The sequence below is a fragment of the Proteiniphilum sp. UBA1028 genome (assembly GCF_002316955.1).
GTDB lineage: Bacteria > Bacteroidota > Bacteroidia > Bacteroidales > Dysgonomonadaceae > Proteiniphilum.
In genome coordinates, this window is the sequence record NZ_DCEN01000003.1 from 12,649 (window position 1) to 111,681 (window position 99,033).

General features: G+C 47.2%; 45 protein-coding genes and 1 pseudogene. 2 read left to right on the forward strand and 44 right to left on the reverse strand.

Going from position 1 to position 99,033, the window contains the following annotated elements; all coding sequences use genetic code 11:
• From B3Z75_RS00325 to B3Z75_RS00510, 38 genes and pseudogenes are all read right to left on the reverse strand, one after another.
• Positions 1-821 (reverse strand): TIM-barrel domain-containing protein (locus B3Z75_RS00325; RefSeq protein WP_414702835.1); only part of this gene is annotated, 821 nt, incomplete at its 3' end.
• Between the two features lie 109 nt (positions 822-930).
• Complete coding sequence (locus B3Z75_RS00330; protein WP_294066423.1) at positions 931-4,107, reverse strand: glycoside hydrolase family 2 TIM barrel-domain containing protein; 3,177 nt, start codon at positions 4,105-4,107, stop codon at positions 931-933.
• 24 nt (positions 4,108-4,131) lie between these two features.
• On the reverse strand, positions 4,132-5,493 hold the full coding sequence (locus B3Z75_RS00335; RefSeq protein ID WP_414702836.1) for a glycoside hydrolase family 43 protein: 1,362 nt from the start codon (positions 5,491-5,493) through the stop codon (positions 4,132-4,134).
• A 20-nt stretch (positions 5,494-5,513) separates the two neighbouring features.
• Positions 5,514-7,283 carry a glycoside hydrolase family 43 protein gene (locus B3Z75_RS00340; protein WP_294066424.1) on the reverse strand — a complete coding sequence of 590 codons (1,770 nt, stop codon included), beginning with the start codon at positions 7,281-7,283 and terminating at the stop codon, positions 5,514-5,516.
• An 18-nt stretch (positions 7,284-7,301) separates the two neighbouring features.
• Positions 7,302-8,693, reverse strand: a complete 1,392-nt coding sequence (locus tag B3Z75_RS00345; protein WP_294066425.1) for a glycoside hydrolase family 43 protein — start codon at positions 8,691-8,693, stop codon at positions 7,302-7,304.
• A 636-nt stretch (positions 8,694-9,329) separates the two neighbouring features.
• On the reverse strand, positions 9,330-11,405 hold the full coding sequence (locus tag B3Z75_RS00350) for an alpha-L-fucosidase (protein ID WP_294066426.1): 2,076 nt from the start codon (positions 11,403-11,405) through the stop codon (positions 9,330-9,332).
• Positions 11,406-11,411: 6 nt separating this feature from the next.
• Positions 11,412-13,805: a glycoside hydrolase family 127 protein gene (locus tag B3Z75_RS00355; RefSeq protein ID WP_294066427.1), complete on the reverse strand. Its 2,394-nt coding sequence runs from the start codon at positions 13,803-13,805 to the stop codon at positions 11,412-11,414.
• Positions 13,806-13,902: 97 nt separating this feature from the next.
• The gene (locus tag B3Z75_RS00360; protein WP_294066429.1) at positions 13,903-15,849 is read right to left on the reverse strand and encodes a glycoside hydrolase family 97 protein; all 1,947 of its coding nucleotides are present in this window, start codon (positions 15,847-15,849) and stop codon (positions 13,903-13,905) included.
• A gap of 66 nt (positions 15,850-15,915) precedes the next feature.
• A complete protein-coding gene (locus tag B3Z75_RS00365; protein ID WP_294066542.1) occupies positions 15,916-17,253 on the reverse strand; it encodes a glycoside hydrolase family 43 protein in 1,338 nt (445 codons plus the stop codon).
• A 134-nt stretch (positions 17,254-17,387) separates the two neighbouring features.
• Entirely contained in the window at positions 17,388-18,554 is a 1,167-nt protein-coding gene (locus tag B3Z75_RS00370) for an alpha/beta hydrolase-fold protein (RefSeq protein WP_294066431.1), read from the reverse strand.
• 97 nt (positions 18,555-18,651) lie between these two features.
• Complete coding sequence (locus B3Z75_RS00375) at positions 18,652-20,205, reverse strand: glycoside hydrolase 43 family protein (RefSeq protein ID WP_294066433.1); 1,554 nt, start codon at positions 20,203-20,205, stop codon at positions 18,652-18,654.
• A gap of 105 nt (positions 20,206-20,310) precedes the next feature.
• Positions 20,311-22,035, reverse strand: a complete 1,725-nt coding sequence (locus tag B3Z75_RS00380) for a glycoside hydrolase family 43 protein (protein ID WP_414702837.1) — start codon at positions 22,033-22,035, stop codon at positions 20,311-20,313.
• 223 nt (positions 22,036-22,258) lie between these two features.
• The gene (locus B3Z75_RS00385) at positions 22,259-24,889 is read right to left on the reverse strand and encodes a TonB-dependent receptor (protein WP_294066435.1); all 2,631 of its coding nucleotides are present in this window, start codon (positions 24,887-24,889) and stop codon (positions 22,259-22,261) included.
• A 141-nt stretch (positions 24,890-25,030) separates the two neighbouring features.
• Complete coding sequence (locus B3Z75_RS00390; protein WP_294066437.1) at positions 25,031-25,939, reverse strand: BT_3044 domain-containing protein; 909 nt, start codon at positions 25,937-25,939, stop codon at positions 25,031-25,033.
• Positions 25,940-25,970: 31 nt separating this feature from the next.
• Positions 25,971-27,959 (reverse strand): RagB/SusD family nutrient uptake outer membrane protein, encoded by a 1,989-nt coding sequence (locus B3Z75_RS00395; protein WP_294066439.1) that lies wholly within the window; start codon positions 27,957-27,959, stop codon positions 25,971-25,973.
• 11 nt (positions 27,960-27,970) lie between these two features.
• Positions 27,971-31,045: a SusC/RagA family TonB-linked outer membrane protein gene (locus B3Z75_RS00400; protein ID WP_294066441.1), complete on the reverse strand. Its 3,075-nt coding sequence runs from the start codon at positions 31,043-31,045 to the stop codon at positions 27,971-27,973.
• A 30-nt stretch (positions 31,046-31,075) separates the two neighbouring features.
• On the reverse strand, positions 31,076-32,458 hold the full coding sequence (locus B3Z75_RS00405) for a hypothetical protein (protein ID WP_294066443.1): 1,383 nt from the start codon (positions 32,456-32,458) through the stop codon (positions 31,076-31,078).
• Positions 32,459-33,454: 996 nt separating this feature from the next.
• Positions 33,455-37,342 (reverse strand): hybrid sensor histidine kinase/response regulator transcription factor, encoded by a 3,888-nt coding sequence (locus B3Z75_RS00410; protein ID WP_294066445.1) that lies wholly within the window; start codon positions 37,340-37,342, stop codon positions 33,455-33,457.
• 178 nt (positions 37,343-37,520) lie between these two features.
• Positions 37,521-41,369 (reverse strand): glycoside hydrolase family 3 C-terminal domain-containing protein, encoded by a 3,849-nt coding sequence (locus tag B3Z75_RS00415; protein ID WP_294066448.1) that lies wholly within the window; start codon positions 41,367-41,369, stop codon positions 37,521-37,523.
• 40 nt (positions 41,370-41,409) lie between these two features.
• Positions 41,410-43,839: a glycoside hydrolase family 95 protein gene (locus B3Z75_RS00420; protein WP_294066451.1), complete on the reverse strand. Its 2,430-nt coding sequence runs from the start codon at positions 43,837-43,839 to the stop codon at positions 41,410-41,412.
• Positions 43,840-43,856: 17 nt separating this feature from the next.
• Positions 43,857-45,776 (reverse strand): glycoside hydrolase family 97 protein, encoded by a 1,920-nt coding sequence (locus B3Z75_RS00425; protein ID WP_294066453.1) that lies wholly within the window; start codon positions 45,774-45,776, stop codon positions 43,857-43,859.
• Between the two features lie 19 nt (positions 45,777-45,795).
• Positions 45,796-48,426, reverse strand: coding sequence for a TIM-barrel domain-containing protein (locus tag B3Z75_RS00430; protein WP_294066456.1), 2,631 nt, complete (start codon positions 48,424-48,426; stop codon positions 45,796-45,798).
• A 43-nt stretch (positions 48,427-48,469) separates the two neighbouring features.
• Positions 48,470-49,282 (reverse strand): annotated as a pseudogene (locus tag B3Z75_RS00435) (sialate O-acetylesterase); the annotation flags it as partial.
• 144 nt (positions 49,283-49,426) lie between these two features.
• A complete protein-coding gene (locus B3Z75_RS00440; protein WP_294066462.1) occupies positions 49,427-51,535 on the reverse strand; it encodes a hypothetical protein in 2,109 nt (702 codons plus the stop codon).
• A 50-nt stretch (positions 51,536-51,585) separates the two neighbouring features.
• A complete protein-coding gene (locus B3Z75_RS00445; RefSeq protein WP_294066464.1) occupies positions 51,586-54,129 on the reverse strand; it encodes a glycosyl hydrolase 115 family protein in 2,544 nt (847 codons plus the stop codon).
• A 13-nt stretch (positions 54,130-54,142) separates the two neighbouring features.
• Positions 54,143-55,372 (reverse strand): glycosyl hydrolase family 8, encoded by a 1,230-nt coding sequence (locus B3Z75_RS00450; protein ID WP_414702838.1) that lies wholly within the window; start codon positions 55,370-55,372, stop codon positions 54,143-54,145.
• Between the two features lie 187 nt (positions 55,373-55,559).
• Positions 55,560-57,146: a glycoside hydrolase 43 family protein gene (locus tag B3Z75_RS00455; protein ID WP_294066470.1), complete on the reverse strand. Its 1,587-nt coding sequence runs from the start codon at positions 57,144-57,146 to the stop codon at positions 55,560-55,562.
• Between the two features lie 9 nt (positions 57,147-57,155).
• Positions 57,156-59,096, reverse strand: a complete 1,941-nt coding sequence (locus B3Z75_RS00460) for a cellulase family glycosylhydrolase (protein ID WP_294066473.1) — start codon at positions 59,094-59,096, stop codon at positions 57,156-57,158.
• Between the two features lie 93 nt (positions 59,097-59,189).
• Positions 59,190-61,406 (reverse strand): endo-1,4-beta-xylanase, encoded by a 2,217-nt coding sequence (locus B3Z75_RS00465; RefSeq protein ID WP_294066476.1) that lies wholly within the window; start codon positions 61,404-61,406, stop codon positions 59,190-59,192.
• Between the two features lie 25 nt (positions 61,407-61,431).
• The gene (locus tag B3Z75_RS00470; protein ID WP_294066479.1) at positions 61,432-62,460 is read right to left on the reverse strand and encodes a DUF5627 domain-containing protein; all 1,029 of its coding nucleotides are present in this window, start codon (positions 62,458-62,460) and stop codon (positions 61,432-61,434) included.
• A 29-nt stretch (positions 62,461-62,489) separates the two neighbouring features.
• Entirely contained in the window at positions 62,490-64,277 is a 1,788-nt protein-coding gene (locus tag B3Z75_RS00475) for a RagB/SusD family nutrient uptake outer membrane protein (RefSeq protein ID WP_294066484.1), read from the reverse strand.
• A 29-nt stretch (positions 64,278-64,306) separates the two neighbouring features.
• Positions 64,307-67,138, reverse strand: a complete 2,832-nt coding sequence (locus tag B3Z75_RS00480) for a SusC/RagA family TonB-linked outer membrane protein (protein WP_294066487.1) — start codon at positions 67,136-67,138, stop codon at positions 64,307-64,309.
• Positions 67,139-67,165: 27 nt separating this feature from the next.
• Positions 67,166-69,037: a RagB/SusD family nutrient uptake outer membrane protein gene (locus B3Z75_RS00485; RefSeq protein ID WP_294066547.1), complete on the reverse strand. Its 1,872-nt coding sequence runs from the start codon at positions 69,035-69,037 to the stop codon at positions 67,166-67,168.
• Between the two features lie 12 nt (positions 69,038-69,049).
• Complete coding sequence (locus B3Z75_RS00490; RefSeq protein WP_294066490.1) at positions 69,050-72,187, reverse strand: SusC/RagA family TonB-linked outer membrane protein; 3,138 nt, start codon at positions 72,185-72,187, stop codon at positions 69,050-69,052.
• Between the two features lie 459 nt (positions 72,188-72,646).
• Complete coding sequence (locus B3Z75_RS00495) at positions 72,647-73,783, reverse strand: endo-1,4-beta-xylanase (protein ID WP_294066492.1); 1,137 nt, start codon at positions 73,781-73,783, stop codon at positions 72,647-72,649.
• A gap of 287 nt (positions 73,784-74,070) precedes the next feature.
• Positions 74,071-75,312 (reverse strand): alpha/beta hydrolase, encoded by a 1,242-nt coding sequence (locus B3Z75_RS00500; RefSeq protein ID WP_294066495.1) that lies wholly within the window; start codon positions 75,310-75,312, stop codon positions 74,071-74,073.
• A 157-nt stretch (positions 75,313-75,469) separates the two neighbouring features.
• Positions 75,470-77,149: a RagB/SusD family nutrient uptake outer membrane protein gene (locus B3Z75_RS00505; RefSeq protein ID WP_294066498.1), complete on the reverse strand. Its 1,680-nt coding sequence runs from the start codon at positions 77,147-77,149 to the stop codon at positions 75,470-75,472.
• A 106-nt stretch (positions 77,150-77,255) separates the two neighbouring features.
• Positions 77,256-80,369 carry a SusC/RagA family TonB-linked outer membrane protein gene (locus B3Z75_RS00510; RefSeq protein WP_294066501.1) on the reverse strand — a complete coding sequence of 1,038 codons (3,114 nt, stop codon included), beginning with the start codon at positions 80,367-80,369 and terminating at the stop codon, positions 77,256-77,258.
• Between the two features lie 491 nt (positions 80,370-80,860).
• Here B3Z75_RS00510 and B3Z75_RS00515 point away from each other — a divergent pair, with 491 nt between their 5' ends.
• Complete coding sequence (locus tag B3Z75_RS00515; protein ID WP_294066504.1) at positions 80,861-82,186, forward strand: family 43 glycosylhydrolase; 1,326 nt, start codon at positions 80,861-80,863, stop codon at positions 82,184-82,186.
• Positions 82,187-82,278: 92 nt separating this feature from the next.
• Here B3Z75_RS00515 and B3Z75_RS00520 read toward each other — a convergent pair whose 3' ends face one another.
• On the reverse strand, positions 82,279-86,502 hold the full coding sequence (locus tag B3Z75_RS00520) for a hybrid sensor histidine kinase/response regulator transcription factor (RefSeq protein ID WP_294066507.1): 4,224 nt from the start codon (positions 86,500-86,502) through the stop codon (positions 82,279-82,281).
• Between the two features lie 296 nt (positions 86,503-86,798).
• Here B3Z75_RS00520 and B3Z75_RS00525 point away from each other — a divergent pair, with 296 nt between their 5' ends.
• Complete coding sequence (locus B3Z75_RS00525; RefSeq protein WP_294066510.1) at positions 86,799-87,857, forward strand: glycoside hydrolase family 43 protein; 1,059 nt, start codon at positions 86,799-86,801, stop codon at positions 87,855-87,857.
• Between the two features lie 53 nt (positions 87,858-87,910).
• On the opposite strand, the gene B3Z75_RS00530 is transcribed toward B3Z75_RS00525, so the two are convergent.
• From B3Z75_RS00530 to B3Z75_RS00550, 5 genes are all read right to left on the reverse strand, one after another.
• On the reverse strand, positions 87,911-90,544 hold the full coding sequence (locus B3Z75_RS00530) for a glycoside hydrolase family 9 protein (RefSeq protein ID WP_294066513.1): 2,634 nt from the start codon (positions 90,542-90,544) through the stop codon (positions 87,911-87,913).
• 8 nt (positions 90,545-90,552) lie between these two features.
• Positions 90,553-91,719, reverse strand: coding sequence for an alpha/beta hydrolase-fold protein (locus tag B3Z75_RS00535; RefSeq protein WP_294066516.1), 1,167 nt, complete (start codon positions 91,717-91,719; stop codon positions 90,553-90,555).
• Between the two features lie 126 nt (positions 91,720-91,845).
• Positions 91,846-93,903, reverse strand: coding sequence for an alpha/beta hydrolase-fold protein (locus tag B3Z75_RS00540; protein ID WP_294066519.1), 2,058 nt, complete (start codon positions 93,901-93,903; stop codon positions 91,846-91,848).
• Positions 93,904-94,107: 204 nt separating this feature from the next.
• A complete protein-coding gene (locus B3Z75_RS00545; RefSeq protein ID WP_294066522.1) occupies positions 94,108-96,750 on the reverse strand; it encodes a beta-glucosidase in 2,643 nt (880 codons plus the stop codon).
• Between the two features lie 163 nt (positions 96,751-96,913).
• Complete coding sequence (locus tag B3Z75_RS00550; RefSeq protein ID WP_294066550.1) at positions 96,914-98,995, reverse strand: beta-galactosidase; 2,082 nt, start codon at positions 98,993-98,995, stop codon at positions 96,914-96,916.
• Positions 98,996-99,033 lie beyond the last annotated feature (38 nt).

A 99,033-nucleotide genomic window follows, 5' to 3' on the forward strand; every position in this document is an offset into this window, starting at 1 on the left:
CCCAGCTCGCGGTATTTTTTTACCACACCGACGGTCTCCTGCTGGCTTTTGTATCGTTCTTTGCTTTGCCAGTATCCATAGGTCCACAATGGAAACATGGGAACCTGTCCGGTGAGGTCACGCATCTCCGCAATAACACCATCGGCATCACCTCCATACATAAAATAGTAGTCGATGCATTCACCCACTTCAGAACTAAAAGATGTTTCGCCTGGTTTGTCTTTAAAGGTGGTGGGCGAATAGTTATCCCAGAAAAGTCCGTACCCTTTCACGGACTGGAAAAATGTCACAAAATCCCATGTGTTGTTTTGAACCATATGCACCTCCTGGTTTCGCTGAGACATTTTCCCATTTTGAAGAATACCAAGGCCGTAGATAGCTTCGTCCTGATCCAGTACATAGGACTGGTTCACACGATAGATTTTTACCCCGGCATCGTCGAAGTCAGTGAAAGTAGCACCGGCTTCTTTTTCGGTCAAAAGTACCTGATTCTTTGCGCTTTTGAAAGTCACTTTTCCGCTTTTCATGTTCAAAGCCACTTCCACGAGTTTATTCTTCAACAGGAGTTCATCCCCTTTCTGTTTCGTGGTAAAAGTTGTTTTTTCCGGAGTCTTGACAACGGACAAACTTTCTTTATTAACGTTTTTCCCTTCGGGTGATTTCACCACCCGAACTATTGATGGTCCGTAGAACTGTATCTCTATGTCCATCGAATTAACCTGAGCGCTCACTCCCAGTCCGGTCTTTTTATACGATTGAGCAAAGCCCGGATTTGAGAATAACATCAATATGCAAAGCGCAGCAACAATTTTTTTCATCATCTTATGGTATTTGTTTTTACAATATTTGGTCTTATATCAGTTAAGAATATCTTGGGCAAGAAAATTTTCCCAACCCTTGCTATAACAGCAGCAGTATGCATGCATGGCGTCAACGCACGAGCAGAGACTCCATCTCTTTAGCCGAATGAAAGGGCATGAGGGTAAAACTGTATTTATGTCCTTCAGCAGATGGTCTTACAAGATAGGGTTCGTGTGGCATGGCACCCCAGCTGTCATCGCCGGCGACACCCATCATGCGGTAATCTATGTGTATCTCCACCAGGTCGTGTGGTTTAATATCGTTCGCATGACGCAGGTTCCTGTCCTTATTGGGGCCTGCATCAAAATCTTCAACTGGATTGTTTGAAGCATTAAACTCAATGAGCGAGTCGGCTACAACCAGAAGTCCGCTCCCATCGTCCCGGCTTAAAGCCAGCCAGCGTACGTTGGTACGGTGACCGTTTTCCTGAGGACGGATATACGGTACATACATATCCGCCACCGCAGTCTTATAACGGCCAACGAACGAGGAAGCGTTCCGATCGGAGTAGTTCTCCCAGGGACCACAACCAAAATATTCCACTTGAGAAAATGCTGAAGGCAGCTGCATTTTCATCCCTACTCTTGGAATAATTGGAATATTCTCGCCTTCGGTGACAAGGCTGTTGTCGACCTTTACCATGCCATTGCCCATAACCGTATAGAGAGTTTGCCATGTCGATTGTAAAGAGTCAAGTTTATACACAACCTCAATCTGAACGGCATTTCCTAACCGGGTTGTCTTCACGCTTGCCGCGACAGGGTTTTGCCCCGATGCTGTTTTCCAGGGGCGGGCCACGCGAGGCATGCGCCAGCCATAATCGTTATCGGTTGTGCCTCTCCAAAATGCAGGACGCGGCCCAAATCCATTCAATAACAATTCCCGGCCTTTGGCTTTATACGATGTGATCACTCCTGACTGTGCATCGATGGCCAGCGAGAATCCTTTTCCGTTGATGTCGATGGTGGTTCCTTCCGTGCAAGTCACCTTTCCTGTTTTAGCCATATCGATTGGGACTTTGGGCGCTTCGACAGGAAGCTTGATTTGTCCTGAGGCTATCTCCCATCCTTTGGGTAGCAGGTTGTCAGCTGTGCTGGTTTTGGCCGATAGCGTCACAAAGTATTCGACTCCCGGGCGTGCTGAAATCCCCTTTAAGTCAATGTCGACTATTTTGGATTGCTGAGGAGCCACATCCATTGAAGGTAGTTTTTCTGTTTTTACCACTTTGCCGTTGGCCGTGATTGTGTAGCTGAAATTGTATTTAGAGAGGTTGGTAAAAAAGAACTTGTTCTTTATTTGTATCTGTCCGTTCTCAAGGTTTTCGGGTTCAAAACCAATGTTTTGATAGACATGCTTCACCTCGTAACTGTGAGGCTTGAAGCTCCTGTCGGGAAAAACAACCCCGTTAATCAGAAAATTGCCATCGGATGGTGTTCCCGGGGGACCGTAATCGCCTCCATAGGCCCAGAATGTACCCTTTTCATTTTCGTTGACCAGTCCCTGATCCACCCAATCCCATATAAAACCGCCCTGAAGATTGGGGTATTTTTCAATGATATCCCAGTAGTCTTTTAAATTACCCATACTGTTCCCCATGGCATGTTCATACTCGCAAAGCACCAGGGGCCTGTCTGTGAAGTTATTTGCGTAATGTTCAATATGTTGAGGCTTGGCATACATAGGACACACAATATCGGTATTCCATTCGTGGCCCGCCTGCTCGTATTGAATTGGGCGATTCTTATCGCGGCTGCGAATGAACAGATAGGTCTGGTAAAAATTATACCCGTTGCCGGCTTCGTTACCCAATGACCATATCACAACAGACGGATGGTTTTTGTCCCGTTCAAACATATTGCGGGTGCGAAACAGGTGAGCCTCTGTCCAATCAAGGTTGTTGGCCAGGCTTTTACCTTTAGCGCGGTCATAGCCCATACCATGCGATTCTATGTTGGCTTCGTCAACAATATAGAAACCATATTTGTCCGTAAGGTCATAGAAAAATGCAGGCTGCGGATAGTGGCTCAGGCGGATGGCATTTATATTAAGCTGCTTCATCCGTTCCATATCGAGCATCACATCCTTCTCATCGACTACCTGACCGTTTATTTGGTTAAATTCGTGAAGGTTTACTCCTTTCAGCAACACAGGCTGACCATTGACCAAGTACTGTCCGTTTTTTACCTCGCTTGTCCGGAAACCAATTTTTATTGATGTCGCCTCGGTCGTTTTTCCGGAAGCATCTTTCATGGTGAGCAACAAAGTATACAGATAAGGGATTTCAGCGCTCCAGGCCTTTACCCCGGGAAGGATGGTTCCAAAACTCACAGTCCCGACGGAATCGTTTATTTGAATGGTTTTGCTCTCCGACGAAATTGTTTTGCCCGTATCATCCAGGATCTCATAGCTTACCGATTGGGTGACTTTATTACCGGTGTGGTTTTTTAACTCCACGTCGAGGTCAAAAATGCCATCGGTATAGGTATCATCCAGCGTACATTGTGCAAAAAAATCACGCAAACGAACCTTCGGTTGGGCATATACATACACTTCACGTGGTATGCCGCTCAAACGCCAAAAGTCCTGACACTCAAGGTAAGCAGCATCACTCCAGCGAAAAACCTCCACGGCAATGGAGTTCCTTCCGGGTTTAATGTATTTGGTAATGTCGAATTCCTGCGGTGTCTTACTATCCTTGCTCATGCCGGCTTTATGTCCGTTTACCCATACAAATCCAACCGATTTGATGGACCCAAAATGGATAAATACCTGCTGTCCGTCCCATGATTGGGGAATTTCCAGGTCGCGACGGTAGTAGCCGATGTTGTTCTTTTCTAAATCGTTGACATAGGGAGGCTTGAAGTTCCACTGCGGATAAAATTCATAACTGACGTTTGTGTAAATCGGATATCCATAGCCCTCTATTTCCATGTTGGAGGGCACCTTTATTTCGTTCCACTCCGAAAGATCAGAGTTGGGGGCTGCAAACTCTTTAATCCGGTTCGATACCCCGGTAACGAATTTAAATTTCCAGGTTCCATTCAACGATATGAACTGCGATGAGTTTAACTTGTTGTTCTGCAATGCAACTTCCCTGTTGTTATAACTCACAAAAGAAGCACGTGGCAACTCCTTATTGATTCCCTGTATTGCCGGATTTTCCAGCTCGGGATGTGGAGCGCGATCTTGTGCCAGAAGGTTTGTTGCAAAAAAGAGGATACAAGCCAAATAAAAAAATCTTCTCATGATCTATCAAATTTTACTATGTTTCTATTTTGAAAACTTCCACCAATCGAAATTGAACAGGTCTTTTTCTCCCCTGAAGACAAAATACAAATCATGTACTCCTTTCACATGTTCAGTTGGAGCGGAAAATGTCTTCCATAAACCGGCTTCCCGGGAAGAATTTATCTCAACGGTGGCAACGAGAGGGCCATCGATTTTATCGGCATGGATTTCGATTTTCCCTCCGTTAAGCGGAGAGACACTCACATCGATCGTTTTTGCACCATCGGAAAAATTGACCCCTTTTACCAGAATATAATCGCCATGGTTGATGGATGTTACATACAATCGATCGGCAATTTTTCTGCCCCTGGCCCAGTCGAAGTCGCCTTCCCATTCGGTTTCGAAGTGTGTTTTCAGGCCTTCGCTCCAGGCCATTGTTTCCGCTTCAACACGCTTGAAGGGATTCAATGTGCCTACTTGTGCAGGACCTTCAACGGACCAGTAGGTGCGGTTCTGTATGGTTCCATCGGGATGATACCTCATTTCATCCATATCGACCGAACGTCGTTCATAAAATTTGCTTGTAGATAGTTTAAGCAAGTCGTAACTATGCCCAAAACAATATGATTTACCTTTGAATTCGATAATTCCAGGGTGGTTGCCACGGGTCTTTTCCGAGGCATCCACAATCATGCCTTTGTATTCCCATTCCCCTGTGGGTGAGCTACTCATGGCATAGCCAATGCCTTCAGGACAACAGGTTGAGGCATATGCCAGGTAGTAGAAGCCGTTGCGCTTCCACACCCACGGCCCTTCCTGGTAGTTTGCCGGCGTTGTGGAATCTTGCATGATCTCGCCCGAGTAGGAAATCATGTCTTCGTTCAGTTTCACCCAATACACCTGGGGATTTCCCCAGTACATATAGGCCTGACCATCGTCGTCAATCAATACAGTTGGATCGATGTCGTGGCTGCTGTTTTTTATTAAAGGCTTCCCCAGAGGGTCTTTGAAAGGACCATAAGGGCTGTCGGCTACCAGTACGCCAATTCCAACCCCGCCCGGCATGGGGCAATAGAGATAAAATTTCCCGTTACGTTCGATGCACTGAACCGCCCAGGCACCGTTGTCGTAAGGAACCCATTTGAAATCTTTCAATGAGGCTACCACCCCATGTTCGGTCCAGTTTACCATGTCGGTGGATGAATATAAAAGCCAGTCTTGCATTTTAAAACCCATTGCATCGTCCTCGTCGTGTGATGTATATAAGAATACGGTATCGTTATACACCATAGGCGCGGGATCGGCTGTGTATTTTGTTGATATAATAGGCAGGGTCGTCGGTTTTTGTGCAATGCATAGAAAGGCAATTGCCATAAGAACATTAATTATTAATACTTTTTTCATTGTAAATATGATTTTTGTGATTATTTTTTCGGTTTTATACTAACCCCTTCAACAGTTAGGGTGATTGGTTTTATACTGCCATCTTTATCGAAGTAGAGGTATTCAACGCAAACCTGACGACGACAGTCGCCGCCAGGTTCTCCATTCAAAGAATAAGAACCGTCGTGATAGAAGAAATACCATTGATCTTTGAACTCCACAACGGCCGGATGAATAGTAAACCCGTGCTTTGCAGGGCCTGTGATCAACCCTCCATAAGTCCATGGCCCGTTTATATCTGGAGCTGTTGAATAAGCAATCTGCTCGGGCTGTACACCGGGTGCATCCGCCGCATAAATATTGTAGTAAAGATTACCGCGTTTGAAGAGCCAGGGGCCTTCGGAGAAATTTCTGAAAGGTACTTTGGTAATTGGGCCATCTAGCTCCACCATGTTGCGATTTAGTTTTACCATATAACAGTCGCCATTTCCCCAAGCCATCCAGGGTGTTCCATCATCGTCAATGAATACAGTTGGGTCGATATCGGAATTCCACCGGTGGGAGTCGGTTGTCATGTCATCTGTAATAAGTGGTTGACCCGGACGTGCTTCTTTAAAGGGTCCAGTAGGGCTGTCGCTAACAGCTACTGTGATAAAATGTCCTTCTTTTCTGTCGAGCGTAACATAGAAATAATATTTACCATCCTTTTCAACGACTTGTGCAGCCCATGCAGCCCAACTGTGGGCATTAACAAAATCTTTTGCAGCCAATACAGGACCATGGGCAGTCCATTTTTTCATATCGGTGGTTGAATAGCAAAGCCATTCGGGCATATTGAACCATCCTCCCGGATTAGCCTTGTCGTGCCCTGCATAAACGTAAAGCCTGTCGCCAACAACCAGTGCAGCCGGGTCAGCAGTAAAGGTATCGGTGAACAGTGGATTCTGTCCTGGTACGCGTGGCATGGCTTCGCCTGAAATTTTAACTTCATCGATACCACCATCAAGAACAGCTAAGCTGTTGGGAAAACCGCCAGGATAGCCATGTCCAATAATCCATGTTCCGGCATCGCTGCGCATTGCCGGGCCACTGAAGGTAATAGAGGAAGGCTTGCCAAAGCTGTCTTGGGTAGAAGATTTTACCTGTATTTGCATGGTGGTTTGATCTTTTTTAATATCGTAAACGGCATGCGCGCGTACATCGTACCACTTACCTGCCTCTACTTTATCACCGGCAACAACGCGGCGTGCCACACCATCGGCACACATCAATTCCACAAAGTATTTTGTATGCATATTGTCAAAACCAATCGAGACATCGCCTGCCAAATGCCCCCTCCCGCCTTCCTTGCAAAGATACACCTGTTCGGTACCCAGGAGGTTGCACATCAAGCTTGCTTCAATTGTCCAGCTCTTGCGCATGTCGTAATATGCCAGGGGTTGATCATAGGTTACCACATATTCACTGCGCTTAATGGATAACGAGTGGGAGTTGGGCTTCCCATCTGCCAAAACTGACGGGACATTGTCTGAAAGGACATTTGGTGATGGCATGTTCCCACGTATTATCAGATAGTTGCCTTTGCCCGATTCATCGAAAACAAAAGGTTGATCCTCTGAAGGACCTTGGTGCCCATCTATTAAAGTCGAAGCGGAGTCACCATTGAGATGCTGAACCTGTTCAAAGCGCCAGTGAGCGAGCACTTTGCTTTGGGCATAAGTGTAGGTGTTATTGCTGAAAAAAAGTAAAATCGCGATCAACTGAAATAGCAATAGAATGCTGGAATTTCGGCACAATTTTTCTACTGTCATGTTCTTCATGTTTTTAAATCACTTTTTTAATTTCCACCAGTCGAAGTTGAACAACTCACCTTCGCCGCCTTTGAACACAAAGCAGATGTCGTGTATGCCATTGATTTTCTTTATATTGCTTTTTACGGTTGTCCAATTTAACCATCCACCTGTGTTTTTTACATCGATTGTGCCCAGCAATTCCCCATTGGGATTGTTTCGCCGGATTTCGATTTTACCACCTTGAGAGGCAGATGCCACACTTGCTTCGAAGGTTTTGGCACCTTTCCCAAAATCGACGCTGCGTACCTGTAGATAATCGCCACTTTCAATGTTGGTTACATAAACGCCTTCCTGGCTGTTGCCAGCAGTCTTTAAACCTTCGCTCCATGCGATGGTCTCGGCTTCCACCTCTTGATAAGGATCTAAATTGGCAACACTTTTGGTCACGCCCTCTTTGGTAGGGGTGATTAGCGGAATGCTGCCATCGGCATTATAACTGAATTGTTCTACACTAACCGAACGTTTAAAGCCTTGATTAATTGACAAAGCCTGATCGTGATAAAAGATGTACGAATTTCCCTTAAAATCGATGACTCCTGCGTGGTTGGTAAAGGCCAGGTGGTCGGTTCTTTTCATAATCTGACCTTTGTATGCCCAGGGCCCTTCGGGAGAATTGGCGGTAGAATAAGAGATGTATTCGGGAATACCTTCGGCGGCATAAATCATGTAATAGAGATTGTTGCGTTTATAGAACCACGGACCTTCGGTGTAGGTGGTTCCAGGTTTTCCGTCGCGGCCTGTTTTGGAGCCAAAGGATTCGGGAGTCATTTCAATGGAGACAATACCATTCCGGCCAATGCTACGGTCGTACGATATCATATCTTCGTTCAGCCTGACATACCACAGACCGGGATTTCCCCAATATAACCAGGCTTGTCCCTCGCCATCAATAGCCACGGTTGGGTCAATGTCCTGCCAAATATGATCACTGTCGATCAGGCGTTTTCCAATTGGATCGGTAAACGGACCGGTGGGAGAATCGGAAACAAGCACCGAAATACCCTCGCCATGAATGGGAACGTAGAGGTAAAACTTACCATTTCGCTCTATACATTGCGGTGCCCACGCCCCGTTTGTTTTGTTCATCCAGGCAAAGTTTTTCAACGAAGCCACGGCGCCGTGGTCGGTCCAGTTCACCATGTCTTTCGATGAATAGCAACGCCAGTCGTACATAGTAAAGAAGTTATTTGCTGTTGAGTCCGCGTCGTGAGAAGTATACAGGTATACAGTACCGTTGTATACCATCGGTGCCGGGTCCGCTGTAAAACAGGTCTGGACGACAGGATTTTGTGCTTTGATCGGGAGTGTAGCGACAACTACTGCACCTACAAGGAGAATTTTATAAAATGTGTTCAAAATTTTGTTCATTGTGCGTTTATTTTATTCATTTATCTATCACTATATTCTTAAAAAAACAGTCTATGACTACCTTTTTACTTGAAGAACTGCAAATTACATAATTAGTGTAAGTATTTCCTAAATATGTAAACTTAATCGAATAGACTTTGTCATTGATATGTACCTGTTCCTCTATTACTTTTAATTGAGGAATAAACAGGCTCCCCCCCAGAAAAATAATTGCGATAATAAATATATCTAATCGAGTCTGATATGGATTCGACAAACGAAATGTTCACAAATTCGTACTCATTTGCATTTGTAATATTCTCAGTCTTCCAATTATTCAATAAATTTTTGAAATTTGTCTCATACGATGTTATATTTTCTCCATATTCATATATACTAACCAGTTCTTCCAATGGATTCGATATCTTATTGCTTTGGGACTGACCATATATTTGGATATGGCAGGACAACAGCAAAATTATCAGCAATCTTCTTCTCATTTTTTTCTTTATTGGGATAGTAAAACTTATGGTAAGACTAACTCAATTCGTACGGCCTCAACTGCTCAATACCACGTAATTCGAAACTTTCTGCTCTTTCGTTAATAATTATTCACACTCTGTTGTCTCGTAACGGATAGAAAAAATATATTTCCGTTCAATTTGTAATGAGGTCAATCTCGGCATATCCGATGTTGTGATTGTTTTCGGTATTTTTTATCGCACGAAACAATACATAGCGGGCTTTTTCTTCTTTAAACATTTTGGTTTGCCATAACGGGTTATTTTTTATGTTTGCAAATTCGCCCTCACTGACTATTTTCCACTTTTTTTGGTCGGTGGAAACGTAGATCTGGTATTCCGTAATTATACCCGGGCCCCACATACCCATATCGGGGTGATATCTAAATCCATTCAAAATGAGTTCTTTGTTTAGGTCGATGATCAGGTCGGCAGGCAGTGTGCTCACCTTCTGGTGCCAGGCAGTGTATGGGTTGCCATCCAGTATTGCATATGCTTTGTCGTCTTCAATCCCCAGGATGGTCCAATCCTTGCGGGGTAAGTCGAATTCCTGGTGACTTACTTCGCTGCTTCTTCCCGATGAAGGTTCATAAGCAATGGCATTTACTACCAGTTTGTTGTCTGAGTGAATGGGCCCGGAATATTTGTTCGAGCCGGCGCTGGGTTTGCTGCCATCGATTGTGAAATACACCTCAGATTCAAAATCGGCGGGGGTTATTATTACATCACCCGACTTGTTGCGTATGATCGTTGGGGGTGTCAGTATTTGCGGCGCATTGTAAACGCCGATGTTCGATATCACCGGACAGGCTTTTGAACTGGTAACGTTGAAGCGAACCTTGCTTGCTTCCAAAGTAGGAAAACGAAGTATACGTTTATAGCCGATTGTGGTGCCTGTGGCAACTTCTTCCCAATCATTTCCGACAAGCGCTTCCACCGTGAATGATTTTACCCGTTGTCCCAGGCGTATCTGTTCTTGCACCATAAACCGGTTGAAAGCGGTTGGTCTTTCGAAATCGATGGTCAGGGAGGCTGTTGTAACGCTTTCATCGGTAGCCCAATAGGTATCCTTGTTGTTGTCGATCGCTTTTTTTGCTGCAAATTTTGCGGTGTTCCCCCTGACATTTGTCGCTTCTACCTTTGCATTGTCTGCCAGGTCTGTCGCAAATGCTTCCTGAACAGCCTGTGCCAGATCAAGTGCAGCCTTTTCATCATTTGGGTGAATTAACCCATTGGGCATCACGGGGAAATTCAGCAAAAATGTGCCATTCCGGCCAATAGAATGGTAATAGGTATCCATCAGGTGGGATACGGTTTTTACTTTGCCATCTTCACTGGGATGGTAAAACCATTCTGGCCTGATGGAAGTATTTACCTCGGCAGGCACCCATGCATTTCCTGTTTCGAGACCATAATGTAACATATCCCCACTCACAACTCCTGTACTGTCGAGCAGACTCCAGTTCGTTTCTCCCACATACCCCGCTTCGGTACCTACCCAACGCAGATCAGCCCTGTCGCCGCCATCGTTCCATATAACAATGCCGGGCTGCAGCTCATAGATCATTTGGTAGGTGGGCAGCCAGTCGTAATAGGTCGTACGGTCTATTTGCCGGTTTTCATTTGCTCCGCCATAGTATCCCGTACCTCCATTCGCACCATCGAACCATATTTCAAAAATAGGTCCATAGTTGGTCAGCAACTCTTTAATCTGATTTCGGAAATAGGTGATATATTCAGGTTTTCCATAATCGGGATGGTTTCTATCCCAGGGGGAAATGTATATACCCAGCTTCAGGCCGTATTCTTCACAGGCATCGGCCAGTTCACGTACCACATCGCCTTTCCCTTCTTTCCACGGGGTGTTCTTTACCGAATATTCGGTATATTCTGATGGCCACAAGCAAAAGCCACTGTGGTGCTTGGCAGTTAGGATGATCCCTTTCATGCCTGCTTCTTTGCATATACGGGCCCACTGCCGTGCATCGAGCTCTGTTGGATTAAACAGGTGAATGTCTTCGTTGCCATACCCCCACGATTGGTCGGTATAGGTGTTCAATGAAAAGTGTATAAAAGAGTAGTATTCCATTTCCTGCCAGCGAACCTGATTTTCGGAAGGTATCGGGTACACGGGTGCCGGCTCTGTTGTGCGGTTACAACCTGGGAGGCAGGCAATATACAGCGATAGGGTACATAAATAGATTAGCTTCATTGTAATTTAGTTTCTCGATTGGCTTTGTTTTAGCAAACGGATAAAGTATACAGCCCCTGCAGTATTGCCGGGCAGAGACTGAAACTTAACCCTTATCTTATCCTTTCCTTCCACCATCCTGCGGGGGATGCCATATTCCACATCAAAGAATCTTGATTGGTTCCAGCGGCCGGTATTGTCTTCGGTCAACAACTTTTCATCGTCGATGTATATATCAAGCCTTCGGCCTCCCCACTCAGCACCCCAATAGCGAACAAGGAGACAAAGGTCGGTTTCGGAATTTGTCTTCATCTCGTAGCTGAAATAGCCATTTCCGGTTGCATCACGATAGAACTCGTTGTTGCTGTTTCCCGAGGTAGAATGTTCTTTTTCGATGGCATGGTCCGTTTCCGGCTGTTGTTCACCGGTTGCCACAAAATCGATGGTTCGTTTTTCGATGGCAATCTTTTTGTTTTCCATTGCCGTCAGGGAGTCCTTGTACGAGCTGTATCCATTATTTGTTAGTGCCAGCCAGTAGATCATGTACCGGGAATCGTGTATTTTTGCGAAGGGCTCCAGGGTTACGTCCATCGGATTTTCCATTTTGACACTTAGCTTGAAATGCAAGGGCTTATCCTTTACCGGTATCAGCTTGTTGGCAATATTTTGAATGTCGTCTTCAACCAGGATGGGAGCCTGGTCGACAGGCAACATCTTGCCGCCCGGGTATTGTGCCCATCGTCCATCGTCGGCTAGCAATCCTCTCAAATCGTCTGCGCCGGTCCTGGCGCCCAGCAAGATGGGACCGCGCATAAAAGCGATGTATTTGTCTACATGGGGCAGTTGTACAATGCTGTTGTGCATCGGCAGCTTCACTTTCACCACATCTCCTTTTTTCCACTTCCTGTCGATACAGATGTAGGAGGAAGGGAGAGAATCGTACTTTACTTCTTTTCCGTTTACGCTGATTGTCAATGCCCCCTCCTTCACCCATTCGGGATACCGGATCATGAGTGGAAAGTGTGATGATCCTTTTGTTATGGTAAGCGTTGTGCCTTCTTCGCATGGAAAGCCTGTCTCTTGCCTGATGCTGATTTTTTTCTCCTTCCAGTTGAGTTCGGAAGCGATAAAGAGGTTCAGGAAGAGTGAATCGCCGGAGTGGGTATAGATAAACTGATTGTATTTACTGTGGTTTTCCATGCCTGTGCCCACGCAGCACCACATGGCATTGTTGGGAGTGGAATAAACCCGGTAATGACGGGGACGGGCTGTGGTGAAATAAACGTACCCCCCATGCTCCGGGTGTTGAGTAGAAAGAATGTGATTAAACAGCGTACGTTCATAGTAATCGGCGTAATGTGCCGAGGGACGGATGCGAAACAAATCTTCGGTTAGCTTCAGCATATTGTAGGAGTTGCAGGTCTCCGGTCCGTCCACATCGTTGATATAATCACCACAGGATGCGATGCCTGGAAAGTGTTCCCTGCGGCTATTTCCTCCGAAAGCCAAAGAGCGGTTTCTCACAATGGTCTCCCATGAGAAGCGTCCCGCATTTTCATATGTTTTGTCGCCACTCAGTTCGGCGATTCTGGTAAAGCCGATAAACTTGGGTATCTGCGTGTTTGCGTGCTTGTTGTCAAGATTGTCAATCCCCTGCGACAACGGTTCAAGAAACTGCTTGTGCGAAAATCTCCTGGCTGCCACCAGGTATTTCTCGTTGCCGGTTATCTGGTAAGCATCGGCAAAGATCTCGTTCATGCCGCCGTGTTCCATGTTGAGCATCGATTGCATCTGTTCATCGGTAAGGGCAGAAGTGATGCGAATACCCCAATCGCAAAATTGCAGAAACAGCGACCTGGCCTCTTTGTTGTTTGCATAAAGCCAGGCATCCCGCAGGCCGGCATACATCTTGTGCAGGTTGTAGAAAGGCGCCCATGCAGACATATAGGTTCCAAAATCCCCCTTTTTGAAAGCTGACCATAATGCCGCACTGTTGGGAAACCCACCGACGTAGCCGGTACCCCATTCCGCATTGTTTACTTCATTTGCTTCCAGGCACATCCTTAGTTCCGAAATCATCTGTTCCATTCGTTTTTTACACTCGCTATTGCCTGTGGATGCATAATTTATTGCCATGGCAGAGAGGTAGTGCCCTGCCACATGCCCATCCAGACCGTCCCAGTTGGGATAGCTTTTTGCCTTCTCCGGCAGACCGGCTACTTTGCGGTAGGGTGCCAGCAAGCGATCCACGTCGTACTGTAAAAGTACCTGGATGTTGAGGTCACGTGCATCTTTGAATGGCCCTTCGAGCAGCGTTACATCCGATATTGGAAATTCGTTGTTGTATAGTTTCTCCTGTGCCTGTATGGATCCAAAACAAATAAAAAGAGAAACAAACAATCCTAAGTTTATTCTTCTCATTCTCTTCAATTTAATGAATGTTTATTTTCCGCTTTTCAACCATCTGTGAATAAAACGATTGTATGATTACTCAAGATATGATGAACCGGGGTAATTCTTATTGTTTGATGACAAAACCGCCTTTGGGCTGTAGAGTGACGGTTACCTTGCCGTTTTTATTGACTTTGTTGCTGGTGACAAGTGCCTCCCGGTTGCTGTTGTCGGAATAGATACTCACTTCTTGCCCTGCCACCATGGGTAGGTTTAATTCCAGCTCCAGCGGCTGTTCCAGGGCATTCACCCCGGCAATATACCACTGCTCTCCGTGGCGGCGGGCAATGACCGAGAACTTACCGGGATAGCCGTCAATATACACTGTTTCATCCCAGGTGGTGGGGATCTCTTTCATAAAGCTAATCAGAGACGCAGGGGCATCAGCCAGGTTGTTGGGTGTCAGTGCAAACATCTGCACCGGATTTTGAAAGAGAATGCCGGTTGCAATCTGAAACACATCGGTAGTAAGTCGTTGTTGTCCCCTGTTGTTTCCCCTGTTGAGGAATTTATTCATAAAGACCCCTCCGAACTCCATGCTGCCTACGCTGTTGCGGATAAAGGGGTGCAAGGTGGCGTAAAAAGCTTCTTTCTCCCGCACATCCTGCGAGAAGATCAGCATCTCGGAAGCGAGTACCGCCTCACTACCCACAAAGTTGGGGTACATCCGTTCCCATCCTCGTGGAAGGGTGCAGCCGTGGAATATAATCATCAGTCCGTGGTCATTGGCATCGGAGAGAATATCTTCGTAAAAACGCATTGTTTCCTGCTTATCTCCACCGAAGAAATCGACTTTCAGCCCCTTCACCCCCACTTTTTTCAGCCATTTCATCTCCTTCTTTCTGGCGATGGAGGTACTCATTCTGTTTCTGGGCCCTTGTGGAGCATCATTGAATCCTCCGTTGGAGTTGTACCAGAGGAAGACATCAACACCCTTTGAGCGGGCATAGCCGATCAGCTCCTCCATCTTCTCGTAGCCGATGTTGGAATCCCACAAAGCATCGATCAGAATATATTCGTATCCCATTTCCGCTGCCAGGTCGATGTATTTCACCTGATCGTCCCAGTTCATGCTCTGATCCTGCCAGACGATCCAGCTCCAGGTACCTCTGCCGTATTGATACTCCTGCGACGCATTGTAGAGTGGCTCCACCAGATCGAACGGGATGGTGGTCTCCACGATGGGCTTCAGGCTGTTGCCCACCGTGATTGTGCGCCAGGGGGTCGCACCGGGGAGCGGGATTTGTGCACCGCTACTGCCAAATCCGTTGTTTTGTCTCATATCCGGATATTCAACCGTGTATAAACCCTCCTTTGTGCCATCGCTCAGATGGGAGGCGCAGTACTGACTGGTTACGCCGGTCTCGGAGATCAGTGCCCAGCCGTCGTTCCCGATGCGAAAGAGTCCGGGGAAGACATATCCCAGGTTACCGTAGGTTGGTTTTCCCACCGGTTCGTCGTTGGTATAGCCGCTTTCGTAGCTGGGCGAGGTTCTGGCAAAGGCACCCATGGCCCCCATCATCGGAGAGAGAAAGGTTGTGGTAAATTCCGGAAACTTGAATCCGGTTGCTTCCTTTTCTACCACGCAAGCCCTCCTTTCACCCCACTGAGGGAGTTCGTAACGGAAAGCCACATCGTTGTTGCTCACCTGAAACACGATGTTCAGGCCTCTCTGCCTGCCATCTTCGAAGGAACAAACCATCTTGTTGGCTTGGTAACGGACAGCCGACCGTTTTATTTTTTCCTGGGTATAGCTTTTATCCACTGCCGAGCTCTCATAACCTTTGAACGCGAGGTCTTTGCTGAAGTCCCCCTCGTTGGTAATGACTCCCAGCGGTGATTTTTCCAGGATGGTTTTGCCTGCATACACCACGGAATAGCCGGGTTGCCCCTCTTCGAGGTAGAGTTGAAGTGTTAGCTCTCCGTCTGGGCTGCTCAGCGTGGCTATCTGGGCATAAAGCATACTGGCAGGAAATGCAATCAGGATGATGAGGGATAGAAAAAAATGTTTCATTGTTTTGTTTTCTTAAGTGCAATTGTTGATGTGTGTTGTTTCGTTTTCTCTTCTGGGGCAGCACATTTACTCAGCGAACTTCCAGTAATCGAAATAGATCAGATGACTTTTTGGGTTCCCCCTGACGATGAAGTAAAGATCATGTACGCCTGTCACCTTCGGTATATCAGTGGAGATCACTGCCCAGCGGTCACTGCCACCTGTGCGGGGGATGCGTAGCGAAGCGATCTTTTCACCCTCCCGGCTTCCCAGTCTTACTTCCAGGGTAATGGGATCGTTGTGGGTGGTGCCCACACGGGCGGAAAATTTTGTGGCACCCTTCTCCCGGAAATCCACATCACGTACCCTGATATAGCTGCCATCCTTGTTGCCCGTCACAAAAACTCCCACCTGGTCGTTCTGCGAAGATTTAAATCCTTCGGAGAAGGCGATGGTCTCGGCCTGGTTCAACACGTAGGGATTCAATGTTGCCAATCCTTTTTTGATCCCGTCGGTCATGTCCAGTTGGGGGATGGTTCCGTCGGAATTAAACCGGAGTTCCTCCACCGCTACTGAGCGGGTGAAGCCACCGCCGCCCGGCAAGGCGCCGTTATGATAGAAGAAGTAGGTCTTACCGCGAAAGTCGATCACCGCGGGGTGATTCGTGAAAGCTCTTCCCTGTGCCGGCATCACCACGCCTCCGTATTTCCATGGCCCTTCCGGGCTGTGGCTGGTGGAGTAGCCGATATGTTCCGGTAGAGGGCCTCCCGGCCAGAAGAGATAGTAGAGCTTGTTTCTCTTATAGAGCCAGGGTCCCTCTTCGTAGAGGGTGTTACGCTGTGGGTCTCCCTCTCGTTTACCAAACGACTCTTCAGTGAGGGGTACTTTCACGATATTCCCCTCAAATGAGATCATGTCTTCATTTAGCTTCACGTAATAGAGATTGGGATTTCCCCAATAGAGATAAGCCTGCCCGTTGTCATCAACGAAGACGGTGGGGTCGATGTCTCCCCAGTCTGTCTGTGCCAGCGGTTTACCCAATGGATCGTGAAACGGTCCCAGGGGACTGTCGCCCACCGCCACGCCGATGGCGCCCCGGTTATTCTCCCTTGAGATTACCGGAACGTACATATAAAATTTGTCACCCCTCTCTATGCACTGTGCTGCCCACGCATCGCCTTTGGCCCACTCGAAGTCGGTATAGGAGAGCACTACCCCGTGATCGGTCCAGTTTACCATGTCGTTGGTGGAGTAGAGCCGCCAGTTGTCCATTGTGAACCAGGTAGATCCGTCGGCGTCATGAGTGGTGTAGAGGTAGAGCCGGTCGTTCCATACCATGGGGGCAGGGTCGGCGGTATACATTGTCTGCACGATGGGGTTTTGTGCAAAGGCTGCACCTCCCATTGTCAATCTCATCCATGTCATCAGCGTGATGATAATGGCACCCTTTGCGGGAATCAATCGGATATTCATTTGCATTTTATATTGGTTTGTGGGTATATGTTTATTCTTGTTGTCATCATAATCGGGCTGTTGCTCCCATTTCAATACAGGGTGAATTATTGAAATAGCAACTGTGCAAACTGGTAGAGCGATCTGCGCCAGGTGAGCCACTCGTGGGCCGTACCCGGTGATTCGTAAAAGGTATGATCAATTCCCTGTCTTTTCAGCATATTGCGAAAAGCGCCGATCGATTGCGGAAACACCTCCGGCTCGGTGGTGCCCACGCCCAGCCACAGTGCCCTGATCTGCCCGTTAATACGGTCGCCCTCTTTGAAAACGCCACCCAGGAAGGTTTCCGCATCAATCTCTGCCGCACTGGGATAGTTGGCGGTGCCGCTAAAGCCTCCGTACCAGGCAAAGGTGTCGAGGTTATTCATGATAATGCGCATGGTCTGGTTGGCCCCCATTGACAGGCCGGCGATAGCACGGCTTTCGCGATGGTTCAGGGTTCGGAACCGGCGGTCGATCATCGGGACGATCTCATTGATCATCACCTCTTCAAATACCATTGCCGGCCGTGTGGGATCCGAAACAGCCTGTTCCTCTTCCGGCCTGAAAGCATAGCCGTTGTCCATCACAATAATCATTGGTCTGGCTTTTCTCTCGGCAATCAGGTTGTCGAGGATAAGGCCGGCCTTACCCTGACCAGTCCATCCGGTTTCGTCCTCAAAACTGCCGTGTTGCAGGTAAAGTACGGGATAGCGTTTATCCGCCTCTGCCTCGTAACAGGGTGGGGTATAGACAAAGCAACGCCTCCATTTGCGTGTTATATCGGAGTAGTAGTTCATTTCGCTGACCAGCCCGTGCGGCACATTCTTCAATGCATAGAAATCCTGATCATGGGCAGGTATTTCAATCCCGCTACCCCAGCGTCCTGCACCGTAGAAGTAGCGTGTTCCCGGATCGGGCACCGACGCTCCGTCGATATTGAGCTGGTAGTAATGAAACCCTTCTTCCTGTGGAGCCGATTCACCGCTCCAGACTCCCGTTTCATCTCTGGTAAGATCATATTTCACTCCTCCGATATCGAGTTGTACGTACTTTGCATCGGGGGCTGCAACTTGTACCCGTACTTTCCCTCCCGAGTTGACCTGCGGGTATTCTTTTCCTGGTTGATTGACGGTGGAGGGACGGAAATCTTCCTTTTCCGGGCCTTCAGCCCGGGCAATGCTGTATGCCATGCCGGCAATCAGACAAACGATATATGCGATTGTTCTGCTCATATAATTGTTAAATTATGCCCGCCGCAGGTGGACACCCTTCTTCCTTTGTCACCGGCAGAAACTACCCAATACCGGTGAGGTGCGGGAATCGTTCATTTTATTTTGTTCGTTCATATTGAAAGTAATCCAGGTCGACATAACCTCCCGGTTCTTTTGTTGCGTAGTTGAAAATGGCATAGCGGGTACCCATAAAAAGTCTGCGGTAGTCGAATTTCATTTTAAAGGGCTTCCCGATTTCCTTCCAGTTCTCGTTGTCGAGGCTGTAATAGAGAGTGGCAATGTCCCTGTGCAGATTAAAATCTCCGTCAATGCGCAGGTAGATAGTCGGCTGACAGAACGCAACCTCTTCGTACAGTTCTTTATCAACTCCTGTGACAGCTTTGTTTTTGTCGTCCAGTTGCACCGATTGGGTAGACATGGAGAGCATATAACAACCCTCATCCCGGGTTATCTCCAGCACTGCAGCATCGCCGTTGAAGGCGCTAAATCCGGCTACATCCCCTTCTCTCATGCCGGTCAGATCGATCGATATCCGGCCGCTGCACAGTGGCCCCTCCATGCGTTGCGTAAGGGTGTTTGGGGCCAGAAAGAGATTTTCTACCACCCGGGCGGTTTTGAGTCTGAGGAAGCCCGGGCGTTCTTTTAGTGACCAGGCGCTGTCGACAGGATTATGATTCCATTGCCAGTTGATCTTCAGTCCGGATGTGGAAAAATCATCGCTTTCCACCAGATATTTCCCGGTATAGACAGGTTTAATCGGTGTTTCCCAATGGAGAGGCACCTTCCCGTTTTCGTCTCCCAGCATTGGCCATCCCTCTTTCCACCGCACAGGCATGAGTAGTGGTACGCGCCCCACGGCATTTCGGTCCTGAAAGATCAGCCCATACCAGTTTCCCTTGTCGTCATCAATGATTGCCCCTTGTCCGCAATAGGGAAAACCGGCAAAATCATCTTCCAGAATAACTTTCTTTTCATAAGGTCCTAATATATGATCAGCCCTGTAGCATACCTGCCGGCGGGGCTTGTTTCGCGGCCACGAAATCATCAGCAGATAATATTTTCCGTCGTGTTTGATAATCTGGCTACCTTCCAGTAATCCGGTTTCCTCTTTATCCCGTTCGAAGATTCTTATTTCCCGACCTCCCGGCATCACATCCGTGAGGTCAGGCTTTAACTCCCGGAGTGATCCCGTGCCATAAAATACATAAACTTTGCCGTCATCATCAAAGAAAAGGGAGCCGTCGTGAAAATGCGTAGTGCGTGTAATCAACTTCCAGTTTCCAGTGACAGGATCTTTGGATTCAAAAATATAGGATTTGAACGGTTGATCGTTGGGTGAAAAAAGAACATAGTATTTCCCATTGTGGAAGCGAATAGAAGATGCCCACTGACCTCTTCCGTAGACTGTTCCCTCTAACAGGTCGTATTTGGGAGTGTCGGTTAATTTGTCAAAGACATAACTCGCGATTTCCCAGTTGACCAGGTCGCGGGATTTCATGACCGGGGCACCGGGCATGAGATGCATCGTGGTGCTGATCAGATAAAAATCTTTTCCTGAGCGTGTGATGGACATGTCGGGCAGGTCTGCCCATATCACAGGATTTGTATAGGAGGTGGTATCAAGACGGCGGTTGCTTTTGCAACCGGTCATCAGAGTCAACAGGCATAATGCTGCGATCGCGAGACAGGACCTGTTTTGAGGAAAGGTGTACATGTGGTTGGATTGTTGTAACATTATGAGTAAGCAGAGAGACAATTATTCAGGCTGCGCATCATTCTTGGTGGTGGCATGCAGTCCGATCAGGGTGCCGGTAAATCCTCCCGCTACATTGGTTGAAAGGATATCACCCGACAACGTTCCTCCCAAATTTTCGAACCTGATTCCCCCGGTTGCGTAATTGAACCGATAATCGTTGCCGTTTGCAGTGACCTGCAGGGAAACAGGGTTGTTAGTATCAATGGGCACACTTGCCACAATTTTTGAGGATCCTCTCTCCGTACGTTGCAATACCAGATAGTCCTGTTTCCCTTTTTTTGTAATGCCAAAGAGATAATAGAACCGCTCGCTCTGATAGCAAACCATGCCTGCCAGATCCTTTTCTGATTGGGGCTTATATTGCATCGTAGCCGTGGCCGTAAAGTTGTTGTGCTGTTGACGGTAGAAGAGGGTTGAGGTGGGAGCCACTTCTTTGAGATTGACAGCAAACGGAGTGAAGGTGATTCCTCTTTTACCGGATGTGACAAAATCCTCCCGGGGGCCTCTCACGCCTATCCAACGGTAATCGAGCGTGGGTGAGCGGAAGTTTTCGCGAAATATAAAATTCCCGTTTGGGAAAAACCCCTCCTTCCCGGTCATGTTTGCAACTCCTTGTGGCATTTTCTGCTTGGGCTCAAGGGGAATCAAACCGTTCTCAAAAACCGGATACTTACCACTCCAGTCAACTGGAAGGATGAATGTTTCGCGACCAATATTTACCCTGTTTTCTGCATTTGGACGAATTGCCAGAAAGACACCATAGTATTTGCCGTCGGGTCCTTCCACCAGATCGGCATGTCCTGCCCAATCCACCTTGTTTTCTCTGTCCGGGTCCAAATAACGCTGGGATAAGATTGGGTTGCTGGCTGCCGGCCTATAAGGTCCTTTGGGGTGGTCGCTGGTAAAGATCACCTCACTGTGCCAGTCGCCAGTACCTCCTTCGGCACACATAAGGTAGTAGGTGCCATTTTTTTTATAAATATGAGGAGCCTCAATCCAGATAGGCTTCTGTGTGATATCTACTCCTCCGTCCACAATAATCTGATTGGTGCCGGGAATGACCTGATCTTTCTCCAGGTCATATTCCCATATTTTGATTACCCGGTGCCCCTCATAGCGCTCTTTCCCTCTATCGGGCGCATCGTTGTGGATTACATAGGCTTTTCCGTTGTCGTCAAAAAAGAGAGAAGGATCGATACCGCCAAAATTCAGTTTCTGTACTTCACTCCATCCCTTGAAGGGATCTTTGGTTTTTACTACCATATTCCCAATGTCGCCGGCAAATTGAGTCGTGATCATATAAAAGGTATCGTTGTAGGGGTTGTATTTGATTGCCGGTGCGTAGATCCCTGCACTGATGCCGGAATCATGTACTTTCAATTGTGACTTCCTGTCGAGCACATGGCCTATCTGCTTCCAGTTTACCAGGTCGTTGGAGTGAAAGATGGGTACTCCGGGGAACATGGCAAAGGAAGAAGTTACAAGAAAGTAATCATTTCCTTTCCGGGTAATGGAAGGATCGGGATAGCACCCTTGCAGGATCGGGTTGTAAAATTCGTCAGATTGTAATGGATACTCCCTGTAGACGGGATCCTCACCCTGGTAGACAAATTCACTGAAATCCGGATGGTTTATGGTTCCTTTCTTTTGGGCGTTAATCCCGGTTAAGGTAAACAACAAAGACAATGTTGTCAGTAGCAGCGGTAGATTCATTTTTCGTTTCATTACGGTGAAGTATTATTAAGTGAAGCAATTCATTTTGATTATCGTTCAAGGGAACTGTTCTGTTTATAATCGGCTTAACATAGAATCTGCCTTCGTGGCAAAATTTCAGGTCAGCATTGTTGTATTGTCTGTATGGCAAATGTAATCACTCTAAATATAAACTGCGTCCCGTTTTTGGATAGTTAATTCACTTTTATAGATAAAACAGAATAGAAAGGAGTTATTATTTAACTTCAACAGCTTCGCTTGACGAATATATAAGATGGCCGAAACTACTTATTCCTTCAAGGACTATCCCATATTGCGATGGAAAATCGGCCGAATAAAAGCTTAGATGGGCAATCCCTGTGTTGTCTGTCCAGACAGATGGATTCCAATAAATCGTTGAGCGCAGGTCAGGATTCCCCTTTATTTGTCGTCCTTCCGTTTCGTAGGCGGGCGAATAAAATTCCACATGCTGCTGGTACCCTATTGGAGTAAATACTTGCATGTTCTTGTTCATGCTGTTTTTTTCTACAAATCCTTTTTTCGTGTTGATGACAATGGCACCGTTTGCCGCCCGGCTTCCGAAAATAGGCATCACCGAGGTGGCTGGTGATACAAATGCATCGCTTATGTCATTTACATTCAGTGTATTGTAATCAAAATTCTCCGTGGGTACATTGTCCAAAATAAGCATAGGCGTAGCCCGGCGATAATAAACCTCATTTCCTGAAATCGTGATGCCCGGGAGGCGACGCAGCAGGTCGAAAACAGTCAGAAAATTCGCCTTTTCAATTTCTTCGGTTGCAACTACATGGGATGATGAAATTGAATAATAGGGTGATTCCGTTTTTCGGCGATGTATTCGCTTTGCCTTCACTTCAACCTCTGCAAGATTGATCAGCCACATTCCATTTTCTATGGCTTGTTTTTCAGTTGCCTTGTCAAGATAGGAATTGTTGTAATTGTGCTTTTCGGGAGCAGGCAATGGAGGCAATGTAACCCGTGGAAAAGATTCAACCGGATCCAGCTCAATAAAAGCAAGACTTGAACCTTTTTTTCTCAAAGCTTGTATAAGATACCGTGTGCTATCCGGATAATCAACATTGGAAAATACAAACCTCCCATCCTCTTCCGTTTTGACAAACGAGGTGCCTAAAATCGAATCTTTATGGGCAATCAAAGAAATGTTTCCTTCTCTCAACGCTGAAAATACCCCGGTTACCTTTCCTGAAAACTGACGGTTTGACTCCACTAAATATTTTGGTTCTGTCAGCAGGTTACCTTTCAGTATTTCCGGCACGTTGTACCTTCTCCACCCCTGTGTCATCATCAGGACATCCAGCGCTGCTATCGTTTTTGGGTCGTCGTTCTGAAAATAGCTCATAGGCGATTCAATGTAGCCTTTCAACTCGGAAGTAAGCAAAAGAGTAGAAATAATGCCCGAAGAAGTATCAGGTGACACATCCCGCATGTCCACCACAGATAAGGAAAAATTGCCGGCCAACGGTACCTCGTATTCATCGGTAACTTTTATGTCAAGGCCTATTTTGTCTCTTGTTTCGTAAGTTTGTTTGTCGTGGGTGACACAAACATTGGCGAAAGAACTGCTTTGTAGCGAGAAAACAAGACGTTCGCTCAGGATGTTCCTCTCTTTGTCCACTAATAAAAAATGGATGATGCCTGCTGGGAAGAAATCTTTTTCAAAGAGGTATCCTCGTGCTTCGGCCCAAGGTTGTGAATAGAGTACCGCTCCCCGGATGTGGGCTACCAAATGTACCCCCGGCGGCAATGCATAGTCGGGTGACATTGATAAAGTCAAGCGTAAGCTGCCGCCGCTCCAGTGGGCTTTTAATGCAACAGTGTTGGGCTCGGGCAGTGGCAAGCTGAACCGTTGTGATCTATTATTTTCGTTTGTACACACCACATAATAGGTCCGCCCTGGCAGGTAATGCATCCTGAACTGTCCCATTCCCAAATGTCGGCTTTCAAAACGAGCCCATTCCTTGCCGGTATCGTCGTACACGATGCCCTTCACGTTCTCGTGTAATCCGTTTTTTTTCAATGCTTTGAAGGCAATCTGGATGTCTGACTGCAACGGCGCATGCCCTCCCTCCGGGAAAAAAGAGACGTCGAACGTATCGTCTGGCTGGGGAACGGTAAAAAAACGACTGTGTCTTTTTCCTTTGTATGTGCTTTGGAGCAGGAATACCGGTTGATTTTTCGATTTTATCATGTTGAAAGAATAATGGGCCGTTTTTTCTTCAAACGATAGTTTAATTTCTTCCCCCTTCGGGTTACCTTCCGGAAATAAGCTGCAGTTATCGGGAACAATAAGGCCTTCACCGTTTGCTCCGGTGAAATAAATATCTGCAAATATTTTGTTCTCTCCGAACGTAAAGTCGACCTTGGGGGAAATACCGGCCGACGCCGGGTCGATAACATAAACAGACGTTCGAAAGAAATAATCCTCGCCCTGATTTTGCATAAACCTGGTATATGCACGAAGCGTATAGTTGCCTTCGGGCAACGTCTCGTCCAGTTTGATATATCCATAAAAGCACCCCATACTGTCGGAAGACAGCATGACTCTGTCCACAACCTCTGATAAGAGATTGATCATCTCCACATAGACATACCTGCTGGCATTGGCTTGTTTGAGCAGAAGCGCATCCACCAGATGGACACGCATCCAGATTGTATCTCCCGAAATATAGGAGGGTTTATCGGTCTGAACATGAACTTTTTCCTGAGGATAAAGAGAAATCTGTTCAAGAAAAAGCTTTTGTATTGTGTCGGTGCCCATATCCTGAGCCTGGATATCCGCATTTAAAAGAAAAAAGGCACATAAGACAAAAGTTATCGCTTTCATGGTTCATAATCTGATTTATTTGTTGGCGGATGAAACTGATCATAGTTGTTCCTGTTATTCAGTCATAAATGTCGATCTAAAATAACCGAATATAAAAAAGATGGCAGGACAAAACCTGTCCCACCATCTTCCAATAAATCCCTATTTTTTTCGATGTTCATCCAGCCAATCGTCGAGCTCTTCCTGTTCTGCAGAAGTTTTGCGTTCTTTATACATTACACCTTTCGCCCGCCACCGGGTACCGTTATTGTTGTATTCGTACCAAAAGTCGTACAATTCGATGTCGGGATAGTAGGTGCCGCCTCCATCATAAATTACAAACTTATCCCAGGTTGAATAACTCAATGAGTTATCGCTATTTATTGTAATCTTAAAGGTATGTGTGGGCCGGTAGTCTTTGGTTTCGTTGTTGAAGTGATACATGCGAACGGTGCTTCCGTTGTCGGTTGCCACTAAATTCCTGGCCATTTTATACATCACGGAGTCGTTCGTGTTGACGGTATTCTTCAGCATTCCATCCACATAATAGAGTCCGGAATATTTGTTCATCAAATGTAACCTCACCAACACAGTGGTATCGTTATCGCTAAGTTCATAATCCGATATCGAGTTCAGTCGCAATGGTATCATATAGAGGGAGTCGCACTGCAATGTCGCCGGATTGATATGAATCGGATATGTGTTATACACCTGACCGGCCTTTATTGTTAACTGCTCTAACGGATAGCTGTAAACAGCCTCATTCAGCTTCTGGTACTGCACTGCTTCTCCGGAGACGTTCCGCTGATTGTACAAGGCAATTTCGTCCGGGTTCTCACTAAGAGTGACCGTTACATCCTTTCTTAAAGGAAGTGATCCGCTCACGGCTACCGAAATGGCAATTGTATCGGTTGTATTGCCAAGATCAATATCCCGTTCAATTAGCTGATCCCGGGCCCCGACGATATACACTTTGCGCGGAAACAGCTCCTTTTTCATCGGAGATTCCTCTTTTTCGCACCCCACAAATAATAGTGCAAGCGTGATTGTCAATAATACTATTTTGTTCATATTACTTTGTCGTTTATTTAAATAATCATTTTTAGTTCCAACCCGGGTTTTGAACCAACTTGCCGTTTTTATCGAGTACATTCTGACTAATAGGAAAGAAGTACATCTTGTTATGCCAAACGCGCTTCATTGCAGTCTCTGTATTCCAGATCTTCATTGTATAAAAACTTGCACGCTCGGCTCTCTTGGCCGTTACATCTAATCCTGTAACGGGTTTCCGCATGACTTCGGGTGCATCCATCCAGCGACGGAGATCATAGTAACGATGATCTTCAAAAAAGAATTCAATCTGTCTCTCGTGTTTTATCAAGCTTTTCATTGTTGCATAATCGCTGGCTTCGGCAACTGTAATCCCGGGTAAACCACTACGATAGCGAATTTCGTTAAAATACTTCACCATCTGGGCCACATCCCTGGTCACAGTTATGCCGGTTACCTCATCGGTGTAGGAATCGCTCATTTCGTTCATGGCTTCCACATAGCCCAGCAAAACTTCTGCATAACGGAAAATGGGATAAGTTTTCTGTTTTGATTTGCCCCAATAATCTCGATTGTCCTCCTGATTTGCCCATTTACGAACAGTGTACCCCGTACGGTTATAGTTAAAATCACTACCCCGGGCATTGCCGTCTTTGTAGTAGGTTACGTTCATATTTGTGACGTCGCTCCCTGATCCCGTATAGGCAGTGCCAGGCCAAAAACAGTGATTAAATCCGATGGAAGCATAGTACCGGGGCTCACGGTTATCATCCATTCTTGCCCGCTCAGCCGTTAGGACATAGTTCTCAGAAAATGTCAGACCAGTACCTACTGCCTCCCATGATTTTTCCTCATCGGTAGCGTCGCTGAACAGCCTTCCGTCTGCCATCCGAAATTGGTCAACCACATCTTTGGGTACGCTTAATGTGCTGTTACCTCCTTGTTTTGAAGGAAAAGAAAAACGATTGTTAATGTTTGCCTCATCACAGAAGTAGATCAATTCCGGATTACTTTCGGGAGTGACGCTTCCATCAAATATGGATTTATACGATCTATAGGGATCGATATCCGCTGCCCCTGCCGGAAAGTTTCTGGTTTTCAGGTTGGGATCATTGGTGTTCGGAAGCTCGAGTGTTCCGGTTCCTCTCGAGTTAACAATTTTAGGCGTCGTATAAAGCTGATATTTCTCCAAGTCAATAATCCGTTTAAATGCAGCGGCAGCTTTGCCCCATCTTTTAGGATCGGCCGTTTGTGAAATGAACGGAGTACCATCTTTTCGTGTCCAGTTGGCATAAAAGGTGTTGCCGTTGTATAACGGGCTGGCTGAATAGAGGCGCATTCGAGCAATAGCAGCCATGGCAGCCCCTTTGGTGGGCATATACTGATAAGCTATTCCCCTGTCTCGCGGAAGCAATTGGGCTGCCTGTTCCATATTGGCACAAATATATTCAACGCAGTCGTCATACGATGAACGCTCGTAAGAAGTCGACTCTACACTGGCATCCGTATCAAACGGCTCGTCCGGCAAAATGGGCACCGGTCCGTATAAACGTACCAGAGAGTAATAAAAGTAAGCACGCAAGAAATGAGCCAATCCTTTATAATCTCTCAGTTCGGCGTCTGTTAATTCGGGATTTCCATCAATCCGGGCCAGGATAATATTCGCTTTCCGGATGCCCTTGTAATAATCCGGCCATGGATTGACATTTTTTGTATCCCGGGGGGTGACCTGATCAACCACCAAACAACTTCCCGCATGATCCCAATTTACCCAGGGCTGAATGGCTTCATCCGATCCCATACCACTGGGAAAGTCAGCTCTGTAATCCCAATCTCCTACAAAATTTGATTCGTTTTTTAATAATGCTGCTGTGCCGATTATATATTCAAACGTTTTTGTTTTCGATACGAAAATAGTGTCTATCGTTGTTTTGTCATACACATATTCATCAATATCAATGTACTGTTCGCACGAGCTATACACTACTGCACTTATCAGCAGCAATAAAACGCGACTGTATGTCATTTTTTTTATCTTCATTGCAATGTATGTTAAAATTTAAGATTCATTTGTAAGGTAAAGACCCTCTGTAACGGGTATCTTGCTCCGTTACCGGTGGCCTGGACAGGATCGAAGATCTTGTCTTCCAGTTTGTCCCAGACATGCAGGTTTTCACCAATCAAACTAAAAGTAGCTTCCGTAATACCAACTTTCTTCATGAAGTCTGCTTTCGTCTGGTAGGATAGCTGCACATTTTTCAACCTTACATAACTTCCGTCATTCAACCAAAAAGTTGAGTTTCGGTTATTGTTGGCATTGCCACCGTATGTAAGCCTTGGGAATCGGGCATTGGGGTTCTCGGTAGATGGGTCGCCGGATATTTCGGCAGATGTCCACCTATTTGACTGTTCACCCACAGCCAACAGTACGTTTCCGGTCTCTCTTCCGGTGAAAGGGAAAAAGCCGTTGCCGCCGCTGAAGTATTTCATCCGGCTTACCCCTTCAAACAGAATACTCAAACTCCAGTTTTTCCAACCAAGCTCTGTTGCGTAACCATACTGAATTTGGGGTGTAGAGGAATATTCCAGCGGTACGACATCATAATCGTCAATAACGCCATCGCCATTTACGTCTTTATACTTAATGTCACCGGGCAGTATCTCCCCTCCAAAAGTTTGTCTCGGACTATTCATGACATCGGCTTCGTCTTCAAACAATCCCAAGGCAATCAATCCCCGGTTAATTCCCCACTGATAGGAAACGGTGGATTGGTATGGATAGCGTACAATCGATTCTTCGTATTCCAGTACTTTGTTTTTAGATTGTGTGTAATTGGCGCGCAAGACCATATAGGCATCCTTTCCGATATGCTTGGTGTAGGAAATATGTCCGTCAACTCCCCAGCTCTTCATCTTGCCAACATTCGCAAAGGGGAGCGTAACCAAACCCATCTCCTCGGGTATGCTAGCCCGTTGCTGGTAAATTCCAGAACGAATATCTGAAAAGAAATCAACGGTCATGTCAAAGCTTTCCTTGAACAATTTCGCGTCAATACCGAAGTTTGTTTTTGTGGCTGTTTCCCATCTCAGATTCGAAGAGCCAACCTGGGTTTCTGTATAGCCACCTCCCACATTCCATAGACCACCACCGGTTGGTCCCATTAATGTCAGATAGGGGAACCTCACATTCATTCGGTCGTTACCAACCTGACCATAAGAGCCTCTGAATTTAAGGTAACTGAGGAAAGGAATGCTATTATTGATAAATTCATACTGTGTAGGCAACCATCCCATGGATATGGCAGGAAAAACTCCAAACTTCTTGCCTCTTTCAAATGCTTCTGACCCGGTGTAACCCACGTTCCCTTCAATCATATACGTATCCTTGTAGGAGTAGGTGGCGCGGCTGGAAAGACCTATATAGCGTTTTGGAATCGCACTCAAATCATTTGTATTCCGCGAATCCACGAAATCCTCCATGTAATAATGAATCAGACCGCTTACACGGTGAATATCGTTAAATGTCCGCTGGTAATTTGAACGTGCCTCAAAATAATATTTTCGGTTCAGCTGGCTTGAAACGCCATAGTACGGATCGGCTGCATCCCGCTTTTTCTCCATGTTCAGCGATCCGTCCCGTTTTCTGCCAGTTGCATAAAATAAAGCCGGAGTTTTAGTCCGTGATGACCACATTTCGGAATTGGTATTCATGTTGAACAGTGTGGTAAACACAAGTCCTTCGGTGATCATGTCCAGATTTTGTTCAAGCTGCAAATTCAGGTTGTTCGTGTTGCGAAAATACTTCTTGAAGCCGGTGTGATTCAGCAATACATACGGACTTATTTGGTCATTGTTACTTCCGTATGCCGGAACCTCTCCGGTTGAAAACATGATAGGAACAGTAACCGGGGTCATGTTGGCCTGAGCATCCCAAAGGGCTTGGCTGTTATCGCCAAAGCCGGGATAATTTTGTGTAACCAATACTGTTTCCAGGCCCAATGACATAATTGTCTTCTGCGTTAAATTCATGTCAATATTTGCCCGGAAGTTATATTGCTTATAGTCCACATTCGTTCCATATTTATTGATTCCTTTGTCTTGTTTGAAAAGAGCGTCCTTATTCAGCACTCCCAAACTTAAGTAATAACGTGCAGCCTGTCCCCCTCCCGAAGCACTTAAGTGAACCTGTTGGTTCATGGTGTAGTCTCTCAGGATAACATCCCTCCAGTTCACGTTTGGGTGAAGATCGGGATCAATGCCGCTTTTAAATAGTTGCAAATCAACACTGTTGTAGATCGGTTCCATTCCTCTTGATAGGGCTGCTTCGTTGGCAAGCGCAGCATACCGGTTGCCGTCAACATATTCGGGCATACGGGCAGAGTATGAATAACCGGTATTCGCCTTCAAGTTAACCGAAAGCTTACCGGCCCGTCCGCGCTTGGTGGTGATCAATACCACACCGTTCGCACCCCGAACGCCATATACCGCCGTAGCCGATGCATCCTTTAGGATCGAAAAGCTTTCAATATCTTCCGGGTCAAGGGTGTTCATATCCCCTTCCACCCCGTCAATGAGTACCAATGCGCTTGAACCAGCGCCAAACGTACTGATTCCGCGAATCCAGAATTCAGAGAAGTCTTTTCCAGGTTCACCACTGCGTGTAACGGCAATAATACCGGGCACGCGGGCACCAAGCATATTGGAGACGGAGGTTGCCGGAACCTTCAGATCTTTTACATCTACGTTGGCGATTGCCCCTACTACCGAAGCTTTTCGCTGGGTACTGTGACCCACAACAACCAGCTCGTCCAGCGAACTCACATCCTCTTTTAAGACAACCCGCATACGCTCATCGGTTTTCGTGACCCTGATTTCCGTATCCTGATAGCCAATGTATGTAAAAACCAGCGTTTGTCCTTTCTGTAAATTGATTAATTTAAAACGTCCGTCTGCATCGGTTACGGTGCCTTTACCAGGAACTTCCTTTACTGTAATTGTTACACCGATCAACCCATCGCCTTCTTCCGACATAACCAAACCGCCGACTGTAAGGTCAGATTGCGCTGAAACAGGTGACTGACAGTATACTCCCATCAGAAGTAGTATAGCTATAATATATTTATTCATGTTATCGTCCAATTTTTATGGTTGTTCTTGTTATTCAATGGAAAGTTTTCTGACTGTTCGGTCTTCCCCTCCCGCAATGATATAGTTGCCATCTGAATCAATCGAAATGTTGCGGGCAACTTTAAAAGTAGATTCCAATGGATCACCGTTTACCAATGGATTATTTGAATTTGGTTTTCCTGCAACCAGCTCAACGATGTCTCCAAAAATTTTCAGGATAACATGCCCGTCGCCACACCAGGGGCAACTACCTTTGTTGATCACGAAGATCTCGCCATCTTCGTTGACAACCATCCCGTGGGGGTGATTTAATCGAGCATCTGCAAGGCGGTGTCCCAGCTCAATGCCTTGACCGTTGTTGCCTGCATATAATGTCGAAGTCCATGTGTTATCATCATTCTTTACAAGTTGATAGATTGCATTTTGATTCGCAAAAGAGGCAAAGAAGCAACCGTGATACTTACTATAGGTAATGAATGAATCCTGCCAATCTCCAAAGCTGTTGGGAAGATCCCCTTTTATTTCTCCTCCGTAATTTTTGGGATCAATACCCCCTGGCCTTTTCGCTGCAGAGGTATACACTTTGTAACTTTTTTCCTGTAAATTTACTTCGGCAATACGTCCCTCGGAATCCATTAAATACAACCAGTTGTCATTCTCTCCAAAAGTCAGGGAAGAGACCTTTGCTCCCGGTAAATCCGAAGTTCTTACAGTAATGCTTGTGGTACTATATTCCCAGCTGTTTGCTTTTGAGTAATAGTAAATAGTACGCCCCCTGTTCCAGAACTGGGTCACATAAAATGCATCGCGTGTGCTGTTTACCGTCGGTGCAGAGAGGTTATCCGGTGTTGCCAGCTTTTGTACTTGATTGTCATCTTGCGAAAGCAGAAACAGCCGGTTGCCCCAGCCTGTTTCGATCAGAAAGATATTGTCTAGTGTTTTTCCGGCAAGGGCGGCTACATAGTGAACATCGCCAAATGTTACCGCATCAAGAGCAGCACCTGCGTAATCGGCATCGGACATCCATTTGTCTACTCCTAACTTTCCGGCAATGGTTTTCACCGACCGGCTTTGCTTATATTTAAATTGAATGCCGGCAGGCACAATGCTGTCGTTCCCTATAACGACGGAAACCTGGTTAAGGCCATCAGGCTGCTTGGGTACAAGGCCGGTAATGCTTATTCCGTCGGTGGCAGTAAGGACTGCTTTTTTATCGGCAAAATAGACTTTCATATCAGAGAGCTCCCCTGGAAAATTGCCGTTTAGAATAAACGTTTGGTCAATGATTCCTCTTACAGGAAGAATCTCATCGACAGATACCGGTTTACTCGGATCATATTTATTTATAACTTCAGGTATTTTTTCAATTACTACCTCCTTGCTACAGGCAACCACAAGAAGCAGTAAACACATGTTGCATAAAATTTGATGAAATTTATTCATTTTGATAATTGTTGGATTAATACTAGGCTGTTTTTAGTAGATTTAAATATACGTCGGGCTTCATGATAGTGATGAGGCTCCACGAAAAATACTTCGTCGATCTTTACATCATAGGCATATTTTTTTTATTGTGGTTAATTACTGAGTTTAAAGAATTTCATTTGTCTCATCGAATGTAGTGTCGTAGTTAAAATCTGTTCCTGTTGAGGTTACTTTTAGATGAATCGGGTTTTCCACAGCAGGTAAGGCCTATATTGCCGTTTTTTTAATGCTTTGCTTTTTACGACAGATTCTTATATGACACTTCTTAATCAACAGCTCCCGCTCCTGGTTTTTCAAATCGGCTGATGGCCGGTCATTAGCATATTATTTGTTTTCATTAAAGTAAAGTGTTATATGTTGGTAAAATTACTGGTCCATATTTTCGGAAAATTTTCGTCAATAAAAGTTAGCGTTGGCTTTAAACCTTGCCCCGGTTGTGCCGGTTTAAGCCTTTATATGAACCGTGCTTTCTCCGGTATACATTTATAATTAATTCATTCAAATATGGCGTTTAAATGAGGATACAATGAAGGCGCAATAAAGGGATACCCTCCCAGGACGTTTTTTTGCTACAACAAATGTATGGCTCTGCACAAAAATCATGTCCTTTTTTTGAGTAATTAATTCCCCTATATCGACAAAATGTCAATTTTGTTTTCTATCCAGCATCCGGCTCTTTACAAGCTCATAGGTGATTTTGTAAAATACCTGTAAAATATCTAAATAATGGAGTAAAGTATCTAAATTTAACTGTTTGGCTCGGACGGGTAGTGTCTTTCTGTGAAAAGGTTTTAATATTGCAATGTTCTCATTGTTTATGGATGGAGACAATAAATCCCTTCATGTCTAGTTGTCTACACACGAATCAATGAAATCTCTGAAAACTGAAATCCCGGAAAGTTGATGGCTCTCAACAAAAAAACGTCACACCTTTGACGGGGATTTGCCATAATATGCTTTAAAGGCGGCGCTAAAATATTTGGCACTGGAGAATCCACACAATTCACTTACCTCCGTTACGGTATATTTTCCTGACTGAATTAATTTCAAGGCATGATTCAACCGGATACTTTTAATGAAATCAATGGGTGACAAGTCGGTCAACGATTTAATTTTTTTATAGAGAAGAGAGGAACTGACATTCATTTCTGAAGCAAAACTCTCTTTATTAAATTGTGGATTATCCATGTTGTCGTGTACCACACTCACCGCTTTCTTGACAAACTTATCGTCCAGTTCATTCAGGTATATGGATTCGCCCTCTTCTTCATCGATGAGCCGGAGCGCCTTTTCTCGGACAATCTTTCGGTTTTGAATGATATTTGATATGCGCTGATGAAGCAAGGTCATGTCGAACGGCTTTGTCAGATAATCATCCGCACCGAGGCCCAGTCCATGTAATTGTTGTGATTTCTCATTTAACGCCGTCAAGAGAATAACCGGTATATGGGAAGTTTCGTAAGTCGATTTTACAAGACGGCACAGCTCAAAACCATCCATATTGGGCATCATGACGTCCGATATAATCAAATCGGGGAGCTTTTTCTGTATCATATTCCAGGCCTCCTGCCCATCCTTTGTCGTGGCAATTTTGTAACTGCTCTGCAAAGATTGTTGTAGAAACTCTTTTAGGTCATCGTTGTCTTCCACAATCAGGAGATACTCATTCTGATCTGTGTTTTGCTGATTATCGGTGGATGTGTCGATGATGTCAGATTGTTGCGGTATATGATTTTCAGGGTTTTCCGTGTCCTGGAACAATGTGGGAGATGCAATCGGAACTTCTTTATAGGGTATGGTAATCCGAAATAATGAACCTTCGTTCTCCCGGCTCTCCAGGGATACAGTGCCGTCGTGCATGGCCGCGTAGTTCTTTACCAGGAGCAGGCCAATCCCCGAACCAACGATGGTTGAATTGACCACATTGTCGCCTCTGTAAAACTCTCTGAAGAGCTTTTTCTGGGCGTTTTCAGAAATCCCCAGTCCGTGATCCTGTACCTCCAGAATCCACTTGTTGGAATCACAGGTGAGTGTTATGATAACCTCCCCTTCCGGATGTGAATATTTGATGGCATTGGATATCAGGTTATCGACTACTTTCTCTATTTTCAGTTCATCCACAGCTGTCATATAGGACTCCCTGTTGGAGTTGAATATAAGTTTTATTTTGTGTTTCATTGCTGCAGCATCGAACATCGATTTTCGCTTGCTGACAATTTTTACCACATCGGTCATCACAAAAAAGGCCTGTCCCTTTCCGATGTCCACCTTCTGAAAGTCGAGCAGTTGATTTGCCACAAAGGAAAGTCGTTCAGATTGTTCAGTGGCCAGGTTTAGATAGTATCGTCCATCAACCGATAAATTACTTTCCTTGTTTAGTTCCTCAATCGGCGCATTGATCAGAGTCAATGATGTGCGGATGTCGTGAGCCATATTTGTAAAGAAACGTATCTTATCTTCTGCGTGGTGCTGTCTGATCCGGTTTATATAGAACCTTAGGGCAAAGCCAAACATTGCAGCGAAGATCATGAAGAGGAGCAGGCGGAACCAGAGAGTATCCCAATAGGGTGGTGTAATGTGAATGTGCAGGGAACGCTCGTTGATGATCTGTTTCAGTGTGCTGTCATACATCCTTATTTTTAGGACATAATTTCCGCTGGGCATACTTGCATAGGTGATGGCTCGCGAATTTGCCGGTTGGGTCCAGTCCTCGTCAATCCCTTCCATCTTCCAGGAGAAGGTGTTGTAGAGGGAGGTGGTGCCGATGGGCAGAAATTCCAGCGTTAGCGTGTTCTGGTTATATTTCAGAGATATTTTCTGTAGTTCATCGAGGGGCGAATCGATGGGAATAAAGGAGTTGTTCCGCAATGTCCTGCCGGAAATGACGATGTCCTGAAAATAGATCCTTCCCTTTGAGGGTGAAAAGAGCACTGCATCTGGTTCGAACATCAATGCACCGCTGTTGGTACCCCAGATGAGTTGTCCGTTTGAAAGATTCAGCGATGATTTTTGGTTGAATGAGACGTTGAAGAAGGGAGGCAGTGATGAAAAAACCAGGGAGTTTTTCTCTTCGATATCAAACTTGCAGAGTCCCGACTCAGTTCCGAGCCACAGGTATTTCCCGTCCCGGAGGATACTGTTCACGTAATTTGAGGGCAATCCCGCATCGGTGGTAAATTTCTCCACCGAGTTATCCCTCAGATTGTATCGCAACAGTCCATCGCCTGAGGTTGCCATCCACACATCATCATTGATGATGAGCAGGTCATACAGAAGAAAGCCATCCAGAATTGTGCGGGTCTCTGCTGTCTGCTTGTTGAGCAGGCATAATCCATAAGTACAGGCTAAAAGTAAATGGGTGGGAGAGAGTTCTGCAAAAGCATATACCGGTTGATAAGGATACTCCACAAACCTTTTCTCACTGTCAATATATCGGAAGATCTGCCCCAGCGGACTCCCCATCCAGAGATCTCCGTGACTGTCCTTGAAAATATCAAAAATGTAGTTGTTTGTCAAAGATGAAATTGAATCATCATTCGAATAGTGAGCTATTTCTCTACCGGATTCACTGTCGATGACGTATACGCCGGACGAATAGGTGCCGGCCCAGATATTTCCATGCATGTCTTCACACAGAGAAAGGAAAACCTGTGCCTGTGCCTGTTCGTTCTTGTACATAGTACGCCACCTGTTGGATGAAACGTGCCAGGAACTCACCCCGTTATTGGTTGCAAACCAGATATTCCCTTGGCTGTCTTCAATAACTTTGTTCACATTGTCGTTATTCAGTGAATTAGGGTTGTTTATCTGATGTGTTATTTGCGTGACATCGGCCGATCCCTGGTCAAAATAGGAGAGTCCCCCGCTGTAAGTACAAACCCATACACGCTTGTTCTCATCGCAAAAAATATCATACACGCCATTTCCTTTTAAGGACAACGGGTTGTCGGCATTCTCCTTGTAAATATTCAATACTTTATTTCCGGACTGCGACAATTCCCAAATCCCCTGTCCGTCTGTTCCAACCATCACTGTTGAATCCGTATTTGCGACAATGGCATGAATGGGTTGTTTGGGAAAAGGATTCAGCTGTGATTTCCGGAAGATATTCCTGGAAACATCGTACAGATACAAGCCGTCGGAACTTGTCCCTACCCACAACATTTCATTCGTTTTGTCGTAGTAGAGTTTGGTTACTTTTATTGCATTGTTGTCCCCGTATTTGAAGATTTGCTGATCAGAGAGAGAGTGAATGTTCATCAGCCAGAATCCGTTATTGGTACCGATCAAAAGATGGTTCTCATCGTACCATACCAAATCATGTACATCTGCATATTTCCCTTTTCCTAGCTGTATCAGACTGTTTTCCTGGTATTTATACAGCCCTGTGGAGGAGGCAATCAGAATGGATCCGTTGTTGTCGACGACGATTCGGTTTAATACCAGATGGCTGTCATTCAGTGGCTTGCGAATGTCTATCAACAAGTCAAACCGATCGAAAATGGCGTTATAATAAAAAATTTGTCCGTTGTTGGTATATGCCAGCAGCGAATCCTTTTCATACAGGAGCTTTGTGTGTATGATATTGGGTGTTTCATAAGGTAACTGATAGGAGTGGCTGCTGCTGTCCGTCAACCGGAGCACGCCGGTTTTTGAGGATGCCCAGATAAATCCGTTCTTGTCTTTGCATACAGAGGCCACTTCTCTCATGCTGATTCCATGGATGCTGTTGATATCATAAAATTTCACATTTGAGGAATAGCTGAAAAATATGGTAAGTATGTAAACGACAAATACTAATTTGGTTTTCATTGGCAGTTTCAATTTGTAAATACTAAACCTATAGCCCGGATGCCATGTACATTTTCTCTGAAGACAACATTACACACACGGAAGGCTGCAGATGCAGCCTTCAAAGATAATAAAAATTGTTTAAAAAAATAAAGGCTCATGGATTCTTGTGAAACAGAGCACCCTTCTTTTTGCAGATTCATTTTTTCATCCGATCATACGCAATGCCTTCATTTCGGATGTTAAAGTAATCGAAAGAAACATCAAAGGGCGTATCCGGTTTGGTTGTATCAGAATCAAACCAGAAGGTGCTGGTCATGCTCTGGGTGATGATGCCGTCACAGGCAATCAGGCCGGCTTTGATATCGCGAAGCATGGCATCGGCGCTCCCCAGCAAATGATACTCTTTTCCGTTTAGTGAATAATAGGCGGTGTACAACGCACCCTTTTTGCTGAGCCTGAGGTATAGAGGCTGATCGGCGGTAATCATCTCCTTCAGGTCTATCGAGGCTACCGACCGGGCAATGTCGTTCTCTTCTACCAGCATGTCGATGGTTCCCGGCTGTACATCTCTCTGGCGTGTGGTTTTGATCACCGCTCGGAGCATCAGCTTGACAAAGTTATGATCGTCCTGCCAGGCAATAATCCCTGCATTTTCGGGTTGTGACGGTACCCGGGAGCAGTTCAGTTTTGTTTCTATCGTCCAGTCGTTGTTGGCACTTTGCAAAAGCAAATTGCGAGCATCGTTGCTGTTTTCGGAGACATCCCCCTTCTCGGTGGTGATGGTGAGCGATCCCGGATGGGATGTGAAGGAATGGTTGTTGCTGTTTTCTCTGATCCACTCCCATTGTGTGCCAAGTTGGATTTCGTTGAAGTCATCACTCACAGAGGAGTGGTCGAAATTCAGATAGTAGCTGTTAGCCTCCCTCGTTTGATAGTCTACAAAACGTACGATGGCCGTACCCGGTACTGCTGTGGCCTGTTCAACCTCCACTCCTGTTGTTTCACTTGCAGCCATCGCTTCCACCAACGGAAGGGCCGACCGCTCCTTCATCAGGAAGCTGTATGCCTTCACCTCCGGGTCGAATACCTTAAGTGGTTTTCCGTTCACCTTGATAGATGCGGGTGTCAGGTCGGGGATCACCTTGACCGGATAACTGTCAGATGCTGTGGTGCCGTTGTAGGTAGCATAGGCAAAGATGGAGGCAACGCCGGCACGGTGAGCCGTGATCTTTCCATCGCTGTCGACGCTCACCACCGATGGGTCGTTGCTTTTGTAGCGGATTTGCAGCTGATCGGGTGCGACAAAGCTATCGTCTTTTAATGTGGCAGACAGGCGGGTTTGGGCAGTCTCTCCCGGTTGCAGGATCATCTTGTCCGATTCGGCAACGACTGTTTCCAGTGTAGCTCTGAATTGTCCCTCCATCACCGCTTCCACGCTGCCTCTGATATCCCGCGAGGAGGCTCCGATTTCGAAAGTATAGGTTCCCTGCTCGAATGTGATGCTGTTGTTCACTTCATCCCAGTACCACAGATCGGCACAGTCGATGTCGATGGAGACAGTTCTGGTCTGTCCCGCAGGGATAGTGACTCTTTTGAATCCTTTCAACCGCTTGAGGGGACGTCCCTTTACCCCTGCATCGGGTGTTTTCAGATAGACCTGTACAATTTCGTCGCCATCCATCTCTCCGCTGTTGGTGACATCTGTGGTGATGGTGATCCGGTCATAGGGGGTGATTTCTTTTTTGTTGATGGTAAAATCCTTGTATTCAAATGAAGTGTAAGAGAGCCCATAACCAAACTCGTAAGAGACCTCTTTGTCGAAATACCAGTAGGTCCTGCCGTTTTTGTTTGCATCGCTCCTCAGCGTATAGTCACCGAACTGGGGTAAATCCTTTACGGACCGGTACCAGGTGACGCTGCTCTTGCCGCCGGGATTGACCGCTCCGAAGAGAATTTGTGCCATGGCCGTACCTTGCGCCTGTCCGTTGTAGCCGGTGTAGATCATGCCGGGAATGTTCGGATTCTGTTTGAGCTCTTCCACCTCCACCATACCCATTGTTTGCATCACCACGATGGTGTTGGGGTTCACCGACGCTACCGATTGAATCAGTTGTATCTGATTTCCCGGTAGGGAGAGCGAAAACCGATCCGATTCTTCTCTGCCGGTATTTTGATCGGTCCCAACAAAAATGATTGCCACATCGGCAGCGGCCACCTTCTCAAGCGCCTCCCGGCTGATCGACTCGGATTGCGGTTCCCGAAATACAAAATAAAGATCCTGAGGGCCTGCAATCCCCAGTGTGTTCACCTTTACCGGGATCGTCACTCCTCTCCCGAATGAGCGAGCACCCGCCGGACTCTCAATGGTTTGTGAAGCAATGATGTTGCCGGTGGCTGCACCTACTCTCACCTCCAGGATCCCGCCGTTTTGTGCCACGTTCAGATTTAGGATGAGCGAATCCAGACGCGTCATGTCGATGTTGTGGTAAGCTGTCCAATCACCGTCTTTGATTCCCTGTAGTGTCAAATTTCCGAACCTCTCCGTGGCAATGATTCCGGGAGCAGCGGCATCGAAGGCGGTGGCGTTATACTCCTGGCTTTCTCCATTGTTTTTGCGGGTGATAAAGCTACGCAGTACAAAAAAGTCTGTTCTTCGGCTGGTGTTACCGCCTTCTGCGTAAAACAGTTCGATGGGCAGGTTGTGCTCTCTGATATAATTGTGGAGTCCCTGCAGATGAGAAATACTCAAGTGCTTCTCCACCGGACCGGAGTAATCACCCAGCTCCACCCTGTCGGCTTGTGGTCCCAGCACCGCAATCGTACGAATCTTGTCGGGTCGGAGGGGGAGTGCTTTCGTACCGGTGGCGGTCACTGTCTCATTCTTCAGCAGCACAGGACTTTTTGTGGCAATTTCCAGGGCCAGGTCGTTGTGTGCTGGATCGTTGATGATATCTGGCCTGAGCCTGGAATAGGGCACGATAGCGGGGGGATCAAACTCGCCCAGCCGCATGCGGATGGTGATCATGTTGATCAATGCCCTGTCAATATCAGCCATGGTGATTAACCCACGGTTCAATGCTTCCAGGGCATTGCTCTGGTATTCTCCACCACAATCCGAATCTACCCCGGCCTTCAGGCCGGCGGCAGTAGCCTCAACACCGTCTTTCAGAAAGTGATGACCCTGAAAGATATCGGAGATCGCCCCACAGTCGCCCGTCACATAACCCTTCATTCCGTATGTCTTTCTGGCAATGGAGTCGACCAGGAAGATGCTGGCAGATACCGGTGTTCCGTTTACGGCATTGTAAGCCGTCATGATGGAAGGGAGATTCTCCTTCTCAATCAGCGACTTGTAGGGGCTGAGATAGAACTCGCGCATATCCCGTTCATCGAGCTCCGAGTTGCCGTTATGACGGTTGTACTCGGTGTTGTTGGCAATATAGTGCTTGCCGGTCGGCACCGTTTTGAGATACCTGGGATCATCGCCCATCATCCCTTTCACAAAGCCACTTGCCAGTGCGGAAACCAGGAAGGGGTCCTCGCTGTAGCTCTCGGCGGTACGGCCCCAGCGTGGGTCTCTGGCCGGTTCAATTACGGGTGACCAGTAGGTGAGAGTGAAGATTCGCTCATTGTTGAATCCCCGAGCCTCATCTGCAATCACGGAAGCCTCTTTTTGAATCAGTTCCGGATCCCAGGTGCTGCCCACGGCAATGCTGTTGGGAAATGAGGTGGCAGTCATCCCGGCATTGTTGTTTCGGCCTACTACCCCGTGTAGTGCCTCGCCCCACACATCGTATTTGTTGATACCCAGGCGGGGTACCGGTGACATGGTGTTTCCCAGCAGCGTCTGTTTCTCCTCTGGTGTTAGTCGCGAGACAAGGTCAGCCGCTCTCTCTTCAAATGTGTAGGAGGTGTTGAGATAAATAGGCTGCTCGTTGGCTCTGCCCGGGATTTGGGCCGGCGAAAGGATGGTAAAAAGAACCAGCAGGCAACTGCTGACGACAGTCTGCCTTATGGTGTTGTTAACCTGTGTTCTGTGTTTCATCTTGTTTGTCTTTTTTGTTTGTGGTGACCGGTGTGCGAATTCACCGTTGCTCTTTTCTTATGCGATACTTTTTTCCCGCATCCGTCATAAGATCGTACTCATATACTTTCCGTAGATTACTATTTTCAGCCACAACAGCCTCTTCACTGATCAGGGGCGCTTTTACCGCTGCTTTTTGAAAAAGGGGATTTGGGTTTTTGCCCGAGGCAGCTACAAGCCCCTTCCCTTCCAGTGGTACATAGGAGCGGATACGCAGGTTCCCTCCTAGCTTTGAGATAAATGTGGCCTGTTGCATTTCACCCTCCTTCCATTGCATGCTTACTTCAAACCCTCCGCGGGCAAGAATGCCCGAAACAGAGCCGTTGTCCCATACCTCCGGCAGTGCCGGCAACAGGTGAACGGCCTCATCGTGACTCTGTACAAGCATTTCAGCCACACCTGCCGTTAGTCCGAAATTTCCATCGATCTGAAAGGGAGGGTGTGCTGTGAACAGGTTGGGATAGGTTCTTCCATTCCTGTGTTCGCCGGCGCCGGCCAGTGTCAGCATGTTTTGTATGATTTTGTAGGCATGATTTCCATCAAGAAGGCGGGCCCAGAGGTTTACTTTCCAGCCGATGGACCAGCCTGTAGCCTGATCACCGCGATAAATCAGCGACATTTTTGCAGCATCAAACAGTTCCGGGGTGGTATAGGGGGAAATCTGATTCCCCGGATAGAGACCATATAGATGAGAGACATGGCGGTGTTCGTTTTTGGGGTCGTCCACATCTTCCAACCACTCCTGTAGCTGGGAATGTTTGCCAATCTGCATGGGAGGCAGCTTGTCTGCCATATCCCGCAACTGCCTGCTGTATTGTGGATCCCTGCCCAGAAGATCGTTTGCTGTCGCTGTACGCGTAAAAAGATCAAAGAGGAGCTGGTTATCCATCGTGGTGCCTGCCGTCACGGGACCTTGTTCCGGCGACACGGAAGGGCTCACCACCATCCATCCATTATCGGGATGTTTTATCAGTGTGGAAAGGAAAAAGTCGGAAGCCCCTTTCATCACAGGGAAATATCTGTCTAAAAGTTTTTTATTGCCCGTAAACAGGTAATGTTCCCACAGATGCTGGCAAAGCCAGGCACCTCCGGTAGGCCACATCCCCGCAGCAGCAAAGTCCACCGGTCCGGTGATTCTCCACAGGTCGGTATTGTGGTGTACCACCCACCCGTCGGCATTGTACATGGTTCGAGCGGTTTGTTGACCGGTGTGACTCAACTCTTCAATCATCCGGAACAGTGGTTCGTGGGTCTCTGACAGATTGGTCACTTCTGCCGGCCAGTAATTCATTTCGGCATTGATATTGAGCGTGTATTTGCTGTCCCATGCCGGATAGATGGAGTTGCACCATATGCCCTGCAGGTTTGCCGGTTGTCCCCCAGGTTGAGAAGAGGAGATGAGCAGGTAGCGGCCGAATTGGGTCAGCAACGCCACTAACGCCGGATCCTGTGTTTCCTTGAAGGCAGCGATTCTTTGCGTTGTTGTCATCGCAGTGTTGTGGTGCAACTGGCCCAGATCGAGTTTGAAACGGTGAAACTGTCTGCTATAAAGGTTGATATGTCTTTTCAAGGCATCCTGATACTTCTTCTTTGAGGCAGCTTCCAGCAACCCGGATGCCGTTGTGGCAGGATCCCTGTCGAGTGCGTTGTAATCGCGGAAGTTGGTGCCAATTGAGATATATACAATCGCTTCCGTTGCATTGGTCACACGGATTCTGTTCCCGATGACTTCCACCTTTCCCTCTTTCTGCTCAATTCCTGTATGTATTTCATAGTCAATTTTGCCCGGGATGCCTTCGTGGTCGCCCCCCCGGCCTCTAAGCACCAGCCTGTTGTCCCTCTTTTCGACAGAGTGTTGCGAAGGGTTCTGGTAGGTAGCATCAAAATTGAGACTCCTTTTTTTGTCAGCCGTAAGGCGCATGATGATCACATCATCGGCAAAGGAGGAAAACAGTTCTCGTGTGAAGGTAACACCGTTAACCGTATACCGGGTGGTGGCGACAGCTTTGTTCAGGTCGAGTTCCCGGTAATAGTCCCGCACATCCTGGTGATCTTCAAAATGGAGCAACAGACTGCCGGCAGTCTGGTAAGGCATACCATGGGGACCGCCAAAAAAAGTTTCGTTGATCAGTTTATCGGCCTCACCGTTTTTTTTCTGAAAAATTAACTTCTGCACTTCCGGTAATGCATTGGCTGCTTTGGGGTTGTCGTTTCGGTGGGGCGATCCTCCCCAGATGGTCTCTTCGTTCAGTTGTATTTCTTCTCGCTGTGGAGAGCCGTAGACCATTGCTCCCAGCCTTGAGTTACCTAACGGGAGGGCTTCCTCCCAAACGGAAGCCGGTGTGTTGTACCACAACTTCAGCTCCTGTGCCGGTAGATGAATCGAAAAAAGGAAAAACAGTGTCGAGAAAAATAAGTGTATCCTGTTCATAAGATATGTTGTTGTATTTATTTGATTATTGCTACAAACCCACCACGAGGCGCACAATCCACTCCTATGATGGCAGGGAAATCAGACAGGTTGGATCCCTCTTCAATTGTGAAACTCCTTTCTTCGGCCCCGTCTTTGAAAAGGGTGATTGTTTTGTTTGTCCCGGACAACACGGCTGTCCGGAAAGACAGTGTCTGGGGTGCATCGGTGCCGTTGAGTCCGCCAATATACCAGGTATGTCCTTTTCGTCGTGCCAGCACGACCGACTCACCCGGGTAGCCGGCGAGCAGCTTTGTCTCATCCCACGATGTTGGCAAACTGGAGAGAAACTCTTTGACAGGTTCCGGAAGGGAACAATAGGATTCAGGACGGTCCGGCATGTGTTGCAGTGCCGACTCGAAAACAACTGTCAGTGCCAACTCATGACCGTGGGAGGTGATGTGAGGATGCTGAGAATCGCTAAAGGTGCCGGGAGTATAATCCATCGGGCCCACCACGTTCCTGGTGAAAGGCAGCGTTGTATTGTGTTTTGCTGCCCTGTCTGTCAGGATCGGCCTGTTGTTGTACCATTCTGCTCCGTAAACCGCCTCCACGGTCATCATATGGGGGTAGGTCCTTTGCCATCCCCGTGGGAGTGTAGCACCATGGAAGTTGATCAAGAGCCTGTGGTCGATAGCGTCTTCCAGCAGGTCGATGTAGTAATTCATCTCCTCATGTCCGTCGCCGTTGAAGAAGTCGACCTTGATGCCGGATACGCCCATCTCTTTCAGTTTCCGGTATTCGTTGATCCTGCTCTCTTTTCCGTTCAGTACATACAGGGGACCCGGTGCCCCTTCACCATTCCAGCTGGTAGATGAGTTGTACCACAACAGGGTTTTGATCCCCTTTGCAGCTGCATATTGTACAGCATCATTGACAGTGCCGCCGTTGCGCATCTCATTCCATTTCCAGTCGATCAGGTTGTAAGGCCAGTTCATCTCTGCGGCCAGATCGATATACTTCTTTACAATTTGGTAATCGTTCGATCCATTGTTGTAAGCCCAGTATATCCAGGCTACAGGCCCCGGGCTGATCCAGCCGGTGTCGGCTACTTTTGATTGTTCCGATACATCTGTAACCAGCGTTGACTCGACAATATCAGCCAGACTTCCGATGATCAACACCCGCCATGGCGACAACCATGTACCCCGGACGGGAAGTGCCTTGTCGGCCAGCAGTACGCGATATGCGCTGCTGTTGGCGGCATTGTTCAGTTGCGATCCGCACTGCCCCCGCTGTATATTTGCTTCGGTGATCAGGACAAAGATGGAGTCGGCCGGTTCCAGCAGCATTGGATAAGACCAATGGCTGTTGCTCCTTTGCTGGAGAGTTTCCGGTTCGGAAATCCCGCTTTGGGTGAGTGTGTAGAATCCTTCGTAGTCGATCCGGCTGGGTTGGCTCCATCGTTTGATTCCCTCCGCAATTGGATAGGTGGTCGCTTCCTCCGCAATTTTTTCCTGCTCCGCGATGCTGCTAAACCGGTACCGGAAGGCAACGCCATCGTTGTAAGCTCGTACAATGAGATCCATCGTTTCACCTTTTGGGTTTTCGAAACTGTATATCCGTTCAAATGCGTGGTTGCTGCAGAGTCTTTTTTTACCGGTAATCATGGTGTACTCTTCCACGACCTCCGAAGGGGATGAAGCAGAAATAAGCCTCATGCTGTCGGTCAGGTTCTGGCTGTCTGTTTTGAGTCCCGTGAGCAGATTTTCAAAGAGTGTATGGTTGTTGCCATTATTGTTGTAGGTGATGGTCAGGGAAGGCTGGCCAAATGCGTTCCCCTTTGTGACATGTACCTCGGCCGTGATCTTCCCGTTTGGTGAGGCAACATGGCTCTGACCGTTTGCACAGGGTGTGATGAAGGCAAGTAAGAGTGCCAGTTGTATAAATCGTTGCATTTAATTTTTCCTTATTCTTTCAATTTAATCGTATACTTTTTTGTTTTCCGGAATAGTCGATTGTGACACCTTTTTCAGTCTTGCCGTTCTCTGTGGTGTTGACAGGATCTACCCGTACCAGCCGGAAACTCCTGGTTTGCTCCATCCCGGGAAAAGCACCTTTTCTGTCTCCGACTGTAAAGGTGGCTTCCGCATCATTCCATTGCAGCTCAATGGTACTATATTGCCCCTGTTCGTAGTGGTAATTATTCCCTTCGTCCTCATAGAGTGTGAAGCTGGCGTCTCCGCCAGGATAGATCCGAATCTCCACTGGGTCGTCGGTATGCTGAGACGTGAATTGTTTGACGGGACCCATCGGGATGATGGAGCCTGCTTTGACAAATAACGGAATGGAGGAGAGGTCGACCGGAATCTCCACATTCACTCCTCCCTGCCACTTTTTTCCGCTTCGGAAGTCAATCCACCCTTTCTTATGCGCAGGAAGATACAGAGACCACTGTTTGGTTCCTGGTTCGGTGATCGGTACCACAAGGATCGATGGGCCGAACATAAACTGATGTTTTTGTTCCAGCGCTATCCGGTCATGAGCAAAGTCCATCACCAGGGGACGCATCAGCGTGGAACCGTTGAAGCTGACACGCGATGATTCCGAGTAAATATAAGGGAGCAGCCGGTAACGCAGATCCAGAAATTTCGAAACCACCTTTTCCACTTCTTCGCCATATCGCCAGGGTTCTGTGTTGCTCATGTATCCGTGTACCCTTAGCAAAGGAAAAAAGGTGGCGGTCTGGAACCAGCGGATAAATAGTTCGTGATAGCCGGGGTTGGAATATTGGTCGCCGGGTCGGAAAAAACCACCCGCATCATAAGTCCACCAGGGAAGACCGGTACTCATCTGTCCCAGTCCTGCGGTGATCTGGCGCCGCAACGTCTCCCAATCATGTCCCACGTCTCCCGACCAGGTGGCCGTGGCATACCGTTGCATGCCGGAAAAAGCGCTTCGGGTGAGAATGAAGGCGCGTCTCTGTGCGGGATCATCTTTACGCAGTCCTTCATAAACCGTCCTGTTCACATAGAGTGGATAGACATTACGCAAGAGTTCTCCTGGCAGGGTGGCGTTGAGAATTTTTCTGTTCTGCAGATCATCATTTTCCGGTTCAGTAGCATCCAACCACCAGGCATCTATCTGGTAGGGAACCAGTCTTTCAGCAAAGTTTTTCCAGTAGAAGGAGGCTGCTTCGGGGTTGAAGAAGTCAATCCATTCACTGCCAGGAATGTAATACCCCTTTTCCTCCATCTCTTTGCCCAGCTGGGACTGTTTGTCGATTTTCGACCAGACAGAAATCATCATGCGCATGTTCATGTCATGCAGCTGGCGCACCATGCCGGCCGGGTCGGGATAACGATCCTCGTCAAAGCGCATGGCGTTCCAGCCATGTTTTCCCCAGTATTGCCAGTCCTGTACAATCACATCGACGGGTAGACCCTTACTGCGAAAGGTGCGTGCATTTTCCAGCAGTTCCTCCTGTGTGTGAAAACGTTCCCGGCAATGAATATAGCCAAATGCCCAGAGTGGCAGCATTGGTGCTGGTCCTGTCAACTCCCGGTAACTGGCAATGACCTCATCTCCGGAACCGGCAAAGACGGTATAATCGAGAGCTTGAGCCACCGGGGAAAAGAATACGGTCTCATCGGAAACAGCTCTCCAGAAAAGCATAGGACGGTCATTCTGTTCTCCCTCAACGGTAACCTCGTGCCTGCCTGCCGTAAGTTCAGCGAGAAGGGAAGTTGTGGGGGGCAGCCAGATATTATTCACATCCACCAATGTGTCGCCGTCAATGACAAGGTGATGCTTGCGGGCCATCGGTTGTCCCACATCGAGCAGCAGAGCATACCTGCCGGCAGCGGGAACATTCAGTGTGGCCGTAAAGCGATTCATATTCCTGGTCTCACGTCTGTTGCCGCTCGTACCTGTAGCGTCTACTGTAAAGGTCTCCGTCCGGTCATGATTGCGTATCAGCGGCAGGGCGTTTTCAGCAGGATTGAATTCTGTAAGCCCGTAATTGTTCCATAAAAGGCCGTATCCTTTATTAGAAAGAATAAAGGGGACAGATATCTGGCTGTTTACCTGCGTGAGCCTTCGGGGCAGGCCCTTGATGTTCAGGTGTCCGTCCTGAAATTGCCCGGTTCCAAACAGATATTCGTCCGGTGGTGAGATAAACCGTTGCGTAACATTAAACACCGGGATTTGATCAAGGGTGTCCGGCACCATGATGCGCCCTCCGGCTTTTTCTTTCAGTATCACATTTCCCTTATGGTCCAGAAAAGAAAGGATGTTTTTTTTCTTGTTATAAACTGCAGTGATCTTATTCATTACCAGTCTGATCGCTTCCGTATCTTCTCTGACCTTATATGGGGGCGTCGCAACCGATTCCGTATAGACAATATCTTCCGGGTATAGATCTGCACCCGGTTGCCGGTATCTGATGCGGAGGGCATTGTCGTTCAGCGGTTCAAGGGTCAGTACGCCTCCGTCTATCTGTATGTTAACCTGGTTGCCGGTATCACTATACGGAAATTTTTCTGGAGAGGTAAACGAAAGTAGTGTAAAATAGCCGATAAGCAGCAATGTGGATTTATAAAAGGACATTTTAAAAAATTAAGTTTATTGCGCACAATTCTTTTTTAGCTTACTTGTTCAGGATGACAAGCATCTGTTTAGCATAACGCTCACCCAGCATCCTGTAGCCTTCGCTGGAGAAGTGCAGCCGGTCCGGCCCTGCCTTACATCCTGCGGAAGAGATGACATAACTGTAGGGTATTACTTCGGGCAACGTCTGAATGATTTCGTTCATCGATGCACAGACCCCCTCCTGATCGGCATGCACCACCTCCCCTGCGAGCAGAGGAATCGAGTTGGGGGGGAGTCCCACATCTTCAAGGAGGCTGTCATACACTTTTTTCACCTTTTGGGGCCACTCTTTGTCGCCGGTGTTGGATTCTCCCTGATGCAGCAGGATCCCTTTAATGATGCCTCCTTTTTGTTGGGCAACATTGGCCATATCCACCAGGCGCTGATAGGGGTTTCCATCATACTCGGCCACCATATTCTTTAGCCAGCCGGGTGAGGTGGAAACGTAATCCTGATAGTTATCTTTGTCGAAAAGCTCAATTTTACAACCTCCTACTGCTACGTTGATTACTCCCACCCTGATGTGAGAGGGAAGTACAGCGGTCATTGCCCTTCCAAAAAAGTCGACAGGCCCGAGGCCGGTATGACAACGCACCAGGGGAGGAGTGGCTTTGTACCACTCCCCTTTTGTCCGTCCCTGATCGGGACAATCGATTGTCTGGAGTACCCTGAAACGTTCGTCGATGCCGATGGTGTCTTCGGCAGTGAAGCGCACATGTCCCTCCATATTCGACTGGCCCAGACAAAGGTAAACATGCAGTTCCTCTTTGTTTTCTGCCGTTGCGGCTTTTTTACCTGAACAGCCTGCACTCATCAGGATGATGACGAGACTGGCTAACGGAAACAATATTTTTGTACGCATAGTTTTGTGTGTTTTGTGTAAACTTAAATTATTTCAATTGCATGCTTTGACTTTTGTAGCGGATTGTCCGTTGCCGGGACCAACAATATCCCCTCCTTAGTCGTTTGTAAATGCAATCCGGTATGTTTTGACAACACCGTTGAAGTCAAAATCGACACTGGCAGTGCCTGTGGGTGAATCAGCCTGCGTTATGTTCACTTTTACCTTCTTGTGGTCCGACGAGGCAGTAACCGTGGGAGCGTTTCCTGTTCCGAAAGGAAGCTTGAAGGTGGTTTCGTACTGATTGTATCCCACAATGCCATTGGCATTGGTGGACCTAACCGGTGTTTTGGGGAGCTCCACTTTTTTGCCATTCACTGCAATGGTGACTGATGGAACCACCGGCGGAGTGAGCTTCTTCTTCTTTGCGCTGAAACCCAGTCCAATTAAGTCGAAGAGTTCTGTCGACCCTTCCCCTTCTGCTACCAGGAAGATGGCATGCTTTTTATCAAGATGATCCACAAACCGGGATACATCTACTGTAAATTGGGTCGTTTCCTGCACTGCGTTAGCAGGGACAACAATTTCCCCAATTTTTGTTCCTTTCCAGGTTTCGTTCTCCCACGGACCATCGAGCCACACGTTGACCTTGAACGATTTCGATGTTTTGGGTGTCAGAAACAGGTTGAAGGCTGTTTTGTTTCCTTTTTGGGTACCCTTGAAGGCTTTCAGCCCCTTAGTATCTTTTTTGAGTCCGCCAAAACCGAAATACTTGTAGCCAATGATATGGCCGTTCTTCACGTTGCCAATGGGCATATGATTGTCCCAGATATCCCATGAATCCTGTTGGATACCACTATCGGACAGATAACACGCATATCCGGCCGAGTAGTATTGATAGGGGTCAAGGCCGTAGAGGTGAAATCCTTCCGAGGTGACTTCTGCTCCCTTGTATTCTTTACCCTTGCTGTCTTTGACGTTCCAGACATGGTCGCTGGCATAAGGATCGTATGCTCTGATGGTGACCATTCCTCCTTCCGACACCGGTTTTTCATCCCAGTTCACGGTGAGGGGTGCCACCATTGCCTGTCGTGCAAATCCGAAACCTCTTGGAGGCCTGTGATAAAAGACATACCACTGATCGTTGATCAATTCGATGCTGCCATGTGTGTTGTGACCGGCATAGGATGTTTCAATGGCCGATCCATCTTTGTTCAACACCGGTGCTCTGGAGTCGACCAACACGCCGCCGCTCCTCCAGGGACCCAACGGCGAGTCGCCCACGGCATAGCGCAGCGTAGAGTTGGAGCTACCCACACCGTATTCCGGCCCGGAATATCCGCTAAAAACTGTGATAAACTTGTTCCCCACTTTGCGGATGGAGGATGCTTCAAAAAAGTTAAATGTTTTGAGATCCTGATCAGGAAATATCTGTGGGTATTTGGTGCCCTCAGGATCGCGTATCACGCCGTATCTTGCACTGGCAGGAATGAAGTAGCTGATTACTTCTGTCCCCGGCCTGAGTGAATACATGGTATTCTGATCCAGCTGGGCTGCCAATGATCTTTGAAAACCCCAGTATGCGTACGCTCTGAAGCCGATCTCATAATCCGGATCATTCGGATCGGTTACATATTCAACATAAACAGCAGGGTCAAAGCCCAGAATGCTACCCTCGACGGTTCTTGTGCCGTCTTCGGTCAGATTAATGGGGGTAAAAGGTCCGTCGGGCCGGCTTCCTTTGGCGACCATTGCTTCCCTGCGTGGTCCGCGGCTGTGCGGATAGAGGTAATACTCTTTTGTGCCATCCTTCTTTTTCACTTCCACCAGGTCCGGAGCATACATCACGTCCCATTGATCGTTGACAGTATAGGTGAATACAGGACCTTCGTCACGCCACAGGGAAAGGTCCTCCACAGGTGCCGACCAGATCCTGATGTCCGGACCGCAGTAACTGGTAAACCGCACATCGTGTGAACCAATGATGTAAGCGCGGTATCTGCCTGGATTGTCGGGATCTTCAAAAACACGGGGTTCCCCATCGGGCAGATGCTCCCAGAGCGGAAGATAAGGGTTTCCCGCTCCATGGTGTACGAACTTTTTTTGTGCCTTGCTCTGCGGGTAAGGGTTGTTTTGTCCCAATCCCACAACAGTGGAAAAGATGAACAGCGTGATACTCAGTAAAATTAACTTCTTGTTTTTTGGAGAAAATCGTAAATTCTTCATCAATGTTAAATTATTATGTGATACAATCATTTTATGTTTACTCATTTGTTTCACCGGTTCATCTTGTCCGGGATCTTGCGGTTACTTTCCGGGGGGCCCAGGTAGCTGGGTTTCAATCCGCCGGTGTTGATCAGGACTTTCTGCAATACGATCCCCGGGTCCAGCACGCGATAACGGAGGGTGTGAATGCCCGGGGTGTCGATGGTGTGGGTGGTGGCAGATCTGATGAGGTGTTCAGCCTGCCATTGTCCCAGCTCACCGCGATAATGGCCATTGAAGTTGATACGCTGCGGCGTCTCACCGTCGAAGGAAACCTCGTAGCGCAAACCTTTGTTATCGTTGAAATTCAGGGTGGGGGCCAGCAACAGCTGTAGCTCTATCTCCCCGGTGGTTTCAAAGACGATGTCATACTCCAGGTAAAGATTCTCACCGGGAGAGGGGTAGCCATTTTGTGGTAAGGTGGTTATGCCGGAGAGGGTTTTGCCGAAGTGGGGAATCACCTCCCAGTGGATGTCGCCGGCATCCTGATAGCGGGTGAAATTCTCCGCCTCAATGGAGACATACCCGTTTTGTTCCAGATATATTTTGTCAAAGTCAGCCTCCTCCGGGGTGACACGGGTAACCCGGGGCATGATGTTGCGAGGCGGCTCCTGCCAGGAGAAGTAGCCGATGCGGGTCTGATCCATCATGTGCATCCATTTTCCGCCGGCAATGGCTGTGTTGTACTCCACCTGCAACAGCGAGTCGCGGACAAAGCACTCTTTCACCACGTCGGCATACCGGTTGGCCCGCAAATCTTTTTGTGCTGCCAGCTGCCGGTTCATCGCCACAGCGTAATACATCTCGTAGAGGTTGCTGCAGGCATTGACCGGGTAGAGCACCAGCTGGTAATAGGCATCCTTGTATTTATCTGGCAATTGAGCATATAGCCTGAATGCATCGAGAGCCAGGGCACGGTACTCGTTTACCACTCTTTCAAACTCACCGTAGTTTTCCAGACTGTAGGTACGTTCGTTCAACAGTTCCGGTGTAACTCTCCTGTTGTATTTCGCGTAGTAGGTGAGGATGCGGGCAATTTCTTCAGCATGCGATGTGCCAAATTGTTGGGCAGCCCATTGTTTTGTATGGTTCATTAGATTTTTCGGGTTAAACCGATTTGGGTCCCAGGCCATGTCGAGGAAGAAACTGATGGGATACTCCATGGGTTTGAGGTCTCCAACGTTTACAATCCAGAGCCTGTCTACACCGTGCTCGTAAGCCAAGTTCATCTGTTCCCAGATGCGTTGAACAGGGCTTATGTTGATCCATTTGGAGTTGCGTGGAGCCCCCACGTAGTCGAAATGATAATAAATACCATATCCGCCTTCTCTGGGTTTGGCATGTATGGAGGGTAGCTTGCGTATGTTGCCCCAGTTGTCGTCGCAATAGAGCAGCGTCACATCGTCCGGTACTCTCATCCCGTGGTCATAGTAATCCTGCACCTCTTTGTACAATGCCCATACCTGTGGTGTCAGGCTTGCTTTCTTACCGGTAACCCCCTCAATAATCTTTCGTTGATCTTTTACAATCTTCTCCAGCAGTGCAATGTTCACGCTCTCTTCCATGGCTTCGTCACCGTCACCCCGCATGCCGACGGTGACGATCTTTTCCCAGTCCCTACTCCGTTGTATGCCGTATTTCCATGACTGCTTCAGTGTTTCAGCATTTAGGTTGTAGTCCCAGTTTTTGGGTAATTTGTTTCTTTGCACATACCGGTGCCAGTCTGTTTGTGCCATTGCCATGGGTTCGTGGTGTGAGGTACCCATGATAATTCCCATCTCATTCGCCAGCACTCCGTTTTGCGGATCGTCGTCGTAAAAAGCACTGCCCCACATTGCCGGCCATAGGAAGTTGCCTTTCAGGCGTAGAAGCAGTTCGAACACCTTCTCATAAAAGGCGCTGTTAAACCCGCCAAAGGTGGCGTTTGCCCATCCGCTCAGGGATGGAGCCTCGTCGTTGAGGAAAATGCCCCGGTATGCCACTGTCGGCTCCCCGTCGGTATAAACTCCTTTTTGAAAATAGAGTTGTTCTTTTTTATCTACCGGGACATCTGCCCAGTAATACCAAGGTGATACGCCCAGCTGTTTCGAAAATTCATAAATCCCGAAGATGGTTCCCCTTTTGTCGCTGCCGGCGATGACTATGGCTTCCGTAACCCCCTCACAGGGGTTTGCTACCGTTTCAATGAAAAACATCTCACGCTTTCCTTTCAGCTTCGCAGCATCAATTTTTTTCAGCCGTATCAACTCGTCGATAGCAGAACCTGTACCCACAGTGCCGATAATGACCAGCGTCATCTGATCGGGAGTAAATGAGCTGATCAGATTTGGTTTGTGGCCGGTAACTTTTTCGAAATCGCTTTGCAAATCACTTACTGCCCGCTTAATACCTTTATCGGCGTCGGGGTAAAGCAAGATAGAAGCAATCCTGCCGGTTTCACACAAGGTGATGGTGTTGTTGTTTTTTTGCGAGGTGATGAAATCTTCTGTAGCACTCATTCTACAGAAGATACATCCCACAACAGCAACCAAGGTCATGATTCTCTTGCAGTTCATATATTTCTTCCTTTTACAGCCCGTTAGCCGGGGATATAATCCGATAGTTGCCACTCAGGTGCATCCATGCAAACAACCGCAACAATCCGTCATAATAGGCATCGAAGTAGCCGTCGTCATAGGGTTCATGGCTGCTGTTCCAGAAATGATCCACAAACTCACGGCTCTTATCGTGGGAACAGACCAGCGAGACTGCAGCGGAACTGGCTACCAGCCCCAGAGAATGGCGCAGTTTCTTGTATCCGCCCGCACCCAGAATCTCACTTACCGGAGTGCCGTCCACATTATACTGATCCACGAACCGGTCCACTCCCTGTGCGTAGAGGAAATTCTGAATCTTGTGGCCATATGTCCGTTGCCATTCTTTATCTTCACATGCCCAACTGTAATCGAGGGCGATATTCATGGGTACACGCCAGGAGTCAAAACGGAAAGCATCGCCAATAATTCGCCCGCTGTTGAGGAGGGATCCGTCGTAGCGGCTATAGTCGGGATTCAACCCTGTTTCGGGATGAATGGCTTTTTGCAGGTAGGCACGGCTAATCCGGGCACACTCCCTCCAATAGTCGGCTCTCCCATCTTCAGCCCATCGTGCCCACACTTCGTAGAAGGCAGGCACATGATAGGAAGGATCCGTGAAGCCGGCTCCATAGCCTGTTGGGACAAAGGTGATGAGCTGGTGTTCGGGATGAATCAGCGGTGTCACACCGTTTTCGCCGGTTTTGTCCATGGAACTGTTGAGGATAAATTGTGCCTCCGAGAGATAGTCGATACCGGTATCGTTGCCCCAGCGGTTGGAGGCAAACAGCAGGGAGGTGATGTAATAAAATTCACCGTCGGAAGCCGGTCCCTGTGAGTTGGGGGTGCCGTCTGTCCGGCAGCTCCAGCGGAAGTACCCCTTCAAAGGTCCCTCCTGGTGCTGCATGAAATGCTTTGACCAGCGCCAGAGGCGGTCGAACATCTCTTTGTTGTCGCGCTGTACGGCAATCATCATGCCGTACGACATTCCCTCGGAGCGGACATCGTTGTTCTTGATATCGGAGATGTAGGCCATCGTGTCACCGGTTTCAAAATAAATTTTTTGCGGTCCCTCAAACAGGTCGTGGAAGGCCTCTTCCAGCTTGGCATCTATATCACGTTGTTTGTAACCCATCTCGGCGAGTAGATTGCGATACTTGCCGGTTTCGAAAGCCCCTTTATCCCAGGGCTTCTGGACTGCAGAGGCGCAGTTAGTCAACTGCATGCAACTCAATAACAAAATTATACGGAGCATCTTATTTTTCATACAACTAAAATTGTTGATTTTCAAATGTTTTTGTGTGAAACTCGCAGTGAATTATATTCTCAGATGTAACAAGTTGCATACTTGTTTCATGCAAAATTGGATGTTCAGGTTGAAACATCTATTTCTGGATCGTTTTGAGGATTGTTCATTTTCCGGTGATGCGGTCTTCAATCCGATAATAGTCAAAATCGACATATCCTCCTGTCTCTTTCGTCGAATAATGGATCAGCCCAAACCGGTAACCCATAAAGTGGGGGAGGGTATAGGCCATTTGGAGGGTATTGCCGATGGCGGTCCAGTTTACACCGTCGAGGCTGTAGAAGCAGTAGGCCTTGTCTGTCCTGTTTTTGAAGTCACATTCGATTTTCAGATGGACGCCGTTCTGTTCCAGGGGAAAAGAAGCTACCTCCACCGGTTCATCTTTTTCACCGTTGATCATCACAATTGTATAGCGGTTCTTCTCCTTCTTAACGCCTACAAAGGCATATTTCTTCTGCAGGGCAATCATTCCGGCGTAATCTCCGTTCTTCATGGAGGAAACTTCAACGAATGTGGAGGCAGCACTCTCCGGTCCGAATGTGCGCTGGGTTAATATGTTTCTCGCCTGCAGGGGTGAGTTGTCGATCCTGCTGCTGGTCAGCCGGAGGTATCCCGGTGAGTCGGAGAGCGACCAGTAGCGGTCGTCAGGATTATGGTTCCACTGCCAGCAGAGGGGCAGGGGTGCATCGCCTTCAATCCGGTTGAACTCGTCGGATGAAACGATTCCCCAAACCCCGAGCTGTTCGCTAACAGGGATGTCGAGCGTGTCGGGGACGTTGCCATTTTCTCCCAGCACCGGCCAGCCGTTTTCCCATTTCATCGGCATCAGATAGGGAATCCGCCCTACAGCCCCGTAATCACGGAACATATAGGCATACCAGTCTCCTTCCGGAGTATCGATCATGCTTCCCTGTGCTATTCCACGATCCTTCAGTACCACTTTGCCCTCGTAGGGGCCGGTGATTTCTTTGGCACGATGCACAATCACCGTGCGCATATCGTTGGGTGGCCAGGTGATGTTAAAGAGGTAATAATATCCGTTGTGTTTCACCATCTGTGACCCCTCGGCAGGGAGGCCGACTTTTTCTGATGCTACCCGGCTGGCATTGGGAATGATTACCTTGTTTATGCCGTTTTCCTTCAGCCCGGATACTTCATCCGTAAGTTCCGCAATACGGATATCGCCTGCACCGTAAATCATATAAACCTTGCCGTCGTTATCGAAGAAAAGTGTGTTGTCGTGAAGTACAGGCTCAAAGGTAGTCTCTTTCCATTCCCCTTTTTCAATGTTGTCGGTGGTGTAGACATGTGTTTTTCCCGAAGTGGAGGAAAAGGTGGAAACGTAGTAGCGTCCGTTGTGAAATCGAATGCTACTGGCCCAGGACCCGGCGCCGTAGGCATTCTTCCCGTTTTCCAGACGCAGCTTCTCGTTGTCGGCCAACCTGTCGTAGGCATAGCTGACCAGCTTCCAGTTCACCAGGTCTTTTGATTTCATGATGGGCACTCCGGGACTCATGTGCATGGTTGTACTGCTCATGTAGTAAGTGTCCCCTACGCGAACCATGGCAACATCGGGAACATCTGCCCAGATAATGGGGTTGGTTGCTTTTATTATTTTTCCCTCCTCCTCTGTGCTACTGTTGGCACAGAAAAAGTTTAACAGCAACAAGGGTATCACAAAAAGTCGTTTCATATTTTATTTTTAAGTTGGTTTATCTGTGAGATATACATCTTTGATGACGATGGGTTTTCCACCTGACGACCAGAACCCGATGATGTATATGTGCGATGGATTTAGTTTTACCTGCTGTCCGCCAATTTGCTTGTACATATTATCAAGCTCAACCACGACTTTTCGTCCGTTGCTAAAATCGTAGAGAGCAGGTTGTGACCAATAATTGTTTTCATCGAACAGGCGAAAAGAAACGCTGGCATTGTTGTCGTTGCCAAGCTCGGCGACCAGGTATTTGTAACCTGACAGGTCAACGCCTTTGTTATACCACCATCCACCAAAGCCCCACTGGCCGGTGATCAGTGTCTTTGTCTCTTCGTCGAACGTCCCTGTCGCAAAAATGGAAGGGTTGAACATCCCGACTGTCAGCGGGAAGGTGGTGGCATGGACGGTGACCGTTATTTTCCGGGTAACTCCGCCTGGCGGGGTGTAGGTAGCTGTAACCACTGCCGTTCCGTCTTTGAGGGCACTCATGATGCCGTTGTCCGCAATGCGCACCACCGACTCGTCGGAGACATGGAAACGGGTTTCTCCGGTCACATGCCGGGTGGAACCGTCGGCAAAGGTTGCCTCTGTGATCAGGTAACGCTCCCCACCCGTCAATATCTGCAAATTGTCGTTCACGCCCACAAGCTGTAAATTCGTTAATTCTCCGGCTGCACCTGTCTGTCCTTCCGCATATTCCCTGAACCAGTGATAGATGGGCCATGGGCAGGCTTCGGGGTCGTTCAGAAATGTGTATCGTCCCGGTGTACCCGCTTTGTTGGTAAATGCAGCCAGCCGGTGGCATTCGGTAAAGAGGAGCCAGCTTACATTCCCTGTCATGTCGGCAATATATTTGAAATTGGCGCCGAACCCCGCTCCACCCACCGTTCCGGTAAAGCTTTTGCCCCAGGAGGCTTCGTATTTGGCCGGTGCCCAGTCCATCTCCGTCACCATTATGGGGGCGATGTCTGCGACCGGTTTTACCTGTGCATTCCAGCCACGTTGGAAGCTTTCGTATCCGCCACCCATGGTGCCGCCCAGCTCCACGCTTGCTTCTTCGGTATCGCTGCCATACCAGCCGGGATAGGCATGTACGGCGTAACCGATGTTTGTTCCCTCCACGGGGTTCGCAGCAAAACCGCTGAAGGAAGATTGATAGGCCAGTCCGGGGACCCAGATAATGTTGTTTGCGTTTTCTCTTATCTTGTCCACAATGCGCTGGCAGAAGGTTTTCATCCGGTCGAAATGACCCTGTCCATTGCTGGCATATGTGCCATCCGGGCCTAGAATATTGATTGGTTCGTTTGCCAGTTCAAACATGATACCCGTGTTGTTTCTGATTTTTGGATGTGCTGAAACGATGCTCCATACCTGCTCAAGAAACAGGTTGTAGTCATCCCCCACGGCGATTTTTTCGGGGCTGACACCGGGAGGACGGAACACCACATAGAGACCCTTTTCATTGGCATATTCGGCCATCGGAATGAACACCTCGTTCAGGTATTTTTTAAAGCGAGTGGTGGAGAAACGCTCGTGTCCCTCGTAACGGACCGAAGGTTTGCTCGTATCGTCGCTCCAGTAAGGGTCCATGTGCATCCGGACAAAATTCATCTTCCATCCGGCAGCCAGAATGTTGTCGATCATCGTCTTGTTGTACCGGAGGCATCCCGCCACATCGTAGTTATTCCATGCATTCTGATTGAAGAAAGGACTGTAGGTTTGTGCAAACCCGTGCAGATTGATCGTCTTGCCCTGTTCGTTCTTCAGGTATCTCCCTTCAATGCGAAGCTTCGGCAACACCGGGTCGGGTTCAGCCGTCACAGGAGGATTCGGCACTGTTTCCTCTTTGTCTGTCTCTGGTAGTTGTTCAGTACAGGAGGTGAGCAGCATGCCGCAAATAGCGAAAAGAATGAATAGGTACCTCATTTACTGTATCTTATTTTTTGTGCTGATTTGGATGAAAAAAGAGGACAAGGCATTTTTAGTTCCTTGCCCTCTTTAAATTATATTTAAGCACGATTATTTACCTGCTAAGCCGTCGGCAAATCCTGCATAGGTGTGTTTACGGTATTTACCACCTTCCGTCCAGAGACCTACCGGCTCACCTCCTCTCCAGGAGGAACTTTTGGGACTGTCTGTCGGGCACCAGTGTGCAATGCCGTAACGTTGGCTGACCGGAATAATCTCAAAATATTTGCGGACAATGAACTTGTAATACTCAGCCATTGCCTTATGTTGGTCTTCGGTCATCTCTTCAGTTTGCAATGAGTTACCGTCTTCATCCACATATCCCATATCGAGTTCGGTAATTCTTACCAGCTTTCCGGTTGCCGCCATCAACTCATACATTTGCACGATATGCTCTTCCTTGCTGGCCTGTGTTGCCGGGTTTGCATAGCAGGAAACGTGCATCTGCGTACCGATTCCATCGATGACCGTTACGCCGTCGGCTTCCCATTTTTCGATCCATTTGATCAGGCTCTTCAGCTTTTGGTTATCGTCCCAGTCCGATTCCAGGTTATAATCGTTGACAAACAGTTTCATGTTTGCCGGGCCATGTGTCCTGGCCAGTTGCACCGCTGTACGTACATAGTTGTCCCCCAGGTAATCCTGCCAGTAGAAGTTGTTCTTGGCGTCTGCTTCCGATACATTTTTCACTGACTGGAGGTCGTAGAGGCCGTCGCCGTCCTTATCCGCACCGGAGAGCGGCTCGTTCACCACATCCCACGCAAGCACATATCCCTCGGTTGCATTCATCATGCCGGCAATCCATTTGTCCATGGCCCAGGTGAGGGTATCAGCCTTTTCTTCGGGGGTCTGAGGTATCTTATTCCCCGACTCTTCAATCTCCCACACGATATCGTCGAAATAGTAGGTGTTGGCCTCCTTGAATTCAGAAAGGTTGAAAGCAATGGTACTCATCCCCTCCTGCGTACCCTGGATGAGACCTGAGCTTTTGTATTCCTTCCATTCGGTTGTAAAGCTCGGGCTGCCCACCATGGCCCAGTGCAGATATTCTCCCGGTTGCTTATGTGCCTGTGATGTGGCGGTAGCGGGTTTTTCTGCACGGATCTTCATGCTGAATCGGTAGTTTTCACCCGCTTTGAATACACGCGGTGCTCTTACAAAAAACTGTGTGTCCCAGCTGTTCGCCGGACTATCGCCCGACTTCACCACAATGGCTTTTCCAACGCCGTCGGCTCCCGTTCCGGCAGGGCCAATCGTGGCAGCTTTGGGGCCGACTGTTTTTTCGGTGGCGAAGAAACAGGAGAGGTCGTTGCCTTCCACGTCACTGTTGCTCACCAGGTTGGTCCACCAGGTAGCAGGACCGCCCGCTACCGATACTACTTTAAAGGAATAAGCATGCCAGCCCGGTTTATTCCAGCCTTTCAATACCTCCTCATCAAATGATCCGTTTTCAATCAGATTTTCTTCTGATCCCGTTGCCGTTAGTACCATGTCGTCAAAAAAGAGATCTCCCTCAAAAGTACCGAAACAGAACTGAAGGGTTGTTGCATTCATTGTTGGAGTGAAAGTAACGGAAGCGTCACCCCAGTTTTCGCCAAATGCAATGTCAGGCCCATAATTAGTTGCAGAACCGTCCGTCCTCCAGAAAGCCACTGTAAAGGGTTTAGAGGCCTTCACGCGCATTTTGATGGTGTATTCCACTCCCTTCGTTAAGGGGGTTGGTAAAACATAATTCAGCTGCCAGTCCCAGATATTGGCATTGGCCTTTGGCGTAGTCGCCTGTAGGGCATTGTTGGCATCGTTGGGATCGATCTCTATCTCCTTATCAGCAATAATAGAGTTCAGGTATTTGTTGTTTTGCTGAGCATGCCATACGAGCGTATGTCCATAGATGGAGGTGTTTGCTGCCTTGGCTGCTCCCACAAATTGCACTACCTGCCCAAAATCCATTGAACCGTCGTCTTTCACTATGGAACCATATTTCATGGCATTCCCAGCGGTGATCTCATCAAAATTGGAATTGATGAGGCGGTAGATCATTCCCTGTTTGCTGTATTCACTTGCAGTCACTCCTGCACCCAGTTTGAAACCGGGGTTGGCGCTTCTGTCGATGTAGGTTTTCAGGGCATCATAGTCGTTGAGGTATTCCATCTGTATGATCGATTCAGGCTTTTCCACCTCAAAGAGTAGTTTTGTATCGTCCACACACGAAACGGCCATCGCCAACATCAGGAAGATCGCTCCTAAAGTATTGATTGTATGTCTCATAATCTAATTTTTTTTGGAAAGCAATTTAATCCTTTAATACGGGAGTAAACCATTCGGCCTTCACTCCTCTGTCGCGCACAACCAAAGTGTCCTTGGTAGCCGACTGGATATCACCGTAATTGACAGTGTAATCGAGGTAAAGCACGTCTCTGTCTTTATTTCCCCAGCTGTTTTTATCACCTTTGGAGACAAATTTGCCGGTACCGGTGACGGCCACGCCATCTGTTTCGGAGGTAAGTGTGCAATCGCCCTGTTCATTAAAAGTAAGTAACATTACGCTGTTGCGGGTGATATTGTTCATGTCTTTGGTTTGATGTTCCCACGCAATGGTGCTGAGAGAACGGGTGGTGATATCGTCTATCACTTCATCTTTCTCAACGTATTGTGCATGCCGGATTTTTGTTCCGCTCTGGCTGCCGGTGATCACATCTTTTCCTCTGCGAAGGTAATTGGCATCATACTTGTTAATGTATTTCACCGCATAGAGTACATAATCTTTGGGTTGTACATCCCAGTCGGAAGAAACACCCCGCCTTGGGTTATCTGCCGTTGGTTTGCCCGAGAGGATGGAGTCGGCATTCACCACACCAGTCATTACCACTGGAATTACATAAGTAGTGGTCAGTGATTTTGGGTCGTTGAAAAATGCTTCGGTCAACTGAACGGTTACCCCACCCAATATGCTTCCCTTTTCAATGGTTATTTTGTCGGAAGACAGAGAGTAGTAATTAGCGGGCATGGGAATGATGCTTTTCTCTGTGTCTTTGATAACCAGGTTATTGCATATGGAGTTGTCAACTCGGATGCCTATTTCCACATTCTTCTTGTTGGAGTAGACCCCTCCCATCGTTGCCATGATCTGACACTTGTACTCGTTGTCGAGGCTGGTGTCGAACACATCCTCCCCGAGAACGATGGTGCGGACGGGACTCTGATAGGCAAAATATACGGCCGAATATTCGTAATCGGGAAATTCCCAGTCCCCATTTTCACAGGAAGTAAACAATCCGGTTACACATGCCGTCAAAAACATTATAATGAATATTTTTTTCATGTTAATCTTTTTAATAGTTCAAAACTGTTTTACCATCCTTCATTTTGAAGCAGATTGCTGAATTTGACCACTTCTCCATAAGGAATGGGTCCGTAATACATATAGTCCTGGTAGGCACGATTCTCTACCTGTGGCAGGATATTGTACTCCTCGTTACTGATGCTCATCCCCTTCGCCGGTTCGGTGATGTTCTTTTTCCAGCGACGGAGATCCCAGAAGCGGAATCCTTCGAAACAGAGTTCAATGCGTCTTTCGTTATGAATCAGTTCGCGCATTTTTTCTTTGTCGCTCTTCACCGATTCCAGATAGGTGTCGGTGGTGTTGACGCCGATGCCTGCTCTTTTACGGATTGCCTTGATTACGTCATATGCAGAATAACCATTGGGACCTGTTCCATTGGGGCCCCAAGCTTCATTGGCGGCTTCTGCATAGCCCAGGAATATTTCTGTATACCGGATAAAGGGTTTGTAGTGGTATGCTGTTGTTTCAGAACTGGGATTGGCATTTACCTGCTGGTTCAGCAACTTCTTCATATAATATCCGGTCCGTGTAGAGGTTTCCGTTCTGTTTAGGGCGTTGTTGTCGCCTCCGTCAGCTGCAGTGGTGATCACAGTGCTTTGTGGACCGGCTTTGCTACCGTTATAAAGGATATAGAGTGCCAGTCGGGAGTCTCTGTTGGCATAGGGATTGTTTGGGTCATACCCGCTATTGGGGTCGGTGATTGGCAACCCGTTTGCCATGGGGAAGGCATCCACCAGGTTCTGGGTGGGATTCACGCGTCCACTGCCATATAGAGTGGGAGGGTAGTTATCCCGTTCCAGCGTGAGGTTGTTCTCTTTGTTCCCGCGCCAGAGCATCTCTTTGGGATTTACCCCGGCAGGCAGGTTTTGAATAGCTGCACTGTTTGCATACCATTTGTTCCCGTCCTGGTCGAGTTGCCCCACAGGGTTGCTGCCTAATCCATTTAGTACAACAGCCATCCTATTGGCAGCCTCTTCCCAGGTCACTCCGGAGCCGCTGCTATATGCGGGACTGGCTGCAAGCAGAGCAGCCTGGGCGCGTACAGCCTTGGCAATGCGGGCGCTCATGCGGTTTTTGGCGTTGTCTCCGAAAACACGCGTATACTGGCCGGCAGACACTCCCTTCGCACGATATTTTGCAGGTACCAGATTGTCATCGTCAATGGCGCCGTAATCTTCCGGCAGAAGCATCAATGCGGAGTCCACATCGGCATTAAGACGATCGATACACTCCTGAAACGTATTGCGCGGCAGATTAAATTCAGAGTTAAGATCTTCCGGCTCGGTCAGGATCGGAATACCCAGTAACTGTCCGTCTTCAGCCCACCCGGCGTGGTTGAGCAAAAGATGGTACATGTAAAGTGCCCGCATCCCAAATGCATCACCCTTCATTCGATCTTTGAACATGCTGGCAACCAGTGGATCTTCAGCCCATTTTACTTCGTCGGCAATGTTGATAAACTGATTCAGATATTGCCATGAGGCACGCAGATACTGCCATCTGTCCATGGGGTTGTTGTTCGCTCTCCAGGATCCGGTAGCCATTTGACGATAAGCGTTGTTTGGATTGTTGGAGACGGCATCGTCCGTAGCCACATCATTAAAAGACCAGGATCCCAGCGGGTTGCTGATGTATGCGTGGCCTAGTAATCCGGTAGCCCATGCCGGCATATTATACAAATCATTTTTGTCTTTGTGGTTCTCAATTGCAGGCTCGAACATGTCCTGACACCCTGTCTGGACAAACAGGAGCAACACAAACAGTGCAATGATGGATATTTTATTTCTATTCTTCATAATTGAATAATTTTAAACGGATGATGTCATTAGAAAGTGCCTCTTACGCCGATGTTGTAAAAACGCGTTTGTGGTGCACTTCCCACATTCATTTCAAGGTGTTTGCGTTCTTTGGAGATAGTCAGCAGGTTATAGCCGCTTACATAGAGGCTGATGCCTTTAACAAACGATCCCTGCAAGGCAGTTTCCGGGATGTCATAGGTGAATTGCACCTGTGACAGGTTCAGACGATCTGCATCGTACATCCAGAAGTCGGAAGAGCGAAAGTTGTTCTCACCACCTGTGGTAGTAAGACGCGGATAGGTCGCCGTATCTTTTGTTTCTTCTGTCCAACGGTTGCGCACGATCTCTGAATATTTGCTGTCACTCCGCACCCAATAGTAAGAACTGTTTTTCATGCCTTGTCCGCCATAGAAACCGTCGGCCATTGCGAAGAATGTAAAGTTCCGCCACTTGGCTGTAAAGTTGAGTCCCAGACGTAAAGGAGTATCCCAGCGGCCCAGATAGACCTCGTCGTTGGGGTCTATAATGCCATCACCGTTTTGATCCTTATACTTGAGGTCTCCCGGTTTGGTTTCCCCGAAGGTTTGTTTTGGGGAATTTTCGATTTCATCCAGATCATTGAAGAAGCCGAGACTCTGCAATCCCCAGAGGGCGTTCAACGGGCGTCCGATTCTTGTTTGATAATCAAATTCAAAGCTTTCGTCGCGTTTGGCGGCCTCTGTAGTGTAGTACATCCCGTTTACTCCCAACGTCAGATCCACTTCGCTTACCTTTTTGTTTAGATACATGCTGAAGTCAAAGCCGGAGCGGTTATCTACATTGTAATTAACATAGGGTATGATAGAGGAGGTTGGATACCCGACTTGCGTAAAATAGACTGGATATAGTGAATATGGTCGTACAATATCACCGTCCATCTTTCCGGTAAAGTAATTGAAGTCGAATGAAAGCAATTGATTCCATAGAGATCCGCGGAGACCCAGATTCAACTCCTTTCTTTTAACAAAGGTCATATCGGGATTGTCTCCCCGCTGGAATTCAGTGGCGGCTTCACCGCCCAGGTCAGCCCAGGAGTACCATCCCCCACGTTGCAAAATCGATTTGTAGAGATAGTAACCCATCTCGTTGTCGTTGGTTGCAATATCCATATCCTGGCTAATGATGCCACCAGACAGTGTCAGCATCAAATCATCAAAAACGCTTTCTGAAAAGAAGTCCTCCTTCACGGGGCGCCACCCGAGTGTCACTGTCGGAGAGAAACCGAGACGGTTCCCTTCCGGTAATTTAGCGGAGTAGGGAAGTGCGGAGCTGAAATCCAGGTAATATTTCTGTTTGAAGTTGTAGGAAGCCTGTAATCCCAGGTTCACATTGGTCAACCGGTGATATTGTCCGCTCTGTTGTCTTTGCCAGGCATTGGCCACCAGCATAGCGAACACGTTATGGTCACTGTTGAAGGTATGTGCATAATCAAACTGCGCTGCCAGGTTATAGGTGTAACGATAGGCTGAGTTGCTGATAGTTTCGTCGCCGGACTTTTTGTCAACAGTGTTATTTTTATCAACCTTTCCAATCATATCCTTGCCTGCATAACTTGTCCATTCCGGTTCAAAGGTTGCATATTGGTTGGTGTAACCCTGGTTATAGGTCGACGCATAGTCAATGCCGTATCTGGTACGGAAGTGCAATCCCTGCAGCAACGATTTCAGGTTGAGGTCGAAGCGGGTGTTGAACTGAAACTGGCGGCTGACGAACTTGTCGTTACCCGCTGCATAAGCATCGGCAACCGGGTTGGTGAGATACAACTGGGAACCCCCGAAAAAATATTTACCGTCAATCAAATAATTGCTGGTGTTGATCGCATTCCACGAGGGAATGTCGTTTTCTTCGAGATAGGTGAGCGGAATCAATGGTGCTATGCGGTTGGGACGTAGCGTTGCTGCATTGGTCCACCAGTCTCCCTTGGCACTGTATGAATCGTAGAATGTCGCGTTGGCATCGGCCTGTACTTTGAGAAACTCCCGCAGGTTCACATCGAGGTTTCCTCGTACAAAGAGGCGACTCACATAATCATCGGCATGGTTTCCTACTTTAAGCAGGGCGTTTTCACGGGAATAGCCGGTAGTGGTGTAGTATCTCACACGCTGGTTACCTCCGGTGATCTCCGCGATTGCCTCCGATCTGTTGTAGGCTTTGCGGAGATACTCGGACGAATACATGTCGAGATTTGGATAACGGTAGGGATTCTCCCCGGAGGCATGCCGGTAAATATTCTCAATACTGTAGTTTGTTGCATTCCCGTCGTTCAAACTCGCTTCGTTGTAAAGAGTCATGTATTCTGCCGATCCCAGATACTTCGGATAGACTTTGGGGGTATGCAATCCGGTATTGGCACGGATGCGAATGCGCGAATCACCAATCTTGCCCCGTTTGGTGGTGATCTGGATCACTCCTTTGGCAGCACGGCTACCATAAAGCACCACCGCGGCTGGTCCTTTTAATACGGTGATCTGCTGAATCTCGGTAGGCAGTACGTTGTTGGCATCGCGAACCATCCCGTCGATGACCACCAGATATTCATCCATACCCCAAATGTTTCCGTTCACACCACCGACCAGGTTCTCTACAAAGTTCAGGCTATAGGTGGTATAGGCTTTTTCTGTCATCTTTTCCACATCGATGACCGAGATACCACCCAGGAGGTCCTGCATGTCCATGGTACGAAATGCGACCTCCACATTATTGTGCAGCGTATCGTTTTCCAATGCCGCTTCGTCGGTGTACCCCAACTGGGCGGTAGCCTGCAATGTGTTGAAGGCAAGAATGATACATGTTGCGAGACCAATATATATATGTTTCATGTTAGTCTTTTTTTAATTATCAATTTGTTACCAACCCGGATTCTGGTAAAATTCCGGATACATGCTGACATCGTCGGTTTTGAAGGGGAACCAGTAATGTTTGCTTGATAGATTGCGTGTGGTAATCACCTCTTCTCGGAAATTCAGAACAGCATTTTCTTTCGGATTTACTTTGGTATCAAGTGGTGCTGCACGGTCAAACTCTTGCTTTGTTTTGATGTTGAAAGGATATTCCGTGAGCAGGAGCCAGCGGCGGAGGTCATTGAAACGATGTCCCTCAAATGCCAGCTCTACTGCACGCTCCCTGCGCAGCTCGCTCATAAACCCTTCCAGATTGGTCGTATATTTGTCAGCAAGGGGCTCAACACCGGCACGTTCACGAATGCGGTTCAGCGCATCTGCGGCACTTTTTGCGTAACCGGATGCTTTGCCCGACGGTGATCCGTATCCCTGCGCTGCTGCTTCGGCATACATCAGATAGACATCCGCCAAACGTACCCACGAGAGATGGAAGTGAGTAGCGTAGCTGTACCCGTAGGTATTATCCCAGATATTGGCTCCCAGTGGGATAAACTTGTAGTTCAGGTAACCTGTACGGCTTACTGTTCGGGGATCGTTTGAGTAGTTCCCGCCGGTATAGAGATTGGCATATCGCCACACTTCGTCGTTTGCGTTGGTGATGGTTCCGGATACCACTTTCACACCATCATAGATAATATCGTTGTAGAAGCGGGGATCTCTGCCTTTCCAGGGATGTGTCTTGTCGAACCCTGATTCCGGGTCATTAAGTGGTAATCCGTTTGCCATGCCGTAATAATTGACATAGTTTGCAGCCGGTGCCAGCACGATACCGTCCCCCTGAGCGATGGGTGATGGCTGGTAGGAGTTCATCTGTCGCCAGTATGAATCGGCACCGTAGGTCGGGCTTCGTATTATCGCTTCCGAACCGCCCGGCATCAGCCATCCCTGTTGTATAGTGTAAAAGAGGGAAGAGTAATCTTTAAAATCAACCAATGCGTACTGTGTTTGGCCGCTTTCCACCATACTCAGCAGCTGAGCAAAAGCATCGGCCGATTTTTTGCACATCTCCGCATCGTAGGTGCGGGGACCGTTGATACCATTAGTCATCAGAGGACTTCCCGCATAGAGGTAGGTCTTGCCCAGCATGGCGAGTGCCCATATCTTGTTGGCACGCAGGTGGTTGTTGCCAGAGGTGCGACGCCCGACTTCGGTGTTGTTCCAGTCTACGGGCAGCAGTTCGGCCGCTTTGCGGAAATCGGCCGCCATCTTCTCGGCATTCTCCCGGTATGTTTCACGAGGAAGGGTAAGGGGTTCATCGCTGGGGAGCACGGTTTCGATATAGGGAAGCCCGCCCCAGTATTGTGTAAGCTGGAAGTAGAACCAGGCACGCATAAAGTAGAGTTGTCCCTCAACGAGATTTCTCTCCTCCTGGTTTGCATCGGTCATTTTCCCGTCGGCAAGCGCCTGCAGCCCCATATTGGCTACTCGGATGCCATACCAGGAACCGCCCCATATCGATTTTTGGAAGCGGTCTCCTCCTGCGCTCCAGTTACGGTCCAGAAAAGAGGCGCCTTTGCCAATATAGTCACGGTAGTTCCCTCTGTCAATGCTGAATCCCATCAGATACTCTCCGTTACCGATGGTTACCACCTCATCTTCACCCCAGTTGAATGAGCTGACCCAGTAGTGCTTGGCCAGGTCGGGTGTGAGGTGGTACATTCTTTCGACAAAGCCCTGAAAATTTATGAAGTTCTTGAAGGCTTCGTCCGGCGAAATCACCGATTCGGGAGCCTTGTCCAGATAGTCTGTGCATGAGGCAACACTTAAAAGAAGTGATGTAGCCAATGCATATAGATAGTAAGTAAATTTTGTCTTCATCATATTATGTGGTTATAACGAGATTCTCAATCCTAAATTAAAACGTTTCTGCGTCGGGTACGCGGTATTGCCTCCTGTGTTAGACTCCCGGTCATCCGGCATTTTTGTCCATAAAAACAGGTTGTTGCCGTTTGCGAATACTTTCAGATTGGTCAACCCAATTTTTTTCAGCCATTCCTCCTGGCTGAAGGTATAGGAGAGTTCTGCATATTTCAGACGAATATAGGATCCATCATGCAGGAACCTCGTAGCGTTGGAGTATCCGCTGGGAATAGTTCCCCATCTGGGTAGTGGCACATCGGCATGGGTGTTATCTTTCGACCAGTACGTTCCTTCCCGGAAGGCAGTGTTTTTGATTCCGCCCAGGCTCTGGAGTCCCACATAACGGGTTACGTTGTTTACCCCGTAGAACTGTACGAAAAAGCTCCATCCCTTATAATCAATGCCAAACTGACTGTTTACCGTGTTTTGAGGAATACCGGTAAAGCCATACGGAATTTCGTCAAATCTTGAAATTATTCCATCGGCATCGTAATCGAGAAGAATATAATTACCGGGAATACGGGCTTCGTTCAATGCGTCGTGTCCAGTAGACCCGTAAAGTTCATCCCAGTTGTTGTAATAGCCGTAATCAACGTGAGCATTGGTCTGTCCAATCGACTTGTTGGCAGCTTTTTGATACTCCGGTGTAAATAATGGATCGTCGGCCTCAATAATTGTATTTTCTGCATGTGTGTAAAATACATTTCCCCACAAGCGCCAGTCGCGATTAATCGGTTTGTTCCAGCGCAGTTCCAGCTCATATCCTTTGGTATTCACTTTACCCAGGTTGGCTGCCGGGGCAGTGGCTCCGTAGTAGGAGGGTACGGAACGTCTGCTTCCTTCCAGCAGAATGTTGGTTCTTTTTTCCCTGAAAAAATCAACCGAACCGGAGATTGCTCCGCCGAACAATGCATAGTCTGCAGCAATATCCAATTTGGTGGCTACCTCCCATTGTACATTTGGGTTTCCTACCTGTGACTCATAATACCACTGGTAAGGACTCTTCGTTGAGTTGACACCGGTCAGGCCCTGATTGAAAGCTCCGCCATATCCCCATGTATCCATATACAACCAACGATTGGTAAACTCATTCCATCCAATCTTGTCATCCCCAATTTGGCCGTAGGATGCCCTGAATTTCAACATGTCCATCCATCCCAGATCGAGCTCCTTGATCAGCGGTTCTTCCGAGGCCATCCACCCGAGCGCTCCTGACTGGAAAAATGCAAACCGGTAATCGGGAGAAAATTTTTCCGAGCCATTGTAAGCACCGTTATATTCTAATAAATATCGTTTCGAATAATCATAGGTAACCCGGAACACCCAGTTCTCGCGATAAATCGGAAGATTGTTTCCCCTGGAATATTGTTCGCGGCTAAAGTTGCCCATAGCACCTACGGTGTGGTCTCCGAAAGTATTCATATAATTGAGCTGAGTGGAATAGTTCACTCTGCGATATGTTTGGGCATTGTCTACATTTCCGGGACCGGTCATCCAGGCAATGTTGTTTTGGTAGTCGAACTTATTGTTGCCGTCGACGGTCACATCGGTAAACGTCTGTCCGGTCTCGGGATCGATCCACTTGTGGGGGTTGTCTTCCCAGTCGTTGGTATCATCAATACCACGGTTTTGCTCCCGAAAACTATTGTCGAAGGCAAGTCTGCCATGTACGGAAAGACCTTTAAGCAGGAAGCCTAGATCTTGCTCCAGTGTGAAGTCTGTATTGAGCCTGTCGTTGGTGGTATATCCTACTCCGCTTACACTCAGGTTCTCCATGGAGTTGGTCGATGCCTGCGTAGGATTGGGGTGGTAGTAACCAAAAGACCCGTCGCTGTATTTGGGCCTGAACATATCGGGTGCAATGCCGTAAAAGGCCGACCAGACAAGGTTTTCATAGGCGTTGTAGTTTGTTCCCTTGGAAACAGCGTGCGATCCGGAAAGGTTTACCCGCAATGTGGTTGATTTGGTCAGGGAGAAGTCCATGTTGCTTCTCACGTTAATACGGTCATATCCGAAACCGGTTTTGTATCCGCGGTTGTTGTCAAACTGTTTGTAGATATCCCCTTCATGTGCATAGTCCAGACTGGCAAAATATTTCACAAAGCGGGTGCCGCCCGATACGTTTACGTTCGCATTGTATGATGTGGCCACGTCCTTCAGGAGCTCGTCAACCCAGTTTACGTTGGGATAACGTTCAAATTCTTCCAGATTGGCAGGCCACCGGTATTTATCGATGAGATTCTGAGGTTTAATATTAACCCACTGTTCGGGTGCGTAACCCAGTTCGTTTTCAATAACCCGGTTGCGCAGCATCAGGGCATCGTAAGAATCCATCAGTTCCGGCAACTTGGAATAGGTTTTCATTGTGGTGCTTACGTTGATATCCACATTGGCTTTTCCCTCCTCCCCACGTTTGGTGGTGATCAGGATTACCCCGTTGGCACCCCGTACGCCGAATACGGCAGTTGCGGAAGCATCCTTCAATACCGAAATGGTTGCCACCGAATTGATATCGATACCGCTCATCGGGCGCTCGATACCATCTACCAGGATCAGTGGCCCGCTACCGTTCCATGAGCTGACCCCACGGATGGTGATCTCCGGATCCTCTTCACCAGGCTTACCGGTGGCGGTCATAGTAACCACGCCCGGCAGGTTACCGGTCAGTGCCTGCCCGAGGCTGGTCACACCTCCTGTACGTTCCAGCACCTTGCTGTTGGTCTGGACAATGGCCCCTACCACGCTCTCTTTTTTTTGCTGACCGAAGCCAACCACAATTACTTCTTCCAGAATTTCGGTGTCCTCCATCATGGTAACAGACAGGGTTGTCCTCCCGTTCAGTTTGATGGACTGAGGTTTCATGCCCACGTAGGTGACATGCAATGTCGCGCTAGAGGGTACATTGAACAAGCTAAACCGGCCATCCAGATCGGTGACTGTACCGGTAGATTCGCCTTCCACCTGTACCGTCACTCCGATCAGGGGTTCACCGGATGCGTCAGAAACAGTACCCCTTACGGTAATGTTCTGCGCAAACATGGATAAGGAAAATGCACATAGTAATGTAAAGCATATTCCTTTTAATAGATACGAAATTTTTCTTTTCATTCTCTGATTTGATTAGATTAAACAAATACTTTTTTGATGAATCGTTGACACATTCTGTTGACAATCTTCGGTAATTTTAAGTTATGATCATAGGTATATATTAGGGTGGATAAAATTATCAATATTGGCTCTTTCCGTATTGCCTATATTCGATACTTCAATCCTTCATTTAGACATTTACCTCTTTCGTGGCATTCCATATTAATCCATTAACGGACTTTCAAAACTCAGCCGTGGACGTACACAGCACTACACGTTGCCTTCATTTTTGTGTAGATCCACAATGTTGCTTAACATATATTTTTATTCAAATATAAAAATCAGATAAATAGTGTATAAAAGCTGTTGCTGCCATCACAACTCAATTTGGTTGAATCGGATGTCGTTTGCGATATTTAGATCTTCACAAAGATAAAAGTATTTTTTAAATATTTACCGATTCAGCCTGCTAAACTATTTTTATTTATCTTTTCCAGCAGAGAGCTGTTCAATCAGCTGTGTAACCACAGCTTTTGGCTGATGGTCGCGGTCGAACAGCAGTGGATAATCGGTCCGTCCTCTGGCAGGAAAATTATTTTTCCACGAATCTCCGTCACTCACCCCCCACATGGTCACGCGCAACACATGATCGCTATTTTTTAGAAAGAGATTGAAGAAATCCATCATTCTGTTGTTCCATGCGAGCATCACATCTTCGGGTAAACCTTCTGTATAGGGATCAATCTCTTTGCGGTATGCTTCCCGGTCGGCCAGGTTGGCTCCACCCATCCGGCGTGGTTCGGGCAGTGGGCTCAGATCAAATTCGGTGACCAGAACCTTCACACCGGCATTTACGTAGTCGTTGATGGTTTCCTGGTATGCTTCAATAGTGGGGTTTGTCATACCCACGTGGGCCTGCATTCCAATACCATCTATGCGGATACCCCTGTCTCTCAGAGTGTTGATCAGACGAACCACCGTTTCTCTTTTCTTAGGATACCATTCGTTGTAATCGTTGTAATAGAGTTCCGCATCGGGATCTGCTTCCTGTGCATATTGAAAGGCAAGGGGGATAAACTCTTCTCCCAGAATTTCGTAGAATTTACTTTTCCTGTATGATCCGTCCTCCAGAATTGCCTCGTTTACCACATCCCATCCCTTGATGACTCCTTTGTAGCGGCCCACGACGGTTGAGATGTGTTCCTTCATTCTCTTTTTCAGTTCCTCCGGTGAAACGTTTTCTCCGTTGTCGTCCACACAGAACCATGGCGGCAATTGTGAATGCCAGATCAGGCAATGGCCGGTGATAGTCAGGTTGTTGTCCGTGCCAAACTTCACAAACTCGTCGGCATCGCTGAAGTCGTAACGACCCTTTTCTTTAAGGAGTTCACCGCTTTTCATGCAGTTTTCGGCTACAATGGCATTGAAGTGTTCCTGAACGATACGGACTGCGGCCGTGTCTTTTCCGGAGGACTGACGCGTGTTCAATGCTACGCCAATCAGGAATTTGTCTTGTAGTACATCTTTTAATGCTGGATCTTTTTTGACTACGTTGTTACTGCATGCCTGTATGGCAAAAGCAGTAAACAGCAATAATAAAATTTTCATTCTTTTCATGTTATTCATTGATCTGTTTATAGTGTGTGTTTCTTCACACATTTTTCCGCATCACTCTTACCGGGGTAGTAGTATCAGTTTTCCCTGTTACAAATAAACCATGTTTATGGGATCTTTTCATCCAATATTAGATATTATTATCCTTTTTTTAGGTATTTGTCGTTTGGGTAATTGAAGGTGACTGAAGGATAGTTGTTGATAGTGAGTTGCCTGTGTGCAGAAATTACTCCCGTAAATGATTCGTGCAGGAAAAATTCACGGGAGTAAAAAAAACGAATTACGGCTGGTTATTTCTGTATCTCCCGAAAAAGGAGGGGAGCAAATTCACGGAGTGAACGACGCCATGTTAGCCATTCATGGGCACTTCCTACGGATTCATAATAGACGACATTATGGAGCCCTTTTGCCTGCAATGCTTCGGCAAAAGCTTTCACTCTTTCCGGTCTTTCCTCTGAGCCGATACTGAGGAACATCAGTTTGATCTGCTGGTTGAATTTCTCTTTATCGGCAAAAATACCGTCATACAGCTGATCGATCTGTTCTACTGAACCAGCGCCACCGCTGAATCCGCCCAGATAGGCAAACTTGTCCAGGTTGGGCATCACAGCCTGGAAGGTGTGCATGCCCCCCATGGAGAGACCCGCCATGGCGCGACTTGCGCGGTCTGTTTTCGTGCGGAATGATGCATCGATCATTGGAACGATCTCTTTCACAAGCAACTCGGGGAAGACACTCTGGAACCTGAAGGGTGCTGCGGGGCGGGCCGGCCTGTCGGATGAGGGGCCAGCAGCCGATGTTGCCGGTGCGCTTGCTCCGGCAAGGAATGCATTCATGCGTGCATCATCGAATCTTGGTACAGAAGCAGCTCCCGGAAGCGATGCATAACCACGATCCATGACTACAATCATCGGCACCGCTTTGCCTTCGGCAATCAGGTTGTCCATGATGTTGCTCATCCTTCCCTGGAATATCCAGCCGGTTTCGTCTTCACCACCGCCATGCTGGAGATAGAGTACCGGATAGCGGCTTTGGGCATCCTGGTCGTACCGGGGTGGGGTGTAGACATAGCACATCCGCCAGGCCTGGGTCATCTCCGACCAGTATTTCTTCATCCGAATCTCTCCATGCGGCACATTTTGTGTTTTGTCGTAGGGCAGTCCTTCCGGAATTTCGATGGCACTTACCCATTTGCTCATGCCGTAATAGGATTTAGTGGCAGGGTCGGCTACATAGACACTGTCAATGATGAGTTGGTAATAGTGAAAACCCACAGCCTCCGGCTCTGGAGAGACATAGGTCCAGTAACCGTCAGCTTCCCGTGTCATGGGCCCGCGGAAACTTATTTGTACTTTTTTTGCATCGGGTGCATATACCCGGAAATATGTGTGTCCATTCTTGTCTACCCGCGGCCATTGAACACCGTCGAGATTGTGCTCATTGGGGAAAGTGCCTTCAGGGTAGGGTTGAGCCATGGTGGTAAATGGAAATGCCATCATTACCAGTAAAAGGATGCTGCTGATTTTTTTCATTTGGATAAAGTTTAACGTGATTGGTGAAATAAATATAGTTTGTTCCTGATGACACGGTTAAACTGAGATTGTTTAAAATTCTGCCGGAGGAGACCATGCAACCTCACTCCGGCAGATCGGCATCAGAAAAAGAAAATGAAAAAGAAAATGAAATTGTTTACCATCCCGGGTTTTGTGTCAGATTGGGGTTGATGGATGTTACATTGTAGGGGTACGGGAACCACTCGTGCTTACCTTCCTTGAATCCAATCTGTTTTCCTGCATTAGGTTCAGAGTAAGTGAGGTATCCTCTGTGCGCAGGTTCCTTGTCGTTGATAAAAGCATCTTTCAACGAAGGGATATGCGTCCCCGCTTTTTTTGCTTTCTCAAACTCTTTCCACCGTTTCATATCGATCCAGCGTGAACCTTCCATCCAGAGTTCATAGTTTCGTTCTTTCTTTACATCATTCAATGTCAGTGAGTTACTTACATAGTTTGATCCAGCCCGTTGCTGAACCATCCGCAAATACTGAAGGCCATCGTTGTCGCTTGTCTGAGCGCAGGCTTCGGCATACATCAACAGCACATCGGCATACCGTGTGATGATGAAGTTGTTGAACCGGTACCAGTTGGTTGAGCGGTCTTCCTTGGCGACGATATGCTTTCTTTGCAGATAATTGCTTTGTCCGTAGAGCCCGTCAGGATTGATGATGCCTCTCTTCGGATCGGCAAGTTTCTGAGCTTTGGTCATTTTGTTGATGTCTCCGCCATCGCTGGGCCACTCAAGCTCTGTCAGAAACTCCTCATAAGTGATGATGGTGGCTTTGCGGCGATAAGAATCTCCATCATTGGCTGCGAACTCATTAGCGAAAGTTTCTTCAATGGCCAGACCGCCCCATCCCTGATCGGCCTGCATTGTTGGAGAAGCTGCAAGACGCGATGATCTCCATCCCCAAAGATTCATTTCCATCCACGTGGAGCGTTGAATTTTTCCGCTCCAGTCACCAATGCTGGCATTGTTGATCAGGTTCAGCTCGAATACTTTCTCTTCGTTGCCGTCGCCGGAAAGGTGGAATAGATTCCCAAATTCCTCCCCGGGAACAAGTGCATACTTACCTGAAGAAATTACGTTCTTGAGCGCTGCTTTCGCACCGGCATAGTCACCTGCATTGAGAAGAGCCTTCCCCTGAACAGTCCAGGCAAATCCCTTCGTCACTTTTACCGCACCATCCTTATCCGAAGTGCTTTTACGCTCGTCGAGATACTGAACTGCCTCTGATGCTTCTTTTGCACACCATTTGAGCAGATCTTCATGGGTGCCCTCAAAATTTGACGGTTTGTCGGTGCCGAGTAGAACACGGTCAATCAGGGGCGGGGTGCCCCATGCCAGGGCGGCCGTCATGTGACACCAGGCGCGGATGACCCTTGCTTCGGAAATACAGCGGTCTTTTACGGCACTTTGTCCATACTCGAAGTTGTTTATTACCAGGTTGGAGTGGTAGATCACGAAGTATAAGCGCCTGTATAGCTGATAAACCACTGAGCTTTGCGAATCGAACCGGAATTCATTGATGCTGGCAAACTGATCGTTGTCTCCATAGTATTCTCCGGCTGCCAGTACATTATCAGCACAATAGTTGAAGATGATGTTGTAGGGGACGTAGATGCCGTCGTTACCACCAATATTTGTGATGAAATCTCCATATAGATTTACGAGTGCTGACTCAGCATCTTCATCTGTCTTATAGAATGAGTCGATGTCAATCACTCCTTTCTGTGGAATATCGAGGAGATCCACGTCACAAGCAGAGAAGAGGGCAACTGCAACGAATAATAGGGGAAATATATATTTTTTCATATGACTAAAATTATTTATTTTCAAAGGTGTCATATGGAACTCGCATTCGTCATGATCTTGTACGATAATGATTGTCATGCTCGTTTCATATGATTAATGTGTTGAATTAGAATGTAATGTTAAGACCGAATGTGATCTTCTTTGATTGAGGATAGGTCCCGTTGTCAAAGCCTGCACGTTGGGGAGCGGTACTTACAGTGGCTGTTTCAGGATCAACGCCCGGATAGTTGGTAAAGGTGATGAAATCATCGAGCGATACATAGAGCCTCAGTCTGTCGATAAGTGCCTTCCTGGAAATATCCTCCGGAATGGTATATCCCAACTGAATCTGTTTGATTTTAAAGTAAGCTCCGCTGAACATGGAGGCAGATGACCCCCAGAAATGCCAGTCAGTGGCTACAGCTTTGGGGTCAGGCATGGAAGCATTTTTGTTCTCTGGTGTCCAGGCATTGTCATAATAGTACTTGAGTGAGTTACGCATGGGTGTATCTGCCCGGTATAACACCGTGAAGATGTTATTGCCTCCTACGCCGGCGCCGAATATATTCAGATCAAGGCCCTTGTAAGCCAGGCTCAGGTTCAAGCCGTATGTGTAATCAGGAATTGCCTTTCCGATGTAGGTCATATCGGCGTCGGAAATCTGATTATCTTCGTTTAAATCCCTGATAATGGCTTCACCTGTTTCCGGATTCACGCCATCGTATTTGTATCCTCTGAAATACCAGATAGGTTTTCCTACCTCGAATGCAGTGCGGATAGGGTTGTTGGTGCCGTCTACTCCACCGGTGGCTCCTTCCAGTCTCGAAATAGAGGGATCGAGGTAGGTAACCTCGTTGTGGAGTGTCGAGAAGTTAGCGCTGATAGAATAGCTAAAATCACCGATAAGGTCTTTCCAGGAAGCTTCCAGTTCTAACCCTCTGTTAAGCACTGACCCTGCGTTGACGGTTGTAGATCCAACTCCGATTTCAGGAACAGGATTGATGTCTACCAGGAGATCAATGGTTTTTTTGTTGAAATAGTCTGCTGAAATGGCAAGTCTACTTTTCAGGAATCTGAGATCTACACCCAGGTCGAGTTGTTCCGAGGTTTCCCATTTGAGATTCGGGTTGGCCAGTCCGGAAGGCTTGGAGCCATAGGAAGGGGCACCGTCCTCAACGCCATACTGGTACCAGGAGCTGTTATAGGAGATGGTAGTGCTATACTTGTAATTATTGAGTACATTGATATTCCCGTTTTGTCCCCAGGAGGCACGGAGTTTTAGTAAAGAGAATGCATCCGGGTTGATCGCTTCAGCAAAAAATGATTCGTTGCTGATCGTCCAGCCTGCGGAGAACGAGGGAAAATAACCCCACCTGTTTGTTGCCGGCAATTTGGAAGAGTCAAAAGCGTCGGCACGGAAGTTGGCCTGGAGGGTATAACGGTTGTCATAAGAATAAACAAGACGTCCAAAGTAGGATATTTGTGTTGATTTGCCGGGCAGATTACCGTAGCCCTTCACTGTCTTTTCCACACCGTCGACCATGTTGCTTTTCACGTAATCGATATATCGGAAATTTGGTTCGTATCCTTTCAGAATATCGGGTCCCTGTGCACTGGTGCTCACGTTGTCCCAGCTGTTCTCGATATACGACATACCCCCCATGGCGGTGATGTTATGCCTGTCGATGGTAAGGTTATAGTTGGCGAAGTTTTCAAATTGATAATACAGACTGGTATTTGCATTCGCAGAGATGTTGTAATCATCTGACTTTGCCTGAGCTGTGGCATAATAGGGCGTGCTAAAGCTGTGTTCGTTGCTCTGTGCCACTCTGTATCCTAAGCGTGAGGTAATCACCAGTCCTTTCACTGGCTTTAAGTTTCCAAAGAGTACGCCACGGAGTGAAACGCCTCCATTCTCACGGTCAACACGGTCTCTTTGGAGCAGAGGATTGCCACTATCGTCAGTGATATACTTCGAAGTCGCATAGTAGAGGTTGTTGGAAGGGTCCTTGAGGATTATTTTACCTTCATCGTAAGCCTGCTTCATAGTCGGTGCAAATTCGTTGGGACTAGAGTAGTAAACCGGAGTCAATGGGTCGATTGTCAGTACGGAGTTCATCAGTGATCCGTATTGAGTCATATGTGGAACCGATTTGGTTGACCATTTTTCGATGGAGGTGTTGGTACCTACCTGAAACCACTTTTTAATATTGTAGTCGGCATTGATCTGAGCAGAGAGGCGTTTGTACACGTCCTTGTCTCCTTTTACAATGCCATCATTGTGGATATAGTTAATGGATGTAAAATAATTTCCCTGGTTATTACCACCCTGAAAAGTGATTGTATGTTTTTTGCTCCACGAAGGTTCGAATACTGCATCAAACCAGTCGGTGTCGGTGCCATCATATCCATTTGCCTCCAGTTGCGTTTCGATTGGAAGACCCGACATCTTTTTATATTCAATAAAATCTTTCGCTCCGAAAATTTGAGGATGCCGGGCAAGACGCTGGCTGGCGTAGCTGACATCGTAGGTGATGCTGGAGGTACCCTTGGCAGAAGCACCTGATTTTGTGGTAATCAAAACGACACCATTTCCTGCTGCAGCCCCATAAATGGCTGCAGAGGCAGCATCCTTCAGTATCTCTATGGACTCAATCATGGATGGGTCAAGGTATTGGATGTTGTCTACCTGAAGGCCGTCAACAATGAGTAGTGGCCCAATTTTATCGGAGTTTGAAGAATAACCACGTACACGGATGGACGCTCCCTGACCCGGAGCACCGGAATTGGTCAGTACCTGCACGCCGGAAGCCTTTCCTTGAAGAGCAGCTGCTGCATCGGGAGTAACTAAATTTTGGAGCGATTTTGAGCTGACAGATGCCACGGCGCCGGAAACGTCGCTCTTTCTCATGGTGCCATAACCAACCACCACAATCTCTTCAAGGCCTGTGGTAGTCTCCGTGAGGGCAACATTGATGGTGGTTTGATTGCCAATTGTTATTTCCTGTGTATCCATCCCCACAAAGGAAAAAACCAGTACATATCCCTGTCCGGGTACAGTGATTTTGTAATTACCATCAATATCGGTAGTCGTTCCGTTTTGTGTCCCTTTCAGCAGTACCGTAACTCCTGGAATCGGATCGCGTTTGCTGTCCGTAACGTTGCCTCTCACTTGCATCTGTGCAAATGTGGCAATGCTGAAACATAGCCCAAAAAATAAAAATAATACTCTTTTTTTCATAGACATAGTGTTTAAAAAAAATAAATTTAACAAAATATGAGATACCGAACTTTGCCTGTAATGAAATTTTTATACACAAAAAAATATACCGATATCATCGAATTCCTTCCGAAATCATCATGTGTTGTATATCTGTAGGATACCGGTAGGTGATTTATATCGATTTTGTTTTGATGGTATTCTAAATATTCCCAAAAATATGGTATTAAAACGGCGATTAGGTTAAATAATCTTTATTACAGGAGGATAAATTCGTTAAGAATAGTTTTGTCCTCCTAAATATATAAAAAGTCTCCGTCTCCTTTCGTCGCTTGCAGCTTAATCCTCCTATCGGTAAAATTCATCCACCCAACTGTAGGAAAGGGTATGTATCTTTGTTCAGTAAATGTATCTGTAGATTACTCTCATGTGTTATAGATGCAAAGCAATGCTTAAAATAACACGATAAATGCATGAAAATACTAACGATAAATAATATGTGTCAAGAATTTATGAAAAAAGAAATCCTGTTATTGCTGTTTGTTTGTTTTTCTTTTACCGTGTACAGCCAAAACCCGATTGTGCGCGATCAGTTTACGGCGGATCCCACAGCCAGAGTTTTTGAAGGAAAGATCTATCTTTATCCGTCGCACGATATCCCGAGTCCGGTTGAAAGACTGAAGGAGTGGTTCTGTATGGCCGATTACCATGTTTTTTCATCCGACAACCTGATCGACTGGCAGGACCATGGTGTTATTGTCAGTCAGGAGAATGTACCCTGGGTAGCCCCTGAGTCTTACTCCATGTGGGCACCTGATTGCGTTTATAAAGATGGAAAGTATTATTTTTATTTTCCCTCTGCTCCTGCCGGTGAGAACAGACGGGGATTTGCTATCGGAGTAGCTGTTTCCGACACGCCTTATGGTCCCTTTATCCCCGAAGCAAAACCCATTGAGGGCGTTGGAGGTATAGATCCCTGCGTCTTGATCGACGACGATGGCGAGGCCTATATCTACTGGTCCGGCCGGGGTATGTCTGTGGCACGTCTCAAAAAGAACATGCTGGAACTGGATGGTGAACCTACTCAAATAGAGGGACTTCCAGAGGGTTTTAAAGAGGGGCCGTTTGTTTTTAAAAGAAAGGGTATATACTATTATACCTTTCCCTGGGTAAAGGATAAGACCGAAACACTGGCGTATGCTACCGGAGATAATCCGATGGGCCCTTTTACGTTTCAGGGGATCATCATGGAAGAGTCACCGACCGGTTGCTGGACAAATCATCATTCCATCGTGGAGTATAAGGACCAGTGGTATCTTTTTTACCATCACAACGATTACTCACCCTCTTTCGACAAGAACCGGTCGGCACGGATCGATGCACTCTTTTTCAATTCTGACGGCACCATTCGGAAGGTAACACCCACCTTTCGTGGTGTAGGTGTTTCGCCTGCAACCGGTAAGGTGCATCCCGACCGCTTCAGTGCAGTCAGTCAAAGTGGCACCTCCATTGCCTTTGTGAGCGATGAAAACCCGTTTGAGGGATGGAAGATGAAATTGGAGGAGAAAGGGGCATGGGTGCGTTACGAACGTGTCGACTTTGGTGAGGGCGGACAGCAAATGGTAAAAGCCAGGGTGCAGTCATCTACGGGCTGCACGGTGCGCCTGCAAGCCGGGGATACCGGCCGCAGTGTGATGACAGAACTGGAGGTGCCTGTGACGGGAAGCTGGCAGGAGATAACTGTACCGATAAAATACGCTCCGAAAGGAATACATGACATCCAACTTACGCTCATCGACGAAGGGATGGCCGAGATTGACTGGATCAGCTTCGAATAAAAACTGCTGATCGTAAAACAGAAACCGTTCAATTTTCATCGGTTTCTTTTTCCAAAGCCGACAGCTGTTTGCAGATCACTGAAAAATGGCCCCTATGTTTCCTGATTAATAAGGGAACTGGGGGTCATATTGTATTGTTTTACAAAGCAGCGGGTGAAATATTTGGGATCGTTGAATCCTACCCGATAGGCGATCTCCGAGACAATGATGTTGTTGTTCCTGTTTTTTTCCAATATTTTTCGGGCAATCTTCAGACGGTAAAGCAGAAGAAACCGTACAGGGGGAACGCCGGTAAGAGAGATAAATTTCTTATAGATGAGAGTGTAACTCATGTTCAGCTGAAGGATCAGTTCTTTCACTCCAAAGTTGGAGTCTGTAAAGTTTTTCTCGATAATCTGCATCACCTCATTCATGAATTGCTGATCAGATTTACCCACTTCCAACACCGAAAGGTTCATTTCTTCTTCCATAAACTTTTTTTGACGCAAGTCCCTGTTTTTCATGATTGCGTCGATCTGCGCCATCAGGATTGACTCCTCGAAAGGCTTGGTGATGTACCCGTCTATTCCGTTGGCATAGCTCTCAATATAGGCACTCTCGCTCGAGTTGGCCGTAAGCAAAAGAAAAGGGATATGGCACAACTCCAGGTTATCGCGGATCTTCCTGCACAAAACGGCACCGTCGCTCACCGGCATCATCAGGTCAGAAACAATGAAATCAGGTAATATGTTCCGTGCTGCCTCATATCCCGTTTCTCCATTATTCGCTTCGGCCACATTGAATTTCTGTGAAAGCATCTTTTTGATGTAGTTCCGCATATCAGGATTGTCTTCCACCAGCAACAGATTAGGCTTATCCCGGTCAATGGGAATGAACGGTGTGATGATGTCTTTTTCTGATTCCGGCGATAGTGTCTCCTGAACCTCTTCCGGATCGGCTTTCTCAGAAAGAAATACCGGAAAAAGGAGCCTGAAGGAAACGCCGGTCTTCATTGTCGATTTCACGGTAATGGTACCATTGAGCAGGGAGATCAGCTCTTTTACGATATGCAACCCGATTCCCGTGCTGCTTTGGTTAAAATGCGTAAATCCGTGCTGGTCCGGAATCCGGTAAAAACGGTTGAAAATTTTTTCACGCTCCTCCTTTTCGATGACGCTGCCACTGTTAGTGACCGAAATATACTGCATCAGGTTACCGGCATCATCTCTACACTGGCAGGCTCGAAGCGTAATTTTCCCCTTGTCGGGTGTGTATTTCACGGCATTCGACAAAAGATTATAAAGAATTTTGTGTATTTTCTCTTTGTCTGAGATAATTTGATGGTGGAGCAAGCGGTAACAGGTATCCAGGTGGATTTGCCTGGCTTGCATCAGGTTGGCAAAGTCGGATGCAGTCTGATTAAACAATTGTGAAAGGTCGAAAGAAAGTGGCTGAAGGGCCAGGTTCTTGGTATCGAGTTTCTGCAGGTCAATAAGCTGATTGATCATTGAAAGCAGGTAACGGGCATTCCGGTGAATCATCTCCAGGTTTTCCTTTCCTTCCGCGGTCCCTGTCTGTCGGATCAATTGCTCCGTAGGACCCAGTATAAGCGTCAGCGGTGTTTTAAATTCATGGGCTACGTTGGTGAAGTAGGAGATCTTCTCCTTATTCATCTGTTCCATTTGCAGTGACATTTCGTAAATCTCATTCTTCTGTTTGTTGATTTCTTCATTTTGTAGTTGTAACTGTTCATTTTTCTCGAGGATGTCGGACTGTGAATGTTCTAGTTCTGCAATGGAAGTAATCAGTGCCGAAGTGCGTTCCTCAATCTTGCCTTTTAACAGCATCTGGATATTTTTTTGTCTCCGTGTGTATCCATACAAGATATAGAGAAAAATTGCGATACAGAACAACGCAACCATCGAGTAGAACCAGGTAGTCTGATAAAAGGGAGGATGCACAATGACGGTAAGAAATGTTCGTTCGGCAGACCAGGCATTGTCGTAATTGGTACACCATACTTCAAAGGTATATTTTCCAGCAGTAAGGTTTGTATATTTGGCATTTCTTTTTGCAAGCCCCACATTAGCCTTTTCGTTCAATTCCTGGATGCGGTGAAAATAAAATATTTTATCCTGGCCTGTGTAGTCAAGGCTGCTGAAAGTGAGTTCAAATGAATGATGTGGTGGATAAAGATGCAGCTCCTTTGCCTGGGTGATGGATGTGGATAGGTTTTTTTTATGCAAAAAAGGAATCATTTCCTGACCATTGCATTGTAAATTGGTCAGGGTAACTTTTCTCTCTTTTTTCTTGGGAAGGTTAATGAGCGGATTGAATGAAACCAATCCGTTTGTTGTCCCCAGTATTATTTGGTGGTCTGCGGTTTTGCATCCGGCTCTTTTATAAAATTGTTGAACCTGTAACCCCTCTTTTTCATCAAATTTAATCGCTCTTTTTGTATAGGAATTGAACAAATAGATCCCTCTCAGGGTGCTTATCCAGATATTTCCGTTATCATCTTCCATTAGATTCGCAATACTTGAATCCGATAAGCCTGAGCGGGCAGCATAGTTGATGAAAGAGTATGTACCGTTTGAACTGTTGCTGTCGAGTTGGTAAATACCGTTTCCCATGCTGCCCAGGTAGATTTCGTTGTCTCGGGTTTCAAGGATACAGGTGATTTTTTCATTGATCTTGCTTAGCGGTTCATCCAGTTTGTTTTTGTAATAAATGCATTCATACCCGTTTCTATAGTCTTTCAGGTCGATGATGTAGATTCCGTTTCCACCGATCCAGAGGCGGGATTGCGAATCAATAAGAATGGTGTGCATATTGTCCGGTATCTCCTTGGATCGGGTGTAATAGGGCAATCGGTTTATGTGCCCGGTGGCAAAGTCCAGCATTTGAATATGCCTGCTGCTACAAATCCAGAGTGAATTTCTGACCGTATCGAGGTAAAGATCATGAATCTCGTTGGAGAGTAATCCCGAATTTTCGGTGGTATAATGCTCAAAAGAGGGACGGCGAAGATTGTTTTTCGATAATTTATCAATTCCTCCGCCAATGGTCGATATCCAGTAATCCCCCCGGAAATCCTGTACGATATCGGTGATGCTGTTGTGTCCCAGTGAAGAAGGGACGTCCGCACGATGTCTGTGAAAGGTAAAAGTCTCTTCGTTTCTCATTTTGATGGCCAGTCCTCCGTCCATCATTCCTGCAAGCAGATTGCCTTCTTTGTCTTCCAATACACAGCTGATGATATGCGGGAGCCCGTTTTCAAAAGTCTGCATCGAATGGGAGAAGTGGATGTTTTTTGGCGCCATTATGTTGACACCTTCAAAATCGGAACCGACCCAGATACAATTGTCTTCATCCACGAATACCTTATTGATAATGTTGTTATTCAGCGATTTAGATCCTGGTTCTTTGCCAAATTGCACAAAATGTTCATTTCGTTGAAATATATTCACCCCGTTTCGTGTGGCTATGATGATGTCGCCCGAATCATTCTTTGCAATATCCATAATGAAATTGGAGGAGATACTTTTCGGATCCCCGGGGTCATGCTGGTAGCGAGTATATTGATTTTTCTGGGTGTTCAGACAGTATAGCCCTGTTTGTGAGCCTATCCACAAGTAGTCACCAAAGGAAAAAAGTGCATTGATCGTCAAATGCGAAAAATCAAGACTGGTGGTGTAGGGAATCTGATGGTATCTTTCCCGGGAGGTGGAGTTATAGCGGAGCAACAGATTCTTCCCGCCAACCCATATGTCATTCCCATGTCTGATGAAGGTATTTACATCCACTCCCCTTTTCAATATCACAATCTCCTTGATACTCCTTTCTCTGTCCAGCATCACATAAGCGAGACAGTCGTTTGTGCCAATCCACAGATTTTGAAACTCATCAATATATATGGATTGAACAGGTGTTGAGAGAATTTCTTTATTTGCGCCGTCGTATCCTTTAAGGAACTCTATATTTTCCTGCGGAAGATTAATCCTGAAAATGCCGGCATCAGACCCCACCCACAGATTCTGGAAATCATCTTCTTTGATATCGTAAATATAATTACTTTCAATAAACTGATGCGGATAGACAGAGCCTGCAGAGTAATGTTTTAAATCGTATCCGTCATAACGGTCTAACCCGTTGGAAGTGCCAAACCACATAAATGAATTTTTGTCCTTGTGAATTGCACGGATTGAATTATCACACAACCCATTGTTAATGGTGAGATATGAAAAATTATATTCGTTTGGTTTTTCCTGTGCCGTCAACATTCCATCGAAGGTACAGCTCAGCAAATATAAGAGTGTTGCAGTTAGAAGTCTCATGATATAGTCGTATTGGTGCTGACAGACAAAAGTATTGTTTTTTTTTCATTTCATACAAACATAAGATAGTAACAAATCATGATGGTGGATTTTTTCTTTTATAAGGGATACAAATCATCACGTACGTTCCAGATTGAAAAATTTGTCCTCCTAATATAAGAGTTTTATTGCTTTCGATATAAAAAAACTCTTTATGTTTGTATTGCAAAATTATATAAATTCGTGTAGCAATGTGGAACAAGGATCAATATTTATCCCCGGCAAATATCAGATATAAAAAAGATCGAGGTGCAAACGTGAAATACGTTTTTTTCGTATCGTTATTTTTTTGTGCACTGTGTTTACAAGGATGTTTCGATAGCAATGATAACAAAAAGACGAAGAGCAAATATACACTTGTATCGGGGTGGGGTATACAGGAGGTGGCAACTGTTCCTTTTGATTCATTAACTGTTATCGATCCTTTTATTCTGGCCGATGAGGCAACGCGCACCTATTATATGACAGGATCGGGTGGTATATTGTGGAAAAGTACCGATTTGCAGAACTGGAAAGGACCGTTTGGCTATATTGAAATTGACACGACATCGTGGATGGGATCCAATCCGATGATATGGGCTCCCGAACTTCATTATTACAAGGGTAATTATTACTGCATTACCACATTTACCAACACAGACATCGTCGTCGATACGGTTCCTGAGCGGTGCGATGTCCTGCGCAGGGGGACACACATCCTTATTGCCGACAGGGCCGAGGGTCCCTATCGACCGATGAATGACAACCTTTACCTGCAGGAGGATTGGTCTACACTCGACGGCACGCTGTGGGAAGAGGATGGAATCCCTTATCTGGTTTATAATCATGACTGGATGCAATTGGTGGATGGAGCGATAAAATATGTGCCGCTTACCGCTGATTTATCCGGCACAACCGGTGAGTCGGTGCTTCTTTTCTCTGCGTCGGATGCACCATGGCCCAGAGAGATGCAATCGATCGGCGAATTAACCTTTGGAATGTCTTTGGGGGGCTACGTCTCTGATGGTCCCTTTCTTTTCAGGACCGGCACAGGACGTCTCGGAATGTTATGGTCCAGCTGGAGCAGCCATCGCTATGCACAGGGAGTGGCTTATTCTGCAACGGGCCGTTTGGCCGGGCCGTGGATTCAACAGGAAGAACCTCTTTTGGATCAGAACACAGGACATGGGATGTTGTTTCAGACCTTTGAAGGTAAAACACTTCTCTCGTTACACTCCCAGAGCCTGGAGGAGAACCCCGGTCCCCGAAAACCCGTGCTGCTGGAGGTCGATCTATCGGGTGATTTCCTGAAAATAATAGGGAGATATAATCCCTGATGATATCTCCCTACCAGCTATGCCGCGAGATTGTCGCCTGAATGCTTTCTCTCTCAATTTGTGTTTTCGTTTTCTTGATTGATCTCTTTCGCAAGCTCTTCCACCGCAAGGGATAAAAAGATAAAAGGGGTGGCAGAGGTGATGATGGCCTCATTTTGTCCCCATATAAATGGCCAGTCATCTTTGTTTTCATAAAAATCAGGCTGCAGGAGCAATAAACCCGGCACAACACCACCGGCAATAAAGGAAAAATCGGCTCGGTTGCTGCCATAAGTGACCTTTTTTGATCGTACGCCTACCGCTGCCACAAAGGAGAGGTTTGAATAGGGGTGGCACCCCAACAGATAGTTCATTGCTTTGAAAACATGTTCTCTATCCATTATCCCCGGATAATATTTGTGAATAAGATAGTTGTAATTGCCCCATTTCATGATGGGCGTGTTGCCGGCCCATCCGCGACCTCCGATGGTCACCCCGTAAGGATTGCCGGCATCTATCTGGTCTATCTGCTCCTTGTACTTGAGAATATAGGGGCGAAGCTTCCGATGAAACTCTTCATTCATATGCGGAAAAGCCATGAGAGCATAGGTGATGGCGTTGTCAATCCACATATTCCCCGGGCTGTCGGAAATGTTCCTTCGTCCTGTTGCCTCTAATTGTTTCCAGAGAGCTTCTTCAAATACTTTCCTAAATCGATCTTCTTTGGTTGTGATATAAAGCTGCAATGCAGAAGAGATCTTTCCACCACTCCGTTGGTTGAAAGATCCGTCGACCGGCTCTTGCTGGATTTTCTCCGTCGTTTCGTTTTCATCCCACATCTTACGTGCACAATCGAGCGCTCTGCGCGATAAGTCGGGGTTAAACGCTTGCAATGCCCTGCTGGCTGCAGCCAGTGCTGCCGCCGTAGAATGGTCCAGAAAAGGTGAACGTGTGGTGAAAACCCATCTGTCATCCATGGTCCCGCTACTTATTCCGTCCGTCTCATAGGGTTTCAGTTCGGAATTGTATGGCAGATTGTCGGTGATGGTAGCGGCGTCGCCAAGATGGTGGTATTGATGCAGATTGCCCACGATAATTCCCCTCGCAGGGTGTCCAATGTTTTCTATTTGTGCGACAAGTGCCAGAGTTCCATGTTCAATCTGCTGCAACAGATCATTTTTTTTATCCGGGCGATGGATATCCACGTATTGTGTTTTCTGATCGACAAAGGTCATGTCTCGATCCGGTGAAAATGTTTCATAAATCTGAACAAGATCCATCACCACGGCATTGTGTGAGCCGGTCTGTATATCAAAATCGCCGGCATCATACCATCCTCCGACATTAAGCCCGGGAATTCGTTCAAAGGGTTTGAACCGGGTATATGTGGTGTCACCCATGCTATACCCGTCAAAATGATTGTGGTTGAGAGGTGCCTGCAGTGCATCATCCTGATAGGGATTGCCGTGCCAGGTTCGATAACCCTCGTTTACGGTCATGTGATCCATCTGAACGGGCAACCAGACATCCATCGTCTTATGCCAGATACCCTGATACACATCGCGCGAAATGGGGAAGGCATTGGTCCTTCTCCCATTGTATTCAATACAATAGATGCCTGTCTCCGTGACGGTGCTAAAATCAAACTGCAGATAATTGTACCGCATATATCTACCCCAGGACTTTGTCTTCCCGTAGTATTCCGGTATCAGGGAGCCCTCGCCGGTAATCCTGTAAAGGGTCGCTTCCCCTGCCGGTGTATCGTTCCTGTCCAATTCAATCACTGCAATCTTTTGCTGTGCTGGTGTGTAACCAACCTGAGAAAATCCGATATTGGGTTCTCTTACCCATTTGTCAATGGTGCTAGGCTCCACATACCACTCCAACACTTTGCCACTTTTTCCGGAGGGCAGCATTGAACGAAATACATACCACCCGTTTTGTGCCAGGAGGCGTCCGTCAAACAGCATGATTTCGCTCTCCGACTGAATAGTGATCTTTCGCTCAGGGTCATCCGGCGCCAGCACAAACGTTCGGGCTCTTGAGAATGGAAGAGGTACAGGAAATTCATTTCTCCCCCGATCATCAAAGGTGGTGTGATGGTAAATCTGCTGTATCTTCTCCTTCCCGGGCCTCATTTCTGTCTCGCCAGAAGGATAACGGGGAAAGAGACCCGGTTTTCCGTCCGCAAAATAGGGGCTTTCCCAGTAGGCGGAAGGGAGAAATTCAATGTTAAATCCTGCTCGTCCCTCCAATGCTGCCGGCAGCGGCTTCTCCAGGATGACCGCGATACGAAACCCCTTTTTATCTGATGTGACCTTTATTTCGCTGTTGAAATCGAAATCTTCGTAACGTAACAGAGTAGAGATGGATTGATCTTCTTTATGAACAGTCCGGCTTATAATCTCCGGGACCAAATCCCATTGTTCGGGCGTATGTTGCAAACGCACTGCCCCACCGGTAGCTGTGCGTACTCCATGGTGTATCAACTCCACTCCCGCGGTTTTTTCGTCAAAGAAGATGGGGTTATACCTGTTGCTGTAAACCAGTACGTTTATTCCATCTGCTTCAAAATAATCCAGCTCATTTAATTGCAGATGCTGTCCCCTCACAGCGCAATGGCATAGAAGGAGCAGCAGCAACATGGTAGCAAGTCGACAATTCGGGATTTGATTATTCCACTGATCCGGCTTGTTGTCAGATGTCATCGGAAGCGTTATTTTTTCTGTTTGAAAATAAGAGGTACAAACTCGTTAAGGCACCTGCGCCAGGTGAGAAATTCATGCGCTGTCCCCGGCGATTCGTAGTATATATTGTTTATACCGGCTTTTTTTAAACCTTCGCTCAGGTTTTTTGTTCTTTCGGGATGTTCTTCCGATCCGATCCCGAGGAAAAAAACATGTACTTTTTCATTAAAAACTTTCGGGTCTTTAAATACGCCGTTGTATGCAGTTTCCAGCTGATCTGTATTGATTTGACCGGCACCGCTGAATCCTCCGATGTGGGAAAATTTATCAATATTATTCAGCGTGATGTTGAAGGTCTGCAATCCACCCCACGAGAGACCGGCCATCGCTCTGTTTTCGCGATCTGTCAATACCCGGTAACTGGATTCAATATGCGGTATGATCTCATTCAGTAGTATTGCGGGAAAATCAGCTCCAAATTTGCGTCTTGCCTCGTTGGGATTTTCGCCAGGCAGCGGGCGGAAGTTTTCAATGTTGCCGTTATCCATCACCACGATCATGGGAGTAGCTTTCCCTTCGGCAATCAGGTTGTCCATAATGAAGTTCATCTTTCCCTGATTAGCCCAGCTGGTTTCATTTTCCCCCATGCCGTGCTGCAGGTATAAAACCGGATATTTTTTTTCGGGGTTTTTGTCGTATTCGGCAGGAGTGTACACAAGCGCGCGACGCCATTCGTTCCGGATATCAGAATAGTACCAGCTTTCGCTCACCACACCCCGAGAAACACCTTTCCTGGGCTTATAATAATTCACATCTTTCTCCGGTATTTCAATGCCACTGACCCATTTACCCATCCCGAAAAAAGGCTTTCCATTCGGGTCGGCAGCACTCACGCCGTCAATAATTACCTGATAATAATGAAATCCAACTACTTCCGGCCCTTCGCTGACCAGGGTCCAGAAGCCATCCTCTCCCTTTTTCATTTCGCCACGGAAACTAATCTCTACTTTCTTTGCATCCGGAGCATAAACTCTGAAGTAGGTTCGTCCATCCTTGCCAATCCGGGGATATTCAGCCCCCACGATATTGTGTTCATTAGGAACAGTTCCCTCAGGTAGGGGCTGTGCGTCTTGTCCGTATACCGCATAAGAGGAAAAAAACAGAAGGGAGAAAAGAAATTTTAATACATTTTTCATAAAATAATTTTTTAATTTATTTACATTATGGCCATATGGAACTCACATATATGTTACGTTCGATTACTTCTAATTAATTTCATGGACATGTTATTGATTGACAACAGTCTTCATGCTCGTATTGCTTTACGGTAAATTTTTTTTGTCCGTTTTCCAGAGGGTGGATAAGGAGAGCTGTGGCGTATCTCCAGTAAACATTTTTCCCGCTTCGCCATCACCTTTTAATTGCCATTTAACCCAGGCTGTGGCCACTCTGGCAAATTCACCTCCGTGGGGCTGCCCATAGGTGCCTCCATGCCCGACGTCCATATTGGCCACAAAAACAGGTACATGGTTGATACGCCGATAGTCGTCCATGCCATTTTTGTAAGCGATGTCCGTTTCTCCACCCAGCAGATAGAGCGTAGGGCTATGTAATTTTGCCAGATGCTCTTTTGTCAAACCCGGCATGCCCGGCATGCCACCTCCATCACCGATGATGCCGCTGTTACAGACAAGGGCCGTGGTAATGCGCGGATCCGGTGCAACTTCAAGCGTTTGCAGCCCCCCACAGGACATGCCGCTGACTGCTATTTTGGACGTATCAATTTTATTGTACAGAGGACTTCGCTGATCTTTGTTTTGAGAAATAGCCCAATCGATGGCATCCAGCAACTGGGAAGAAGTGGACCTTCCCATCCCTCGCTCCCCCTCCTGGGGCATAGGCCCGATTGCAACGACTAAAAAACCGTGGGAAGCCACCTCCGACAAAAAATTAACATGTTCCCAGGGAGAATTTGCACAGGCCCCGTTTCCCCATGCAATAATCGGTAGTTTATGGCTCTCCCCGAAAGGTTCGAGATCATCCGGCCGGAACAGTGTATGGGTGGGTAATGAGTCATCGGTATACATGATGGCACGATAAGCGCCGGTACCGCCATCTTCCACCATAACCCTCCGTGAAGTTTCATCGGGAGCGGGGGCGGAGCTGACTTTGGAACCAGGAAGCAATTCTGCCGGGGTATTGTTTTTGTTTTTTTTCCACAAGTTGGGTAAAAAACGATTGTAGAGCAGATATCGCCAGGTGGACCAATCATGCGCCCCGCGTCCTCCCACAAAATATTCGTGATGAATATTGTGGTTGGTAAGCGCGTTATGCAGTGCCTGAACACGTAGGTTGAAAAAACTATCAGCCTCTTTTGTTCCCTGTCCTACAAAAAGATAATCAACTTTGTTATTGACGTCCGGATCATTTAGAAAATCCCTCAACGATTCTTCCGGATTTGTATCGCCTGCACTAAGGATGCCGAAGTTCGCAAAAATATCAAGCGACCTGAAACCGACAAACATACTGTGCCTTCCTCCCATCGAAAGGCCTGAAATAGCTCTCCCTTTTGCCTCCCGTATTGTGCTGTAATTTTTGTCTATCAGTGGAATAACATGTTCTCTGAGCTCCTTTTCGAATATGTCAAAAGTTAATTCGGTATGCTGCGGATGATTGCGATGAATGACCTGATTATTTGGAATGACGATGAGCATGGGCTCCGCCTTTCCCTCGGCCAGCAAATTATCCATGATGAAATTTACCCTTCCGTCGTAAACCCAGTTGGAGGGCAATTCACCACTTCCCCCCAGCAAATACAATACGGGATATGATTTTTTTTCGTCGTATCCGGGAGGAACATAAACATACAATTCGCGTTCACCTTCTGTTACATCGGAATGATAGATGTGACGGATGATCTTTCCATGGGGAACATTTTTTGCATCGTAATAAGCTGGTTCCTTGTCGTGAACAACAAGCTGGCTATAGGGTGGCATCGCGGTAAATGCAGCATATGTATTACTCGGATCCGTAATTTGCATACCATCTACAACAAAATGGTAAGCATAGATATCCGGTATAAGGGGGCCGATGGTTAATGTCCACACTCCATCTTCACCCCTGGTGAACGGAATAGGCTCGTTTCCTTTTCCCAGTGAGGTGAGAATGGCTCCCGGGGGAAGTTTAACTTCATTCGCCCAGGGAGCTTTCAATCTGAAAGTAACCATTCCATTATCATCTACTTCGGGAGAATTTAGCGGTGCACTAAACGGAATCAGTCCTTCCCTGTTCTTTTGTGGATTGTAATCGAGATTTACATTCGCCTGTTGGGCGATTAAAAAAGATGGTAAAAATATTAGTATCAAAACCCGATATTTCATACGATTAAAATATTTTTTCACATTAATGTGTATGGAACTCGCTTTAATCATGTTCTTGGGTATGAATGATTCTCATGCTCGTTTCATAACCCTTATTAATTTAAGTTTGAACAAATCTTTATCTGAACAAAATGTAAAATTACCCGATTTATCTGTCAGCCGGAGAGGATTATTCTGTTTAAATGGTGAACTCATCTTCACATTTTACAATTCTACGACGATATCCACACTTTTTAAACCGCTGTTGGCTGAGGTCCCGCCGTATAACAGGGTGTAATTGCCGGCTTTCGGGATAAGTCCGTCGGTAGGCCCGTCGTAAAATTCAAACGCATCAGCGTGCACATTCAGTTCCACCTCTTTTGTCTCCCCCGGTGCCAAATATATCCGCTTAAATGCGCATAGTGATTTATTGGGAGCTTCCGGATCATTATTTCTTCTTACGTAGAGTTGAACTACTTCCTCTCCTCCAGTGGAAGATTGATTGGTGACGGGAATAATTATATTTGTCCCCTCAACAGCTTTTACCCTGTTTGAACCCATCCGTGCCTCACCATAACGAAACTCAGAATAACTTAGACCGTGTCCAAAGGGATAAAGCGGTTCTTCCTTCATATAGCGGTACGTACGTCCTTCCATATTGTAGTTCTGAAAACCCAGATGTTCCGGATTGTTTGCCTTTTCAAGCGCGTTGTCGAGTTGCTCTGTCGACTTGTAAAAAGTGATAGGAAGTCGCCCTGCCGGATTGTAATCTCCGAACAGTACATCTGCCACAGCAGTTCCCGCTGCCTGTCCCCCATACCACGCTGCAAGCAGCGCATCGTAATTCTGTTCATCCTGTTCCAGGGCCAGTGAGCTGCCGGAGCAGAGAACAAAAACTACCGGCTTGCCTGTCTTCTTAAGATCGGCCAGGAGGCGACGTTGCACATCGGGAAGTTCCAATCTCTGGCGGTCGCCCCCTTTAAAGCCGTCTGCACTCACAGGCATCTCTTCTCCTTCCAGGCGGGGAGACAATCCTCCCACGTAAATGATTACGTCCACATCTTTGATCCGCTCTGTCAACCCTTCAAACTGAGCCAGTTCCTTGCGGAATATGGAGAAGTCGATGTTTACACGCCGGCCAGTCTGGGTGTGTTCCAACATGATTTCGTATGTTTTTCCCCTGGTCGCGTTGAACGCATATTCAGAAGCGACAGAGGCTTCCCGGCCACTTTGTGACATCACCTCCACTCCGTCCATATAGAGTCTGTATTGGTCTGAAGTACGGGCCGACATGACCACCTCTCCTGTATAGGGGGCGGTGAAGATGCCACTAATGCGTGTGGAGGTGTTATCCATCTTTACGCCCTGGGCCAGCGCTGTTCCTCCGGAATTGTTGTACCGGATTCCTTCGTTGTTAATTTTTGTTGCAACCGGATTTCCTTCAAACCTGTTGTTGTTGAAAAATTCCACATAAAGCCCCTCTGAATTTTTCTGCCGGTTGCTGAAATTTTCGTAGAGCGAAGTCCTTACCCATGTGTCCACCAGGTCACAGCCACTCTCATAGATAATTTCGGCATCGGGAAGCTTGTCACGGATACCGTCCAGTATGGTTACAGTAGAGGAGGGGGTGCCGTTATAATTACCCCAGAGCATCACGCTGTCTGCAGCGTTCGGGCCGATCACCGCAATTCGTCCGATATCTTTGCCTAAGGGCAATAAATTATTCTTGTTTTTCAGGAGAGTCATCGATTCACGAGCTACCTTTAGGGCATTTTCTCTATGCTCTGGCGAATTCACTACCGAAAGGGGAAGATTACTCCACGGTACTTTTCCGGCAGGATCCAGCATTCCCAGCTCGAACCAGCCACGTAAAACATGACGGAGTGATCGATCGATCTCTTCTTCTGTTATTAAACCTTGTTCTACTGCCAGTACAAGATTCTCATACACGCTGCCACATTCCAGGTCGGTCGTGTGAATTACCGCATCGGCGGCAGCTGATTCCGGGGTAGGATGTGTCCCGTGATTGTCCGGCAGATAAAAGTCGTTGATCCCCCAGCAATCAGACACCACCATGCCGTCATATGCCCACTCGTTTCGCAAAATATCTAGCATCAGCTTGCTACTTCCGCAACAGGGTTCACCTTCGAATGCGTTGTATGCACACATCACCTGCCTTACGTTGCCTTCGTGTACCAACGCTTTAAAGGCCGGAAGGTAGGTCTCCCACAAATCGCGGGCAGAGACAGATGCGTCGTAGGAGTGGCGGTTCCATTCGGGACCACTGTGTACCGCAAAGTGTTTTGCACAGGCATACGTTTTGTAATAGACAGAATCATTTCCCTGTAGTCCTTTTACGGCAGCAACGCCCATGCGGGCTGTCAGAAAAGGATCCTCTCCATAAGTTTCCTGACCTCTTCCCCAGCGAGGGTCGCGAAAAATATTGATGTTGGGAGTCCAGAAACTAAGACCGTAATATCGCCCTCTGTTATCGTTCCGTATCGCTTCGTTATACTTAGCCCGTGCCTCGTCTGATATGAAGGTGAAGGCCTTCAGATGACCCGGTTCATTCCATGTGGCTGCCATCCCAATCGCCTGCGGGTAAACGGTAGCCAATCCGGCCCGGCCGACTCCGTGCAACGCTTCGTTCCACCAGTCGTAGGCCGGTATGCCGAGGCGGGGAACAGGCTTGGAGGAATTTACCATTAAGCCGGCCTTCTCTTCCAGCGTGAGCAGGCTGATCAGGTTTTCAACCCGTTCCTCTACATCCAGATTGGGATTCTGAAAAGGGTATTTATAGTTTGTTTTGCAGCCCGGTATGATCATAAGCCCGGCAAAAATCACGATTAAAAATGATAGTTTGTTCATTTCTGTAAAATGTTAGTAACGTTATAATTTTTTTGTCAGTTGTCTCATCGGCTTTATCTGTTAAACCGGCAGATTGTGCCGGAATATTGATAGAAAGATTTTGTGTACGTACACAGCACCCGGTCATGTTTTTATCAAATTGAATTTTCTATGGTTTTAACTATTACTGTTTTTTGATTTTCCAGACCAGAACACCTGCTGTGGGAATCGTGCTGTTGCCAATCAATGTTTCCGCTTCATCGGGAAGTTTTAGCGCATACGATTTGTCGCTGTAATTCAAGGCAATGCCAAATCCGTCACGGTATTCCACCAGAATGCCTGGCGGATAGTTTTCCACCGCAATATCCAATCGGGCGAAGACCTTGGCAAGTACCGCCAGCTCCAGATCACCCTCATTGCTGTCTGCTCCTACGTAAGTGACACTCCCTTTTTTATGCTGATGATAGCTTACTGCTGTTTTTCCGGCATAGAAGTCGCCACTATAGGCAGCCCATCTTTCGGTATCTGCCAAAGGTTTCAGCACATCTCCCCAGCTGCTCCAGGCATATGGCTTTCCATCCATCATCACCGTGTCGGATGCATAGGGACGAAGCAGGTCGTAGAACTCAATTTCACCCCCGATCAGCCCGTAGAGCGGTTCAGCATGTCTTGCCTCCCAGAGATGGCCCAGTTCATTCTGGTGGCCGGTCCGGCACGATATGACCAGGTTTCCTCCGTTCTCTACGTATCGGGTCAGTTTGTCTGCCAGGCTGAGGCTCATCTGCTGATAGGCGGGTACCACGATGACGGGATATTTAGTAAAATCGGTTGAATCACGGATAAAATCGACCGGTGCTCCAAACGATTTGAGGGCTTTATAATACTTTAGCACATGCTGTTCGGTATTCCAGAGCACGGTCTGTTTGTTCTGTTCAATGGCTACGGTGTTGTCCGGATCGTACAGGATGGCTGTTTTTCTTTGCCTGTATGCTGCCGGTGTGCTGCCCGGAGATGAGTGTTGTCGCAAAAGACTTATCTCCTCCATAAATTGCTGAAAATCCGATCCACCCGGGGTAGGTGTGACACCATCGGTGCCCACAATGCCGTAATGATACTGTTCAAATCCGTAGATGGGAGCGCGGAACCGGTAGGTACATGTGAACTTGCTTCCACCGGCGAAGACGTGCCATAACCATAGTCGTACTGCTCCGGGAAGTGGCTGAGAGTTAACAGTACCCCAGTTGACTTGTCCCGGTTGCAACTCCATCACTCCGTATAGCGGTGTCAGGGGCCTGAAGTAATCATTCGCCATGGCAATACGGGAATATTCCCCGATCCGGTACCCTTTTTTACCAATTCCTTCCTGTTCGCCGTACACCATGTAGCGGGTGTAAGTAATAAAGTCGAGTTCTTTGCTTGCACCAATGAAACGGGCATCATACATCGGAATGAAATTGGTGGTAATCCATTGATTCCGTCCGCTATGCCGGCGGATTGTGGAGGCTTGTTCGTCGAGGAATGTGGTTGTTTCATCATCGCAGAAGCGGCTATGATCGAGCCGCTGATACAGGTTCATACCCCACTGTTTGTGTTGCGGGAGATTAATTTCCGAAAAATTGCTATAGGTGCCACTCCAGAAATTGGTGCCCCAAGCCCTGTTTAAAACGTCAATTGTATTATATTTTTTCTGTAACCAGTTGCGAAACCTTTTTTGTGCATCCTTGCCGTAATCGACCGTTGAGCGGGGCTCGTTGTCCAGTTGCCACCCTATGACTCTGTCGTCCTTTCCGTAGCGCAGGGCCAATTGTTCGATCATCTTCAGCGAATAAGCGCGGTAAAACTCATTGGAAAAAGAAGCATGCTGACGGGAACCGTGATCATAACGGGTCCCATCTTCCCGGGTGATCAGAATTTCGGGGTGTTTGCGCACCAGCCACACCGGAGGTGTTGCTGTGGAAGTACACAAAACCACTTTCAAATTGTTCTTTGCTGCCAATCCGATCGCCTTGTCCAGCCAGTCGAAATCATATACCCCCTCTTCCGGTTCCAGTTGTGTCCAGGCAAACTCTGCAAAATGGGTAAACTCAAATCCCATTTCTGCCATTTTTTTTAAATCCCTGTCCCACTGCGATTCATCCCAGTGCTCCGGGTAGTAGTAGGCGCCTACTGTCGTTAATTGACGGGGTGGAAAGTAGTCATGGCTGTTCTGTGAGATGACCATATGGCTCATCATGCACAGGATTAGAAGTGGTGAGGTCCGTTTCATGCTGTTCAAACTGGTTATTTCCAATGGTATATGTTGCC

What these genes read in the sequence shown, in the direction of transcription:
- B3Z75_RS00330 (WP_294066423.1), bottom strand. Translation starts at nt 4,107, where the DNA reads ATGAGAAGATTTTTTTATTTGGCTTGTATCCTCTTTTTTGCAACAAAC.
- B3Z75_RS00335 (WP_414702836.1), bottom strand. Translation starts at nt 5,493, where the DNA reads ATGAAAAAAGTATTAATAATTAATGTTCTTATGGCAATTGCCTTTCTA.
- B3Z75_RS00340 (WP_294066424.1), bottom strand. Translation starts at nt 7,283, where the DNA reads ATGACAGTAGAAAAATTGTGCCGAAATTCCAGCATTCTATTGCTATTT.
- B3Z75_RS00345 (WP_294066425.1), bottom strand. Translation starts at nt 8,693, where the DNA reads ATGAACAAAATTTTGAACACATTTTATAAAATTCTCCTTGTAGGTGCA.
- B3Z75_RS00350 (WP_294066426.1), bottom strand. Translation starts at nt 11,405, where the DNA reads ATGAAGCTAATCTATTTATGTACCCTATCGCTGTATATTGCCTGCCTC.
- B3Z75_RS00355 (WP_294066427.1), bottom strand. Translation starts at nt 13,805, where the DNA reads ATGAGAAGAATAAACTTAGGATTGTTTGTTTCTCTTTTTATTTGTTTT.
- B3Z75_RS00360 (WP_294066429.1), bottom strand. Translation starts at nt 15,849, where the DNA reads ATGAAACATTTTTTTCTATCCCTCATCATCCTGATTGCATTTCCTGCC.
- B3Z75_RS00365 (WP_294066542.1), bottom strand. Translation starts at nt 17,253, where the DNA reads ATGACATGGATGAGATTGACAATGGGAGGTGCAGCCTTTGCACAAAAC.
- B3Z75_RS00370 (WP_294066431.1), bottom strand. Translation starts at nt 18,554, where the DNA reads ATGAGCAGAACAATCGCATATATCGTTTGTCTGATTGCCGGCATGGCA.
- B3Z75_RS00375 (WP_294066433.1), bottom strand. Translation starts at nt 20,205, where the DNA reads ATGACCGGTTGCAAAAGCAACCGCCGTCTTGATACCACCTCCTATACA.
- B3Z75_RS00380 (WP_414702837.1), bottom strand. Translation starts at nt 22,035, where the DNA reads ATGAAACGAAAAATGAATCTACCGCTGCTACTGACAACATTGTCTTTG.
- B3Z75_RS00385 (WP_294066435.1), bottom strand. Translation starts at nt 24,889, where the DNA reads ATGAAAGCGATAACTTTTGTCTTATGTGCCTTTTTTCTTTTAAATGCG.
- B3Z75_RS00390 (WP_294066437.1), bottom strand. Translation starts at nt 25,939, where the DNA reads ATGAACAAAATAGTATTATTGACAATCACGCTTGCACTATTATTTGTG.
- B3Z75_RS00395 (WP_294066439.1), bottom strand. Translation starts at nt 27,959, where the DNA reads ATGAAGATAAAAAAAATGACATACAGTCGCGTTTTATTGCTGCTGATA.
- B3Z75_RS00400 (WP_294066441.1), bottom strand. Translation starts at nt 31,045, where the DNA reads ATGAATAAATATATTATAGCTATACTACTTCTGATGGGAGTATACTGT.
- B3Z75_RS00405 (WP_294066443.1), bottom strand. Translation starts at nt 32,458, where the DNA reads ATGTGTTTACTGCTTCTTGTGGTTGCCTGTAGCAAGGAGGTAGTAATT.
- B3Z75_RS00410 (WP_294066445.1), bottom strand. Translation starts at nt 37,342, where the DNA reads ATGAAAACCAAATTAGTATTTGTCGTTTACATACTTACCATATTTTTC.
- B3Z75_RS00415 (WP_294066448.1), bottom strand. Translation starts at nt 41,369, where the DNA reads ATGAAACACAGAACACAGGTTAACAACACCATAAGGCAGACTGTCGTC.
- B3Z75_RS00420 (WP_294066451.1), bottom strand. Translation starts at nt 43,839, where the DNA reads ATGAACAGGATACACTTATTTTTCTCGACACTGTTTTTCCTTTTTTCG.
- B3Z75_RS00425 (WP_294066453.1), bottom strand. Translation starts at nt 45,776, where the DNA reads ATGCAACGATTTATACAACTGGCACTCTTACTTGCCTTCATCACACCC.
- B3Z75_RS00430 (WP_294066456.1), bottom strand. Translation starts at nt 48,426, where the DNA reads ATGTCCTTTTATAAATCCACATTGCTGCTTATCGGCTATTTTACACTA.
- B3Z75_RS00440 (WP_294066462.1), bottom strand. Translation starts at nt 51,535, where the DNA reads ATGAAGAATTTACGATTTTCTCCAAAAAACAAGAAGTTAATTTTACTG.
- B3Z75_RS00445 (WP_294066464.1), bottom strand. Translation starts at nt 54,129, where the DNA reads ATGAACTGCAAGAGAATCATGACCTTGGTTGCTGTTGTGGGATGTATC.
- B3Z75_RS00450 (WP_414702838.1), bottom strand. Translation starts at nt 55,372, where the DNA reads ATGCAGTTGACTAACTGCGCCTCTGCAGTCCAGAAGCCCTGGGATAAA.
- B3Z75_RS00455 (WP_294066470.1), bottom strand. Translation starts at nt 57,146, where the DNA reads ATGAAACGACTTTTTGTGATACCCTTGTTGCTGTTAAACTTTTTCTGT.
- B3Z75_RS00460 (WP_294066473.1), bottom strand. Translation starts at nt 59,096, where the DNA reads ATGAGGTACCTATTCATTCTTTTCGCTATTTGCGGCATGCTGCTCACC.
- B3Z75_RS00465 (WP_294066476.1), bottom strand. Translation starts at nt 61,406, where the DNA reads ATGAGACATACAATCAATACTTTAGGAGCGATCTTCCTGATGTTGGCG.
- B3Z75_RS00470 (WP_294066479.1), bottom strand. Translation starts at nt 62,460, where the DNA reads ATGAAAAAAATATTCATTATAATGTTTTTGACGGCATGTGTAACCGGA.
- B3Z75_RS00475 (WP_294066484.1), bottom strand. Translation starts at nt 64,277, where the DNA reads ATGAAGAATAGAAATAAAATATCCATCATTGCACTGTTTGTGTTGCTC.
- B3Z75_RS00480 (WP_294066487.1), bottom strand. Translation starts at nt 67,138, where the DNA reads ATGAAACATATATATATTGGTCTCGCAACATGTATCATTCTTGCCTTC.
- B3Z75_RS00485 (WP_294066547.1), bottom strand. Translation starts at nt 69,037, where the DNA reads ATGAAGACAAAATTTACTTACTATCTATATGCATTGGCTACATCACTT.
- B3Z75_RS00490 (WP_294066490.1), bottom strand. Translation starts at nt 72,187, where the DNA reads ATGAAAAGAAAAATTTCGTATCTATTAAAAGGAATATGCTTTACATTA.
- B3Z75_RS00495 (WP_294066492.1), bottom strand. Translation starts at nt 73,783, where the DNA reads ATGAAAAGAATGAAAATTTTATTATTGCTGTTTACTGCTTTTGCCATA.
- B3Z75_RS00500 (WP_294066495.1), bottom strand. Translation starts at nt 75,312, where the DNA reads ATGAAAAAAATCAGCAGCATCCTTTTACTGGTAATGATGGCATTTCCA.
- B3Z75_RS00505 (WP_294066498.1), bottom strand. Translation starts at nt 77,149, where the DNA reads ATGAAAAAATATATATTTCCCCTATTATTCGTTGCAGTTGCCCTCTTC.
- B3Z75_RS00510 (WP_294066501.1), bottom strand. Translation starts at nt 80,369, where the DNA reads ATGAAAAAAAGAGTATTATTTTTATTTTTTGGGCTATGTTTCAGCATT.
- B3Z75_RS00515 (WP_294066504.1), top strand. Translation starts at nt 80,861, where the DNA reads ATGAAAAAAGAAATCCTGTTATTGCTGTTTGTTTGTTTTTCTTTTACC.
- B3Z75_RS00520 (WP_294066507.1), bottom strand. Translation starts at nt 86,502, where the DNA reads ATGAGACTTCTAACTGCAACACTCTTATATTTGCTGAGCTGTACCTTC.
- B3Z75_RS00530 (WP_294066513.1), bottom strand. Translation starts at nt 90,544, where the DNA reads ATGACATCTGACAACAAGCCGGATCAGTGGAATAATCAAATCCCGAAT.
- B3Z75_RS00535 (WP_294066516.1), bottom strand. Translation starts at nt 91,719, where the DNA reads ATGAAAAATGTATTAAAATTTCTTTTCTCCCTTCTGTTTTTTTCCTCT.
- B3Z75_RS00540 (WP_294066519.1), bottom strand. Translation starts at nt 93,903, where the DNA reads ATGAAATATCGGGTTTTGATACTAATATTTTTACCATCTTTTTTAATC.
- B3Z75_RS00545 (WP_294066522.1), bottom strand. Translation starts at nt 96,750, where the DNA reads ATGAACAAACTATCATTTTTAATCGTGATTTTTGCCGGGCTTATGATC.
- B3Z75_RS00550 (WP_294066550.1), bottom strand. Translation starts at nt 98,995, where the DNA reads ATGAAACGGACCTCACCACTTCTAATCCTGTGCATGATGAGCCATATG.